The organism is Pseudomonas sp. CFBP 8758 (genome assembly GCF_014841725.1).
Lineage (GTDB): Bacteria > Pseudomonadota > Gammaproteobacteria > Pseudomonadales > Pseudomonadaceae > Aquipseudomonas > Aquipseudomonas baltica.
The window spans coordinates 224,752-337,506 of the sequence record NZ_JACYUK010000004.1 but is presented as its reverse complement, the minus strand read 5'-3'; the positions used below and the strand labels follow the sequence as shown (position 1 = coordinate 337,506).

The following is a 112,755-nucleotide window of genomic DNA, read 5'->3' as shown; positions in this document are numbered from 1 at the left end:
CGCGAAATCGAGCATCACTACCAGGCTCTGGATCGCGAGACCAAGGCGCCGCGCAACTATGGCTTCCGCGCCAGTCAATGGTCACGGCCCATCTCCACATTCCGCTGGTGACCCATAAGCGCAGCCTTGATACGTGCTGCGCCTACTTTTTTCGATAACCGCAAGGACGCCAATGTCTATCCCGTCTTCACTCACGCACTTTGCCGCGAGTGTCAGCATTCTGTTATCTACCGCTCCTGTTGCAATGGCTGATACTGTCCACCTGAAGAATGGCGACAGCCTCTCAGGCAGGTTGATCAGCTATGAGGGCGACGTCTGCGTTTTCAGCGCTTCCTACGGCACGGGGTTGAATATTCCGGGTCCGGACATTGCGTCATTGCAAACCGACCATGATTATGAAGTGCGATTCAAGAATGGCGAACTAGCCTCGGGGCGCTTGATGAGTAATGGCGCAACGTTGACCTTGCTCACATCCACGACCTTCGGTGAGGTCGAGGTCAGGATGACCGAAATACAAGCACTGACTCGCAGCTTCGTCGAAGAGCGGAATCCCGAAGCCGAGGATGTTCCCGCCGAATACGGCGAACGTACCGAACAACCGCCGCTGGATTTCCTGGTGGGCTCTACGGTATTGCTCGGGCCGGGTGAGTATGAGTTCGATATGGGGCTTGTTTACAAGCAAAGCCGCCGGCAACACAATCTGTTTGACGTTGGCTATTTCCAGAAATCCTCCTACAGTGCACGCGTCATCCAGTTCGAACCTACGCTTCGCGCAGGGCTTTTCGACCGGTTGGAAGGGCATCTTGCAGTGCCCTTCACTTATACGAGCGTCGAAGATGTCTCTTCCAATGAGTATGTAAGTACCACCGGCGCGTGGGACCTCGCGGACATAGGCTTTGGAGTCCAGTATCAGTGGCTGGACGAAACCTCCGCACATCCAGCTCTCTCGTTCACGTTCGACATCGGCGCCCCCACCGGCCGAAAACGCTACAACGACGCAGCCAACAGATGGAAGGACCCGTTGAACAACGGCTCGGGACACTGGAACGTAGCGCCAGGCATTGCGTGGGTGCGCAGCACAGACCCTGCCATTTTGTTTGGCGGTCTCAGCTATCAGCACTTCTTTAAGAGCACCATAGACGGCTATGCCGTGAAGCCGGGCTGGGCGTTGCGGAGTTACTTGGGTGCAGGTTTTGCACTGAATGAGAAGCTGTCCATAGGGGCGAGATTCTCATATAGCTACAGCGCCAACTTGAAGGCAGATAGACAAATCATCAAAGGTACTGATATCGATCCGGCGGACCTTGCCTTCAACCTGTCCTACCGGCTTCGTGACGATTGGGTGGTCTCTCCTCAAATCATGCTTGGGCTAAATGACGATGCAGGGCCGGCTTCCATGTCATTGAACCTCAAGCGCCAGTTCAATTGATGCGTCATCTAGCGGTTGGCCTGGCGTTCATGTTTGGGTTGACCATCATGGCGAACGCTTCGCCATTCCAGGCTCCCAGATCCTTTGTCGCATTGCGCATGGCTAACATCGATCGCCAAACGCTGGATTACTCCTGTGGTGCTGCGTCATTGACCATTCTGCTCAACTTGTATTTCGGCGAGACCCTGAGTGAGCAGGACGTACTCGCCGACATGGTTGCCAGGCTTACCAATGAGAAGGCTATGGAGCGAACCACTCAAGGATTTTCCTTGCTTGACCTCAAAACCACCGCCCAGCGTTTAGGCTATCTGGCCGAAGGTGTGATGTTGCCTCGTCAGGCATTGGCCTTGCTGAAAGGTCCGGTGATCATCCTGCTCAGGCAAAAAACGCTGAATCATTTTGTCGTGCTCAAAGGTATAAGCAATGGTAGTGCTTTGGTGGCAGATCCCGCACGGGGACATATCCGTATGCCCCTGTTTGAACTGTTCGAACAATGGCAGGGTGAAACGCTTGCACTGGGCCGAGACCATTTCGGACTGCCATCGGAGCATGGGTTAAGGCTGCCATCGCGTCGCTTGATTGCATCCGAGCGGGAAACTGTTCGGACAATGCAACGAACCCCAGTGCAATGATGCCGTACGACTACCTTGCGCCTAGGTATCAGATCCACCAAAGCCGTACAGATAGCCTTTCCAAACCCCATACCAGAGGAAAGTAAACCGGGTGCGACATCTGGTCGTGCGGCACTAAACCACACAGGCCAAGGCTGCAAACAAGGCTACTCTTTGAAGGTGTCTTCATCCATGTCAACGCCTCGTCTGGCGCGGCATGGCGGCCAAACGGCCACAATCCCTGCGACGTGGACTCCACTAGAACGAAGTCATCAGACCGCGCTCCCCTCGCAGGGGCCGCTGGCATGGGCCGCCCGCCTGCGCCGGTTCACCTGATAGAGGAAGCCCCATGTTCGGTTTAGAGGCAATCGATCTCGCCCGAATGCAGTTTGCGTTTACGGTCTCGTTCCACATTCTGTTTCCCGCCATCACCATCGGTCTGGCCAGCTACCTGGCTGTGCTCGAAGGCATGTGGCTGAAAACCCGTGACGACACCTACCGCGATCTGTATCACTTCTGGTCGAAGATATTCGCAGTCAACTTCGGCATGGGCGTCGTGTCCGGTCTGGTGATGGCCTACCAATTCGGCACCAACTGGAGCCGCTTCTCCGACTTCGCCGGTGCCGTCACCGGGCCGTTACTGACCTACGAAGTGCTCACTGCGTTCTTCTTGGAAGCGGGCTTCCTGGGTGTCATGCTGTTCGGCTGGAACCGCGTGGGCCGTGGCCTGCACTTCTTCTCGACGATAATGGTGGCAATCGGCACGCTGATTTCCACGTTCTGGATTCTTGCGTCCAACAGCTGGATGCAGACCCCCCAGGGCCATGCGATCATCGACGGCCGGGTGATCCCGGTCGACTGGTTCGCAGTCATCTTCAACCCCTCGTTCCCGTATCGCCTGGTGCACATGTCCATTGCCGCGTTCGTGGCCACGGCGTTCTTCGTCGGCGCCTCGGCGGCCTGGCACCTGCTGCGCGGTCGCAACACCCCGGCCATCCGCCGGATGTTCTCCATGGCCATGTGGATGGCGCTGATCGTGGCGCCGGTGCAGGCCTTCGTGGGTGACATGCACGGCTTGAACACGCTCGAGCACCAGCCGGCCAAGATCGCCGCGATCGAAGGCCACTGGGAAAACAAGGGTGACGAGGCAACGCCGCTGATCCTGTTCGGCTGGCCCGACATGGAAGCGGAGAAGACCCGTTTCGCCGTCGAGATTCCGTACCTGGGCAGCCTGATCCTGACCCACAGCCTGGACAAGCAGGTACCCGCGCTCAAGTCGTTTGCCAAGGAAGACCGTCCCAACTCGACCATCATCTTCTGGTCGTTCCGCGTCATGGCCGGACTGGGCATGCTGATGATCTTCGTCGGTCTGTGGAGCGTGTGGCTGCGCAAGAAAGATGCGCTGTTCACCTGCCGCCCGTTCCTCTACCTCACCCTGTGGATGGGGCCATCGGGCCTGATCGCGATACTGGCGGGCTGGTTCACCACCGAGATCGGCCGTCAGCCGTGGGTGGTCTACGGCCTGATGCGCACTGCCGACGCATCCTCCAACCACAGCATCGGCCAGATGACCTTCACCCTGGTGATGTTCGTCGTGGTGTATTTCGCGCTGTTCGGCGTGGGCCTGGGCTACATGATGCGCCTGGTGCGCAAGGGTCCGAAGGCGCACGAAGACAAGATCAACACCGGTGGCCCTGGTACCCAGCGCACGCCTGCACGTCCTCTTTCGGCTGCCCATGAAGGCACCGAAGAAGGCCACACCGACACCTTGAGCAAGGGGCACTAAGCATGGGTATCGACCTTCCGTTCATCTGGGCCGTGATCATCATCTTCGGCATCATGATGTACGTGATCATGGACGGCTTCGATCTGGGCATCGGCATCCTGTTCCCCTTCATGCAGGACGAAGGTGACCGCGATGTCATGATGAATACCGTGGCGCCGGTCTGGGACGGCAACGAAACCTGGCTGGTCCTGGGCGGTGCGGCGTTGTTCGGCGCCTTCCCGCTGGCCTACTCGGTGGTGTTGTCGGCGCTGTACCTGCCGCTGATCCTGATGCTGATGGGCCTGATCTTTCGTGGCGTGGCGTTCGAGTTCCGCTTCAAGGCCACTGCGGCCAAGCGCCATGTCTGGGACAAGGCGTTCATTGGCGGCTCGCTGGCGGCCACGTTCTTCCAGGGCGTGGCACTGGGTGCGTACATCGACGGCATTGCCGTGGTCGACCGCAACTATGCCGGTGGTGGCTTCGACTGGTTGACGCCGTTCAGCCTGTTCTGCGGGTTGGCACTGATCGTTGCCTACGCGTTGCTCGGTTGCACCTGGTTGATCATGAAAACCGAAGGCAGCCTGCAGCAGGCCATGCACAAACTGGCGCCGCCGCTGACCTACGGGCTGCTGATCGTGACCGGTATCGTCAGCATCTGGACGCCGCTGGCCCATGACGACATCGCCACGCGCTGGTTCAGCACGCCGAACCTGTTCTACTTCCTGCCCGTGCCCATTCTGGTGCTGGCCACGGTCGTCGGCCTGCTGCGCTCGGTGAAACGCAACGCGCACTACACGCCGTTCCTGCTGACCCTGCTGCTGGTGTTCCTGGGCTACAGCGGGCTGGGCATCAGCCTGTGGCCGAACATCATCCCGCCGTCGATCTCGATCTGGGACGCGTCGTCGCCGCCGCAGAGCCAGGGGTTCATCCTGGTGGGCACGCTGTTCATCATTCCGATCATCCTGGTGTACACCTTCTGGAGCTACTACGTGTTCCGCGGCAAGGTTACCCACGAAGACGGCTACCACTAGTCCAACCGCCGCTGCCCAGGCCAAGGCCTGGGTCGGGCAGGAGTAGAAGCATGAGCGAGAAACCGATCGTTACGCACAGCGAAGAGAAAAAGCCCTTGTGGAAACGCCTGGGCTGGCTGGTGGTGATCTATGCCGGCAGCGTCGTCGCGCTGGGCTTGTTTGCCATGTTGATCCGCCTGTTCATGACGGCGGCGGGGATGAAATCCCATTGAATCCCATCAGTGCTGCCCTGGCAGTGCTCATTTTACAGCCCTCCTTGCGGAGGGCTTTTTTTTGCCTGAGGGCAGCTGAGCGCCTGTGCAGTGCGCTTACTTGCGTGCGCGCAGCACCACGAACTTGGGCGTGGACGCCACCTGTTCTACGGCCCGGAACAGCCGCGCCAGTTTGCTGTGATAGCCCAGGTGGCGATTGCCGACGATGTACAGGTCGCCGCCGGCAACCAGGGCTTCGCGCGCTTGCTGGAACATCCGCCACGCTAGGAAATCGCCCACCACTTGCTGCTGGTGGAACGGCGGGTTGCACAACACCACGTCCAGCGACTGCGGTGCCTGGCCCGCAAGTCCGTCACCGGCACGGACCTCGACCTCACGGGCACCCAGGGCTGCTTGCCAATTCTCCCGCGCCGATTGCACGGCCATGAACGATTCATCGACCAGCGTGTAGTGCGCCTCCGGGTTGGCCAGGGCGCTGGCGATGGCCAGCACGCCGTTGCCGCAGCCCAGGTCGGCCACCCGCGCCGAGCCCAGGTTGCGCGGCAGGTGGGGGAGGAATGCGCGAGTGCCGATGTCCAGGCCCTCGCGGCAGAACACGTTGGCGTGGTTGAGCAACGTCAGCGCAGGTTCGTCCAGCGCATAGCGGGTAGGGTAGGGCGATGCTTGTGCGGGTTTGTCTTCATGGGTGGCGATCAACAGCCTGGCCTTCTTGACGGCCAATGACGGTCGCATCGTGCCGATGTATTTTTCCAGCAGCTCGCCGGCGGCGTGAGGCAGGTGCTTGACCATGCCGGCGGCCACCACCTCGGCGTCAGGCTTCAGGTGGCCGTGCAGGCGGATGAGTTGTTCTTCGAGCAGCGCAAGGGTTTTGGGCACGCGCACCAGCACACGGTCGAACGGACCTTGCACATCGGTGCTGGCCGGGATGAGCTCGACGCTGTCGAATGGCAGGCCGTTGCGCGTGAGGTTCTTTTCCAGCCCTAGCGCGCCCAGAAACGAATCGCCGCTGCTGACCACCTGCACGACGCTCTGCAGACTGATGGCCAGAGCACCGAAGCTGTCGTTGAGAATCAGCACGCGGGCCTGGGCTGGCAGCGCGTGCTCGACCATGTAGGCCAGCAAGTACTCGTCCGCCGCATCGAACGCCTGCAACGGTTCGTTGGGTTGATCGGGCTGGCGGATCAGATCGAGTTCAGCGAAGGGCGAGGTCAGTACAGGCATGGCGAAGGACACGAAAGCGGCAATAAAGCCGCGATTCTACCCGATCGCACGCGGAGCCTGTAGAAGCGGTCATCGGCCACGAAAGCCGCGCCGCAGCCACACCCTGCGCAAACGGGTCCTACCCGCGATGGGTTCACTGCAGCCTTACCCTGTGGGAGCGGGTTCCACCCTGCAGCTGTACCCTGTGGGAGCGGGTTCTACCCGCGAAGGGCTCACCGCGCAACATCAGACTCACTGCGGTACGACCTTTGCGAGCAGATGGCTCACCGGTCGCCACACAAACCAGCGGTGTTTATCTTCAGCGGTTTGCGGGAAAATGCCGGCACTTGAACAACGGAGCGCCTCATGACCGCCAGCGCAGAAAAATTCACTCGCCAGACCCTCATCGAGGTCCAGCCGCTGACCCCCAGCCTGTTCACCCTGCGCACGACCCGCGATGCCGGTTTCCGCTTCGTCGCCGGTCAGTTCGCTCGTCTGGGTGTGACCAAGGCCGACGGCACCGTGGTGTGGCGCGCCTATTCGATGGTGTCGTCGCCCCACGACGAGTTTCTCGAGTTCTTCTCCATCGTCGTACCGGGTGGCGAGTTCACCAGCGAATTGAGCCGGCTCCGCGCAGGGGACGAACTGCTGGTGGAAAAGATGGCAACCGGGTTCCTTACCCTGGACCGCTTCGTCGACGGTCGGGACTTGTGGATGCTGGCAACCGGCACCGGCGTGGCGCCCTTCGTTTCGATCCTGCAGGATTTTCCCGTGTGGGAGAAATTCGAGCGGATCAAGCTGGTGTACAGCGCCAGACAGGGCCAGGAGCTGGCCTATCGTGAGCTGATCGCCGGGCTTGAACAGCGCGACTATTTGGCCGAGTTCGCCGGCAAGCTGCAATTTATCCCGATCGTGACCCGGGAAAGGGTGCCTGGCACCTTGCACGGGCGCATTACCGACCTGATTCAAAGCGACGAACTGGAAAGGGCCGCAGGGCTGGAACTGACCCCCGAGCATTCACGGGTGATGATCTGCGGCAACCCGCAGATGATCGACGACACCCGGCAACTGCTCAAAGGCCGCGCCATGAACCTCAGCCTCAGCCGCCGTCCCGGCCAGGTCGCGGTCGAAAACTACTGGTAGCAATCGCCCCACCACCTGACCCACCGCATCAACCACTCGCGAACCAATGACCGCTCCTGCAGCAGCTTCCATCCGTAGGAGCGGTCATCGGCCGCGAATGGCGCACCGCGTTGTACCTGGCCACCGCATCAACCTTTCGCGGCCACAGACCGCTCCTACAGTGGATCAGTGCCCACCCCGGCCCACCCGTAGGAGCGGTCATCGGCCGCGAAGGGCGCACCGCGTTGTACCTGGCCACCGCATCAACCTTTCGCGGCCACAGACCGCTCCTACAGTGGATCAGTGCCCACCCCGGCCCACCCGTAGGAGCGGTCATCGGCCGCGAAGGCAGCACTGCGGTATCAGATCTGCGGCCCGGGCGTCGGCGCAGTGGTGACCACGGTGCCCTTGCCGTTCTGCTCCTTGAGCAGGTCACGGATTTCGCCCAGCAACAGCTCTTCCTTGGTTGGCGCAGCCGGCGCTGCTGGCTTCTTTTCTTCCTGGTGGCGCAGGCGGTTGATCGCCTTCACGCCCATGAAGATGGCGAACGCCACGATGATGAAGTCGATGACCGTCTGGATGAACTTGCCATAGGCCAGCACCACCGCCGGCGCATCGCCAACCGCGGCGCGCAGGGTAATGGCCAGGTCGCTGAAATCCACGCCCCCGATCAGCAACCCGAGCGGCGGCATGATCACATCGCCCACGAAGGATGAAACGATCTTGCCGAACGCTGCACCGATGATGATACCAACGGCCATGTCGACTACATTGCCTTTGACCGCAAAGGCCTTGAATTCACTTAGCACGCTCATGAGGTTATTCCTTATTACAGATGAGGTTGGTCAACGCATTCCAAATCAGCGAGATGCTTCATTTTCCATGCCTGCTGCAAGGGACCCAACTGCGCCCTAGAAGTTTTGTCAAAGTACAGACTAGACGCTTTTCAGCGCTGCAAGGGCTTGATTTGCCCACTATTCCAGCGCGCTCGATTATCATGAACGCACTTTTCGAACAGGAATTTTCATGGCCAAGGCAAAGCGCATGTACGGCTGCACCGAGTGCGGTGCCACGTTTCCTAAATGGGCAGGCCAGTGCGGCGAGTGCGGTGCCTGGAACACCCTGGTGGAGACCGTCATCGAAAGCGGCGCTGCCGCACCACCCAGTGGCCGCACCGGCTGGACAGGGCAGCAGGCCCAACTCAAGACCCTGGCCGAAGTCAGCATCGAAGAGATCCCGCGCTTCTCGACTGCATCGGCCGAGCTGGACCGCGTGCTCGGCGGCGGCCTGGTCGACGGCTCGGTGGTGCTGATCGGCGGCGACCCCGGCATCGGCAAATCCACCATCCTGCTGCAGACCCTGTGCAACATCGCCATGCGCATGCCCGCGCTGTACGTCACCGGCGAAGAATCGCAGCAACAGGTGGCCATGCGCGCGCGACGCTTGGGCCTGCCCCAGGACAAGCTCAAGGTCATGACCGAGACCTGCATCGAAACCATCATCGCCACCGCCAAGGTCGAGCAGCCCAAGGTCATGGTGATCGACTCGATCCAGACCATCTTCACCGAAAACCTGCAGTCCGCGCCCGGCGGCGTGTCGCAGGTGCGCGAAAGCGCCGCGCTGCTGGTGCGTTATGCCAAACAGAGTGGCACGGCCATCTTTCTGGTTGGCCACGTGACCAAGGAAGGCGCCCTGGCCGGCCCCCGCGTGCTCGAGCACATGGTCGATACCGTGCTGTACTTCGAAGGCGAATCCGATGGCCGCCTGCGCTTGTTGCGGGCCGTGAAGAACCGCTTCGGCGCGATCAACGAGCTGGGCGTGTTCGGCATGACCGACAAGGGCTTGAAAGAAGTCTCCAACCCGTCGGCGATCTTTCTCACCCGCGCCCAGGAAGAAGTCCCCGGCAGTGTCGTCATGGCCACCTGGGAAGGCACCCGGCCCATGCTGGTGGAAGTGCAGGCGCTGGTCGACGACAGCCACCTGTCCAACCCGCGCCGGGTCACCCTGGGCCTGGACCAGAACCGCCTGGCCATGCTGCTGGCAGTACTGCATCGGCATGGCGGCATCCCCACCCATGACCAAGACGTGTTCCTCAACGTGGTCGGCGGCGTGAAAGTGCTGGAAACCGCTTCCGACCTGGCGTTGCTCGCGGCAATCATGTCCAGCCTGCGCAACCGTCCGCTGCCGCACGACTTGCTGGTGTTCGGCGAAGTCGGCCTGTCCGGCGAGGTGCGCCCGGTTCCCAGTGGTCAGGAACGGCTCAAGGAAGCGGCCAAGCATGGCTTCAAGCGCGCCATCGTGCCCAAGGCCAACGCGCCCAAGGAAGCGCCGCCAGGCCTGCAGGTCATCGCCGTGACGCGTCTGGAACAAGCGCTGGATGCCTTGTTCGAGTAGCGCGTACGACGCAGTAGGCTAAGGTTGTTGGGTGTCAGGACTTGCCCTATCGGCGTAGACGCTCCCGCTGTTCCATTGTGGGAGCGGGTCTCTGCCCGCGAAGAGGCCAGTCCTGCCTACAAAAACCACAACCGCCCGAGGCTCCCGACCTATGCCCGTTCGACCTTCACGCGTCACCGCAATCGCTGCAGCCTGCCTGTTCTCGCTGTCGACGCAGGCCGCCGAACTGCCTGCCGCCGATCTCTACAAACAGGCCCAGGCCGAACAATCCAGCTACCTGGAAACGGTCAAGGAGCTGGTCTCGGTAGACACCGGCACCGGCCAGGAAAAAGGCCTGGCCACGGTCAGCGCGCTGCTGGTCAAGCGCCTCAAGGAGCTGGGTGCCACGGTCCAGACCACCCCGGCCACGCCGTCGGTGGGCGACAACATCGTCGGCACCTTCAAGGGCAGCGGCAGCAAGAACTTCCTGCTCATGGTCCACTACGACACGGTCTTCCTGCCCGGCACTGCGGCCAAGCGTCCGTTCCGCACCGACGAAGCACGCGCCTATGGCCCTGGCGTGGCCGATGCCAAAGGCGGCGTGGCGATGATCCTGCACGCGCTGAAACTGCTCAAGGCCCAAGGCTTCGACGGATACGGCACGCTCACTGTGCTGTTCAACCCGGACGAGGAAATGGGCTCGGCCGGCTCGAAGAAAATCATCGCCGAACTGGCTGCCCAGAACGACTACGTCTTTTCCTACGAGCCACCGAACAAGGACGCAGTGACCACTGCCACCAACGGTATCAACGGCTTGGTCCTGGAAGTCAAAGGGCGCTCGTCCCACGCCGGCTCCGCGCCCGAAGAGGGCCGCAACGCGCTCACCGAACTGGCCCACCAGTTGGTCCAGCTCAAGGACCTGGGCGATCCCGACAAGGGCACCACCGTGAACTGGACCATGGCCAAGGCAGGCGAGAAGCGCAACATCATCCCGGCCCTTGCAACAGCTGAAGCCGACATGCGCTACTCGGACATCGAGGAAACCGACCGCGTGCTTGCGCAAGGCCAGCGTCTGATCCGCAAGCAATTGATCGACGACACTCAAGTCAGCCTGCGCCTGGAGAAGGGCCGCCCACCGCTGGCCAAGAACAGTGGTTCTGAACAACTGGCCGGCGTGGCGCAGAAAGCCTATGCCGCCATCGACAAATCCATCGAGCCGATCGCCATGCGCTTCGGTACCGATGCCGGCTATGCCTACGTGCCCGGCAGCGACAAGCCAGCAGTGCTGGAAACCATGGGCGTGGTTGGGGCGGGGTTGCATGCCGACGACGAATACATCGAACTGGACAGCATCGCGCCGCGGCTGTATCTGACCTTGTCGATGATTCGCACGCTGTCGGTACCGTGATCCACTGCAGTGCGGGCGCCTGGCACAGGCGCCCGCACTGCCATGCAAACTTGCTCAACCCCCGGCGCGCCCCGTACTCTGAGGTCCTCTCACCGACCATGGAGCGCGCCCTATGAATACTGCAGTGCCGGGCATGGGCCCCGTCAAGGCTGTCATCTTCGACATGGATGGCTTGCTGCTGAACACCGAAGGCATCTACACCGAAGTCACGCAGATGATTGCCGAGCGTTACGGCAAGGTCTTCGACTGGAGTATCAAGCAGAACACCATCGGCCTGGGTGCCACTGATCTGTCGACCTATATCGTCGAGACATTGGGCCTGCCGCTGACGCCCGCTGAATTCATCGAAGCGCGTGCGCCGCTGATGGCCGAGCGCTTTCCCCACGCGCAGGCCATGGCCGGTGCCGAGGCGCTGGTGCGGCATTTGAAGGCGCACAATATTCCGATCGCAGTAGGTACCAGTTCGTCTCGCGGGCACTTTGCGATGAAAACCACCCTGCATCAGGAGTGGTTTGCGCTGTTCGACACGGTTGTCACTGCCGATGACCCTGAGGTGGGCGCGGCCAAGCCTGCGCCGGATATTTTCCTGGTCGCGGCCAGGCGTCTGGGGGTGGAGCCCAAGGATTGTCTGGTGTTCGAGGATTCGCCCTTCGGCGTCACCGCCGCCAAGGCTGCCGGCATGTTCGCCGTGGCCGTGCCGGATGCCGCCATGGCGCCAGAACGCTATCACCACGCCGACGATCGCCTGCAAAGCCTGCTGGGCTTCGACCCCGCCCAGTGGGGGCTGCCGGCTCACTTGGTGTAGTAATACTCGCCGTAGGCGCGGTCATCGGCCGCGAAGGTCTCGCCGCCGTCCTCAAACCTCCAACAAAGCCCCCAGCTCCCGCTCCAGCTCCTCGGGGTCGCCCAGGTTGAGTTCGATCAAGCGACGCAGATGGCTGATCGACTCCAGACCAATATGGGTGCACACGAAGCCCAGCTGCCCATGATCGTCATGGGCCAGCTTGACCTCCATCACCACATCTTCCTGCGGCCCCAGCTTCACATCCACATTGAAGGGTTGGCTGGCATCACCCAGCCAGGGCGACGGCTTTTCGATCAACAGCCCCTTCAATGACAGATCGAGCAGCTTCACCGGCCAGCGCTCGGTGCCTTGGCGCAGTTCGGTCTTGGCATCGAAAGCGATGCGCTTGAAGCGCCGGCGTTCGGTATGGGTTTGCGTCATGATCGGGTTCTCCAGTTTTGCTGGACTATAGCGCAGTGACTCAAAGCCAGCGGCGAACCCGTCGACAATACTGGCGATAAGTCTCGCCAAACAGCCCTTCCAGCTGGATTTCGTCAGGCCTGATCACCAGCCAGTTCATCAGGTACAACAACACCGGCAGCAACAGCCATGGCCACAGGCTGCCCATCAGCAACGACAGCGCGACATAGGCAAGGGTGTCACCCAGATTGATCGGGTTGCGCGACAGCGCGAACGGGCCGTCGCGCAGTAACTCGTGGGGGGCGTCGAAATTGCTGGTTGCCGTGTGTTGGCGCTTGAAACGCAGCATGGCCCAGAAGGAGAGGCTCTGGCCGAGGATGATCAAGGCCGCCGCCGTGGCTGCGGTCCAGCTGTTGACCGGCAACGCAATGGGCAGCGCATAGCTCAGGGCCATGGCCACCGCGATGAACGCCAGATACAGCAACGGTGGCGGCAGAACGGCTTGGGCAGGTGGCTTGGGCATGGGTCAACTCGCTTTGGACACCTTAAGTGCGACCCACACCGGCTGCAGGTGTTCCGATTCGTCCCTGCCTCACGCGCCGCACCGCTCTAGACCAACGTGGGGATGGCCATCGAGCAAAAAATCGCTAGACTCGATAAGGCTGACACTCATCCACTGAGCTGGAAACAATAATATGAAGAATAATAGCAGTGCGTTCCGCCACGTTCCGTGGCTGATCGTGGCGATCATTGGTGCTTGTGCCCTGGGCGTCGTTGCACTTCGCCGCGGTGAAGCAATCAATGCGTTATGGATCGTCGTCGCGGCGGTGGCCATCTACCTGGTCGCCTACCGCTACTACAGCCTGTTCATCGCCAACCACGTCATGCAGCTGGACTCGCGCCGGGCCACGCCCGCGGTGCTCAACAACGACGGTCTGGACTACGTGCCGACCAACAAGCACATTCTTTTCGGTCACCACTTCGCAGCCATTGCCGGTGCTGGCCCTCTGGTCGGGCCGGTGCTGGCCGCGCAGATGGGCTATCTGCCCGGCACGCTGTGGCTGATTGCAGGCGTGGTCCTGGCCGGCGCCGTGCAGGACTTCATGGTGCTGTTCCTGTCCACCCGCCGCAACGGCCGCTCGCTGGGCGACATGGTGCGCGAGGAAATGGGCCGCATCCCCGGCACCATCGCCCTCTTCGGTTGCTTCCTGATCATGATCATCATCCTCGCGGTGCTGGCGCTGATCGTGGTCAAGGCACTTGCCGAAAGCCCGTGGGGCATCTTCACGGTCATGGCCACTATCCCGATCGCCATGTTCATGGGCGTGTACATGCGCTACATCCGCCCGGGCCGCATCGGTGAAATCTCCATCATCGGCGTGTTTCTGCTGTTGCTCTCGATCTGGCTGGGGGGCCAGGTGGCGGCCGACCCGGTCTGGGCCAAGGCCTTCACCTTCTCCGGCATTCAGATCACCTGGATGCTGGTGGGCTATGGCTTCGTCGCAGCCGTGCTGCCCGTGTGGCTGATCCTGGCACCGCGCGACTACCTGTCCACCTTCCTCAAGATCGGTACCATCATCGCCCTGGCCATCGGTATTCTGGTGACCATGCCGGAACTGAAGATGCCTGCGCTGACCCAGTTCACCGACGGCACCGGCCCGGTATGGAAGGGCGGTCTGTTCCCGTTCCTGTTCATCACCATCGCCTGCGGCGCAGTGTCCGGTTTCCATGCGCTGATTTCCTCGGGCACCACGCCCAAGCTGCTGGACAACGAAACCAACGCCCGCTACATCGGCTACGGTGCCATGTTGATGGAATCGTTCGTGGCGATCATGGCCATGGTCGCCGCATCGGTCATCGAACCGGGCGTGTACTTCGCCATGAACAGCCCGGCCGCAGTGGTCGGTACCGATGTGGTCGCAGTGGCAACCGCAGTCAGCAGCTGGGGCTTTGCCATTACCCCGGAAGCGCTGCAGGCGGTGGCCCACGACATCGGCGAAACCACCATCCTGGCGCGTGCCGGCGGTGCACCGACCCTGGCCGTGGGTATCGCGCAGATCCTGCACTCGGTGCTGCCGGGTGAAAACACCATGGCTTTCTGGTACCACTTCGCAATCCTGTTCGAGGCGTTGTTCATCCTGACCGCCGTGGACGCCGGTACCCGTGCCGGACGCTTCATGCTGCAAGACCTGCTCGGCTCGTTCGTCCCGGCGCTCAAACGCACCGAGTCGTGGACCGCCAACGTCATCGCCACCGCCGGTTGCGTGACCCTGTGGGGCTGGTTGCTGTATCAGGGCGTGATCGATCCGCTGGGTGGCATCAACACCCTGTGGCCGCTGTTCGGCATCTCCAACCAGATGCTGGCCGGTATTGCCCTCATGCTTGCGACCGTCGTGCTGATCAAGATGAAGCGTCAGCGTTACATCTGGGTCACCATGCTGCCGGCCGTGTGGCTGCTGATCTGCACCACCACTGCAGGCTTCATCAAGCTGTTCGACGCCAACCCCGCAGTTGGCTTCCTGGCGCTGGCCAAGAAGTACAGCGACGCGTTGGCCCAGGGCCAGGTCATTGCACCGGCCAAGAGCGTCGAGCAGATGCAACACGTGATCTTCAATGCCTACACCAACGCAACCTTGACCGTACTGTTCCTGCTGGTGGTCTTCAGCATCCTGTTCTTCGCCTTGAAGGTCGGCGTCGCCGCCTGGGGCAAGAAGGAACGTACCGACAAGGAAGCACCGTTCCAGCCGTTCCCCAATGCGTGATGATCGAGGGCTGCCGCCATGTTCAATGACTTGAGCAAGTTGGGAAAATACCTGGGCCAGGCGGCACGTCTGATGGTGGGCATGCCGGACTACGACAACTATGTCGAACACATGCAGACCAAGCACCCGGACAAGCCGATGATGGATTACCAGGCGTTCTTCCGCGAACGCCAGGAGGCCAGGTACGGCGGCAAGGGTGGGCCCAAGTGTTGTTGAGGCATGCCATCTCGTAGAGATGTGTCGTGAGTGACGGCCCTTTCGCGGCCACTGGCCGCTCCTACAAGTGATCGATTATCCCTGTAGGAGCGGCCAGTGGCCGCGAAGAGGCCATTTGCATTTAAATGATTCCGGAGCCAACAAACTTGTCCGAAGCCGCACCCCCGATTCCTGTCACCATCCTCAGCGGCTTTCTCGGCGCCGGCAAGACCACCTTGCTGCGCCACATGCTCAAGGCCGAACATGGCTTGAAGATCGCCGTGATCGAGAACGAATTCAGCGACGCCGGCATCGACACCCAGCTGCTGGGCGACGAGCCGGTGCAAATCATGACGCTGGCCAACGGCTGCGTCTGCTGCACCATCCACACCGACCTGACCAAGGCGCTGTACCTGTTGCTCGAACGCCTGGACAGTGGCGAGATCGCCTTCGATCGACTGGTCATCGAGTGCACTGGCCTGGCCGACCCAGCGCCCGTCGCGCAGACCTTTTTCATCGATGAAGAGCTGCGCGAGCGCTACATCCTGGATGGCATCCTGACCTTGGTCGACGCTGCCCATGCCGGCATTCATCTGGCCCAGACCATCGCCCAGGCGCAGGTCGGGTTCGCCGATCGCCTGTTGATCAGCAAGACCGATCTGGTGCCACCGACGGTGCTGGAAGAACTGAGCGAGCGCCTGACCCGCATCAACCGTCGGGCCCCGATCCGAGTGGTCGAACATGGGCGTATCGACCTGGCAGAACTGCTCGATGTGCGGGGCTTCAATCTCAATGCCGGCCTGGCGTTGCGCCCGGTCAACCAGGGTCCCAGCGTCGACCGCATCGCCAGCCTGGTGCTGCGCACCGACAAGCCGCTGGACATCGATCGGCTCAGTACCTTCATGAATGAACTGCTGGAAGAGCACGGCAAGCAACTGCTGCGCTACAAGGGCGTTTTGAATATCGCTGGGGAAGATCGACGCCTGGTGTTCCAGGGCGTGCTGAAACTCTACGGCTTCGATTGGGACACCGAATGGGCCGAGGGGGAGGTACGCGAAAGCGTGATGGTGTTCATCGCCGATGATCTACCCGAAGCCAAGATCCGCGCCGGATTCGAAACCCTATAAAGCCTGTGCCGGCCTTATCGCGGGCTCTGCCCGCGATAAGGCCGGCCCTGATACATAAAAAAGCCCGACTCAATGAGCCGGGCTTTTTCATATCAAGGCACAGCTATCAGTCGGCATACACCGGCAGCTTCGCGCAGATGGCCTTGACCTTCTCGCGCACGGCTTCGATCACCGCGTCGTTGTTCAGGTCGGCCAGAATGTCGCAGATCCAGCCGGCCAGCTCCTGGCACTCGGCTTCCTTGAAACCGCGAGTGGTCACTGCAGGCGTACCGAAGCGCAGGCCCGAGGTGACGAACGGCGAGCGTGGGTCATTCGGCACCGAGTTCTTGTTGACAGTGATGAATGCCTTGCCCAGCGCGGCATCGGCGTCTTTGCCGGAAATGTCCTGCTTGATCAGCGACAGCAGGAACAGATGGTTCTCGGTACCACCGGACACTACGTCGAAACCACGGTCGATGAACACCTTGGCCATGGCCTTGGCGTTCTTCACGACCTGTTGCTGGTAGGTCTTGAATTCAGGCTGCAGCGCTTCCTTGAAACACACGGCCTTGGCAGCGATGACGTGCTCCAGCGGGCCGCCCTGGGCGCCCGGGAAGACTGCCGAGTTGAGCTTCTTCTCGATCTCGGCGTTGCCACGCGCCAGGATCAAACCGCCACGCGGACCGCGCAGGGTCTTGTGGGTGGTGGTGGTGACCACGTCGGCGAACGGCACCGGGTTCGGGTACACGCCAGCGGCGACCAGGCCTGCCACGTGGGCCATATCGACGAACAGATAGGCACCGACCTTGTCGGCGATCTCACGGAAGCGTGGGAAGTCGAGGATCTGCGAGTAGGCGGAGAAACCGGCCACGATCATCTTCGGCTTGTGCTCGACGGCCAGGCGCTCGACTTCGTCGTAGTCGATCAGGCCTTGGGCATCGATACCGTACTGGACGGCGTTGTACAGCTTGCCCGACGAAGAAACGCTGGCGCCGTGGGTCAGGTGACCGCCGTGGGCCAGGCTCATGCCCAGGATGGTATCGCCCGCCTGCAGCAGGGCCAGGTACACCGCGCTGTTGGCCTGGGAGCCGGCATGCGGCTGGACGTTGGCGTAGTCGGCGCCGAACAGTTCCTTGGCGCGATCGATGGCCAGCTGCTCGACCACGTCGACGTACTCGCAGCCACCGTAGTAACGCTTGCCCGGATAGCCTTCGGCGTACTTGTTGGTCAGCACCGAGCCCTGGGCTTCCATGACAGCGGGGCTGGTGTAGTTTTCCGAGGCGATCAGCTCGATGTGCTCTTCCTGACGCAGGGCTTCTTGCTCCATGGCGGCAAAGAGATCGGCATCGTACTTGGCGAGTGTCTGGCTACGGCTGAACATGGCGGTCCTCAAGGATCGGGATGTTGGGAAAGGCGAGCATTCTACCCCATCGGCTTTTATCTGGCATATGAAAGGCAGTCACTGCGTGAACAAGCGGGCCTCATGTCCACCGGCACCTCGGCACACCGTAGGAGCAGTCATTGGCCGCGAAAGCCACGCCGCGGTTTTTCCACTGATCTACCGCAGGGCGCCCTTCGCGGCCACCGACCGCTCCCACAAGCGGGGGTCACTGAAACAGGAACAGCGCGTCGTTACTGAACTGCGACTCGAAGCGATGAGCCTGCATCGGCCGGCCGAACAGGTAGCCCTGAACCTCGTCGCAGCCATGCTCGCGCAGAAACTCCAGCTGCTCGTGGGTTTCCACGCCTTCGGCGATCACCGACAGATTGAGGCTGTGCGCCATGGCAATGATGGCCCGGGCGATCTGCGCATCCTGCTCGCCGGAGGGCAGACCATCGACGAAGGTGCGGTCGATCTTCAGCACGTCGATGGGGAATTGCTTGAGGTAGTTGAGCGACGAGTAGCCAGTACCGAAATCGTCGATGGCGATGCTCAGGCCGAGGTTCTTCAAGATATCGAGGATCACCATGGCCTCGTTGACCTCGCGCATCAGGATGCTCTCGGTCAGCTCGAGCTCCAGGCACGCCGGTGGCAGGCCGATACGTTCCAGCATTCGGGCAATCCGATTGCCCAGCTGGCCGTCGGCGAACTGCCGCGCGGAGATGTTCACCGACACCTTGGGCACCCGCACCTTGGCCAGATGCCAGGCCTTGAGCTGACGACACGCTTCGGCCAGCACCCAATCGCCCACGTCCACCACCAGGCCGAGCTCCTCGAGCACCGGAATGAACTCGCCAGGCGGCACCAGGCCGCGCCGTGGATGGTTCCAGCGCAACAGCGCCTCGGCACCGGTCAGACGCTTGCCGTCGCCGCTGAACTGCGGCTGGTAGTACAGCACGAATTCTTCTTGCTCCAGGGCATGGCGCAAGTCGCTTTCCAGCTCCAGACGCTCCAGCGCCGTAGCGTTCATGTCGGCCTGATAGAACTGGAAATTGTTCTTGCCGCGCTCCTTGGCGTGGTACATCGCGGTGTCGGCGTTCTTCATCAATTGGCTGAGTTCGCCGCCATCCTGAGGGCTCAAGGCAATGCCCACGCTCGCCGTGACGAAGAACTCGCGGCCTTCGAGCACGAACGGTTTGACCAGGCTGCCGAGAATCTGCTCCGCCACATGGATGGCCTGGTTCAAGGCCAGCTCACGGGTCGCGCGGGGTTGCAGCAGCAGGGTGAATTCGTCGCCGCCCATGCGCGCCACGGTGTCATCGTCGTCGACGCAACCCAGCAGGCGCGTGGCCATGTCCTTGAGCATGCGGTCGCCGGCGGCGTGGCCGAGCGAATCGTTGATCGGCTTGAAGCGGTCAAGGTCGAGGAACATCAGCACCACCCACGACTGCTGGCGTTCGGCCTGCTGCAGGGCGTTGTACAGGCGGTCCTGAAACAGCGTGCGGTTGGGCAGGTGGGTCAGGGCATCGTAGTAGGCCAGGCGATGAATACGCTGTTCGCTGGCCTTGCGCTCGCTGATGTCGCTGAAGAAGCACACGTAGCTGGCCAGATCGCCTTCGTCATCGAGTACCGCGGTGATGCCGACCCAGGCCGGGTAGTGCTCGCCATTGCGCCGCTTGAGCCAGACCTCGCCTTCCCAGGTGCCGCGCAGTTGCAGTTGCTTGAGCACATAGCGCAGGTGGGCTTCCTGCTGGTCATCCACGGTCAGCATGTTGGGCAGTTGGTCCAGCACCTGGGTTACCGCATAACCGCTGACGCGGCTGAAGGCTTCGTTGGCCTGGACGATATAGCCCGCCGGGTCGGTGATGAGAATCGCCGACGTCGAATGTTCGAACACCGTGGCAGCCATGCGCAGGTCCTTCTCCGCGCGGCGCTGCTGGCTGATGTCGCGACCCACGCCCAGCATGCCTTCCAGAGCCCCTTGCGCATCCCAGATCAACACCAGACGCAGCTCGATGGGAATCTTGCGGCCATCGTTGCGCATGCAGTCGAACATGAAGACCTGGGTCTTGAGATCGCTGCGCAGGGCAGCCAGCTCGGCCGGCACATGCAACGCCCGACGGACCTGCGTCAGCAGCGCATTGATCCCCGTCATCTGTGCGGGATTGGCCAGCATGCCCTGCCAACCGTGCTCCAACACCCAGTCTGCCTCGTAGCCCAGCACGCTCTGCACCGAAGGGCTGACGTAGTTCAGTTCCAAACGGTTGTTGGTCGAGAAGATCACGTCGCTGATGCTCTCGGCGAGCATGCGGTGGCGCTTTTCGCTCTGGCGCAGCGATTCGCTCGCCGTCCTGTGGCTGGTGATGTCGGTGATGCTGAGAATCACCGCGCGGTAGTCCTCGGCATGCTCGGGAAAGCGCACGGTCAGCCACAGGTACTGATCCTGGCCTTGCTGGTTGACCAGGCGGATTTCCAGTTCCAATTGCTGTTGGCGCTCCAGCAGCGCAGCGATCAGACGGTGGCCGATGCCGGTGGCCGAGCCGCCTTCGATGAGCTTGCGCCACGCCTGTTCGCCGGTGTCCACCTGCAGCACCCGCAAGGCAACCTGGTTCACTTCGGTGATGCGCAGTGCCTGCAGCAGGTCGAGGCGCTTGGTTGGGTTGTCCTGCAGCCACTGTGCAGAGTCGGTGTGCCCGTTGCGCCCGACCCGCTCGAAGAACGCCAGGACGCCCGACAGGTCGAGCACGCACAGCGCCACTCCGGCGCCTTCGAAGATGTCCTGATAGCGGCGACGCTCTTCGTTGAGCTCGCGCTGGCGGCGGCGCATGCCCAGCAGCGCGAGCAATGGCACCAGCGACACCAGAAGGCCCAGCAGGCATTTGCCCACCAGCGGCGGCAAGAGCGCCAGGCGCGCCTGTCTGGCGTCGAACAGGCTGCGTAATTGCCAGTCGCTATGGCTCAGCGGGGTCACCAGCACACTCTGCTCAAGCTCGGTGGCGCTCAGTTCCGAGGCAGTGAGTGGGGCTCGGCCGGCGCGGCCGATGATGTGCTTGTTCGCGTGATTTTCCAGGACCCAGCTGGGGTTCTCCTCGCGCTCGACCTGGTGGATGAGGCGGCTGATGACGATCGGGCTCATGCGCAGCAGCCAATAGCCATTGGTGTTTTCGCCGGGCTGGCGGATCAGCAGATAGACCAGGTCTGCGGCTGTGTTGTTGGTGTAGTAGTGGCTGTCGCCATCCAGGCGACCTGTCAGCAGGGCAATGAACGGCGCGTCAGTGGCGTCCGGCAGGGTGTCGGCGATGACTCGGGCATCGCCGCTGAGCCAGGCCAGGCTTTGCAGTTCCGGCACCGAGCGGCGGACGCGAGTGAGCGTTTCGGCCCGTTCCCGCGCGCTGGGGAAGGGTTGAGTCGTGAGCAACTGGTTCAGCGCGATCTGCGCATTGAGCGCCATGTTCAGGTTGACGTGATCGGCCAGGTCCGCGCTGTAGTCGATGCTGTGCTGGCGCTGGTCGGCCTGGGTGCGCTGGAACTGGTCGAGCAGCTGCCAGAACAACAGCATCAGCAACATCAAAACCACGAATGCCAGCGCGCCTTTCAACGAACCGTGCAGCGGCGTACCTGACCCTTGGACAGGCGGGCGCAAGGAGGACGGCTGATTGAAATTGGTCAAACTGAAATCCTGCGATATGACAGTCGGGGGCAGGCATAGGCGCGGGCCCCACCAGAGGGCACGTGAATCATGCGTGTTACACCTCGCACTATAAGCGCTAGCGCCCAAGGCCGGCTAGCGCAGCGTAAAACCACCGTGCTGCGCCTGACACGCCGCACCCACCGCCGACGCGGCTCGCGCCGCTGCTACAGCGCTCGTGTCGCTTCCGGACGTTCGTTCACACCGCGATCCGCCTGGCGCACCGCGTTTACCGCCGACGCGGCTCGCGCCGCTGCTACAGCGCTCGTGNGCGGTGCAAGCCGCGTCGGGCCCACCGCGATCCGCCTGGCACACCGCGTCACCGGACGCGCCCTGGTTTGCCCTGACTCCCGCATTCCGGTAGCTTTGAACACCTTGCGGGGGCCCAAGCTTCCATCCTCTATCTCGCACCTTCTTTATCCAGGTTCATTCCATGGCTCAATACGTCTACACCATGCATCGGCTGAGCAAAGTCGTTCCGCCGAAGCGGGAAATCCTCAAGAACATTTCGCTGTCCTTTTTCCCCGGCGCCAAGATCGGCGTGCTCGGCCTGAACGGCTCGGGCAAATCCACCTTGCTGAAGATCATGGCTGGTGTCGACAAGGAATTCGACGGCGAAGCCCGCCCGATGCCCGAGCTCAACGTTGGCTACCTGCCCCAGGAACCACAGCTCGACCCGACCAAGACCGTGCGCGAAGTGGTCGAGGAAGCGGTCAGCGTGATCAAGGACGCCCAGGCCCGCCTGGACGAGGTCTACGCCGCCTATGCCGAACCGGACGCCGACTTCGACAAGCTGGCCGCCGAACAGGCCAAGCTCGAGTCCATCCTCCAGGCCAGCGACGGCCACAATCTGGAACGGCAACTGGAGGTCGCTGCCGACGCTCTGCGCCTGCCGGCCTGGGATGCCAAGATCGAGCACCTGTCCGGTGGTGAGAAACGCCGCGTGGCCCTGTGCCGCCTGCTGCTTTCGGCCCCCGACATGCTGCTGCTCGACGAACCGACCAACCACCTGGATGCCGACTCCGTGGCCTGGCTGGAGCACTTCCTGCACGACTTCCCCGGCACCGTGGTTGCGATCACCCACGACCGTTACTTCCTCGACAACGTCGCCGGCTGGATCCTGGAGCTCGACCGTGGCGCCGGCATTCCGTACGAGGGCAACTACTCGGGTTGGCTCGAAGCCAAGTCCGATCGCCTGGCGGCCGAATCCAAGCAGCAGTCGGCCCACGAAAAGGCCATGAAAGAAGAACTGGAGTGGGTGCGCAAAGGCGCCAAGGCCCGCCAGTCGAAATCCAAGGCCCGCCTGCAGCGCTTCGAGGAAATGCAGTCGCAGGAATTCCAGAAGCGTTCGGAAACCAACGAAATTTACATTCCGGCCGGTCCGCGCCTGGGTGACAAGGTCATCGAATTCAAGAACGTCACCAAGGGCTACGGCGACCGTGTGCTGATCGACAACCTGTCGTTCGCCATGCCCAAAGGCGCCATCGTCGGCGTGATTGGCGGCAACGGTGCTGGTAAATCCACCCTGTTCCGCATGCTCATGGGCAAGGAACAGCCGGATTCGGGCAGCATCGAAGTGGGCGAAACCGTCCAGCTGGCGTGCGTGGATCAAAGCCGCGACGACCTGGACGGCAGCAAGACCGTGTTCCAGCAGGTCTCCGACGGTTCGGACAATATCCGCATCGGCAACTACGAAATTCCGTCACGCACCTACGTAGGCCGCTTCAACTTCAAGGGCGGCGACCAGCAGAAGTTCGTCAAGGACCTCTCTGGTGGTGAACGCGGTCGCCTGCACCTGGCGCTGACGCTGAAGGAGGGCGGTAACGTCCTGCTGCTCGACGAACCGTCCAACGACCTCGACGTGGAAACCCTGCGTTCGCTCGAAGAAGCCCTGCTGGACTTCCCCGGCGCGGCCATCGTGATCTCTCACGATCGCTGGTTCCTCGACCGCGTGGCCACGCACATCTTGGCCTACGAGGACGACTCCCAGGCCGTGTTCTTCGAAGGCAACTACACCGAGTACGAAGCCGATCGCAAGAAACGCCTGGGTGAAGCGGCTGCCCAGCCGCACCGGGTTCGCCACAAGAAGCTGGCGTGAATGAAAAATGGGGCCCTCTTTGCAGGGCCCCATTTTTTTGCTTGGTGAATGGATATCGGCTGGTCAACAGAGCCGGCGTATCACTCACGGGCCTGTCTGGATGCCCGTGACTTCCACGGTCAGGTCACCCGCAGGCCGACGCCATACGCGTTCTTCACCAACTTCCGCGCCCAGCAGTGCGCGACCCAGCGGCGACGCCCAGTTGATCAAGCCAACACCGGCGTCTGCCTGGTCTTCGCCGACCAGACACACGCGCTGCTCGGCGCCCTGGTCATCGGCAAAAGTCACCCAGCTGCCGATCTGCACCTTGGCGGTGGACGTGACCGGTGCCACCACTTGGGCATGTTGCAGGCGGTGCTGGTAGTAGCGCATGTCCCGGCTCAGGTCGGCGACACGCTGACGGTCGGCACGCTCACCCATTGCCATCTGCTCGGCCTGCAGTATCTGCACTTCAGCGACCCGCGCCTGCAACTGGGCCAGGCCACTGGCGGTCACGTAGTTGGGCTGCGTACTGATCAGTCGCTCCACGGGTTGGCTCGCCTGTTCGGCGGCCTGGTCTTCATTCACGAATGCGCGGCTCATGGTCTTCCTCCCTTGAGGGGCGGTACAACTCGCCCAGCTTGCTGTAGGGGAGCCGAGATGTGCCAACCGAGAGGCTGTACGAGGATCGCGGTCAAGCCCTACTCCTACAAGAACGGATGCTTGTAGAAGATTGGGCCGCAAAACCGCATCAGAGTTGCATAAGCCGTCTCCAACCGGCTCAGCTGAATCGAGCGGGGCTGTACGGCGCAGGATTGGTAAAGGTCGCCGCGCCGGCCATCATCTGCGCCAACAGCCGGCCACAGACAGGGCCCAGCGTCAAACCGTGGTGGGCATGGCCAAAGTTGAGCCACAACCCGGGGTGTCGACCTGCCGGACCTATCACCGGGCGCATGTCCGGCAGGCACGGGCGGCGGCCCAGCCAGGGCTTGACGTCGAGGCGTTCGCCCAGTGGGTAGAAGCGCCTGGCCAGCGCTTCGCAGCGCAGCAGCTGGATATCATTGGCGGGGGCATCTTCGGCAGCGAACTCGATCCCGGTCGTCAGACGCAAGCCCTGGTTCATCGGCGCCAGCACGAACCCTCCCAGCGGGTCGCAGACGGGGTGGTTGAGGGTTGCGCCCGCAGCGGTCTGGTAATGCATGTGGTAGCCGCGCTTGCTTTGCAGGGGAATGCGATAGCCCAAGGGTGACAGCAACCGATTGCTCTCTGGTCCCAGGGCCACCACGACTTCGCGCGCGTGCAGCATGCCCGCCGCCGTCTCGAGCTGCCAGTGATTGCCCTGCTGGCGCAGCGTCAATGCATCGGCATCCATGAAGCGCCCGCCGCGCTGCATGAACAGCGCGGTGTAGCCCAGGGCCAGGGCGCCCGGGTCCTGCACGGTCATGGGGTCATGCCAGTGCACGGCACCTGCAGCGCCCTGGCCGAGACTGGGCTCGACGGCCTGTAATTGCCCAGCGTCGAGCAAGCTGTAGCGCAAATGATGAACGTGCAGCTGTGCGGCATCCGCCTGGGCTCTGGCGAAGGCCTTGTGGCTGCGGTAGATCTCGATCCAGCCAGTATCGCGAAGCAATCCTTGCTGGCCGGATGCTGCAGCCAGTGCGCAGTGTTCCTGCACGCAGCGTTGCACCAGTGGCAACATCGCTTCGGCTGCACGCTGCAGGTTGCGTTTGGAAGATGCCTGCCAGTACTTCCACAACCAGGGCGCAACCTGCGGCAGGTAGCGCCAGTCGTAGCGCACGTCGGGCTGCTGATTGAGGGCGTAGAGCATCAATCGCCGCAGGTCACGCGGAAACGCATAGGGCACGATGCTGGAGCGTTCGATCAAGCCAGCATTGCCGTAGCTGGTGCCGCTGCCAGGTGCTGCACGGTCGACCAGTACCACCTCACGTCCCAGAGCCTGCAAGTGCAGTGCACTGCAAACACCAACGATGCCGGCACCCAGTACCAGCGTTTCACATTGCATGGCTTCGCTCCTCAGTGGTCGTGCAGATGGCGACTGAGCCGAGCGTCGAGGCGCCGCAGTACGCGGCGCAGCGTTTCGACAATCAGCAGGTAAAGCACCGCGGCCCAGAGGTAGATCTGGAAATCGAAACTGCGCGAGAAACCCAATTTGGTCACCCCCATCAAGTCATACAGGGTGACCAACGAGGCAATGGCACTGGCCTTGATCATCAGGATCAGTTCATTGCCCAATGGCCCGATGGCGACCATCAGCGACTGCGGCATGATGATCTTCACGAACGTTACCCACGGCCTGAGCCCCAGCGCCCGAGCAGCTTCGCGCTGGCCCTGGCCGATGGCTATGAAGCTGCCGCGCAGGATTTCCGCCTGGTAGGCGGCCGTATTGAGGGTGAAGGCCAGCAAGGTGCAATACCAGGCATCGCGAAACAGCCACCACAAGCCGACGTCCTGCCAGAACTCGCGAAACGAACCCAGGCCGTAATACAGCAGGAACAACTGCGCCAGCAACGGCGAGCCGCGCAGGCAATAGATGTAGAAACCACTGGCATGGCGTAGCAGCGGGTTGCTCGACAGTCTGCCAAGGGCCAGCACCGTGGCGAGCAGCATCCCCAGGGTAAAGGCAATGGCGACCAGCTTGGCGGTCACCCACAGCCCCGCCAGCATGCGCCAGCCATAGCGCTGAAGCAGGTCGGGGTCGACGAAGAAGTAGGCAATGTCCTGGAGAATCATCAGCGCACACTCCGCAGATGGCGGCTGTAGTAGCGCTCCAGAAACGCCAGCGCTCTGCCGCTCAGCGCACTGAACAGGAGGTAGACCAGGCAGGCTACGCCATAGAAGAACAGCGGCTCCTTGGTAGCACTGACCGCCAGGTTGGTCTGGCGCATCAGGTCGACCAGGGAAATGGTGGATACCAGCGAAGTGTCCTTGAGCAGCGACAGCCAATTGTTGGACAGCCCAGGCAGGGCGACCCGGGTCAGCTGCGGCAAGAGTACCCGCATGAACGTTATCCGACGGCTCAGCCCCAGCGCGGCTGCGCCTTCATACTGGCCTTTGCCGATGGTCTTGAATGCCGCCAGCCAGACCTGGGCCGAGAATGCGGCGAACACCAGGCCGAACGCGACCATGGCTGCCGCAAAGGCGTTGATCGAGACGGCTTGGGGGTGGCCAGCCGCGCTCAGCAGCTTCTGCATGGCGATCTGGCAACCGTAGTAGATGATCAGCAGCGTCAGCAGTTCTGGAAGGCCGCGGAACACCGTGCCGAACAGCGTTGCAAAGCTGCGCAGGAGCCGGTATCGCGAGCGCTCGGCGAGTGCCAGGGCCAGCCCCAGCGGCACGCCGATCGGTAGACAGGCAAGCGCCAAGGCCAGGGTCATCAGGGCGCCTGCCAGCAAAGCAAGGCCCCAGCCGCCCTCGGCCAGGGACAACAAAGCAAGGTGTTCGAGCATGCTTTTATCTCCGGTGACGCCCGATCAGAGGCGCCGCCACGCCCGGTCGATCAGTTGTAGATATCGAAGTCGAAATACCGGCTGGCGATCTTCTGGTAGGTACCGTCGGCAACGATCTCATCCAGCGCCTTGTTCAGGCGCAGGCGTAACGAGTCGTCGTCCTGGCGTACGGCTATCGCCGCATTGGCCGTGGTGCCATCGACGTCACCGAGCATGCGGCAGCACGCCGCGCCCGATTTCTTGAGCCATTCCTGCAGGGGAAACTTGTCGCCGATCACCACATCCAGACGCCCGGCCGCGAGGTCGGCATTGGCCGCATCGGCGGTAGGGTAGAGTTTTACCTCGGCGCCAGCCTTGCCGTAGACGTCTTCGGCATGAATCGACTGGGTGGAGGAGGACTGCGCGCCCACCACCAGGCCCTTGAACGTGGACTGCGCGTCATCGAGCTTCGACTGCTTGCCCACGGCTACCGACAAGGGGGTCTTGTAGTAGTGATTGGTGAAGCTGATTTTCTTGCGTCGCTCTTCGGTATCGATCATCGACGCCACGACGGCATCGTACTTGCGCGCCAGCAGCGCAGGAATGATGCCGTCCCAGTCCTGGGCCACGATCGTGCAGCGCGCCTGCATCTTGTCGCACAGCGCCATCGCGATATCGACGTCGAAGCCCTGGGGCTTGTTGTTGGAATTCACATAGTTGAAGGGTGGATAGGCGCCTTCCGTGGCGATTTTCAGGTCTTGGGCAGTGGCGTTGTTCACGCCTGCCAGCAGAACTGCCAGTACCCCTGCAAAACGAATGCTCCGTTTCATGTTGCACCTCGGTGGTGGTGTTGGGTCAGCTAGTGTTGTCCGCCCGTGGTCAGTGACGTGTAGCCCACGAACTCGTGGTGAAGTGCGGCGGTGGCTTCCAGGCGCTTTTCGACGTCCGGTCCGAGCCGCTTGCACACTTCGTTGACCAGAAGATTCACCAGCGACAGCATGGCCGAGGTGGACTCCCAGAACAGGTTGAACTCGGTAGGCACGCGAAACACCTCATCGGCGTTCTGCTCGGCCCAGTCGCAGAAGGTGTCGGTTACCAGCGTGACCGGAATACCGGCCTCACGTGCCTTGCGACACAGCATCAGCGCGTGGCGCGAGTAGCGTCGTGCTTCGAACACCACCAGGGCGGTCTGCTGCGGTGGGCTCAGCAACACCTCGGCATAGTGCCCGCTGGCACCTTCGATCCCGTGCACGCCGTCGCGCAGGTACTGCATCAGGTGAACCATCGAACAGGCAATGCCACGTTCGGTCTGGAACCCGGCAACGAACACTCGAGGCCGACGGGCCAGACGCTCGGCGACCTGCTGCCAGGCTTCACCCTGACTGTATTCATGGACACGCATCAGTGCCGCCACCTCCAGATCGAGGCCGCGAGAAGGGCCGGACTGTTGGCGAAATTCGCGCAGGCGGTCGCCCATCAGCCACGGTCCCTGTCCCAGGTCTTCTTTGAGATCTGCCTTGAGCGCCTTGAGGTGCGGGTAACCAATGGCTCGGCAGAAGCGGCCGACACTGGATTCGCTGACACCCAGCGTGGCGGCCAGGGAAGCAGCGGTGAGGAACGGCAATTCCGTGGTATTGGCCAGCATGTAGCTGGCAATCATGCGCGCGGACGATGAGGCGGTTGGCAAGATGGCTTCGAGACGCTGCTTGAGGGACTGGCTCATGAGGATGCCTTGGGGTAGGTAGCGCGTGAAAATGAATCTGAGCTTTTTCTGTCATCGCGTCAATACTGGCAGATACCTGTCATTTGTTGCTAAAAGAAACGCAGCCGTTGCAGCTGCGTTCATTGACCGATCATTGGCCGATCAGTAGTGGTACCACTTCACCTCGAGCATGACTTCGTTGCGCGGCGAGTTCAAATGGCTGAACTCGCGCTGAGCGCTCAGGCGCAGGCCCAGGTTGCGAGAAATTTCCCACTGCTGATTCAGACTCAGGCTACGGCGCACTTCGCCATTGGTGAAGTAGTCACCCTTGCCCTCCAGGCTGAAATTGCCCAAGTCGTTCTTCCACAGCACGCCGCTGTTGAAACCCGCCGCCGGCGTGACGAACTGGGCAAAGTCGTTGTTGTGTTCCACCCGTGCCGTGCCAAGGGCAAAGCCCAGCAGGTGCTCGCCAAGCTGCCACGTACCGCCGGCACCGCCGTTCACATGGGACACCAGGTTTTCGTCGCCATGCTTGCCCAGCACCCGTTCCAGGCCGCCGGTGACCTGCCAGGAGAGGGGTTGCAACAGCTCGTTGCGCGGCGTCAGCGAACGGATCGTTGCCAGGTCAAGCTGCTGCAATTGCCAGTCATTGCCCTCGTACTGGCGCACTTTCAAGCCCAGGATCTCGATCTGCGCGCCCAGCGGAAAGCCCTCGGCGTTGTCGTTGAGGTCGTGATAGGCCATGCGCAGCCCGTACTCGGCGAACGCGGTATCACCGCGGGTACCCACGCCCGCGCTCCAGGTGCGTGACTGATGGCCATCCTCGGGCAAGCCCGGCCGGGCGATGTCCAGCGGGGGCGGGGGGTTGCGGTTGATCGCGCGCAGCAACTGGAAACTGCGCTGGGTCCTCGCCGGATCGCGCTCCTGGCCGGTGGCCCGATAGCGCTCGAGACGAAACGCGGCATCCTGGATCAGCGCCTGACGCTCCCTGCCCAGCGCCTGAAAACCTTCACTGTCGATCTGCGCCGTGTCGGCAGCGATCCGCTGTACCCATTGCTGCTCGCTGCTGTCCAGCGGCTTGGCGCGTTCGAGCAGCTCGCGCTCGCGAGATGCGCGATAGTCGATCTTCTCGACCAGCCCGGCAGCCTTCACCGCCTTCACCGTGTCGGTGGGAATGGCGGTCAGGGGGAATTGTGAGGTCAGGTCCAGGCCAGGCCTGGCCACCTGAAGCAGTTCGAGCAGACGATACGAGCAGTTTTCATCGAAGAAGAAATAGTCGAACTGCACCTGCTTGAGTTCCCACACATGCTCGACCATGCGCCCGGTTTCTTCCGGCGTGAGGTTGAGCCGGTACTCCCACAGGTCGCGGTTTTCCAGGCTGCGGTATTCGGAAAGCTTTTCCTGGTAGGGCACCAGGGCAAACAAGCCGGGATAGCCGCCGGCCAGGCCCTTCCAGGCGTAGAGAATGCTGTTGTCACCGCCTTCGACATAGGCGCCGAAGTTGATCGCATAGCTGAGCAGCGCGGTGTTGTTGCTTTGCACATCGGCCTGATCGATGCGCAGCAGGGTATGCCCGAACATCGACGAGGGGCTGTTCAGGTACGCCGCCGGGAATATCAGCACGGCGCTGTGGGGGGCCACGTCCGAGAACCACTTGCGGAACTCGGCGCAGTCCACGGTCGGCAGGTCGCTCAGCCCAAGCTGCTCGCGCAACCAGCGGGTACGCGCCGGGAACACGCACTGTGCATGGCGATCGCCCGTGCCTGCGGGTGCATAGATGGCCTTCAACGTGGCCTGCAGCTCGGCATCCGGATGGTGCGCGCCATCATCGGCCAGGAAGAATTTGCGGTCATCGACATAGCTGCGCCAGCCGCCGAGCTTGCCACGCTCGTAATGGCCGACGGAAATCCAGTACGGATCGTTGGCCAACTGTTGCAGACGCTGAGCGTCGAGGTGCGGAGCGGCATGCAGCGGGGCGCACACACAGAGCGCCAGGAAGGCAAGGCGTTTGAGCATTGTCGGCAACTAGTTCGGCGAAATCGGAAAGGGGGGATGCCCGCTCCGAAAGGAGCGGGCGGGTCGAGCTTAAGCCTGGGTGGCGTATTTGGCCAGACGTGGATCGTTTTTCAGGACCGCGATGGTGTTGCTGTGTACGTCTTCAGCGGTGCTGTCGGCGCTGCTGAAGATCTGCTGGAAGTGCTCGTGGGTAACCGACTGGAAGTAGGCACGGTCTTCGGGAGCGACGCCCAGAACCACGGCATAGGTGGTCAGTGCTTCGCCTTGGCCCTTGGCCATGTCTTCGGACAGCTCGTCCATCATGCCATTCATGGCAATCCAGGATTTACCGCCATAGGTCAGTGCAGCGTTGGTGGAGCAGCCGTTGGTGCCCGAGGTCATGCCGAAGGTGGCGTTGCCCGAAGTGCCGTTGGTGGTGGAAGCCAGGAAGTGCGCCGGAGTGCCGCGCTGGCCTTCGAACAACATGTTGCCCCAACCGCAATCCGGACCGCCGGGCGCTTGCGCCATGGCATTGATCGAGACGGCGGCGAACAGAGTACCCAGCAGAATCCGTTTCATAGCGTTGTTCTCTTTTTTGATGTGCTTACCGAGGGTCTAAGTGCCTGGGGATCCAGGACGGGCCGGTTATTTGGCCAGCCGCGTAACTTGGAGTTTAGGCAAGCGTTGCAGTTCCGCACGAAATGAGTAACTTGCAGCCTTGAGCGTCCAGCCCCGCTGCAGCTTGCACCGCCGCCACAGAAGCGCCCAGAATGACCGCATCTGCCCCGCCGAAGTAAGGATGCCCGATGCCCGATTCCGTAGCTGCCAGCCTGCGTCTTGCACCCGAGGCACTGACCCGCCCGTTTTCCGCTGAACAGTTCAACTTCACCACCACCAACGACCTGGAACCCTTCCGTGGCGTCCTGGGCCAGGAGCGCGCCGTCGAGGCCTTGCAGTTCGGCGTCGCCATGCCACGCCCCGGCTACAACGTATTCGTCATGGGCGAGCCCGGCACCGGCCGCTTCTCGTTCGTCAAACGCTACCTGAAAGCCGAGGGCAAGCGCCTGCAGACCCCGGCCGACTGGGTCTATGTGAACAACTTCGATGAGCCGCGCGAACCCCGCGCCCTCGAGCTGCCGCCAGGCAGTGCAGGTGCCTTCATCGGCGACATCGGGGGGCTCATCGACAATCTGCTGGCGACGTTTCCGGCGGTGTTCGAGCATCCGTCCTACCAGCAGCGCAAGAGCGCCATCGACCGAGCTTTCAACCAGCGCTACGACCGCGCACTGGATGTGATCGAAAAACTCTCGCTGGAAAAAGACATCGCGTTGTACCGCGACAGCAGCAACATCGCCTTCACCCCGATGCTCGACGGCAAGGCCCTGGATGAAGCCGAGTTCGCCCAGTTGCCCGAAGTCGACCGCGAGCGCTTCCATACCGATATCTCCAATCTGGAAGAGCGCCTCAACGAGGAGCTGGCCAGCCTGCCGCAGTGGAAACGCGAGTCGAGCAACCAGTTGCGTCACCTGAACGAAGAAACCATCACCCTGGCCCTGCAGCCATTGCTCGCGCCGCTGTCGGAAAAATACGCCGAGAACGCCGCGGTGTGCGGTTACCTGCAGGCCATTCAGGTCAATCTGCTCAAGACCGTGGTCGAGCAGCTGGTCGATGACAGCAAGGCCGATGCCCAGGCCCGCAAGCTGCTGGAAGAGCAGTACAGCCCCAGCCTGGTGGTCGGCCATCACCAGAGCGGTGGCGCGCCGGTGGTGTTCGAACCACACCCGACCTACGACAACCTGTTCGGCCGGATCGAGTACAGCACCGATCAGGGCGCGCTCTACACCACCTACAAACAGTTGCGCCCCGGCGCCCTGCACCGGGCCAACGGTGGCTTCCTGATTCTGGAAGCCGAGAAGATGCTGGGCGAGCCCTTCGTCTGGGACGCGCTCAAGCGCGCCTTGCAATCGCGCAAGCTGAAGATGGAATCGCCACTGGGCGAGTTCGGTCGGTTGGCCACTGTCACGCTCACGCCACAGATGATTCCGCTCCAGGTCAAGGTCATCATCATCGGCGCTCGCCAGCTGTACTACGCGTTGCAGGATCACGATCCCGACTTCCAGGAGATGTTCCGCGTCCTGGTGGACTTCGACGAAGACATCCCCATGGTCGACGAGAGCCTGGAGCAGTTCGCCCAACTGCTGAAGACGCGCACCTCGGAGGAGGGCATGGCGCCGCTGACCGGTGACGCCGTCGCGCGCCTGGCCACTTACAGTGCGCGTCTGGCGGAAAACCAGGGGCGGCTGTCGGCCCGTATCGGCGACTTGTTCCAGCTGGTCAGCGAGGCGGACTTCATCCGCCACCTGGCCAACGAAGAACGTACCGACGCCGGCCACATCGAGCGTGCGCTCAAGGCCAAGGCCACGCGCACCGGCCGGGTTTCGGCGCGCATCCTCGACGACATGCTGGCGGGCATCATCCTGATCGACACCAGCGGCGCCGCGGTGGGCAAGTGCAACGGCCTGACGGTGCTGGAAGTGGGCGACTCGGCGTTCGGTGTGCCGGCGCGCATCTCGGCCACGGTGTATCCGGGCGGCAGCGGCATCGTCGACATCGAGCGCGAGGTCAACCTGGGTCAGCCGATCCACTCCAAGGGGGTGATGATTCTCACCGGCTACCTGGGCAGTCGCTATGCACAGGAATTTCCCCTGGCCATTTCCGCCAGCATCGCCTTGGAGCAATCCTACGGATACGTGGATGGCGACAGCGCGTCGCTGGGCGAGGCCTGCACCTTGATCTCGGCGCTCTCGAAAATGCCGCTCAAACAGTGCTTCGCGATCACCGGTTCCATCAACCAGTTCGGCGAAGTCCAGGCGGTGGGCGGGGTCAACGAGAAGATCGAGGGTTTCTTCCGCCTGTGCGAGGCCCGCGGCCTGACGGGCGAGCAGGGTGCGATCATTCCGCAGGCCAACGTCGCCACCTTGATGCTCGACGAAAAGGTCCTGCAGGCGGTCCGCGACGGCAAGTTCCATGTCTATGCCGTGCGCCAGGCGGACGAGGCATTGAGCCTGCTGGCCGGTGAGCCAGCCGGTGAACCCGACGAGAACGGCGCGTTTCCCGAGGGCAGCATCAATGCCCGCGTGGTTGAGCGGCTGCGGGTCATCGCGGAAATGATCAGCGAGGAAGACCTCAAGGAAGCCGAGAAAGAACACGCGCTGGAAGAATTGGTCGAGGTCCGGCCAACGGTGTAGGTCTCCGAGGGGCCACCCAGCACGGGTCGGCCCCTCTGCGCCATCGTGCAGGCGTCACCCGGCCAGGGTGCGCCGTCAATTTGTGGAAAACTGACATCTGCAGGCGGCAGGCGGCTGCGACACACCGTCGCACGTCGTGCTTTGCCATGGCCGTGGCTATAATCGTCGCCAATTTCCACCACCCTGTGAGCCTCAATGGAACGCTTCATCGAAAAAACCATGTACGCCTCGCGCTGGTTGCTGGCGCCGATCTACGTTGGACTGTCCTTGGGTCTGCTGGCGCTGGCGCTGAAATTCTTCCAGGAAATCTTTCACGTCCTGCCCAACATCTTCGCCATGGCCGAATCGGAAGTGATTCTGGTGCTGCTTTCGCTCATCGACATGGCGCTGGTTGGCGGCCTTCTGGTGATGGTGATGATTTCCGGCTATGAAAACTTCGTGTCGCAACTGGACATCGAAGAGGGCGTCGAGAAGCTCAGTTGGCTGGGCAAGATGGACTCGTCTTCGCTGAAGATGAAAGTCGCCGCGTCGATCGTGGCCATTTCGTCCATCCATTTGCTGCGCGTGTTCATGGATGCCAAGAACATCGAGCCGCAGTACCTGATGTGGTACGTGATCATCCATATGACCTTCGTCATTTCGGCGTTTGCCATGGGCTACCTGGACAAGCTGACCAAGCACTGATTGCACCTGTAGCACGGGCGCATACGGCCCGGCCTGCTGAAGTGCGGGCCTGCAGTGTGCTAGTCTGCTGGCCCTTTTATCCGGGCGCGCCCTTCATCCCCGCATGAAGATTGCGGCGCGGCCCCGCAGCGGAGCAGTGTTATGTCCGAAGTACAATTGTCGACCGACGAAACCCGCGTCAGCTATGGCATTGGCCGTCAACTGGGCGGCCAACTGCGCGACAACCCACCACCTGGCGTCAGCCTGGAAGCCATCCTGGTCGGCCTGACCGATGCGTTCCGTGGCCATGAAAGCCGTGTGAGCGAAGAAGAGCTGAACGCCAGCTTCAAGGTGATCCGCGACATCATGCAGGCCGAGCAGCAGGCGAAGGCCGAAGCTGCGGCTGGCGAAGGCAAGGCGTACCTGGCCGAAAATGCCAAGCGTGCCGAAATCACCACCACCGCCAGCGGCTTGCAGTACGAAGTGTTGAGCACAGGCGAAGGCAGCAAGCCGGCCGGTGACAGCACCGTGCGCGTTCACTACCACGGCACCCTGACCGACGGCACCGTGTTCGACAGCTCCTACAACCGTGGCGAGCCGGCCGAATTCCCGGTCAACGGCGTGATCGCTGGCTGGACCGAAGCTCTGCAACTGATGCCTGCCGGCAGCAAGTGGCGTGTCCACGTACCGAGCGAACTGGCCTACGGCGCCCAGGGCGTCGGCAGCATCCCGCCGCACAGCGTGCTGGTGTTCGACGTCGAGCTGCTCGAAGTCCTGTAACCCGCCAGTGGAAACGCACTCCCTGTAGCAGCGGCGCAAGCCGCGTCCGGCCTCACCGCGTGTGTCCAGAAACACCGCACCCACCGCCGACGCGGCTCGCGCCGCTGCTACAGGTGCCTGGCCTCCACCGACGACGCGGCTTGCGCCGCTGCTGCAGGGGGCCTGCATGCACTGCTGACGCGGCTCGCGCTGCTGCTGCGGGGAGTGCGGTATCTGTAGCAGCGGCGCAAGCCGCGTCCGGCTTCGGCGCGGTGTATCAGTGCAACTCCCCCATTGGCCGCAGTGCCCGTGCGTAGCAGAACAAAAACAGGTTGCGCACCACTTCCTTGAGCACTCCAGGTTCGCTCGAACTCAGGCCATGCAGGTCGAGGTCGCCCTGGTCGCGTAGCTCATCCAGAGCATCCTCGCCAAGCACCGCACAGACTTCACCCGTCTCGCGATGCAGGATGCGCAGGTAGGGGTGTGGGCGGTCGAGCCAGGCGTCGATCAGATAGGTCATGGCAATTCTCCTTGAGGGCATTCAATGAGAATAATTCTTATTCATATAATAGCAAGCGACTATTTGCCTTCCGCAGGCATTGCACCCTTGGAAGTCATGCCGGGCGCCTCGCGACGGCCCGGACCGCTGGTCGGGCGACGCCTCAGACCTTGCGCACGAACTCGGACTTGAGCTTCATCGCGCCAATGCCGTCGATCTTGCAGTCGATGTCATGGTCGCCATCGCACAGGCGGATGTTCTTGACCTTGGTGCCGACCTTGACCACCAGCGAAGAGCCTTTGACCTTGAGGTCCTTGATCACGGTAACGGTGTCGCCGTCGGCCAGGGCATTGCCCACCGAGTCCTTGATCGTCAAAGCATCGCCGTCGGCACTCTCGTCGCTCGTGGCCGACCACTCATGGCTGCATTCGGGACAGATCAGCTGAGTGCCGTCTTCGTAGGTGTATTCGCTGTTGCATTTGGGGCAGGGCGGCAGCGTGCTCACGAGATTCCTCGGGGGTAGGGAATAAAGGCGCGCAGTATATAGGGTTTTTGCCGCAAGAGCCCATCAGCGCCAGCTGCCATGCAAGCTGCGCCTTTATGTGGAGTATGGCTCTTGTCTGGGAGCAGGGCTTTGGTGGAACAGGCTCTGCCAGCAAGAGCCCACCGCTCACTCACCGTAGAATCGGACACTTGTGGGAGCGGGCTCTGCCCGCGAATGGCCCACCACCGAATCAGTGCGTGCGCGCCACCGCAAATTCACTCAGCTCGACCAGGGCATCCCGGTATTGGCTGGCAGGCAGCGCCTCCAGCTGAGCAATGGCCTTGGCCACATAATCGCGTGCCAGCTGCGCGGTGTAATCCAGCGCGCCACAATCCTCGACCGCAGCGCGGATGCGTTCCAGATCCTCGATCCCGCCCTTCTGGATCGCCTGGCGGACCAGCGCTGCCTGCTCGGCGGTGCCTTCACGCATGGTGTAGATCAGTGGCAAGGTCGGCTTGCCCTCGGCCAGATCGTCGCCCACGTTCTTGCCCAGCGTCTCGGCGTCGCCGCGATAATCGAGCAGATCGTCGACCAGCTGGAAAGCGACGCCCAGGTGATCACCGAACGTGCGCAGCGCTTCACACTGTTCGGGGCTGGCACCGGTGAGCGCCGCGGCGCTGTGTGCCGAAGCCTCGAAGAGCATCGCGGTCTTGCCGCGGATCACTTCCATGTAGATTTCTTCGGTGGTGCTGGCGTCCCGCACCTTGGACAGCTGCAGCACTTCGCCCTCGGCAATGATGCGCGTGGCATGCGACAGAATCTTCATCACCGGCATCGAGCCCAGTTCGACCATCATTTCGAACGAGCGCGAATAGAGGAAGTCGCCCACCAGCACGCTTGGCGCATTGCCCCACTTGGCATTGGCGGTGGAACGACCACGGCGCATGCCGGACATGTCGACCACGTCGTCATGCAGCAGGGTCGAGGTGTGCAACAGCTCGATGGTGGCTGCCAGCAGACGCAGGTCGTCGCTTTGATGGCCCAATGCTTTGCCGGCGAGGAGCACCAGCAGCGGCCGCAGGCGCTTGCCCCCAGAGGAGGTGATGTAGTCGCTGATCGTCGATACCAACGGCACGCGCGAGGTCAGCTGCTGCTTGATGATCCCGTCGACGGCGCTGAAATCGTCCGCCACCGCGCGGTAGAAAGCTTGGGGTTGCATCAGCGAGAGTCGCTCCAGAAGGGTTGCGCGGCATGCTAGGACGCGGGTCGGGGTGTGTCAAGGCGCGTCCATGGCCCTGGGCGCCCGCGTGCAGGCCCGGCACGGCCCGGTATGGCCCGTGAAAGGCGTTCTGCCAGGTCCGCCAAGCCGATGAGGCGACTGGCGGCCTCTTGTCAGAGGTTCGCCGCTTGCGTACAATCGCGCACCCTGAACTTCCTGGGCAGCACCTGCCTTACGCAATTGCATTTGGGGCGTTCCAACCCATGCAGCCATGCCAGCCGACACTCTACTTATAAAGAGCTGGGTGAGCAGGATTATCGGAGAAATACCATGTCGTACGCAGTAATCGTTACCGGTGGCAAGCAATACAAGGTCGCCCCAGGTGAATACCTGAAGATCGAGAAACTGGAAATCGCCACCGGCGAATCCGTTACCTTTGATCGCGTTCTGTTGGTCGCCAATGGCGACGACGTGAACATCGGCGCTCCAGTGGTTGCCGGCGCTACCGTTGTGGCTGAAGTGATTTCCCAAGGTCGTCACGATAAGGTCCGCATCATCAAGTTCCGTCGTCGTAAGCACCACATGAAGCGCATGGGCCACCGCCAGTGGTACACCGAGATCAAAATCACCGGTATTCAGGCTTAATTTCAGCCTAATTCCTCACTAGGAGAATTGACTCATGGCACACAAAAAAGCTGGTGGTAGTACCCGTAACGGTCGCGACTCAGAAGCCAAACGCCTTGGCGTGAAGATGTATGGCGGCCAGGCTATCATCCCAGGCAACATCATCGTGCGTCAGCGCGGCACCCAGTTCCACGCTGGCTACGGCGTTGGCATGGGCAAGGATCACACCCTGTTCGCGAAAGTCGCAGGCGTGATCAAGTTCGAAGTAAAGGGCGCCTTCGGTCGTCGTTACGTGAGCGTTGTCGCAGCTTAATCGCGACGTCGCTGGAGAAGCCCTGTCTTGCGACGGGGCTTTTTCGTTTTTGGAGTGAGTCTCTTGCAAAGGTTTGCATGGGCTGTCGGTACGAGAGTCATTGACGGGTTTGCCGCGCTCATTTTCGCAAGAGCCTTACGTTTCAGTTTCATTAGCTCGTCCCTGCGGCGAGAGGCGTATTTTTCATGAAGTTTGTAGATGAAGTATCCATCCGCGTGAAAGCGGGTGACGGTGGCAACGGCTGCATGAGCTTTCGCCGTGAAAAATTCATTGAGAATGGCGGCCCCAACGGCGGCGACGGTGGCGATGGCGGCTCGATCTACATGATCGCCGACGAAAACCTCAACACTTTGGTCGACTATCGCTATACCCGCCACTTCGATGCCGAGCGCGGCGCCAACGGTGGCAGCACCGATTGCACCGGCAAGAAAGGTGAAGACATGGAGCTGCGCGTACCGGTAGGTACCACGGTGATCGATGCTTCCACCCAGGAAGTGATCGGTGACCTGGTCAAGGCCGGTCAGCGCCTGCTCGTCGCACACGGCGGCTGGCACGGTCTGGGCAACACCCGCTTCAAGTCCAGTACCAACCGCGCGCCGCGCCAGACCAGTCCGGGCAAGCCGGGTGAGCAGCGTGACCTCAAGCTGGAAATGAAAGTGCTGGCCGATGTTGGCTTGCTGGGCCTGCCCAATGCTGGCAAGAGCACCTTCATCCGCTCGGTCTCCGCGGCCAAGCCCAAGGTGGCGGACTACCCGTTCACCACATTGGTGCCGAACCTGGGTGTGGTCAGTGTCGATCGCTGGAAGAGCTTCGTGGTAGCCGACATTCCCGGTCTGATCGAGGGCGCTTCGCACGGTGCCGGCCTGGGTATCCGCTTCCTCAAGCACCTGGCGCGTACGCGCGTGCTGTTGCACCTGGTCGACATGGCGCCGCTGGATGAAACCAGTGCTGCCGATGCCGCCGAAGTGATCGTCAACGAACTGGTCAAGTTCAGTCCGTCGCTGGCCGAGCGCGAGCGCTGGCTGGTGCTCAACAAGTGCGACCAGATTCTGGAAGAAGAGCACGAAGAGCGGGTCAAGGAAATCGTCGACCGCCTGGAGTGGGAAGGTCCGGTCTACGTGATCTCGGCCATCGCCAAGGAAGGTACCGAGCGCCTGAGCCGCGACATCATGCGCTACCTTGAAGACCGTGCCGATCGCCTGGCCCGTGACCCGGCCTATGCCGATGAGCTGGCCGAGCTCGACCAGCGCATCGAAGACGAGGCTCGCGCGCAGCTGCAGGCCCTGGATGATCAGCGCGCACTGCGCCGTAGCGGCGTGAAGAGCGTCCACGACATCGGCGATGACGACGATTGGGAAGAAGAAGACGCCGAAGACGGCCCGGAAATCATCTACGTCCGCGACTAGTGCGTATGGGTGCAGGTCCCGCTCCTGTAGGAGCGGCCCGCGGCCGCGAAGGGCGCACCGCGGTGTGCCTGGCACTCCACGGTGTCTTCTTCGCAGCCGATGACCGCTCCCACAGTGATCTCCAGTGTTAAACTAAGCGCCGCTCACCATGAGCGGCGTTTTTGTTTTTCTACCGGGCAAAGGTTGGCAGATGATGCGGAGCAAGGTGACGGGTGCGCAGCGTTGGGTCGTGAAGATCGGCAGTGCGCTGCTGACCGCGGACGGCAAGGGTCTGGATCGCGCGGCGATGAGTGTCTGGGTCGAGCAGATGGTTGCTTTGCACAATGCCGGGGTCGAGCTGGTGCTGGTCTCTTCGGGGGCTGTAGCGGCCGGCATGAGTCGTCTTGGATGGGTCAAGCGCCCCAGTGGCATGCACGAGCTGCAGGCTGCCGCCGCCATCGGCCAGATGGGGCTGGTGCAGGCCTGGGAGTCTAGCTTTGCCGAGCATGGCCGGCACACCGCGCAGATCCTGCTGACCCACGACGACCTCTCCGATCGCAAGCGCTACCTCAATGCGCGCAGTACCCTGCGGACCCTGGTCGAGCTGGGCGTGGTGCCGGTCATCAATGAAAACGATACCGTGGTCACCGACGAAATCCGCTTCGGCGACAACGACACCCTGGCGGCCCTGGTGGCCAACCTGGTGGAGGCGGACCTGCTGGTGATCCTCACCGATCGCGATGGCATGTTCGATGCCGATCCGCGCACCAACCCCGATGCACAATTGATCTTCGAAGCGCGTGCCGACGACCCATCGCTGGATGCGGTTGCCGGCGGTACCGGCGGCGCGCTGGGGCGTGGCGGCATGCAGACCAAGCTGCGCGCCGCACGCCTGGCGGCTCGCTCCGGGGCGCATACGGTGATCGTCGGTGGCCGTATCGAGCGCGTGCTCGATCGGCTCAAGGCCGGCGAGCGCCTGGGTACGCTGCTGTCGCCCGAGCGTGAAATGCTCGCCGCGCGCAAGCAATGGCTGGCCGGACACTTGCAGACCCGCGGCACCCTGGTGCTCGACGAAGGGGCCGTGCAAGCCTTGACCGGTGGCCACAAGAGCCTGCTGCCGGTAGGTGTGAAAGTGGTCCAGGGAAGTTTTCGGCGGGGTGAAATGGTGGTGTGCGTGGCGCCCGATGGTCGCGAGATCGCACGTGGCCTGGCCAACTACAGTGCGCTGGAAGCCCAGAAAATCATTGGTCAGTCGTCGGACGTTATCGAGCGCTTGCTGGGCTATATGGCCGAGCCCGAGCTGGTGCACCGCGACAACCTGATCCTCGTTTGATCCCTACAGGAACGTTTCCATGAAAGTGCTCAAAGCCCTCGCGGCTGCCATGTTGTGCCTGCCGATGCTGGCGAGTGCCGAGGAAATCGGCCAGGTGTCCACGGTGTTCAAGGTTGTTGGTCCCAACGATCGCATCGTCGTCGAGGCGTTCGATGATCCCAAGGTGCCAGGGGTGACCTGTTATCTGTCGCGCGCCAAGACGGGCGGAGTGAAGGGTGGCCTGGGCCTGGCGGAAGACCGTGCGGAAGCGTCCATCGCCTGCCGCCAGGTCGGGCCGATCCAGCTGCCGGGCAACTTGAAGGAGGGCGAGGAAGTGTTCAAGGAGCGCACCTCGCTGGTGTTCAAGACCATGCAGGTGGTCCGTTTTCACGACAAGAAGCGCAACGCCCTGGTGTATCTGGTCTACAGCGACCGCATGATCGAAGGCAGCCCGCAAAACGCCGTGACCGCCATCCCCATCCGCCCCTGGACCGAATAACCGCGTTGCACCCTTCGCGGCCGATGACCGCTCCTACGGAAGACATGCATGGCCCACCGTAGGAGCGGTCATCGGCCGCGAAAAGGGCACTGCGGTGTGTCAGGTAAGCCGCGTCGCACCCTTCGCGGCCACGGACCGCTCCTACGGAAGACATGCATAGCTCACCGTAGGAGCGGTCATCGGCCGCGAAGAGGGCGCCTCGATACCGGCACATTCACACAGGCACAAAAAAGCCGACCCTGGGGTCGGCTTTTTCTACATCGTACAGCTGATCAGGCAGCAGCAGCCTGGTTCAGTGCTTTGATGTGGCCGTTCAGACGGCCCTTGTGGCGAGCAGCCTTGTTCTTGTGGATGATGCCTTTATCGGCCATACGGTCGATAACTGGCACGGCCAGAACGTAAGCAGCTTGTGCTTTTTCTGCGTCTTTTGCGTCGATGGCTTTGACTACATTCTTGATGTAGGTGCGAACCATGGAACGCAGGCTGGCGTTGTGGCTGCGACGCTTCTCAGCCTGTTTTGCACGTTTTTTGGCGGAAGGTGAGTTGGCCACCGTCGAGCTCCTCGAAAGACTTTTTGAAATAGCAAACAAATAAGGCCGCGAATCATGCCCATCAACGAGTTGGTTGTCAAGGGTACGTGAGACGATCCGCTAAGTGGTTGGTCGGGTGTCGAAGTGATTCACTTCTGGCCCGCGACCTGTACACTCGCGAAGTTCTGGCTCTGCCTGCTGATGCGGCGCGGAGTATCGCACACCTGGGCCGGATATGGGCCTGCTCTTCGTCAACGGGCATGAAAAACTTTCGATGAACCTACTTAAATCCCTGGCCGCGGTCAGCTCCATCACCATGGTTTCGCGGGTGTTGGGCTTCGTCCGCGACACCATCATTGCGCGCATTTTCGGCGCCGGCATGGCCACCGATGCCTTCTTCATCGCTTTCAAGCTGCCCAACCTGCTGCGCCGGATCTTCGCCGAAGGCGCCTTTTCCCAGGCGTTCGTGCCCATTCTCGCCGAGTACAAGAGCCAGCAGGGCGAGGAGGCCACGCGTACCTTCATTGCCTACGTCGCCGGCCTGCTGACCCTCGCACTGGCGCTGGTGACGGTGGCCGGGATACTCGCTGCGCCGTGGGTGATCTGGGCAACCGCTCCGGGTTTTGCCGATACCCCGGAGAAATTCGCGCTCACCAGCGATCTGTTGCGGGTGACCTTTCCTTATATATTGCTGATATCGCTGTCGTCCTTCGTCGGTGCCATCCTCAACACCTACAACCGCTTCTCGGTACCGGCTTTCACGCCCACGCTGCTGAACGTGTCGATGATCCTGTTTGCCCTGTTCCTCACGCCCTATTTCGATCCGCCGGTCATGGCGCTCGGCTGGGCCGTGCTGGCGGGTGGGTTGGCGCAATTGCTCTATCAACTGCCGCATCTGAAAAAGCTCGGCCTGCTGGTGCTGCCACGCCTGAGCCTGCGCGATACCGGTGCCCTGCGGGTGATGAAGCAGATGCTGCCGGCAATCCTCGGTGTATCGGTGAGCCAGATTTCGCTGATCATCAATACCGTGTTCGCCTCGTTCCTGGTGGCCGGCTCGGTGTCCTGGATGTACTACGCCGACCGCCTGATGGAGCTGCCGTCGGGGGTATTGGGCGTAGCCTTGGGCACGATCCTCCTGCCGACCCTGGCCAAGACCTACGCCAACAGGGATCGTCATGAATACTCGCGCATCCTCGACTGGGGGCTGCGCCTGTGTTTCGTGCTGGTCCTGCCGTGCGCGGTGGCCCTGGCGTTGCTCGCCGAGCCCTTGACCGTGGCGTTGTTCCAGTACGGCAAGTTCACCGCGCTGGATGCGGCCATGACCCAGCGCGCGCTGATCGCCTATTCCATCGGCCTGCTGGGGATCATTCTGATCAAGGTGCTGGCGCCCGGGTTCTACGCCCAGCAGAACATTCGCACGCCGGTGAAGATCGCCATCTTCACCTTGGTGGCGACACAGGTTTTCAACCTGATGTTCATCAGCCATCTGCAGCACGCAGGCCTGGCGCTGGCCATCAGCCTGGGCGCCTGCCTGAACGCCGGGTTGCTGTACTGGAAGCTGCGTCAGCAGGACCTGTTCCAGCCGCAGCCGGGCTGGACCGCCTTTCTGTGCAAATTGGGCGTGGCCGTGCTGGCCATGGCCGCTGCCTTGCTGGTGCTGCTGCAGTACATGCCGGCCTGGGCCGACGGGCAGATGCTCGAGCGCTTCCTGCGCCTGGGGCTGTTGGTGTTGACAGGCGTGCTAGTGTATTTCGGAATGTTGTTGGCCATGGGCTTCCGCCTCAAGGACTTCGCTCGCCGCGGGCTGGCGTGATCCTCGAGCGCACTGGCTGCCCTTGGCCGCGAGCGGTTTTATGCGTTAGCGAACATCCATGCACGCTGTTGCCTGTCGTCGACGCGTGGGTATGGTTATAATCGACCACTTTATGAGCAAGAAGCGCGTTATGCAGCTGGTTCGAGGCCTTCACAATCTGCGGCCCCAGCATCGGGGCTGCGCCGCCACCATTGGCAATTTCGACGGTGTCCATCGTGGCCACCAGGCTATTCTGGCCCGGCTGCGCGAGCGTGCCCGCGAGTTGGGCGTGCCCAGTTGTGTGGTCATCTTCGAGCCCCAGCCGCGCGAATACTTCAGCCCGCAGACCGCGCCGGCACGTCTGGCCCGGCTGCGCGACAAAGTGCAGCTGCTGGCTGCGGAACAGGTCGATCTGGTGCTGTGCCTGGCCTTCAACAAGCGCCTGAGCCAGCTCAGTGCGTCGGAGTTCGTCGACACCATCCTGATCGACGGCCTGGGCGTGAAACATCTGGAGGTTGGTGACGACTTCCGCTTCGGCTGCGACCGGGCAGGGGACTTCGATTTCCTGACCCAGGCCGGCAGCCTCCAGGGCTTTACCGTCGAGTCGGCGCAGACCGTCGAAATGGACGGCGTCCGCGTCAGCAGCACCCAGGTCCGCAAGGCTCTGGCTGCGGCCGACTTCGAACGTGCCGGGCAGTTGCTCGGCCGGCCCTTCTGCATCGAAGGAAGGGTCCTGCATGGGCAGAAGCTGGCCCGCCAACTGGGCTGGCCCACTGCCAATGTGCAACTCAAGCGCCGTCGCGCGCCGCTCACCGGGGTATACCTGGTCAGTGTCGACATCGACGGCAAGACCTGGCCAGGAGTCGCCAACATAGGCGTGCGGCCAACCGTTGCAGGTGATGGCAGTGCCCACCTGGAAGTGCATTTGCTGGACTTTGCCGGTGACCTCTATGGCCGGCATTTAACGGTGGCGTTCCACCACAAGCTGCGTGATGAGCAGCGTTTCGCCTCGCTTGAGGCGCTGAAGTCGGCGATCGATGCGGATGTCGCCGCCGCGCGTGCCCACTGGGCCAAGCCAACCGCTTAAATTGAAGAGCCTGAAATGACCGACTACAAAGCCACGCTAAACCTTCCGGACACCGCCTTCCCAATGAAGGCCGGCCTGCCCCAGCGCGAGCCGCAAACTCTGCAGCGCTGGGACAGCATTGGCCTGTACCAGAAGCTTCGCGAGATTGGCAAGGACCGTCCCAAGTTCGTCCTGCACGACGGCCCGCCCTATGCCAACGGCAATATCCACATCGGTCACGCGGTCAACAAGATCCTCAAGGACATGATCACCCGTTCCAAGACCCTGGCCGGCTTCGATGCGCCGTACGTGCCGGGCTGGGACTGTCATGGCCTGCCGATCGAGCACAAGGTCGAAGTCACCCACGGCAAGAACCTGGGCGGCGACAAGACCCGCGAACTGTGCCGCGCCTATGCCAGCGAGCAGATCGAAGGGCAGAAGGCCGAGTTCATCCGTTTGGGCGTGCTGGGCGACTGGGCCAACCCGTACAAGACCATGAGCTTCCCCAACGAGGCCGGCGAGATCCGTGCCCTGGCCGAAATGGTCCGCAACGGCTTCGTGTTCAAGGGCCTCAAGCCGGTGAACTGGTGCTTCGATTGCGGCTCGGCCCTGGCCGAGGCCGAGGTCGAGTACGCCGACAAGAAGTCGCCGACCATCGACGTCGCTTTCCCGATCGCCGACCAGCAGGCCCTGGCCGACGCCTTCGGCCTGCCCGGCCTGGAGAAGCCGGCCAGCATCGTGATCTGGACCACCACCCCGTGGACCATCCCGGCCAACCAGGCGCTCAACGTCCATCCAGCATTCACCTACGCCCTGGTCGACGTCGGTGATCGCCTGCTGGTGCTCGCCGAAGAACTGGTCGAGAGCTGCCTGGCGCGCTACAGCCTGCAAGGTACGGTGCTCGCCACTACCGTGGGTGCCAAGCTCGAGCTGATCAACTTCCGACATCCGTTCTATGACCGCCTGTCGCCGGTGTACCTGGCCGACTACGTCGAACTGGGCGCAGGCACCGGTGTGGTTCACTGCTCGCCTGCCTATGGCGTGGACGACTTCAACATCTGCAAGCAGTACGGCCTGACCAACGACGACATCATCGGCCCGGTGCAGAGCAATGGCGTGTATGTCGAATCGCTGCAGTTCTTCGGTGGGCAGTTCATCTTCAAGGCCAACCCGAACATCGTCGACAAGCTGACCGAAGTCGGTGCGTTGATGCACACCGAAGTGGTCAGTCACAGCTACATGCACTGCTGGCGTCACAAGACCCCGCTGATCTACCGCGCTACCGCGCAGTGGTTCGTCGGCATGGACAAGCCACCTGTCGAAGGCGACACCCTGCGCGAGCGCGCGGTGAAAGCCATCGAGGAAACCAAATTCGTTCCGGCCTGGGGCCAGGCACGCCTGCACTCGATGATCGCCAACCGTCCCGACTGGTGCATCTCGCGCCAGCGCAACTGGGGCGTGCCGATTCCGTTCTTCCTCGACAAGGCCACCGGTGAGCTGCACCCACGCACCGTCGAGCTGATGGAAGAGGTGGCCAAGCGCGTCGAAGTCGAAGGCATCGAAGCCTGGTTCAAGATGGACGCCGCCGAGCTGCTGGGCGATGACGCCGCCAACTACGACAAGATCAGCGACACGCTGGACGTCTGGTTCGACTCGGGCACCACCCACTGGCACGTGCTGCGCGGCTCGCACCCGATGGGCCACGAAAGCGGCCCGCGTGCCGACCTGTACCTGGAAGGTTCGGACCAGCACCGCGGCTGGTTCCACTCTTCGCTGCTGACCGGCTGCGCCATCGACAACCATGCGCCGTATCGCGAGCTGCTGACCCACGGTTTCACCGTGGACGAGAACGGCCGCAAGATGTCCAAGTCGCTGGGCAACGTCATCGCCCCGCAGAAGGTCAACGACACCCTGGGTGCCGACATCATGCGGCTGTGGGTTTCGGCCACCGACTATTCGGGCGAAATGGCCGTGTCGGACACCATCCTGCAACGCAGTGCCGACGCCTACCGTCGCATCCGCAACACGGCGCGCTTCCTGCTCTCCAACCTCAGCGGCTTCAACCCGGCCACCGACCTGCTGCCGGCCGATCAGATGATCGCCCTGGACCGCTGGGCCGTCGACCGTGCGCTGCTGCTGCAACGCGAGCTGGAAGAGCACTACGGCGAATACCGCTTCTGGAACGTCTACTCCAAGGTGCACAACTTCTGCGTGCAGGAGCTGGGCGGCTTCTATCTGGACATCATCAAGGATCGCCAGTACACCACCGGCGCCAACAGCGTTGCCCGGCGTTCCTGCCAGACCGCGCTGTACCACATCAGCGAGGCGCTGGTGCGTTGGATCGCGCCGATCCTGGCGTTCACCGCCGACGAGCTGTGGCAGTACCTGCCGGGCGAGCGCAACGAGTCGGTGATGCTCAACACCTGGTACCAGGGCCTGAGCGAGTTGCCCGAGGGCTTCGAGCTGGATCGCGCCTACTGGGAACGCGTGATGGCGGTGAAGACCGCAGTCAACAAGGAAATGGAAAACCTGCGCGCCGCCAAGGCCATCGGCGGCAACCTGCAGGCCGAAGTGACCCTGTACAGCGAAGACGCCCTGAACACCGACCTGGCCAAGCTGGGCAACGAGCTGCGCTTCGTGCTGATCACCTCGGGTGCCACCTTGGCACCATTCGCCCAGGCTCCGGCCGATGCGGTGGTCACCGAGGTCGCCGGACTGAAGCTCAAGGTGGTCAAGTCGAGTGGCGTGAAGTGCGCGCGTTGCTGGCACTTCCGTGACGACGTGGGCATGGACCCCGAGCATCCGGAAATCTGCGGGCGCTGCGTCGACAACATCAGCGGTGACGGCGAGGTGCGCCACTATGCCTGATTCGTCGGCGTCCTTCGGTCGCTACGGCCACTTGAAGTGGCTGTGGCTCAGCGTGTTGGTGATGGTGCTGGACCAGGCCACCAAGTTCTATTTCGACGGCACCCTGCAGATGTACGAGCAGATCGTGGTCATTCCCGACCTGCTCAGCTGGACCCTGGCCTACAACACCGGCGCCGCCTTCAGCTTCCTGGCCGACAGTGGCGGCTGGCAGCGCTGGCTGTTCACCCTGATCGCCGTGGTGGTCAGCGTGGTGCTGGTGGTCTGGCTCAAGCGCCTGGGGCGCAGCGACACCTGGCTGGCGATAGCGCTGGCCCTGGTGCTGGGCGGCGCGGTCGGCAACCTGTTCGACCGTGTCGTGCTCGGCCATGTGGTCGACTTCATTCTGGTGCATTGGCAGGATCGCTGGCGGTTCCCGGCGTTCAACCTGGCCGACAGCGCCATCACCGTCGGTGCGATCATGCTGGCGTTGGATATGTTCAAGAGCAAGAAAACCGGAGAAGCGGTGAATGACTGAGCAGCGCATCAGGGAAAACACTGAAGTGACCTTGCACTTCGCCCTGCACCTGGAAAACGGCGACACCGTCGACAGTACGTTCGACAAGTCGCCAGCGACCTTCAAGGTCGGCGATGGCAACCTGTTGCCGGGTTTCGAAGCCGCCTTGTTCGGCTTCAAGGCCGGCGACCGACGGACCGTGAAGGTGCTGCCGGAAAACGCTTTCGGCCAGCCCAATCCGCAGAACGTGCAAGTCATGCCGGCCTCGCAGTTCGCGAACATGGAGCTGTCCGAAGGGTTGCTGGTGATCTTCAACGACGCGGCCAACACCGAGCTTCCGGGCGTGGTGAAAGCATTCGACGACAACGAAGTGACGGTAGACTTCAACCACCCGTTGGCAGGCAAGACCCTGACCTTCGAGGTGGAAATTCTTTCGGTCACCGCCCTTTAAGGGCACCGAGGCAAGCATGCAAATCAAACTCGCCAATCCCCGTGGCTTCTGCGCGGGTGTGGACCGAGCGATCGAGATCGTCAACCGCGCCCTGGAAGTCTTCGGCGCACCGATCTATGTCCGCCACGAAGTGGTGCACAACAAGTTCGTGGTCGAAGACCTGCGCAATCGCGGCGCTATCTTCGTCGACGAACTCGACCAGGTGCCTGACGACGTCATCGTCATCTTCAGTGCCCACGGCGTTTCCCAGGCCGTGCGCCAGGAAGCGGCCGGGCGCGGCCTGAAGGTGTTCGATGCAACGTGCCCGCTGGTCACCAAGGTGCACATCGAAGTGGCTCGCTACAGCCGCGACGGCCGCGAGTGCATTCTCATCGGCCACGCCGGGCATCCGGAAGTCGAAGGCACCATGGGGCAGTACGATGCCAGCAACGGTGGCGCCATCTACCTTGTCGAAGACGAGAAAGATGTTGCCAACCTGAATGTGATCAACCCTGAAAACCTTGCCTTCGTGACCCAGACGACCTTGTCGATGGATGACACCAGCCGGGTCATCGACGCGTTGCGCGCGCGCTTCCCGGCCATTGGCGGGCCGCGCAAGGACGACATCTGCTACGCCACGCAAAACCGCCAGGACGCCGTCAAGATCCTGGCCGACGAGTGCGACGTGGTACTGGTAGTGGGCAGCCCGAACAGCTCCAACTCCAACCGGCTGCGCGAGCTGGCCGAGCGCATGGCCACCCCGGCGTACCTGATCGACGGCGCGCAGGACATGCAGCAGGGCTGGTTCGACGGCGTGCAGCGTATCGGCATTACCGCTGGCGCCTCGGCGCCCGAGGTGCTGGTGCGCGGTGTCATCGAGCAACTGCACGCCTGGGGTGCGACCGGTGCCGACGAGCTGATCGGTCGGCCGGAGAACATCACGTTCTCGATGCCCAAGGAATTGCGGGTGAAGACGATCGGTTAGCGCGGTTTGCCGCACCAGTCGGCAGACTGCGGATCTGGAAGATCAGTGATTCGGACCCTGCCGACCCAGTCGATCACGACGCGCCAACGTAACCGTGCGCGCTTCGGATCGCAAAAAAACAGAGACCCGGCATTTGACTCCCCTTTGACGCCGGCAGGTGCGCCGAAACTATCGAAGCGCACCTCGTGGCGTACCCATTTATTGCCGATGACAGGCACCTTGCCATCGAGGATATGGGTATTGAGGTGCGTACCTCTGGCGGTGCTCAGACCTCGAATATCCAGCAGTGTGACCCAGCCCCAACCCCAGCCCCGGTGGAACCCCCTTACCACCACAGGCGTCTGCCGCAGGATCGCTTCCGACCGGGCCATGCGCAATGTGAAAGCAAGTTCCTGCGCCACCACTTTTCGCCGCTGCTCCTGCAGAAACTCATGCAGGGCTGGCATGGCAATCGCAGCCAGTATCGCGACCACCGCCAGCACCACCACCAGCTCCACTAACGTAACTCCTTTACTGTACATGCCAACCCTCCCTGGGTTTCCCTGCAATAGGCGCTGATCCCTCTAGAACAACCGTATATCCTGTGCGCGCACCGAACCGCGCGAGCGCTGGTTTATAGTCGATGCTCTTGGGGGAGGCGTCCAATGCGGCATGGTTACAAGGGGTTTACGCTGGTCGAGCTGATGGTGACCATCGCAGTGCTGGCCATACTGGTGACCATAGGAATCCCGTCGTTTGTCGGCCTGATCAACAACACCAAGGCTGACACCGAGTCGACAGATTTGTACCGCGCCCTCAACTATGCGCGCCTCGAGGCGATAAACCGGGGAGCGAGCATACGTGTCACGCCCTCGGTCGCGAACGACTGGACCAGCCGCCTCGATATTCAAGTCGTCAATGCTGGCGTCGTGACCAACCCGGTGTTACGCGTGATTGCAGACATGTCTGCGTCAGCTGTAGTGAAACCCAACAACATTGCCAACATCGAGTACAACAATTTGGGCGCACTGGCCAATCCCGTCACGGCAGTCGCGTTTTCCTACACGCAGGGTACCTACACCAAGGCCATCGGTGTGTGCCTCAACGGGCGCGTGATACTGGGGGGCACCTGTCCATGAGCATGCGCAGGGGGCAAGCAGGGGTCAGCCTGATCGAGGTCCTGGTTTCGCTGCTGATCATGGGGATCGGCCTGCTCGGGGCAGCAGCGTTGCAGCTCAACGCCCTGAAGTTCACCGACAGCTCGGCGCTCACCAGCCAGGCCAGTTTCATTGCCTATGACATGATGGACCGCATTCGTGCCAACCCCGACGCCAACTACGTGCTGGCCAACCTCGATGCGGCACCCGCGGGCAACGCAAGCGACGTCCGGGCCCAGGATCTTGCCGATTTCGCCGCCAATGCCAAGGCCATCGGCGGAGTCAGTGCGGGCAGCAGCATCGCCGTGAACAACCGCGTCGTTACTATCACTCTGCAGTGGAGTGACGCGCGTGCGACCAACGCCGCCAACGTTTCCAATGTGCAGAGCGTCGGCGATGGCCTGCAGAGTTTCACGCTGACCAGTCGCGTGGCCATCGACAAGGGGATCAAATGAGACGCTCATCCCGAGGCATTGGCCTGATCGAGCTGATGGTCGCCATGACCCTGGGCCTGGTCATCGTGTTGGGCGTCACCCAGATATTTCTCACGGCGAAGAATACTTACCAGAGCCAGAACGCTGCGGCGGGCATTCAGGAAGATGGACGCTTTCTGATGAGCAAGATGGCCCAGGAAATTCGCATGACAGGGTTTTTTGGCTGCCAAGCCAATCCGCTCGACAGCACGCTTACCAAAGACTTCACCGCCGCGTACGCCTCGCCGATCACTATTACCCGCGGCACTAACAACAGCGTGATTCTCACGTTGATCACTGCCGACGTGGGCAATAACGGCGCCAATGCCGACTGGAACATTCTTACTGACTGCCGCAGTTTTTCAACAGCCTACTTACCGGCAGCCATGCCTGCCGCACTGGCTGGTCAGCAGGTCATTCCGATACGTCGGGTCGTCTATACCTTTGCCAACAATCAAGTGTTGGCGGGTAGTTTAGCCAACAGCCAAAGCCCGTTGATCAGCAACGTGCTGGCTTTTGACGTGACTTTCGGCGTGGCCTCATCCGCGGCTAACATCAATGCCAGCAGCTACGTTGCCACGCCTACCAACTTCGACTTGATCCGCAGTGTGCGCATCAGTTTGCAGCTCGCCGACCAGGCGGCTGCACCCAATACCCGCGCGCAAACCCGGACTTTCAACACCGTGATTGCCTTACGCAATCGGCTGCTGTGATGAGGACTCAATGAGTATGCACACCCATTACAGCGCAACGAGCACGCAACGTGGGATGACGTTGGTAGTGTGCCTGGTCTTTCTGCTCTTGCTGACTTTGATCGGCGTGTCGTCGATGCAGAACGCGACATTGCAGGAAAAGATGGCAGGCAGCGTGACCCTGCGCAACGGCTCGTTCCAGATAGCCGAAGCCATGCTGCGCATTGGCGAAAATACAGTGAAGCCAGAAGCCTACACCCTGACTTTCTGCAATACCGCAGTTACCTGTGCCCCGCCGACCAACGCCAATACCATTGGCACCAGCAACTATATTGCCGCCAATGGTGTGGTTTGGGTGCAGTCCGGGTCTGGCTATTACGCCATTCAGAAAGTGGGTACCACCAACAACCCGTCGATTCTTGCAAGTGGTTCGCCAATCAACACCACCAAAAAATTCTATGAGCTGTATCGCATTACCGGGGTAGGCATCCAGGGTACTTCGCGAACGGTGCTGGAGAGTGTCTATGCCAAGCAGCAGTAGAATGCGCGGCGTGATCAAGTTCTGTTCCGGGATACTTGCTGGATTGTACGTCAGTGCTCCGCTGTATGCCTTCGCACCAGCGGACTCTCCGTTGCTCAGCTCGGGGTCGGTCACGCCCAATGTGATGTTGCTGGTGGATGACTCCGGTAGTATGAATAACCTGATCCGCACAGCCGACTTCAATCAGGCTACCAGTCGTCCAACGATCTATAACTGCTACTACGCCACGTTCTGCGACCGATTCAGTGTCACAAACATCGACATGGACAGTGAAAATCTGTTCTACAGCAGTTTCAACCGGGGTGGATGCTCATTCGGTTATTCGGGATTCACGCGAGGTACCAACACGGTGTATTGCCTGCGCCTCCCGGATCCGGTGGGCAACGGCAGCACCCGCTATTCATCACGGTACATCTCTTACCTGATTGACCGGCTGCCGAGCGGCAGCACCAGCCGTGACTACATTGCCGACACAACGGTGCCCGGAGACTATCGGATCAACGTTGCACGAGACGCGGCGACCGCGCTGGTCAACGCCAATCGCAACCTGCGTATCGGTCTGGCCACCTTTAACCCGCCGGCTCCCGGCAACCCAGGCCCGGGTGGCAATATTCCCCGCGCGATTGCCGACTTGAGCGCCAACAGTTCTACCACCACAGCCCAAGCTAACAGCAACTACAACGCATTGATCAATGCCATCGGCGACCTAGGCGCCATCGCCAACACACCGTTGGCGGAAGCCTACTACGAGGTGACGCGTTATTTCAGGGGGATGACGCCTTACTACAACAGCACGCCCAATACCTACACCAGCCCTATCCAGTACCGCTGCCAAAAGAACTACGGGGTAGTGATCACTGACGGCCTGCCTACTTATGACCGCACTTTCCCCACCAATGACCCACTCGGGGGATCAAGGCTGCCAAACTGGGACGGTGACAGCAGCAATGATGGCGATAATCTGACTGGTGACGGTGAGGGTGACACGTTGTACCTGGATGACATCGCCAAGTTTGCCAATGATATTGACATGCGGTCCGGCGGGACAGATACCGCCGGCAAGAGCTGGGATGCTGCGGATTTTCCCAAGCAGAACATGTCCACTTACACAGTAGGCTTCGCTGCCGACAATCAGATGCTGAAAGATGCGGCTGAAAAGACCGGTTATGGCCAGGGCAAATACTATCAAGCCACTGATGCTGCAGGCTTGAGCGCTGCCTTGACCGCTGCGCTTAACGATATTGCTTCCAAGGCTGGTTCAGGCGGGGGCGGTTCGGTCAACTCGGTCAATCTCACAGCGTCTTCGCAGTACTATCAAACATTCTACGACCCGACCGACTGGCGCGGTACGGTACGCGCCTATAACCTGGACAGTTCAGGCAATCCAGGCGCAACGGCGGTATGGAGCACGGATGACAAGGTTAAGTCGGCCGGGACTACGATTTTTCAGTCGTGGAACATACTCACCAGCCAGCCCATCGCACTATCATTGCTGAATTTCTCTCCTGCCCAGATCGCTACCCTGGCCGTCGGTGCATCGAGTCTCAACACTCTCCTCAATCCAGTTACCGCCAATGACCTGATCGAGTGGACGAAAGGCACCAACAAGACCGGGCTGAAGACGCGCTCGGTATTGCTGGGCGACATCATCAACTCACCCTTGGTGTATGCCTCGCCCACTGCCATTACCACTACCGACACGACAGGCGATTTCAGCTATACCACGTACCTTGGGACCAAGGCTGCGAGCATGAACCCCGCTCTGGTTGTCAACAGCAATGATGGGATGACCAACGTTTTGAATACCGATGGCACAAGGCGTTATGCCTATCTGCCATCTACTACGTTGGCCAATTTGAACGCAGTAGCCAACCCCAACTATATCAATGGCGTTGGCCATAAGTTCTTGAATGACGGTCAGTTGACTGTCGCAGACGCTCAAATTAACAACGGCTGGAAAACGCTGGCTTTGGGCGGCGTAGGGGCTGGCGGCAGGGCTTATTATGCGTTGCAGCTGTTTGAAGCCGGTGGTAGCAATACCACCCGTGCCCTTTGGGAAATCAACAGTAACACCACGGGCTACAGCAACATGGGCTATGCCTATGGCAAGCCGGAAGTGGCCCGATTGAAAGACGGTACCTGGGCAGCATTCATCTCGAACGGTTACGGCAGTACGACGGGGCGCGCGTCGCTGTTTGTGATCAATCTGGCTACCGGCGCGTTGATCAAAGAGATCCAGACCCCGATCGTTACAACAGGCGAAACCGACAACGGTCTGTCCTCGGTAGCGCTGGACATCAACAGCCAAGGCGTTATTCAGTACGCCTATGGTGGCGATCTGAAAGGGCGCATGTGGAAATTTGATTTCACCAGTACCACGAACGGCGTGGTCGGGTTCGCTAATACGCCACTGTTCACGGCTTCGGGTGGCGCGACCCAAGCTATCACCGCACAGCCAACCATAGGCAATTACACTCAGGGCCGGCAGATCATCTTCTTTGGTACAGGCAAGCTCAACGAGGTGGCGGACAAAACTACAACTACGACGCAGGCTTTCTACGCCATCGTCGACGCCAATGGCTCGACCGCGAACTACACCGAGTCGTTACTGCAACGCCAGACCATCACCAATATCACCGGCACCAAGGTCTACACCAGCCAGAATGAGGTGGACTACAACACCCGCAAGGGTTGGTACATGCCGCTGACCTACGGCACCACATCGACAGGGGAGCGGGTGCTTTATCCACCCTTGTTGATCGACGGTAACATTTTTTTCACTACCGCTATTCTTGACGTTTCGGACCCATGTTCGAGCGCTGGGTCAAGTAAGCTGATGGAAGTGAACGCCGAAAATGGCAAGATGATCACGAATTTCAACATCCTGAACGGTACTGAGGCAACTGCGGGAATGATCGTATCGGGAGGTTTGATCAATACCGCATCAATGATCTCTTATGTCGATTCCAATGGGAATGACATGATTGCTATCCAACTGCCTAGCACGGGTGACTCTACGACAGGCAGTGGCGGCGGGTCTCCTAAACAACAGGTGGTTTCCCCGAACCGCCGTATCATGTGGCAACAACGACAATGAGTGTCCGTATGCGCAGGCAAAAAGGCTTCACCCTTATCGAATTGATGATCGTGGTCGCCATCGTCGGCATCCTTGCTGCCATCGCCTACCCCAGCTACACCGAGTACGTGAAGCGCACGCACCGGGTGGAGATCGGCCAGGTGCTGGCCGAAGGTGCGCAGAATTTCGAGAGGGGGTTCACACGGACCGGCAGCTACGCCAACGTGCCCGACGTGGCGGGCAATGCCTGGTACAACATCGTGACGGCAAAGGACGCCACAACGTTCAGCCTGACGGCCGCGCCGAAGCCCGGCAGCATGATGGTCGGTGACAAGTGCGGCAGTTTCGTCATCAATCAAACCGGCGCGCGGACCAACACCGGCATGGCTGCCGGCAACACCTCAGCCACCTGCTGGGGCCGCTGAGCCTTCTTTGGAATCGTTTCATGTCTGACCATGTGTTGGTTGTCGGCGGCGGCGTAATGGGCCTGCTGACGGCCTACAATCTTGCTGCCCATGTGGGTCGCATTACCCTGATCGACCGCAGCGCGGTCGGCCAGGAGTCTTCCTGGGCCGGCGGTGGCATCGTTTCACCGCTGTATCCCTGGCGCTACAGGCCGGCGGTTACGGCGTTGGCGCATTGGTCGCAGGATTTCTATCCGCGCCTGGGGCAGCGCCTGGCCGTCGATACGGGCATCGATCCGCAGGTGTACACCACCGGTTTGTACTGGCTGGACCTGGACGATGAAGCCGAGGCGCTTGCCTGGGCACGGGCCAATGGTCGGCCGCTGGCGGCAGTGGATATTTCAGCTACCTACGAGGCCGTGCCGGTGCTGGGGCCCGGGTTCGGGCGCGCGATCCATATGGCCGATGTCGCCAATGTGCGCAATCCACGCTTGATCAAGGCTTTGAAAGCGGCCTTGTCGGCGCTGCCCAACGTGACGGTGCGCGAGCAGTGTGAAGTGCAGGGTTTTTTGCTCGATGGCCAGCGGGTGGTCGGCGTGCGTTCGGCGCAGGGGGAGGTGCTGGCCGACGAGGTGGTGCTGACCGCGGGTGCCTGGAGCGGTGAGTTGTTGCAGACCCTGGGCATCGACTTGCCGGTGGAGCCGGTGAAGGGGCAGATGATCCTGTTCAAATGCGCAGCCGATTTTTTGCCGAGCATGGTACTGGCCAAGGGGCGCTATGCCATTCCCCGCCGCGATGGGCATGTATTGATCGGCAGCACGCTGGAGCATGCGGGCTTCGACAAGACGCCAACGGTAGAGGCGCTGAACAGCTTGCAGGCCTCGGCGGTCGATCTGCTGCCGGCCCTGGCCGAGGCCACGCCGGTGCAACAGTGGGCTGGGTTGCGTCCGGGGTCGCCGGAGGGGGTACCGTTCATTGGTGCGCTGCCGCGGCATCCGGGTTTGTGGTTGAACTGCGGTCATTACCGCAACGGGCTGGTGCTGGCGCCGGCTTCGTGTCGTCTGCTGGCCGACCTGCTGCTGGGTCGCGAAGCCGTGATCGATCCAGCCCCCTACGCGCCGCAAAACCGAATCCCCTTGTAGCAACGGCGCGAGCCGCGTCCGGCCGCACCGCGTTCATTCAGGCACACTGAATACACCGCCGACGCGGCTTGCGCCGCTGCTACGGGGATCCCGTTGTCCTGTAGCAGCGGCGCAAGCCCCGTCCGGCCCCACCGCGTTCATTAGGCGCACCACACAAACCCTGTAGCAGCGGCGCAAGCCGCGTCCGGGTTTGACGCGGTGGCAGGGAATCAATCCAGGCCCAGTTTTTTCAGGCGGTAGCGCATCGAGCGGAACGACATGTTCAGCCGCTGCGCTGCTGCCGTGCGGTTCCAGCGGGTTTCTTCCAGCGCTTGCAGGATGAGCTTGCGCTCGACGCTTTCCAGGTAGTCTTCCAGGTTGTCGACCTGGGCCAGGCTGGGTTCGCCGGACTCCACGCTGACTGCCGTTTCGCTCAGGCGCAGGTCGCTCGCCTCGATGCGATCGTCTTCGCACAGGGTGTAGGCCCGTTCGAGCATGTTTTCCAGTTCGCGCACGTTGCCGGGAAAGCGGTAGCCCTTGAGGGTTTCCAGTGCCGCTGGGGTCAACTGCGCGGGCGGCAGGCCACTGCCCTGCGCCAGGCGTGCCAGCACGCTGGCAGCCAGCAGCGGAATGTCTTCACGGCGCTCGCGCAGGCAGGGCACGCGAAGCTCGATCACGTTGAGTCGGTAGTAGAGGTCCTGGCGAAAACGCTGCGCCGCCACCTCGGCTGCGAGGTCCTTGTGGGTCGCGCTGAGAATGCGCACATCGACCACGTTTTCGGTCTGCCCACCCACGGCGCGCACGGCCTTTTCCTGGATGGCGCGCAGCAGCTTCACCTGCATGGTCAACGGCAGGTCGGCCACTTCGTCGAGAAACAGCGTGCCGCCATTGGCCGCCTGAAACAGCCCCGGCTTGTCTTCGGTGGCACCGGTGAAACTGCCCTTGCGATGGCCGAAGAATTCGCTCTCCATCAGCTCGGCGGGGATGGCCCCACAGTTGACCGGAATGAACGGTCGATCCGCCCGCGGTCCCTGTTCGTGAATCAGCCGGGCGACCAGCTCCTTGCCGCTGCCCGACTCACCGCTGATGTAGACCGGCGCCTGACTGCGCGCCAGCCGGCCAATCTGCTTGCGCAGCCCTAGCATGGGTGGCGAATCGCCGAGCAGGCGTTGGTCGATGCTCGGTTCCTTGCCGACCGGGGCGGGCGCCGGCATGCGCAGCGCGGTGCCGACCAGCTCGCGCAGGCGCGGCAGGTCGACCGGCTTGGTGAGGAAATCGAAGGCACCGGCCTTGAGCGCATTGATGGCGGTGTCCAGGCTGCCGAACGCGGTGATCATCGCCACCGGCAGGTGCGGGTAGCGCTGCTGGATGAACTGCACCAGCTCAAGACCCGTGCCGTCGGGCAGGCGCATGTCGGTCAGGCACAGGTCGAACGATTCGCGCCCCAGCCATTCGCGGGCCTCGTTGACGTCGCGTACGCTGCGGGTTTCCAGTTTCATGCGGCCGAGGGTGATCTCCAACAGTTCGCGGATGTCCGGCTCGTCATCCACGATCAGAATTTTTTGCCTGGCGCTCATAGTCATCCCTGTTTGCGCGGGTGGGCGAAGGTGATGCGCATGCAGCTGCCCCCTTTTTCACGTGCTCTGTAGTCTAGGTGGGCCTGGTTGCTTTCGCACAGCTCGCGGGAAATATACAGGCCCAGCCCGGTGCCGTTGCTTTCGGTGGTGAAGAAAGGCTCGAACATGTGCTGCAACTGATCGGCGGCAAAGCCCGGACCATCGTCCAGCACCTCGAGGATCGGCAGGCCGTCGGTCGGCTCCACGAAAAGATTCAACCAGACCTGCGCGCGACCCTGTTGCTGGGCGCTGTAGCGCAGGCCGTTTTCCACCAGATTGTTCAATACCTGGGTCAGCTGGTTGGCATCCATGCGGGTTTCCAGGGTGCCGTCGCTGACGTACATGTGCAGTTGCTGGCCCGGGCGCGCGGTGGTGCGAAAGTCACTGACGAAGTTTTCCAGCCACGCCTTGAGGTCCAGCGGATGCGGTGCGCTGGGGCGCCGGCGCGACAGCTGCAGCACGTTCTCGATGATCAGGTTCATGCGCTTGCATTGATCCTGAATGATCTGCGTCAGACGCCGGTCGGCTACCGGCAGGGCTTCGGATTCCTGCAGCAATTGCCCGGCATGGCTGATGGCGCCCAGCGGGTTGCGGATCTCGTGGGCGATGCTGGCCGTAAGTCGGCCGAGCGCGGCCAGCTTGAGTTGCTGGGCCTGCTGCGCGATCTGCGACAGGTCTTCGAGAAACACCAGGGTCTGCTGCTGTTCACCGCCGCGACGCAGGGCAATGAAGCTGGCCTGGATCGACGGCCCGGTAGGGGAGAACTTGAGGCTTTTCACGCGCAGGGCAGGGTTGGTCTGCCACTGCAGCAACCGTTCGATCAGGTCGGGTGAGTGGACGGCGATCAGCTCACCATTGAGTGTCATGCGGCCAAAAAGCCCCAAGGCGCCCTGGTTGGCCAGCTGCACCCGCAGTTCGGTGTCCAGCACCAGGATGCCGGTGCGCATGCGCTGCAGAATCAGCGCGTTCAGGGCTTCCAGGCTGGTGACGTCACTGGCGCGCTGCTCGGCCAGGTTCTCACTGGTGCGCAACAGGCGACTGAGGCCTTGAACCACGAACCACACGGCGAAGCAGAGCACACCCAGGGTGCTGGCCTGCAGGTAGTCGTTGGCGGCAGTGGGGCGCGAGATGCTCAGGTAGAACGTCAGGTAGATGATGCCGATGGTGGCCAGCGCGGCGATCAACAGGCCCAGGCGGTTGCGCAGCAGCAGATTGCCCATGGCCACCGAGGCGATCATCAGGTTGCCGATACCGCTGGGTGTACCGCCGCCGGCGTAGAACAGGCCCGCGAGCATGATCACGTCGGCAGTGGCCAGGCTGAACACCGGCAAGACCCGACGCGGGTTGCCCATCAGCACCACGACCAAGATGTTGAGGATCAGGTACAGCCAGCTGCCGGCGCGAAACAGTTCGCCATCGGCCACTTCCAGCAGGCGGTTGTCCATGTTGCTGGAAATCAGCAGGACCAGCGACAGGCCGATAGTCAAGCGGTAGAGGTGGTACAGGCGCAGCATCCGCTGCGCCTGGGCGCCGCCGAGAAACTGCGCTTCAGCGGGCACCGTTGCCGGGCCCTTGCTCCAGGTGCGGCTTGCTGCAATACCAGTGGCTGTCGCGGCGCAGCGCGCTGTCTTCTGGCAGATGCACGCCGCACTGGGCGCATCGAACCATGCTCAGCGATGCCGGCTTGTCATCCTGGCGAGGCGCGCGCGCCGGGTTCTTGAATTTGCGCCACAGCCAAATGGCGGCGAACACGACGGCGATCCAGAAAATCAGGCGAATCATGGGATGGTCAGCTTTGCCAGGGGAGATGGCGCAGTGTAGGAGCGCACCCGATGCGGAGCAAGCGGCGAAAAAAAAGGGGCCATGAGGCCCCTTTTTTCAATGCAACCCAGCTTCAGTCGAACAGACCGAAGGTGGCGTAGCTGAACCACGAACGGCTCTTGCCTTCTTCGGCGTTTGGCTGCTGCTGGTCGGCGGTGCCGCCGTCTTCAGGTGGCAGCAGTTCTTTCGGAATGGCGTCGCGCGCTTCCTGATACTGACGCTGCACATCCTGGTTGGCGCGGGTTTCGCCCGGCGGCAGCGGGTCGGTGTTGTTGCCGATCCAGCCCAGGGTGGCCTTGGAGATCCACGAGCGGTTGTCCGCTTCGTCCTGCTGGGGCACGAACTTGCCGTCTTCCAGGCTCGGGTGATCCGGGTAGTTGGTTTTCAGGGTGTCGAGGCTGGTCGCGGCCAGGTCGTCCAGGTGCAGACGCATGTAGGCTTCGGTCATCACCGCCAGGCCGTCGCCGACGGACGGCGTTTCCTGGAAGTTTTCCACCACGTAGCGGCCACGGTTGGCAGCAGCGACGTAGGCCTGACGGGTCAGGTAGTAGTCAGCCACGTGGATCTCGTAGGACGCCAGCAGGTTGCGCAGGTAGATCATGCGCTGCTTGGCATCGGGCGCGTAGCGGCTGTTGGGGTAGCGGCTGGTGAGCTGGGCGAACTCGTTGTAGGAGTCGCGGGCAGCACCCGGGTCACGCTTGGTCATGTCCAGCGGCAGGAAGCGCGCCACCAGGCCACGGTCCTGGTCGAACGAGGTCAGGCCCTTGAGGTAATAGGCGTAGTCGACGTTCGGGTGCTGCGGGTGCAGGCGAATGAAACGCTCGGCAGCCGACTTCGCCGCTTCCGGCTCGGAGTTCTTGTAGTTGGCGTAGATCAGCTCGAGCTGCGCCTGGTCGGCATAGCGGCCGAACGGATAACGCGACTCCAGCGCCTTGAGCTTGGCCGTAGCACTGGTGTAGCTATTGTTGTCCAGGTCGGCCTGCGCCTGCTGGTACAGCTCGACTTCGCTGAGGTTTTCATCGACCACTTCCTTGGTCGAAGAACAGGCCGCGGTGAATCCGAGGATGGCGATCAGCAGCAGGTGTTTCACTTGCATGGCGGCTAGCGTCCCTATAAACGGCCGCTGTCTCGGGCGTGGCCGTCCTGTTATGATGAGCACCCCGTGGAACCACCGGGGCAAAAGACGCCGTATTTAACCACAAGCGTGCAGCCGAAACCAAAGGCTGTGCCGCCGCCTAGTCCGAGCATGTCCGAGATCATACAACTTCGCGCAGAGGTACCGTCCGATTTGGGCGGACAACGCCTCGACCAAGTCGCCGCCCAATTATTCGCTGAGCACTCGCGCTCGCGCCTTTCCGCCTGGATAAAAGAGGGCCGCCTGACCGTGGACGGGGGCGTGCTGCGCCCGCGCGATACCGTGCATGGCGGTGCCCTGCTCGAGCTCAATGCCGAACAGGAAGCCCAAGGTGAATGGGTGGCCCAGGACATCGATCTGGACATCGTCTACGAAGACGACCAGATCCTTGTCATCAACAAGCCGGCCGGCCTGGTGGTCCATCCGGCCGCCGGCCACGCCGACGGCACGCTGCTCAACGCACTGCTGCACCACGTGCCGGACATCATCAACGTGCCGCGTGCCGGCATCGTCCACCGCCTGGACAAGGACACCACCGGTCTGATGGTGGTGGCCAAGACCATTCAGGCGCAGACGCAGCTGGTGACCCAACTGCAGAGCCGCTCGGTCAGCCGCATCTATGAATGCATCGTGATCGGAGTGGTTACCGCAGGCGGCAAGATCAACGCGCCGATCGGTCGGCACGGCCAGCAGCGCCAGCGCATGGCGGTGATGGAGGGCGGCAAGCAAGCCGTCAGCCATTATCGCGTGCTCGAGCGTTTCCGCTCCCACACCCATGTGCGGGTCAAGCTGGAAACCGGTCGGACCCACCAGATCCGTGTGCATATGTCGCACATCAACTTTCCGTTGGTGGGCGATCCGGCCTACGGCGGCCGCTTCCGCATTCCGCCTGCGGCCAGCGCCACCATGGTCGACGCGCTGAAAACCTTCCCGCGCCAGGCCCTGCATGCGCGCTTCCTCGAGCTGGATCATCCGACGACCGGTGAGCGCATGGGCTGGGAATCGCCCTTGCCCGACGACTTCGTCTGGCTGCTGTCGCTGCTCAAGCAGGATCGTGAGGCCTTCATCGGGTGACCACGTTCGCGCAGGGCCTGCTGTTTCCCGACTGGCCGGCTCCGGCGTCGGTGAGGGCCTGCGTGACCACCCGTGAAGGCGGCGTCAGCCCGGCGCCGTATGCCAGTTTGAACCTGGGCGCGCATGTGGGCGACGATCCACAGTGCGTGGTGCAGAACCGCCTGCGTCTGACTGCCCACTTCGGCATCCTGCCGGCCTGGCTGAACCAGGTGCATGGGATCCGTGTGGTCGAGGCCGACCCGAGCCGCGTGCTCGAGGCGGATGCGAGCTGGACCACCACCCCCGGCATTGCCTGCACCGCCATGACTGCCGATTGCCTGCCTGCGTTGTTCTGCAATCGGGCAGGTACCCGCGTGGCAGCGGCCCACGCCGGGTGGCGCGGGTTGGCGGCCGGGGTGCTGGAAGCCACTGTCGATGGTTTCCAGGAACCGCCCGGGCAACTGATGGCCTGGCTGGGGCCAGCCATCGGTCCGCGTCGGTTCGAGGTCGGCGCCGAGGTGCGTGAGGCGTTCATGGTCACCCACCCGCAAGCGGGTGAGGCATTCGTGCCAGGTGCTGCGCCTGGCAAGTTCCTGGCTGATATCTATGCCTTGGCGCGGATTCGCCTCGCTGCGGTGGGGGTGACGGCGGTGTATGGCGGGGGGATGTGTACCGTGGAAGATGAGCGGTTCTTTTCCTATCGTCGCGCGTCGGTCACCGGGCGATTCGCTTCACTGGTGTGGCTGGAACCCTAGCTTCGCAGCCGATGGCCCCTTCGCGGGCAGAGCCCGGCTCCCACACTGGCCTCGCTGAGAGGCCATCAATCTGCATTTGTGGGAGCGGGGCTCTGCCCGCGAAGAGGCCGGCACTGACACAACCTATCTAGATCTGCAACCCCCAACCTTGAATCTTCACCAACACCCCCCATCTAACTGTCATCCCCGGCAGGTTTTCTTCATCAGGTGTATCCATCGCTCCGGCCTGCCCTTTTTCAGGAAGGTGACTCATGCGTATAGACCGTTTGACCAGCAAGCTTCAACTCGCGTTATCCGACGCACAATCCCTGGCCGTTGGCATGGACCATCCGGCCATCGAACCGGCGCATCTGATGCAGGCGCAGCTCGACCAGCAGGGCGGTTCGATCCGTCCGTTGCTCATGCAGGTGGGCTTCGACGTCAACAGCCTGCGCAAGGCACTGAGCAAAGAGCTCGACCAGCTGCCGAAAATCCAGAACCCGACCGGCGACGTCAACATGTCCCAGGACCTGGCGCGCCTGCTCAACCAGGCCGACCGGCTGGCGCAGCAGAAGGGTGATCAGTTCATCTCCAGCGAACTGGTACTGCTGGCGGCCATGGATGACAACAGCAAGCTGGGCAAGCTGCTGTTGGGCCAGGGCGTCAGCAAGAAAGCGCTGGAAAATGCCATCAGCAACCTGCGCGGTGGCGAGGCGGTCAACGACCCCAACGCCGAGGAGTCGCGCAAGGCCCTGGAAAAATACACCGTCGACCTGACCAAGCGCGCCGAGGAAGGCAAGCTCGACCCGGTGATCGGCCGTGACGACGAAATCCGTCGGACCATCCAGGTGCTGCAGCGCCGCACCAAGAACAACCCGGTACTGATCGGTGAGCCCGGTGTAGGCAAGACTGCCATCGCCGAAGGCCTGGCCCAGCGCATCATCAATGGCGAAGTCCCCGATGGCTTGCGCGGCAAACGCCTGCTCAGCCTGGACATGGGCGCGCTGATCGCCGGCGCCAAGTTTCGCGGCGAGTTCGAGGAGCGCCTGAAGTCGCTGCTCAATGAGCTGTCCAAGCAGGAAGGGCAGATCATTCTGTTCATCGACGAACTGCACACCATGGTCGGCGCCGGCAAAGGCGAAGGCTCGATGGATGCGGGCAATATGCTCAAGCCGGCACTGGCCCGTGGCGAGCTGCACTGCGTAGGTGCCACCACGCTCAACGAGTACCGCCAGTACATCGAGAAGGATGCCGCCCTGGAGCGGCGCTTCCAGAAGGTGCTGGTCGAGGAGCCGAGCGAGGAAGACACCATCGCCATCCTGCGTGGCCTCAAGGAGCGCTACGAGGTTCACCACAAGGTGGCCATCACTGACGGCGCGATCATCGCGGCAGCCAAGCTCAGCCATCGCTATATCACTGACCGCCAGTTGCCCGACAAGGCCATCGACCTGATCGACGAGGCGGCCAGCCGCATCCGCATGGAGATCGACTCCAAGCCCGAAGTGCTCGACCGCCTGGAGCGCCGTCTGATCCAGCTCAAGGTGGAGTCCCAGGCCCTGAAGAAAGAGGATGACGAAGCCGCGATCAAGCGTCTGGAAAAACTGACCGAGGAAATCAACCGACTGGAGCGCGAATACGCCGACCTGGAAGAGATCTGGACCTCGGAAAAAGCCGAAGTGCAGGGGTCGGCGCAGATTCAGCAGAAGATCGAACAATCGCGTCAAGAACTGGAAGCAGCGCGTCGGCGCGGGGATTTGAGCCGTATGGCCGAGTTGCAGTACGGGGTCATCCCCGATCTGGAACGCAGCCTGCAGATGGTCGACCAGCACGGCAAAAGCGAGAACCAGTTGCTGCGCAGCAAGGTGACCGAGGAAGAAATCGCCGAGGTGGTTTCCAAGTGGACGGGGATTCCCGTGTCGAAGATGCTCGAAGGCGAGCGCGACAAGCTGCTGAAGATGGAAAGCCTGCTGCACCAGCGCGTGATCGGCCAGGAAGAGGCCGTGGTGGCGGTGTCCAACGCAGTGCGGCGCTCGCGTGCCGGATTGTCCGATCCCAACCGGCCCAGCGGCTCGTTCATGTTCCTCGGCCCGACCGGTGTGGGCAAGACTGAGCTGTGCAAGGCGCTGGCCGAGTTTCTCTTCGATACCGAAGAAGCGATGGTGCGCATCGACATGTCCGAGTTCATGGAGAAGCATTCGGTCGCTCGCCTGATCGGTGCGCCACCCGGCTACGTTGGCTATGAAGAGGGCGGCTACCTGACCGAAGCGGTGCGTCGCAAACCGTACTCGGTGTTGCTGCTCGATGAAGTCGAAAAGGCTCACCCGGACGTGTTCAACGTGCTGTTGCAAGTGCTGGAAGATGGCCGTCTGACCGACAGCCACGGACGTACCGTGGACTTCCGCAACACCGTGATCGTCATGACTTCGAACCTGGGGTCGGCGCGCATCCAGGAGCTGGTCGGCGACCGCGAGGCGCAGCGCGCGGCGGTCATGGATGCGGTCACCAGCCATTTCCGGCCCGAGTTCGTCAATCGGATCGACGAGGTGGTGATCTTCGAGCCGCTGGCGCGCGACCAGATCGCCGGGATCACGCAGATCCAGCTGGCCCGCTTGCGCAGCCGTCTGGCCGAGCGCGATCTGAGCCTGGAGCTGAGCGACGAGGCGCTGGATAAGCTGATCGCGGTGGGCTACGACCCGGTGTATGGCGCGCGTCCGTTGAAGCGTGCGATTCAGCGCTGGATCGAGAACCCGCTGGCACAGCTGATTCTCTCGGGCAAATTCCTGCCAGGGACATCGGTGCAGGCGTCGGTGGTGGATGATGAGATTGTGTTTGCTTGAGTGATGAGTGGCAGTGAGGGCCTTTTCGCGGGCAGAGCCCGCTCCCACAGGTACTCAGGCTTTAGTGGGAGCGGGGCGGGCGGCAAGCCCTCTGCCCGCGAAGAGGCCCTCACTAACCCACCCCATTGATTTACCGTTGCATTTTCGTTTCAAGGCTTGTAAAGTGCGCCCCGCTGTACGTCATCCCGCAGAGCCACTGGCTTCACCGGTTCTGAAAAAAAGTTGCAAATCAGTGTCTTGAAAGCAATTTAAAGGGTTGACAGAGGTTTTGAAAATTGTAGAATAGCGCGCCTCAGAGACATGAACGCAGCGATGCGAACGGGTCGAAGAGTTCAAGGCGGTAGTGATACAGGCTTGAAGCTGCAGCGGTTGTAGATGTACTGAAATTGATAGTTCCGTGATAGCTCAGTCGGTAGAGCAAATGACTGTTAATCATTGGGTCCCAGGTTCGAGTCCTGGTCACGGAGCCAAATTTCATATCGGGGTATAGCGCAGTCCGGTAGCGCGCCTGCTTTGGGAGCAGGATGTCAGGAGTTCGAATCCCCTTACCCCGACCATATTTGGGTCGTTAGCTCAGTTGGTAGAGCAGTTGGCTTTTAACCAATTGGTCGTAGGTTCGAATCCCACACGACCCACCATTTTTGATTCCGGTTCGCTGGATCGAATCTTAAAAAGCCCCACCGATTAACACCGGTGGGCAGCAGAAAAGGCGCCTTCCGGGTGCCTTTTTTGTACCGGGGTATAGCGCAGTCCGGTAGCGCGCCTGCTTTGGGAGCAGGATGTCAGGAGTTCGAATCCCCTTACCCCGACCATATTCATGAAAAAAGGCGCCTGTCATGGGCGCCTTTTTTTTTGCCTTCCATTCCGCCCCTGTAGCAGCGGCGCAAGCCGCGTCCGGCAGCACCCGTTGTATCAGACACACCACGTAGCCGGTAACGCGGCCTGCGCGTACCCCTGTAGCAGCGGCGCGAGCCACGTCCGGCCTCACCGCGGTGTACCAGGCACACCGCATCGCCAATGACGCGGCTCGCGCCGCTGCTACGGGGATTGCAGGCAACGATGGGTCAATGCAGCTTCAATCGCGGCTCCGTGCCTCGTCCGATACGGCTGCCCAGCATCAGCATGCCGGTGCGGAACAGACCATACAGCGCCGCCTGGTGCATCCGGTACAGCGACACGTAGAACATCCGCGCCAACCAGCCTTCCAGCATGACGCTGCCGGTCAGGTTGCCCATCAGGTTGCCCACCGCCGAAAAGTGCGAGAGGGAAATCAGCGAGCCGTAATCCTTGTAGGTGTACTCCGGCAACGCCTTGCCTTCGATGCGCAGCTTCAGCGACTTGGCCAGCAACGAGGCCTGCTGATGAGCTGCCTGCGCGCGCGGTGGCACGTTGCGGTCGGTGCCCGGCTGCGGGCACGCCGCACAGTCACCGAAGGCAAAGATGTCATCGTCACGGGTGGACTGCAGGGTAGGGCGTACCACCAACTGATTGATGCGGTTGGTTTCCAGGCCATCAATCTCCTTGAGGAAGCCAGGCGCACGAATACCGGCTGCCCACACCTTCAAACTGGCCGGAATCACCTGGCCGCTGCTGGTCAGCAGGCTTTCGGCAGTCACCTCGCTCACCGCGGCATTGGTCAAGACCGTCACACCGAGCTTCTCCAAGGTCTGGTGCACCGGCTGGCCGATGCGCTCGGGCAGCGCCGGCAGCACCCGTGGGCCGGCTTCGATCAAGGTGATGCGCATGTTCTCCGGCGCGATGCGGCCCAAGCCGTAAGCCGCCAGTTCTTTTGCCGCGTTGTGCAACTCGGCTGCCAGCTCGACACCGGTAGCACCGGCGCCAACGATGGCGACGCTGATCTGCGCGCGACTCTCGTCGTGCCCGGCATGGGCGCGCAGGTAGTGATTGAGCAGTTGCTGGTGGAAACGCTCGGCCTGCTTGCGAGTGTCGAGGAACAGGCAGTGCTCCGCCGCCCCCTGGGTGCCGAAGTCGTTGGTGGTGCTGCCTACCGCAATCACCAGGGTGTCATAGCCGATGCTGCGCGCCGGGACCAGCTCCAGGCCGGTTTCCGGATCGAGGGTGGCGCTCAATTGGATCTGCTTGGCCGCGCGATCCAGACCGCTCATGCGGCCAAGCTGAAACTCGAAATGATTCCACTTGGCCTGAGCCACATAGTTGAGCTCGTCTTCAGACGAATTCAGGGAGCCGGCGGCCACTTCATGCAGCAGTGGTTTCCAGATATGGGTCAGGTTGGCGTCCACCAGCGTGACGCTGGCCGTACCGCGCTTGCCCAGGGTCTTGCCCAGGCTGGTGGCCAGTTCCAGGCCGCCGGCGCCGCCGCCGACAATAACGATGCGATGTGTCATGGAAAGCTCTCATAAGGTTAACGAATTCGGGTGTCTGCGAGGGGCGGGCGAGCGCAAGGCAGCTCAGAGCTCCACACCTTCGAACAGATGGATCGACAAGCCCTGCTACGGCTGTCCCCAGGGCAAGGAGCAGGTGCTCGACTTGCAACCGAGGCGCGCACGAGTGACCGCCGATCAATGGGCGAGTGTCACGTGGCAGGGCAGGCGACCCTGAACAGGTAGACGTTTCAGACGCTGGCAAGGCTACAGGGTTCCTGACAGGCGGTGCGGGCGAGAGCGCTTTGTATCATCCGCACGGCCCCTGCGCCATGACTGGTAAAAGGGTGGGTTCACAAACTGATGCCCACATCGAAAACGATGCTGCGGCCCAGGTTGTTGCGCAGGAAATCCGGCGCATCCGGATGAGCGAACAAGACCCGGGCAAAGGTGGGTCCGACCAGCGACAGCGAGCGCCAGCCTTGGCGAAGAAACTCGGTAGGCGGCGGAAAATGGCTGTTCAAGTCCAGGGTTTCGCGCTTGAGGCTGGCGAAGGCAATGATGTCCAGCTCACCGAGGTCCAGCCCGCGTTCGCGGTAGTTGTGGGCTTTCTTGCGCAAGGTCGGTGCCAGCCGCTGCAGCAGCTCGGGGGCGCGGATGCGTTTGGGGCGTGCCTCGCGCCGGACCAGTTGGCTGAGGGAGAAAGCGCTGCGGCGGCGCTGCAACTCCTCGCGCCATTCATCGTTGAGCCTGCGCCCTTCGTCGAGCACGAAGAACACTTCGAAACTGGCTTCACGGAACAGCACGTCCGGCGGCTCCTGGCCGGCGGGGGTGAATTCATCGTCACGGTAGGCGATGTTCAGGCCCTGCAACAGGCGCTCGCACACCCAACGCTCGCGCTCCCACTTGCGCGCATTGGAGAGGAAGGCATTGGCCTGTTCGGCCTGGCTGGTGAGCAAACGCAGGTAGTCGGAGTCATCCATGGCCCTAGCTTAGCCCGCCTGTGCGACGAAAAGAATAACGGCCGACGCTTCAAAATATCTCGGCGATGGGTAAGGATGGGATTTTCCCAGGAGCTGCACCATGCCCAGCATCAAGATCACCTCCGGCGGCTACGAATTCTTGGCCGAAACCCATCCCGATGCACCGCAGACGGTGGATGCGTTTCTCAAGCTGCTGCCGTATCGGCAGAAGATCATCCATGTGCGCTGGAGTGGCGAGGCGTGCTGGGTGCCGCTGGGTGAATTCCAGTTGCTGCGCGGTGACGAGCCGGTCGGGTTCGAGAACCACACCAGCCACCCGTCGGTGGGGGACGTGTTGTTCTATCCGGGCCCGTACAGCGAGACGGAAATTCTGCTGGCCTACGGATCCTGCTGCTTCGCCAGCAAGATGGGGCAGTTGGCCGGCAACCATTTCCTTACCGTGGTTCAGGGCAAGGAAAACCTCCGCGCCTTGGGCGTGAAGACCTTGTGGGAAGGTGCGCAAGAGGTATTGTTCGAATTGGCGTGACCGCCCTGTAGATACCCTGTAGGAGCGGTCCCTGGCCGCGAACCATGCACCGCGGTATCCCAGACAATCCGCAGAGCCCCCTTCGCGGCCGATGACCGCTCCCACAGGTACCCGATATCCACTGTAGGAGCGGTCCGCGGCCGCGAACCAGGCACAGGTGCAAGCACTATCGCCTGGTGCCCGACCGCCTCAATGCCCGCGCGGTGGCAGGTCCTCGCTGAACAGGTCGTCCTCGGCATCCGGGCTCACCGGAATCTTGTGCTCCTCGGACGCCCAGGCCCCCAGGTCAATCAATTTGCAGCGATCGGAACAGAACGGCCTGTTCGCATTCGCTGCCGTCCATTCCACCGGCGCCCCGCAAGTCGGGCAATCAACGGTCAAGGGTTGGCTCATTCTCGGCCTCCACGCAAAGTCAGATAAAAAGCATGCAGCCGCTCGACTTCCGAGTGCAGCCAAGCCAGATCGCGGTCGTTGACCAGCACATCGTCCGCCAGCGCCAGCCGCTGCTCGCGGCTCGCCTGGGCTTTCAGAATCGCCTGGACCTGCTCGGGCGTGGTGTGATCGCGCAGCAAGGTCCGCGCAACCCGCACCGCCTCCGGTGCATCCACCACCAGCAAGCGCTGCGTGGTCCGGTACTGCCCCGACTCGACCATCAGCGGCGACACGAACACCGCATAGGGCGACGTCGCCGAAGCCAGCGACCGGGCGATTTCCTCGGCGATCAACGGATGCAGCAAAGCCTCGACCCAGCGCCGCTCTTGCGCATCCTCGAAGATCACCTTGCGCAACGCCCCACGGTCGAGGCTGCCATCGGCCTGCAACAGCGCCGCACCATAGCGCTGCACCAGCGCCGCCAGCGCTGGCCGCCCTGGCTCCACCACCCAGCGCGAAGCCTGATCGGCGTCCACCACGTGCACGCCCAACTCGGCAAAGCGTTGCGCTGCCGCGCTCTTGCCGCTGGCGATGCCACCGGTGAGGCCCAGCACCCAAGGTTTATCCACAGCTGTTGTCATCGGAACCCGGCAAACTGCATGTATGAAGTGGTTATTTGATCACCCCACAGCAATGCAATCCACCCCGCGATGGCCAGATAAGGCCCGAACGGGATCGGCGTACTGGTTTGCGCGTTGCGCATCCGCAGCATCAACACCCCCAGCACCGCTCCCACCAGCGACGACAACAGAATGGTCAGCGGCAATATCTGCCAGCCACCCCAAGCCCCGAGCATGGCCAGCAACTTGAAATCGCCGTAGCCCATGCCTTCCTTGCCGGTGATCAACTTGAACACCCAATACACCAGCCACAGGCTCAGATAACCCGCCACCGCGCCCCACAGCGCGTCGTAGAGATTGGTAAACAACCCCTGGCCATTGACGATCAACCCCAGCCACAGCAACGGCAGCACCAGCACATCCGGCAGCAATTGGTGATCGGCATCGATCAGACTCATCGCCAGCAAGCCCCAGGTCAGCAGCAAAAACGCACCGGCCTGCCAGCTCAAGCCGAAGTGATACACCACAAAGGCACTCAAGATGCCCGTGGCCAGTTCCACCAGCGGATAACGCAGGCTGATCTTCGCCCGACAACTGGCACACTTGCCCCGCAGCATCAGGTAGCTCACCACCGGAATGTTCTCCCAGGCGCGGATCTTGTGGGCACAGTGCGGGCATTCGGAGTGGGGCAGCAGCAGGTTGTACGTCCCGCCCTTGGGCTCTGGGGGCAGGCCAAGCATTTCTCGAGACTGCGTGGTCCAGTCACGGTCGAGCATGATGGGCAGGCGATGGATGAGGACGTTGAGGAAGCTGCCGATGATGAGGCCCAGGAGGAGGGCGCAGAACATCAGGGCCAGCGGGCTGGCCAAGAATTCAAGTAGGAGCATGTTAGACGACGGAGCCGAGTTGGAAGATGGGGAGGTACATCGCAATAACCAGGCCACCGACCACCACGCCCAGTACCGCCATGATCATCGGCTCCATGAGGCTGGTGAGGCTGTCGACCATGTTGTCGACTTCGGCTTCGTAGATGGTTGCTACGCGGTCGAGCATGTCGTCCAGAGCGCCGGATTCTTCGCCGATGGCGGTCATTTGGATGGCAAGGGTAGGGAACACACCGGTTGAGCGCATGGAAAAGTTGAGCTGCATACCGGTGGAAACGTCGGCCTTGATCCGGTTTACGGCGTTTTTGAAGACGACGTTGCCGGTAGCGCCAGCTACGGAATCAAGCGCTTCGACCAACGGCACGCCAGCGGCGAAAGTGGTGGAGAGCGTGCGCGCATAACGGGCTATCGCCGATTTGTAGATCAACTTGCCTACCACCGGAATTTTCAACAGAAGGCGGTCGATTGCGTCTCGAAACTTTTGACTTCTCTTGTGCGCATTCTTGAATAAAAAAATCGCGGCAAAGATGCCTGCCAGGAAAATAAGCCACCAGTTTTGCAATGCCTCAGAAAGCCCGATAACCATTTGGGTGAACGCTGGCAGCTCGGCTCCAAAGCCCGCAAAAACAGATTGAAACTGAGGAACAACCTTTATCAAAAGAATGGACGATACAACAGCAGCCACTAACAGGACCGCAATGGGGTACGTCATTGCTTTTTTTATCTTTGCTTTCAATAGCTCCGTCTTTTCTTTGTATGTGGCAACCCTTTCAAGCAACGCTTCCAGTGCACCTGCCTGTTCACCGGCATCTACAAGATTGCAATACAACTCGTCAAAGTACTCAGGCTTTTTGCGTAGCGATATGGCGAAACTATTGCCTGCTGCTACGTCCTGTTTTATACCGTTGACCAGCTTTGTCATGCGGACGTTTTCTGAACCCTCGCTTATGATATCGAAGGATTGCAGAAGCGGAACTCCGGCTTTCATCATAGTAGACATTTGGCGTGTAAACAGTGCGATGTCAATGGGCTTGATTTTTTTGCCGCCTCCAAAAATAGAATCGGTTTTCTTTCTTATCTTGGTCGACGCTACTCCCTGCTTTCGAAGCAAGGCCTTTACCGTGGCGATATTATGCCCTTTGATTTCGCCTGCGACTTTGGTACCCTTTCGGTCAACACCCTCCCAAGAGAAGTTATGGATCTTGTCAGGTTTGATAGCCATTTTACTAGTCCTTGGTTATACGATTTATTTCTGCGAGACTTGTAACGCCTTGCATAACCTTGGACAGTCCAGAGGTGCGTAAATCGTTGAATCCCTCTTTCCTCATTTGCGTAGCGATCTCTATAGCGTTACCAGCTTCCATGATGATCTGTTGCAAGGCTTTGGTGTTTTTCACCACCTCGTAGATACCCTGTCTGCCTCTATAGCCACCGTTGCACTGATCACATCCGACAGGCTCGTAAACTTTGAAGCCACCGATGGTTTCAATGGGGAAACCTTCTGAGATCAATGCCTCGCGCGGAATGTCAGCCTCGCGTTTGCAGTGCGGGCAAAGCTTTCTAGCCAAACGCTGAGCGATGATAAGGCTCACCGAGGTGGCAATATTAAAGCTGGCAATTCCCATGTTTTGAAGCCTGGTAAGCGTCTCGGCCGCGCTGTTGGTGTGCAAGGTAGAGAGAACCAAATGTCCAGTCTGTGCAGCCTTGATCGCAATTTCTGCGGTCTCGAGATCACGGATCTCGCCGACCATGATCACGTCGGGATCTTGGCGCAAAAACGAACGCAACGCTTGCGCGAAGTCCATACCCTGCTTGGGGTTAACATTGACTTGATTGATCCCTTCCATGTTAATTTCCACAGGGTCCTCGGCGGTGGAAATGTTTATATCGATCGTGTTAAGGATGTTAATACCTGTGTATAACGAAACCGTCTTGCCCGAACCCGTAGGGCCGGTAACCAGAATCATGCCCTGAGGCTGACTCAGCGCTTCGAGATACAGCGCCTTTTGATCGGGTTCATACCCAAGGGCATCGATGCCCATCTGTGCGCTGGACGGGTCCAGTATACGCATCACTATCTTTTCCCCCCAGAGTGTGGGGAGCGTATTAACGCGAAAATCAATCGATTTAGACTTCGAGATGCGCATCTTGATACGACCATCTTGAGGTTTTCTGCGCTCTGAAATATCTAAGCTCGCCATCACTTTCAGGCGTGCAGCTATGCGGCCTGATAGATTGATAGGCGGTTTGGCAATTTCTCGCAGGATGCCATCGGTTCTGAATCTGACCCGATAGGTCTTCTCGTACGGCTCGAAATGCAAGTCGGATGATCCGCTTCGTATGGCGTCGAGTAGCATTTTGTTTACGAAGCGAACGACAGGTGCATCATCTGAATCTTGGGCAATAGGCTCGTCCTTGTCGTCATGGCCACTTTGGATGTCCAATCCTTCCAAGTCGACATCGCTGAGCTCTTCAAGTCCAGTTGAGCCATTGTCAAAAAACTTTTCGATGGCTTCAGTAAGTTTGTCATCTTCTACCAGTATGGCCTCTGTGGTTAAGCCCGTACTGAATTGGATGTCCGTCGTTGCGAGATGATTGGTGGGGTCGGACAGCCCGATAAAAAGCTTATTGCCTCTGCGCCATAAAGGCAGCGCATGGTGTTGCCTAATAAGTTTTTCGCTAACGAGATTTTTTGGAAATCCATCGCGGTCAACTGCGTGCAGGTCAAGCAGGGACACACCGAACTGATCAGCGGCAATTTCTGCAACCTCTCGACTCTTTGCCAAGCGATTCTGCACCAGGTAATTCACGAACGGTATTTTTTGACGCTGCGCTTGGGTAAGCGCCAGCAACGCTTCCTTGTCAGTAAGCAATTCGGCAACGACGAGCTGCTTGGCCAAGCCGGTTAGGGCGATATCGTTCATTTGAATGCGTGCTCCTTTAGTGCGTCTTTTATAGCGCAGTCAGAGCGGGGTGCCAATCAAGATAAATGCACCTGACAAAAAATGTCACTTTGTTGCTTTTTTTACTCCCGCTTTGATTAGGTATGGATGGATTTGCGCGGGTATGAGTGACCTAAAAAATGGCATGGGTTTTGCTTTGTAGACTTTAGGTCCTCCGACCTTCATTTTATTGGAGAGTAGGTATATGAAAGCGCAAAAGGGTTTTACGCTGATTGAGCTTATGATCGTTGTAGCGATCATCGGCATTCTTGCAGCGATCGCCATTCCACAGTATTCCAAGTATCAAGCGCGCGCCAAAGCGTCTGCTGGTCTTGCTGAGGCTTCAGGGCTCAAAATCAACTTTGAGGATTTGCTGAACTCCGGTACTACTGTAACCGCCGCTGCGCTCAATGCTACGACTACATCTAACTGTGCTTGGACAATCACCGACGGACAAACAGGTTCAATCCTGTGCACCCTGCAGAATGCGCCGACCGCTATCTCGGGTGGGACCATCACGCTGACTCGAGGCACTGGTGGTTGGGCTTGTTCTACCGCTAGCCTTGGCGATTACAAACCCAAAGGCTGTTCCTGAGATAATAGGCGATCCACGTAGGCACTACTACGTGGATCTTCTTAGCGTTAATGGTGGCGTGTTATGAAATCTTCAAGAGCTTTCACGCTTATTGAGTTGATGATAGTGGTCGCTATTTTAGGGATCATATCGGCCATCGCCATCCCCTTGTTCCTTAAGTACTCGGCAAGGGCCAAGCTCACGGCCGGGTTTTCTGAAATGAGCATGCTAAAGCGAGACGTCCAGATGGCTTTGGACCAAGGGGTTGATGTGAATTCGACAGCCGACATTTCGGCTCCGAGCACTACCGCAAATTGCAGCAGTATCACGGCTACAGGTTTTGCATCTTCTGGGCTGGCCACTATCACGTGCACCGTCGCTAATGGACCGGCATCAATCAACGGAAAAACTATGACATGGTCTCGAACCAATGCCGGCGGGTGGGCCTGCACCAGTTCGGTTAGCGCTATTGATTCTATTGTCGAATGCCCTGGAGTTTGACTCGTTTTAAGGTCAGTAGCCATATGTTTTTCCTCTATAACTAAGCCGGTGTAGCTCAGTCGGTAGAGCAGCGCACTCGTAACGCGAAGGTCGTAGGTTCGATTCCTATCTCCGGCACCATCCCCAACACAGTAACACTCTCTCAACATCGTCAAATTCGGTTCTGAAAATGATGATGCCGCAACCCAGAATACGGAAATCACCATGGTTCTCACAGGATTCAGCCGCCTCGCAGTGGCTTTTGTGTTTCTGGCGGCACTGCCCGCCTGCTCCACTCACAAAGATTTCTACGCCACCGGAGGCAGCCGTGCGGATGGCGTCATCGACGTTGCCTATGATTTCAATTATCTGGAAGCGCCGGTTGTCGATCTGAAGCAGGCGTACACCATCGCCCGGTCCAAATGCTCCCTGTGGGGCTACGTAGACGCAGAGCCTTTTGGCGGAGCCACCCAGGAATGCACTGCCAGACGCGGTTTTGGTGATTGTTCGGCGTGGCGGGTCTCAAAAAAATATCAGTGCTTGGGTAATCTGGGCAGCGTATCTGCGCCACTTAATTACCTAGGCTCAGCGCAGCCTCCAGTTCAGGTGCCTGCCCGACAGGCAGTTGCGTCTCCCCAACCAGCACCGACAGCAACGCCCGCCCCATTGTCGTCCGCTGAGTACAAAGATCGGCAGATCGATTTGCTGATGCAGCAGAACTTGCCTTACGACGAGTATCAAAAGAGATATCAGGCAATCATGGCGCAGTAGTGAATCGGGAGCAGGGCATAAAGCTTTCCAGTTCGGTTCCTTACATGGATAGCCCACACGACATGCCCAGGAGCCCCCCATGTTCAGCCACATCCAAATCGGCGCCCGCGATCTCCCAAAAATGGTCGCTTTCTACGATCACATCTTCCAAGCCTTGGGCCTCATCCGCCTTCCCGAAGAAAATGACGGCGGCCCTGCCGGCGCTGGTTGGCAACGGCCCGATAAGCCCTGGCCCCAGGTCTACGTCCAGCTCCCGTTCAACGGCCTCCCGGCCACTTGGGGCAACGGCATGCAGGTCAGCTTTGCGGCGCAGTCGCAGCAGCAGGTGCGGGACGCGTGGCAGGCAGCGTTGGACAACGGTGGCAGCGACGAGGGGGCGCCGGGTTTGCGGCCGCAGTATTCAGAGGACTACTACGGCGCCTATTGCCGGGACCCTGAAGGCAACAAGTTATGTTTCGTTCATGCATCGGATATGGCCAGTTCAGCTTAACCCCGACGCAAGTTGGCCAGGCGCGCAACCCCAGCCGTCAACAGTACCGCCAGCAACACGCCTGTCGCCACGGCGGGCAGTATGCCTAGTTGCACTACCATCTCCTGCAAGCTGAGGTAGAAGCCGATCACGCCGACGGCGCCAATCGCGTTGCCTCTGACAATCGCCGCGAGTTCCTGGCGTCCGCCTTGCACATGCGCAAAAACGGCGAGCGGCCAGGCGATGATCGGAATGGGCGCCAGGTAGCCGCTGACCACGGGGCCCAACCACTGCGCCCCTGCGGTGATCAGTAGCAGCAGGAGGGTAGCGGTCAACATCCGCATGGGAATGATCCAGTGGGGTAACGCAACCGGGCGCGCCAGGGGTTTGCCATCGTTCGACGTCACCCGAATCAGCACCACCACCAGGCACAGGGTAATGGCGATGGAGGCAATGGGTGACCCCAGCCGGTTCATCAGTAGCGCTGTGGCAACGTAGAACACCACGGCGGCCAGGCATCCGAGCACTACCGAAACACGGCGGGTCACCGCAAGATAGAACAGGTAGGTCGCCTGAATTGCCGCCACGCCGGCCAATGCGCCGGGCACTGCCATTGCCACGAACCCCGGGCCTTGTTCGAGGCTGAGAAACAGCATCACCACGGCGGAGGTCACTGGAAGCCCGGACAGCAGCCCGCCAACGTGCGTACCCCAGCGTTTGGCAGCGATGGAGATGAACAGCATGAGCAGCGGCGTGATGAGTAGCTTGAGGTAGAAAACAGTCATGTACGTGCGTCGTTGTTTTTAGTCCATACGTTGTACATGATTCGACGTTGGGCTTTTATTCAATCGGCGCCGGGAATGGCGATTGTTTGCCTCGACCTGTATCGTTTTCGTCCTGTGTGCCGACAGCCTATAAGCCCGCCCCTGACTCTGGGCAAGGATGCCAACCGTGAAATACTTCTTCATCATTATGGCCAGCTACGCTTCGGTCTATCTGTGTGTATCGCCGTTGTTGGATGCACGCGTGCAGGACGTCATCGAAGGCCTGGAGATGCGCCGCCGGGCGGCGGATATCGAGGCCTACATCGACCACGTGATCCAGGCGCTGAATCGTAGCAAGCTCGAGTACGCCTTGTTCGGCGGCACGCTGATTGCGGCATTGGTCAGCGCCGGAGTGTGGTTGCTGGGCGATTAGGCGGGGCCATTGAACGAGGGGTGCAGGTCGGCAACGTCCTGCACCCCTTGCTCGGTCACTCGGGCTGCTTGTCCTGTTCGCTGAATTCCACTGCCAGGGCAGCGGCTTCCACGTCACTGGTGCGTATGTGCAACTGTCCTTCGCTGTCCTGAACCTGAAACACCGGGTCCATGTCGTGTGTCCGGTACTGCTCGGGGATGTCATTGCCTTCGAGTTTCTTGACGGAGATGGCCATGGTTTTTCCTCCCAAAGAAGCTGTGACCGGCGCCCTCGGCCAAGGTGCAGTCCGAAGCGTTGCACAGGAACTTACCTTGCCTGCAATGCCTCGAATCTCTACCTATCATCAGAGGCTTCCTACCATGACCACACGCGATGAAATCCAGCCAAAAGCCCCGACCCTCGATGCCAGCGGCAAGCCGGTGAACGTGGTCGAGCGCGATATCGAAAATGAAACGCCTGCCACCGAAGGCGTCGACAAGGTCATCACGCCTACCTCCATCAAGGAGAAAGAGCAGGACGCCGAGACCTTGCAGCGCAAGACCGCCGAGATCGAACGCAAGATCGCCGACGGTCGTTGATGTCGTGAAAAAGGAGAAAAGTGCAGCTAACCGTCCGTTCACATCCGTTTCACGCGGCATTTACATTCTTGGGCGTAATGTTGACCTTGCTCCTTCTTCAAGCCCGCTTTCCTCCCCGTCGGCGGGCTTTTCTTTGTCTGCGATTTGGCGTTTCGCCCAGCCAGGCCTGCTAACCTCACCTATTCAAGCGTCGACCCGAACCGGGCGTCGGCGCGTTGCAGTGGCCATGACCACTGCCTTCCAAGGAGCTTGACCCCACCATGACCATTTCCCTGCGCACACGGTTGTTGACCGTGCTGATGTTCACCACGCTGCTCAGTGGCTGCGGCGTCAATAACATTCCGCAATATGACGAACAGGTGAAATCGGCCTGGGCTCAGGTGGAGAACCAGTACCAGCGCCGTGCCGACCTGATCCCCAATCTGGTGGAAACGGTGAAGGGCTATGCCAAGCAGGAGCAGGACACCTTGACTCGAGTGATCGAGGCACGCGCCAAGGCCACGTCGATCCAGGTCGATGCCAACACGCTGGACGATCCGGCCAAGCTGCAGCAGTTCGATCAGGCCCAGCAGCAACTCAGCGGCGCCTTGAGCCGTTTGATGGTGACCGTCGAGCGTTATCCCGACCTGAAGTCGAACCAGAACTTCCTGGCGTTGCAGTCGCAGCTCGAAGGCACCGAGAACCGTATTGCGGTAGCGCGTCGTGACTTCATTGCCTCGGTCGAGAAGTACAACACCGAGATCCGTACCTTCCCCGGCAAGCTGTGGCAGATGACCATGTACCGTGATCAGAAAGTTCGCGAGAACTTCAAGGCCACGGCACCCAATGCCGAGCAAGCGCCGAGCGTGAAGTTCCAATGAAGCCATGGCGGTGCCTGCCGCTGTTGATGCTGGTGTGGGCCGTCACTGCCGGAGCGCTGGAGTTTCCGGCGCTCAGCGGTCGAGTGGTGGACCAGGCGGGCCTGCTCGACGGGCAGACCCGCAGCCAGCTCAGCCAGATGCTCGAGGCCCATGAGCAGGCGACCTCCGAGCAGGTCGTGGTGGTCACCGTGCCGGACCTGCAAGGCACGGACATCGCCGATTACGGCTACCAGCTCGGGCGTGCCTGGGGCATTGGCCAGAAAGGCAAGGACAATGGCGCCTTGCTGATCGTCGCCAAGGCCGAGCGCAAGGTGCGCATCGAGGTCGGTTATGGCCTGGAAGGGCAACTGACCGATGCGCAGTCCTCCATCATCATCAATAACGTGATCGTGCCGTCGTTTCGCCAAGGCGATTTCGCTGGCGGCATTCGTGCGGGTGCAGCGGCCATGTTGCAGGTGCTGGGGGGCGACCCTCTGGCCGAGCCGCAGCGCAGCAATGCGCAGGACCAGGGCCAGGACCAGCAGCGTCTGCCATGGCCGGCGTTCCTGATTCTGATCATCATCGTGATAGTAATGATTCGCGGCGGTGGCGGAGGGGGTCGCGGTGGCCGAGGCGGCGGTGGTCGTTCGGTACTCACGGGTGCGGTGCTGGGCGGCCTGCTCGGCGGCGGAGGCCGTGGTGGCGGTGGTTTCGGCGGCGGCGGTGGCGGTTTTGGTGGCGGTGGCGGCGGCTTCGGCGGCGGGGGTGCATCGGGTGGCTGGTAAATCGAGCGGGTACGCAGCATGACATTACTGGACGAAAGCGCGCAGAAGCGCGTGGCCACGGCGATTGCCGAGGCAGAACTGCACACCGACGCCGAGCTGGTCACGGTGCTTGCACCGCACTCGGACGACTACACCTACATTCCGTTGTTGTGGGCGGGGTTGGTCGCGTTGCTGGTGCCGGGTCTGATCAACTATTACCCCGGTTGGCTGAACGCTCATCAGTTGCTGCTGGCGCAATGGGCAACCTTCATCGTGCTGGGGCTGCTGTTTCGCATTCCGGCCCTGACCACGGCGTTGGTACCGCGCCGAGTGCGGCATTGGCGAGCGGCGAACATGGCGCGTCGGCAGTTTCTGGAGCGCAAATTGCATCACACTCAGGGCGGAACGGGGATGTTGATCTTCGTTTCGGAGGCAGAACGGTACGTGGAAATTCTGGTGGACGAGGGGATTTCCAGTCGCGTCGGGGATGACACCTGGAACGCGATCGTCGAAGCGTTCACTGCGCGGGTCAAGCGCGGTGAAACGATGGAAGGTTTTGTCGGCTGTATCCAGGCGTGTGGCGAGGTGTTGCGTGAGCACGTGCCGGTCACTCATCCTCGTAACGAGCTACCGGATCGGTTGGTCGTACTGGGCTGACCGTTCGGCCAATCAGACGGATCTAGCGAGGCTATGAGCTGTCGAAGTGGCAATGCGCTATCATTCGTTCTTTGCCCACGGAGCCTCGCTATGAGCCCGATCATTTTTCCCCAGCCGTTCAAGGCAGTGGGTTGTTCCGACTGTCGAAACCTGGATGCACTGGGTTTCGACTTCACCATGGCGTTCCAGCCGATTCTCGACGTGCGCAGTGGCAAGCCCTGGGCGTACGAGGCGCTGGTGCGCGGCATCAACGGCGAGTCCGCGTTCAGCATCCTGAGTATGGTGAACGATGGCAATCGCTACCGCTTCGACCAAGCCTGCCGGGTCAAGGCCATCGAACTGGCAACCCGGTGGGGTTTGCTCGACTTGCCCGACTGCCTGCTGAGCATCAATTTCCTGCCCAAGGCCGTCTACCGCGCCGAAACGTGCATTCGCGCAACGCTCGAGGCTGCCCGTGAATTCGGTTTTCCGTTGAATCGGCTGATGTTCGAAGTCACCGAAGGTGAGCGTGTGGATGATCCGGCGCATCTGCAGTCGATTTTCGCTGAATACGAGAAGCAGGGCTTCACTACGGCAATCGACGATTTCGGTTCGGGGTATTCGGGTTTGAACATGCTTGCGACGTTCCAGCCCAACGTGCTGAAAATCGACATGGCGCTGACTCGCGCCTTGGATCAAGACGCTGTGCGGCAAGCCATCGTGGCGGGGATCGTGCTGGTGGCCGGCAAGCTGAACATCACAGTGGTGGCCGAGGGCGTCGAAACCGTGGGTGAAAGCACGGCCTTGCAATCATTGGGTATCGATCTGCAGCAAGGCTACCTGTTCGCCCGTCCCGCCATCGGCGAGTTGCCGCTCAAGCGTTGACGCTCAAGCCTTGGAGTGTCTGGCAGGCTGATCAATCGGCACGGTTTGTCGACTCGTAATGCAGATAACTGGCGAGTGCCTGTTTGGTCAGGTCATTGAGCGTAATGCTTTGCCGATTTGCCGCGATGCTGGCCGCCAGATGCAGTTCGTGGCCAATGCGCACATTGAAGGAGCCCTTGCAGGAAATCTCCGGCGTGACCTTCAAATCCGCGCAGGTCTCCAGATAGTCATCCACTGCGGCCCGAAAAGCGGCGATCAATTGCGCAACGGTTTGCCCTTCATAGCTGATCAGCGCCCGAATGAACTGTGCTTTGCCATACAGGCAGTCGTCTTCCGGGCTTGCTTCGATCGATCCGAAGTAGCCGCGGTGTTGAAGCAGTTGGTTCATGGCAGCAAGCCTCCATTTTTCAATTGCGCGATGATCTGGCGGCGGATGTAGGGCTTGATTTCACTACCCGGATGAGGGCGATGAAGGCTGATCAACGCTGCGGGATTACCATTGTGGAACTTCACGCGGCTGCCGCTTCCCTGGACTGGCTGAAAGCCGAACCCTTGCAGCAGGCTCACCAGTTCAGGCCATGTGAACTCACTTTCCTGCGAGATCAGTTTGGCGACCAGCTTTCCATGCCTGGACATTACCACTCCTTTTGTGCAACTGAATTTAGTTGCTGTCCGTTTTCAAGTCAATGTGTGGTGCCCAGCTATGTGTAGCGCAGGGCCGGGTTTTCGGACAAATGGAAGTGATACGAAGGATGTGCGGGGGTGCGGGAAGGCCCTGAGGCCGAGGGGTAATACGAGTTGTAACTATCCATGCAATGACCGAGCTCATTCGTGGAATGAGCTCGGTCATTGGTGCATCAATCTTCGAGAATGAACGCGAACTTGTCGTCGATCAGCATCTTCAGGTAGTCGTCGAAGCTGTCGGCGATGACCACGTATTCGTCCGGGTCGTGGACGAAGCGGATGACCTGGCCTTTGGTGCCTTTGCCGGTCGGGTTGAAGTCGATGAACAGCGTGGACGTGCCGCCGTTGTTCATGCAGTGCGAGAAGCACAGGCGCTCGCCCAGGCTGACGTCGGCGTCGATGCGTCGATCGACCATTTCCGGGTTTTCCAGAAAGAAGTCGTCGTAGATGTCGGCGATGCTTTTGTCGTTGGCGGCGCGGTCTTCGAGGATCTGCTCGACCGAGCGCAGGTAGTACGGGTATTCGGCGATGTCCGAGCCCAGGATGAGCACCGAGACTTCACCTTTTTCGTACTTCTGCCAGTGCGTGCCGTTCACCTTGGCAAGCAGTTGCAGCAGGCTGTCCGGGCAGTCCGGGTAGACCTCTTTGAGAGCGTCCAGTTGGGTGGGCGAGGCGCCGGTGGCGAACGCGAGTTCGTCAAGGCTGGCGGCGGGCAGGGCGGCTTTGAGGCCTGAGTGGAACTGTTCGACGATGCTCAAGGCTGCTTCCTTACACGGGTTTTGTTTGAGCACCTTTGGGCGATTCGTGGCGGTGAGTCAAGGGAATTTACTGTTTGGGGGTATGTGGGGGGACTTGGAGGGGGTTGTTGGGCTGCTGGCCTCTTCGCGGGCAGAGCCCGCTCTCACAGAGCTCTGCTATCACAGAGGCCCGCGGGGTATCAGCGCCAGCGAACGGTGTAGTGGGCGGGCACGTCGCTCATCTGCGGCTGGAAATGGGTGTTGGAGATCACGTGGGTCTGTACCTCTCCGGCGGCGTCATGCAATTCGATCCGGTCGCCTGCGCCGGCATTGAGCGTTACTTCGTAGATCAACGCCTTGTTGGGCTCCAGGGACGAGTCGAAGGGGCCGAAGCGGGTGCCGTCGATGCGGATGATGTAGACCTGGTAAGCGCCTTGGGTGGATGTGCTGGTCACTGCGAAAACTCCATACCTTTGCTGGTCGATATCTATGTGGGCTGTCACAGGCTCAGGCGCATGGACAGGTCTACCGCTTTTACATCCTTGGTCAGGCTGCCGATCGAGATGTAGTCCACCCCTGTTTCGGCAATGCTGACCAGGGTCGAATCGTTGATGCCGCCACTGGCTTCGAGTTTGGCCTGGCCAGCATTGATGCTCACGGCTTCGCGCATGTCGGCGAGGCTGAGCTCGTCGAGCATGACGATGTCGGCACCCGCTGCCAGGGCTTCGCGCAACTCATCCAGGCTTTCGACTTCGATTTCCACCGGCTTGCCCGGCGCGATGCGCTGCGCCGCCGCTACTGCCTGAGCCACGCCACCGCAGGCGGCGATGTGGTTTTCCTTGATCAGGAAGGCATCGTACAGGCCGATCCGGTGGTTGTGGCAGCCACCGCAGGTCACCGCGTACTTTTGCGCCAGGCGCAGGCCCGGCACGGTCTTGCGCGTGTCCAGCAGCTTGACCTGGGTATGGCCGACACGCTCGGCGAAATACCGCGCGCGGGTGGCCACGGCCGACAGCAGTTGCAGAAAATTCAGCGCGCTGCGCTCACCGGTCAGCAGCGAGCGTGCCGGGCCTTCGAGGTGAAACAAGGGCTGGTTGGGCTGGGCCTGCTGCCCATCCACTACCTGCCAATGCACCGCCACGCGCGGGTCGAGCTGGCGAAACACGGCATCGACCCAGGCGCTGCCGGCAACGATGCAGGCATCGCGGGTGATGATGCTGGCCTTGGCCAGGCGCTCGGCCGGGATCAGTTGCGCAGTGATATCGCCGCTGCCCACGTCTTCGAACAACGCACGGCGCACGTTGGCTTCGATTTCAGCGGTCAGATCGGCAAGACGAAGATTGGACATGACGCGCTCCATCGGCAAAGTGGCCGGATTATAGGATACTGCAGCGCTTGGAGCGAAGCCCTGTAGCCCGCGCCTTCACGCACGGTAAAAAGCTGTGCATTTGGTCGGCTGCTGTGAGCTTTCGTACATATTTACGGTCAATCTCCTACTTAGCCCCGTGTTCGCTGAACTGCTTGCCACCTTGGTAGTCAGAGATCACTGTCGGTGAGGTCAGGTAAATGACGTCACGTGGTTGACAGGGATGTCGACGCTCTATTTCTCTTGGTGGGGGTCTTGATGGCGAACGATGGGAAAGTGGTTTCACTGAACAAGGCTGCCGCCGATCACGCGAGCCAGCCTGCCAGTGTGCGCCTGCCTGTCGTCCTGTTGCAGGTGCGCGACAAAGCCGCGCTGCAGCTCAAGCAGGCCCTGCAGGTGTTGTTCGATAACGCCGACGATACCCTGTTCGAAATGGCCGACCGGGCGTTGAACAACGTCGATCAGAATACCTTCTTCGAAGCCATGCGCGACCTGCGCCTCAAGCGCAAGAGCATCGAGCGCGGTTTCCTCGAGAAATTCTACGAGAGCTTCGTGCGCGTCGGTCAGTACGACACGGTCGAGGCCAGCGCGCCGCCGCCGCTGAGCTACGACAAGCTGGCGCTGGTACCCAACGACGAGTTGGAACGCACGGTGGCACTGGATGCGATGGTGGCCAAGGTCCTCAGCCGTGACAGTTTTGCCCTGGGCCAACTGACGACCCGCTTGAATGTGCTACTGACTCGCCGCCTGGACGATTCCACCAATCCGCTCGGGCCGGTCATGCTGTGCGACTATTTCCTCCAGGCCGGGCGCAGCCTGGGTGTGGAGATCAAGGTCAAGCTGATCATCCTCAAGCTGTTCGAGAAATACGTTCTTACCGATACCGATCAGCTGTACGCCGAGGCCAATCAACTGCTCATCGCGGCCGGCATCCTGCCCGAGCTCAAGGCCGCGCCTGCGCGTCGCGCCGCCGACCGCTCCAGCGACCGCCCGCGCCCCGCTGCCACCGAGCCGGAAACACGCGCCGAGGCGCCGAGCAAGTCCGCTCAGCGTGACGAGAATGTGCAGGAAGCGTTTGGCGCCCTGCAGGACTTGCTGCACGACCTGCGCGGCAGCATGGCGCCGAAGATGGAGCCGCCGAGCGAGGCCATGCCGATCTCGACCAGCGATCTGCTGCGCCTGCTGTCCCACTTGCAGCAGTACGTGCCCCAGCAGCCGCCGCAGAACGACTACGACCTGCGCCAGCAGCTGGAACAACTGCTTACCCGCGTCAGCGTCAAGAGCGGCAAGTTTCGGGTAGTCGGGGTGATGGACGAAGACGTCATCAACCTGATTGCCATGCTGTTCGAATTCATCCTCGACGATCGCAACCTGCCCGACTCGCTGAAAGCCCTGATCGCACGCCTGCAGATTCCCATGCTCAAGGTCGCGGTACTGGACAAGAGTTTTTTCAGCCGGGGTGCGCACCCGGCGCGGCGGCTGCTCAACGAAATCGCCTCGGCGGCGATGGGCTGGGGCAGCCGCGACGACTATCAGCGCGATGCGCTGTACCTGCGCATCGACCAGATCGTCCAGCGCCTGCTCAACGATTTCGTCGACGACACCTCGTTGTTTTCCGAGCTGCTGGTCGACTTCCTTGCGTTCAGCAATGACGAGCGTCGTCGCAGCGAGTTGCTCGAACAGCGTACCCGCGATGCCGAAGAGGGCCGCGCCCGTGCGGATCTGGCGCGGCATCTGGTCGAGAAAGAACTCAACAGCCGTCTGCTGGGGCGCAAGCTGCCGCAGGTGGTGGTCAATGTGCTGCAGGACGCCTGGAGCCGCGTATTGCTGCTGGTGTGCCTGAAACACGGGGCCAATTCGTCCGAGTGGCAGGCGGCCTTGTCCACGGTCGACGATCTGATCTGGAGCGTCGAACCTCACGACGACCCGGAAATGCGCATGCGTTTGCTGGAACTGGTGCCGGGCTTGCTCAAGTCCCTTCGCGACGGTCTTACCAGCACTGCGTTCGATCCGTTCGCCACCAGTGAATTCTTCAGTCAGCTGGAGGTGCTGCATGTGCAGGCGTTCCAGCGTGATCTGGCGAATGTCGAGGGGGTGATGCCTGGTGAGGAATCGCTGGTGCAGGTGGTCGAAGAGATCGTGCTGGCGTCCCCGGGCGAAGCTGCCGACAGCGAGGCCCAAGTACGCCTGGCCGACGATGATCCAGGCCTGCTGCAAGTCGACAAGCTGCGTGTCGGCAGTTGGGTGGAATTGCAGGAGAACGATGAGTTCAAGCTGCGCTGCAAGCTGACCGCGATCATCGAGACCTCGGGCAAGTACGTGTTCGTCAACCGCACCGGCATGAAGGTGCTTGAGAAGACCCGCATGGGCCTGGCGATCGAGTTCCGCCGCGGCACCGTGCGGGTGCTCGACGACACCTTGTTGTTCGATCGAGCCCTGGATTCGGTGGTCACCAACCTGCGCAAGCTCAAGGCACACTGATGAACCCGGCCACGCGCAGGCTGCCTTCCTGCGCGTGAGGGTTCATACTGGAGCGCCTTGATTGTCGGCAGGACTCCAGATGCGGTTGACCTCATGCGCTTGAACGGCCCGACGGGATGGTGCGACGGCGTTCGCCATTGCCCCTCGCCCAATTTCAACGAGCGTCCCGACGGCGAAGTCTCGCTGTTGGTCATCCATAACATCAGCTTGCCGCCCGCGCAGTTTGCCACGGGCAAGGTGCATGAGTTTTTCCAGAACTGCCTGGATCACACCGAACATCCCTATTTCGAAGGGATCTCCCATCTGCGCGTGTCCGCGCACTTTCTGATCGAGCGTGACGGTGCGGTGACGCAATTCGTCTCCTGTCTGGATCGCGCCTGGCACGCCGGGGTGTCGTTGTTCGATGGCCGCGAAAACTGTAATGATTTTTCTGTAGGCATCGAACTGGAAGGCACTGATGATCAACCCTTCGCCGATGCCCAATATACAGCGCTCGTCACCTTGACCCGGCTGTTGCTCGAGCGTTTTGCGGCATTGAGCGTGGAGCGCATCTGCGGTCACAGCGACATTGCCCCGGGCCGCAAGACCGACCCCGGCCCCTGTTTCGACTGGGTACGTTACCGTGCCGCATTGCTGAATGAAGAGGATGCACGATGATTTTTCTGGTGCTGCTGCTGGTCCTGCTGGCCGAGAAGTTTTCCGGGCTGCGCCAGCGCGTGCAACGTGACGGTTTTTTCCTGGGTGAACTTCATCGGCTCGAAGCCCGGCCGGGGCTGGCGCGCGAGCCGTGGCTGGTGCTGGGCATCGGCGTGGCGCTGCCGGCGCTGCTGCTGGCGTTCGTGCTGTATGCGCTGCAGCCGGTGGCGTATGGCTTGCTGGCGCTGCCGGTGCATTTGCTGGTGCTGATCTACAGCCTGGGTCGCGGTGACATCACGGTTGGCCTGGGGCCGTTTCGCGATGCCTGGCGCCGTGAAGACACCCAGGCGGCGGTGCATGTGGCCGAACGCGACATGGGCGTCATCGCCGACAACGGCGGCAGCCTGCTGCAAAGGGTGCAGGGGCACCTGTTGTGGGAAGCCTATCAAAGCTTTTTCGCGGTGATTTTCTGGTACGCCGCCTTGGGTCCGGTGGCGGCGCTGGTCTATCGGCTGGTGGCCCTGGTGGCCGAGCAGTCTCGGCATCCGGCGATAGCCCTGCGGGCGCAGCGGCTGCGTCATGCTCTGGACTGGCTGCCGGTACGTTTGCTTGCGGCCAGCTTTGCGCTGGTGGGCAACTTCGTGGCGGTCAGCCGGGTGATGCTGCACGAGGTGCTCAGCTGGGAAATTACCGCAGCGGCGCTGATCGATCGCGTCGGGCGAGTGGCCGGTGATGTTCCGGCGCCAGTGGTAGGGCAGGTAGGAGTGGAGACGTTGGACAGCCTGTGGCAGATGGTCGTGCGCGCAGGGGTGTTGTGGTATGCGGTTTTGGCGGTGTGTTCGGTGTTGGCGTGATGTTGCAGGTTCATCGCGTTGACCCCGGACGCGGCTTACGCCGCTGCTACAGGGAGCACTGGTGCTTCTTCCCCTGTGTAGCAGCGGCGCGAGCCGCGTCCGGGGTCACTGCGCATCCGCCCAACCAAACACTGCATTGGCGTTCCGGGTGCTGGCCGCTGCCAGGGTCGTGGCATCGGTGCCCATGATGCGCGCCAATGCCTCGGCGATGTCCGGCAGATGCTCCGGGCTGTTGCGTACACCCGGATACATCGCAGGCGCCATGTCCGGCGAATCGGTTTCCAGAACGATGGCCTCCAGCGGCAAACGCGGCAGTACCTTGTGCATGCGCAGCGCCTGCGGCCAGGTCGGCGCGCCACCCAGGCCCAGCTTGAAGCCCAGCTTCAAATACTCCCGTGCCTCTTCCCAACTGCCGGCGAATGCATGAATGACCCCTGCGCGGGGCAGCTTGAAGCGCTTCAAGGTCGCGATCACTGCCGCATGGCTGTGCCGCACGTGCAGCAACACCGGTAGCTCGAACGCCACGGCCAGGTCCAACTGCGCTTCGAACAACGCCTGCTGCCGATCGCGATCCAGGTCCTTGAGGTAGTAATCCAGGCCGAACTCGCCGATTGCACACAGCTTCGGGTGTCCGTGCAAACGCTCAAGCCACGCGCGCAAGGCAGTCACATGCTCGGGCCGGTGCTCTTCGAGAAACACGGGGTGCAGGCCCAAGGCCGCATACACCCGCTCGTCCGCCACCGCCAGGTCCCACACCCGCTGCCAGTTGGCTTGATGCACACCCAGCACCACCACCCGCTCCACACCACGCGCTGCGGCGGTATCCAGCACACGCGCGCGATCGGCATCGAAGTCGGGAAAATCCAGGTGAGTATGGGTGTCGATCAAGCGCACCATCAGGCCTCGTGAATCCTCTGTTTGAAGGTCCGGGCCAAGGCATTCACGCCGGGCTCGTAGTGCTTTTGTTCCACAGCGGCCAGTGCCAGCTCCAGCGCCTTGCTGGCGATCATGTTGTGCTGTTGGGCCATGGCGTTGACCGGCAGCGGCAGGAAGTCCAGCAACTGGGTGTCGCCGAACGTGCCCAGGTGCATTGCCTGGGAATCCAGCGGCCGCTCCTGCAGCACATCGAACACGCCCTGCAGCAGCACGTAGGAGGTGGTCACCAGCGCGTCGGGAAGGTGGCCGAGCTTGTCGAGCAAGGCTTGCATGGAATGCTGGCCACCTTCGCGACTGAAGTACTCGCTGTGCTCGACCAGCACCGTGCCATCGAAATCGGCCAGCGCAGTATTGAAGCCCTCGGTTCGCGCCTGGCTGATGCTCAGTTCCGGCCGTGCGCCGATCAAGGCGATGTGTCGAGGCTTGGGCAGCAGCAGGCTCTGGGTCAATTGCAGGCTGGCGTTGCGGTCATCGCTGATCACCGAGCAGAACTGCGCCGGGTCCATCATCCGGTCGATGGCGATCACGGGTGTGCCCTTGGCCTGCAATTCACGGTAGCTGTCGTCGCTGGCCGGCAGGCAACTGGCAACGAACAGCGCGTCGCAACGTCGGGCACGAAACAGCTGCAGCAGTTGCAGCTCGCTGGCCGCATCGTCGTCGGAGCTGGCGATCAGCAGCTGGTAACCATGGGCGCGGGCACCTTGCTCGAGCAGCTTGGCGATGCGCGCGTAGCTGGGGTTTTCCAGGTCCGGCAGGATGAAGCCCAGGGTACGCGTGTGCCGACTGCGCAGCCCGGCTGCCTGGGGGTTGGGGGTGAAGCCCTGTTCCTGGACGATGGCCTCGACGCGCGCCACCGTCGCCTTGCTGATGCGCTGTTGAGCGGCCTTGCCATTGATGACGTAACTGGCAGTGGTGACCGAGACGCCAGCCAGGCGAGCAATATCGCTGAGTTTCAACCGTTGATTCCTTAGTGTCGTCGCGCCCATGCCGAGGCATTGAAGCGCGCTCATTCATCGTTTGTCGGGTGGCGCCAGGCTAAGTTCAGGCAACGTAACCGACAGGTTGGACTTCAATCATCGAAGATTATCGAGTAACGTGCGCTGCATTCTAGATTAAACGTTTCAGCCTGCGTGTTTCCTGCCGTAAAACATCTCTTGTCGAGGTCTCAACCTTACCCTCGGCAACGCAGGCCGGACCTACCGGAAGTACAGAGCGCGCACCTCGATGCTCTATGCTCACACTTCACAACAATACCTCAGCGCGCTGCCGCCGCTGTAAAGGAGAGAGGCAATGCTGGAGCTCACTATAGAGCAGATATCCATGGGCCAGAGCGCCGTGGATAAACCCGCCGCCCTGCAATTGCTCGCCGACAAGCTGGTTGCCGATGGCCTGGTGGCCGAAGGTTACCTGGCCGGCCTGCAAGCGCGTGAAGCTCAAGGCTCGACCTTTCTGGGCCAAGGCATCGCCATTCCCCACGGCACGCCCGATACCCGTGACCTGGTGTTCACCACCGGCGTGCGCCTGCTGCAATTTCCCGAAGGCGTGGATTGGGGTGACGGCCAGAAGGTCTACCTGGCCATCGGCATCGCCGCCAAGTCCGACGAACACCTGCGCCTGCTGCAACTGCTGACCCGCGCGCTGGGTGAAACCGACCTGGGTGAAGCGCTGCGCCAGGCCACCGATGCACCCGCGTTGCTGAAGCTGCTGCAAGGGGCGCCGCAGGAATTGGCGCTGGATGCGCAGATGATCGGCTTGAGCGTGATGGCCGAAGACTTCGAGGAACTGGTCTGGCGTGGTGCGCGTCTGCTGCGTCAGGCCGACTGCGTCAGCAATGGTTTTGCCGCGCTGCTTCAGCAGGTCGAAGCCCTGCCGCTGGGCGATGGCTTGTGGTGGCTGCACAGCGAGCAGACCGTGAAGCGTCCGGGCCTGGCCTTCGTGACCCCCGACAAACCCCTGCGCTACCTGGGCCAGCCGCTGACCGGGCTGTTCTGCCTGGCCAGCCTGGGCGAAGCTCACCAGGCCTTGCTCGAACGCCTGTGCGCGTTGCTCATCGAAGGCCGCGGCAACGAATTGGGTGCTGCCACCAGCACCCGCGCCGTGCTCGAAGCGCTGGGCGGTGAGCTACCTGCCGATTGGCCCAGCGCACGCATCGTGCTGGCCAACGCACATGGCCTGCACGCGCGGCCGGCGAAGATTCTGGCGCAGCTGGCCAAGAGCTTCGAAGGCGAGATTCGCTTGCGGGTGGTCGAATCCGGCGGTCTCGCGGTGTCTGCCAAGAGCCTGAGCAAGTTGCTCAGCCTGGGTGCGCAGCGCGGTCAGACCCTGGAACTGGTCGCCGAGCCGACCATTGCCGGCGACGCCTTGCCGGCGTTGCTGGCGGCCATCGAGGAGGGCCTGGGCGAGGAAGTGGAACCGCTGCCAAGCGTCACCGAGGCTGCGCCTGCGCAGCCCGCTGTGACCAAGGCGGTCAAGCTCAAGCCACAGGCGCCAGGCACGGGCGCGCAGGTCCAGGGTGTCGCCGCTGCCCCCGGGATCGCCATGGGCCCGGCGCACATCCAGGTGCTGCACGATTTCGACATTCCCCAGCGTGGCGAGTCCGTGGCGCTGGAGCGTGAACGCTTGCAGGCCGCCCTCGGCCAGGTCCGGCAGGACATCGACGGGTTGATCCAGCGCGCCCAGGCACAAGCCATCCGCGAGATTTTCGTCACTCACCAAGAGATGCTCGACGACCCGGCCCTGACCGATGAAGTCGCTGCCCGCCTGCAGCAGGGCGAAAGCGCTGCCGCGGCCTGGAACACGGTGATCGAAACGGCCGCGGTGCAGCAGGAATCGCTGCAGGATGCGCTGCTGGCCGAGCGCGCAGCCGATCTGCGCGACATCGGCCGTCGCGTGCTGGCGCAGCTGTGCGGCGTGCCTACTCTGGAAGAACCCAAGCAGGCCTATATTCTGGTGATGGACGAGGTGGGTCCGTCCGACGTTGCCCGTCTGGACCCGGCGCGCGTGGCGGGGATTCTCACCGCCCGCGGTGGCGCCACTGCGCACAGCGCCATCGTTGCGCGTGCCCTCGGCATTCCTGCCGTGGTGGGCGCAGGCGAGGCGGTGTTGCAGATTGCCGCCGGCACCGCATTGTTGATCGACGGCCAGCGCGGCCTGCTGACCGTGGCCCCGGCGCCCGAGGTGCTGGAACAGGCGCTGGCCGACCGTGACCGTCGCGAGCAGCGCCTGCAGGCGGCAGCCGAGCGACGCATGGAAAGCGCCGTGACCCTGGACGGGCACGCGGTGGAAGTGTTCGCCAACATCGGCGAAAGCGCCGGTGTCGCCAAGGCCGTGGAGCAGGGCGCCGAAGGCGTTGGCCTGCTGCGCACCGAGCTGATTTTCATGGCCCATTCGCAAGCCCCGGACGAGGCGGTGCAGGAAGCCGAGTACCGCCGCGTGCTCGATGGCCTGCAAGGTCGGCCGTTGGTGGTGCGCACGCTCGATGTGGGCGGCGACAAACCGCTGCCGTACTGGCCGATCGACAAGGAAGAGAACCCGTTCCTGGGGGTCCGCGGCATTCGCCTGACCCTGCAGCGTCCCGACGTGATGGAAGGCCAGTTGCGCGCACTGCTGCGCGCCGCCGACAACCGCCCGTTGCGGATCATGTTCCCCATGGTCGGCAGCCTCGAAGAGTGGCGCCAGGCCAAGGACATGACCGAGCGCGTGCGTCGCGAGATTCCGGTCAAGGACCTGCAGCTGGGCATCATGATCGAGGTGCCGTCGGCGGCATTGCTGGCCCCGGTGTTGGCCCGCGAGGTCGACTTCTTCAGCATTGGCACCAACGACCTGACCCAGTACACGCTGGCCATCGACCGTGGTCACCCGACCCTCTCGGCCCAGGCCGATGGCCTGCACCCCGCGGTGCTGCAACTGATCGACATCACCGTGCGCGCGGCACACGACTACGGCAAGTGGGTCGGCGTGTGCGGCGAACTGGCGGCTGATCCACTGGCGGTGCCGTTGCTGGTCGGCCTGGGCGTGGATGAATTGAGTGTCTCGGCGCGCAGCATCGCCGAGGTCAAGGCGGGGGTGCGCGAGCTGACGCTCAGCCACGCGCAACAATTGGCCCGGCATGCGCTCGGGCTGGGCACCGCTGCGCAGGTACGTGCCCTGGTGGAGAAATCTTGATGGCACGCATCCTGACCCTGACGCTCAATCCGGCGTTGGACCTGACCGTGGAAATCGACGGGCTGGAACTGGGCGAAGTCAATCGCAGCAATGCCTTGCACCGGCACGCCGCCGGCAAGGGCCTCAACGTTGCCCAGGTGTTGGCCGACCTCGGCCATCAGGTGACCGTGAGCGGCTTTCTGGGCGAGGCCAACCCGCAACCGTTCGAGGCTTTGTTCGCTCAACGCGGTTTCACCGATGCGTTCATTCGCGTACCGGGCGAAACGCGCAGCAACATCAAGCTGGCCGAACGCAGTGGCCGGGTCACCGACCTCAATGGTCCGGGCCCGGTGGTCGACGACCAGGCTCAGGCCGCCCTGCTGGCACGCCTGCACGACATTGCACCGGGTCACGATGCTGCCGTGGTGGCCGGCAGCCTGCCGCGTGGGGTGAGCCCTGAATGGTTTCAGGCACTGCTCGAACAGCTTGCGCACATGGGCTTGAAGGTGGCACTCGATACCAGCGGGGCTGCCTTGCGCGCGGGCTTGAAGACGCGTCCATGGCTGATCAAGCCCAACACCCACGAGCTGACCGAGGTGCTCGGCAGTTCCGTGGAAACGCCGGTCGAGCAAGCGGCTGCGGCGCAGCGCCTGTTGGCCGACGGCGTCGCCAATGTGGTGATCTCGCAGGGTGAACGCGGCGTCAATTGGTTCGCGGCCGACCTCGCCTTGCAGGCCTTGCCGCCCACCGTCGAGGTCGCCAGCACCGTGGGTGCCGGAGACTCGCTGCTGGCCGGGCTGGTGCACGGTCTGCTCAGCGAGCAGGCGCCGGAACACAGCCTGCGCACGGCCACGGCGATCGCCGCCATGGCGGTGACGCAGATCGGCTTCGGAATCAGTGATGCCGCGCACCTGGCGCGGCTTGAAAGCGGCGTCAGCGTACGTCCGCTGACAGAACAATAAGAGGGTTGAAGATGAAACTAGCTATTGTCACCGCGTGCCCCAGCGGGCGGGTGTCCAGCGTCTTGAGCGCACGTCTGCTCGACGCTGCGGCCCGTCGCCAGGGCTGGACCACCTTCGTTGAAGTGTTCGACCCGCAACACCCGGAACTGCGCCTGAGCGCAGCCGATATCGAGAACGCGGATTGGGTGCTGGTGGTCAACACCGGCGCCATGGACCTGAGCCGCTTCGTCGGCAAGCGTCTGTTCCAGAGCAGCCCGGCCCACGCCCTGCAGGACGTCGACGGCTTCCTGCGCCAAGCCGCCGATCAGGCCAAGCCCTATGCCGCGGCACCGGCAGCCGCCGCGGCCGCGTCGCGCGCGCCACGGCTGGTAGCGGTCACCGCTTGCCCGACCGGGGTGGCGCACACGTTCATGGCGGCCGAGGCCTTGCAGCAAGGCGCCAAGCAGTTGGGTTATGAACTGCAGGTGGAAACCCAGGGTTCGGTGGGTGCGCGCAATCCGTTGAGCGTGCAGGCCATCGACGAAGCCGACGTGGTGCTGCTGGCCGCCGACATCGAAGTGGCCACCGAGCGCTTTGCCGGCAAGAAGATCTATCGCTGCGGCACCGGTATCGCCTTGAAACAGGCCCAGGCCACGCTGAACAAGGCCTTGGCCGAAGGTGAAGTGGAGTCCACCGGCAGCGCTGCCGGTGCGCCCAAGAAGCAGGAAAAGACTGGCGTCTACAAGCACCTGTTGACCGGTGTGTCGTTCATGCTGCCGATGGTGGTGGCGGGCGGTTTGCTGATCGCGCTGTCGTTCGTGTTCGGTATCGAGGCGTTCAAGGAGCCGGGCACCTTGCCAGCGGCGTTGATGCAGATCGGTGGCGAGGCGGCATTCAAGCTGATGGTGCCGTTGCTCGCAGGTTACATCGCTTATTCCATCGCTGACCGTCCGGGACTTGCCCCGGGCATGATTGGTGGTTTACTGGCGAGCACCCTGGGTGCGGGCTTCATCGGCGGTATCGCGGCCGGTTTCATCGCCGGTTACGCGGCCAAGGCGATCAACCGCTATGCGCGCCTGCCAGCCAGTCTGGAGGCGCTCAAGCCGATCCTGATCATTCCGCTGCTGGCCAGTCTGTTCACCGGTTTGGTGATGATCTATGTGGTGGGCAAACCGGTGGCCGGCATGCTCGCTGGGCTGACCACCTTCCTCGACAGCATGGGCACCACCAATGCCTTGCTGCTGGGTGTGCTGCTGGGGGCGATGATGTGCGTCGACCTGGGCGGACCGATCAACAAGGCGGCGTACGCGTTTTCGGTAGGGCTGCTGGCCTCGCAGAGCTACGCACCGATGGCCGCGACCATGGCTGCCGGCATGGTGCCGCCGATTGGCTTGGGCCTGGCCACGTTCCTGGCCCGGCGCAAGTTTGCCCAGACCGAGCGTGAGGCCGGCAAAGCGGCATTGGTGCTGGGGCTGTGCTTCATTTCCGAAGGCGCCATACCGTTCGCTGCCAAGGATCCGCTGCGGGTGATCCCGGCGAGCCTGGTCGGTGGCGCGTTGACCGGCGCATTGTCGATGTACTTCGGCTGCAAGCTGATGGCGCCGCACGGTGGGCTGTTCGTGTTGTTGATTCCCAACGCGATCAACCATGCCTTGCTGTATCTGCTGGCCATCGTTGCCGGTGCCTTGCTGACGGCGGTGGTGTACGCAGTGATCAAGAAGCCGGAAGTCCAGGAAATTGCCGTAGAACCGGTCAAGGCCTGATCCCGTAGCAGCGGCGCAAGCCGCGTCCGGCCTCACCGTGGTGAGGCTGATACACCGCATGTACCGCCGACGCGGCTTGCGCCGCTGCTACAGAGGGGGCGATCAGCCTGGATGGGGCGGGCACACCGCATGCCGTGTGCGGTTTCATCAAGGTGAGGCTGACACACCGCAACCCCTGTAGCAGCGGCGCGAGCCGCGTCGGCGGTATGCGCGGTGGGTCAGTAGACGTCGCGTCGGTAGCGGCCGGTTTCGATCAGGTCGTCCAGGCGTTCCCGGCCCAGCAATTGGGCCAGCACTTCATCCACGCCGCTCGCCATGCCCTGCAGGCTGCCGCAGACATAGATCACCGCGCCATCCTCCACCCACTGCAGCAACACCTCACCGGCCTCGCGCAACCGATCCTGCACGTACACCTTGTGCGCCTGATCACGCGAGAACGCCAGATCCAGCCGCGCCAGATCACCACTGGCCAGCCACCCCAGCAACTCATCCGCGCACAGGAAATCATGGGTTCGGTTACGTTCGCCGAACAGTAACCAATTGCGCCGCTGACCTTGTTCGATGCGGCCCTTGAGCAAGCTGCGCAAGCCAGCCAGACCGGTGCCGTTGCCCAGCAGAATCACCGGCACCGGCTCCTGCGGTAGATGAAAGCCGGCGTTGCGCCGCAAGCGCAGGCTGACCGCGCCGTGCACCTGGGCGTGTTCGGTCAGCCATCCCGACCCCAGCCCCAGGCTGCCGTCGGCGTGGCGCTCCTGGCGCACGATCAGTTCCAGCCGGCCGTCGCTGGGCAGCGAAGCAATGGAATACTCACGTGCAGCGATGGGGATCAGCGCATCCACCAGCGCCTGTGCATGCAAACCTACCAGGTGCCCGCGACTGGCCGGCAGTTGCCGACTGGCCAGCGCCTGACCCAGCGGCTCCTGCAAGCCATCGACCTCAACCAGCGCAGACGCCTGCAGCCCCAGCCCGGACAACCACTGGTCGATGGCCGCGCAGCCGTTGCGTGGCAGCACGTCGACCAGATCGCCAGCCTGCCAGTGGGCCTCGCCATCATTGTGCAAGGCAATGCGATAGACCGCTGCGCCTTCACTCCCCGGATTCAGCAGCTGGCGTTCGAGCAAGGTCCACGGGCTGAACGCCGGTGCCTGCCACACGGCCTGGGCGACGCCCCCGGTCAGCCCGCTCAATTGCTGCTGCCAGTGCTGCAAGGCCGCCGGGTCGGCGTTGTCGACCTCGATCGAGGCAAACAGCGGCTGGGCGCCACGCTCATCGAGCCATTGGTCCAGACGATGAGCGAAGCCGCAGAACTGCTGGTATTGCCGGTCACCCAGCGCCAGCACTGCGTAGCGCAAGCCGGGCAGGGCACAGGCACTGCCCAGCACCTTGCGCTCGAAGCCGCGCGCGGTGTCGGGTGCCTCGCCGTCGCCGAACGTGCTGACCACGAACAACGCCTTGTCGGCGTGCCGCAGCTGCGCTTCATCCACCTCGCCCAAGGCGCGGACACGCACGTTCTGACCGGCCGACTGCAGTTGCCCGGCGGTTTGCCACGCCAGTTGCTCGGCGAAACCGCTCTGGCTGGCGAACCCGATCAACCAACCGGCCGATGTCTCGTCCTGCTGGTGCAAGGCGCCGCGGGCCAGGCGTACCTGGCGCTTCTTGCGACGCCGATCCAGATACAGCAGCCAGCCCGTGATGAGGAACAACGGCATCGTCAGGCTCGCCAGCATCATCAGGATACGACCGACCAGGCCGAAATAACTGCCCACATGCAGGGCGTAGATGCTGGTCAGCAGTTGCGCTTTCAGCGACTTGTCCTCATAGCGCTGGATGTCCTTGACCTGACCGGTGGCCGGGTCGAGGCTGAGCAGGCCGAAGGCCCGATCATGGGGCGAATCCGTACGCAGGTAGAACACCGTTGCCGGCAGGCCGACATTGCCCGGAATACGCATGTTGACCACGCTCAATTGTGGACCGACCGCGCCCTGGATGCTGGCCCACAGCGCGTCGTAATCCACCGTGGGCGCCACATCGGCAGAAGACGCGGTGCGCCGCTCGATGCGCTGGGCGGCAGGGTTGTCGGAGAGCATTCTGTTCACCGCGTTGCCGAACCACTGGTAAGACCAGGTCAGGCCGGTCAAGGCCGCCAGCAGATAGAACAGCAGGCACCAGGTGCCGAACACCGCATGCAGGTCCCAATTGAAGGCGCGACCCTTCTTGGCCCAGTCCAGGGTCAGCCAGGTGCGCCATTGCAGCGCCTTGCGCGGCCAGCGCAGATACAGGCCGGAAAGACAGAAGAACACCAGCATCAAGGTGCAGGCTGCGGTGATCTGCCGGCCCGTCGCGCCCATGGCCAGGAAGCGATGCAGATCCAGCATCAAGTCGAAGAAGCCTTCGCCGACCACCGCGCCCTGCAACTCCCCGGTGTACGGATCGAAATAGGCCGAAGGCCCTCGACGTTGCCCTGGCGGCGGGGTGAACGACACCCGTGCGGCGCTGCCTTCGACCAGGTCCACACGCAATGCGGCAACCTTGCTGCCCTGCCGCTGCTCGAGGATTTCCACCAGTTGCGCAGCAGGGAGGATGCCGCCATCGCGAATCTGCACGTTCAGGGTTTGCGGATTGAGCGCGCGCAGGATTTCATCCTCGAACGAGTAGCTGGCCCCGGTGATGCCCATCAGGGCCAGCACCAGGCCGCCGGTGATGCCGAAAAACCAGTGCAACTGGAAGAGGACGTTCTTGAACACGAATCACCTTGAGCGGGCCGATCGAAAGGAGGGCAGACGGCATTATGCAGCACTGGCTGAGAATCAGTCTCAGGCGCACCGATTCTGATCATTGCCGTTGCGACGTGAAACGCCCCGCGTCGTCGAAACGGGCGGGGCGCAGCAACCGACGCGCAGTGGCTAGAAGTGGAAGTTGGTGCTCAACAGCGCCGTGCGTCCCGCCGCCTGGTTGGCGAAGTGGGTGCTGAAAGCCTTGTCGTAGTAGGTCTTGTCGGCCAGGTTCTGCACGTTCAGCTGCACGTCGAAATGCTTGCTGATCTTGTAGCTGGCCATGGCATCCAGGCGCACGTAGCTGTCGACCATGGTGGTGTTGGCGACATTGCCGAACACGTCGTCGACATAGAAGGCGCCGCCGCCGATGGTCAGCTTGGGCGTCAGGTTATAGGTGGTCCACAGACTGGCGCTGTTGTTCGGCGTGTTGGGCATCTGGTTGCCGTCGTTGGCCGCGCCCAGCGGTCCGTTGTCGACCACGCGCGCCTGCAGGTAGCTGTAGCCGGCGAACACCTGCCATTGCTCGGTAAGCTTGCCGGACGCCGACAGCTCCAGGCCATCGACTCGGGTCTTGCCGGCGTTCTCGTAGGCAAAGGTGCTGGTCTGCACGCGGGTGTTTTCTTTCTCGGTGCGGAACAGTGCGGCGGTCAGCGACAGACGCTGGTCGAGCAGGTCCCACTTGGTGCCGACTTCGTAGTTGGTGGTTTCTTCGGGCTCCAGGTCACTGCTCAGCAGGTTGCCTGCGCGATCCGGTGCTCCGCCCAGCGGGTTGCCTTCCATGCCTTCGCCCACCAGCGAACCGGGTGGGGTGGCCGAGGTTGCGTAGGAAACATACACGCTGCCGTTCTCGGCAGGCTTCCACACCAGCCCCAATTGGCCGGTGACGAACTCGCTGGTGTCCTTGCCCTTGGCCGTGGTGGCACCGGCGGCGGTGAAGGTGCGGTAGTCGGTTTCGAAGTGGTCGTAGCGCAGGCCGGCGTTCACCTGCCACTGCGGGCTCAGCTCCAGCGTGTCGAACACGTAGATCGCCCGCGTCTTGCTGGACGTGTCGGTGCCGGCGTAGTTGCGCGCAATGGCGCCGCTCCACGGGTCGTCCGGATTGGGGTTGGCCAGCGACGTGCAGTTGTAGCCGCTGGAAACGATGCTGCCCGGTGTGCAGTTGGTGCTGGCGCCGGCGGTGCGCGGCGTGGTGTCGGTGTTGACGGTGTAGGAACTGCGGTCACTGTCTTCGCGGCTGAATTCGATGCCGGTGGAGAAGCTGTTCTTCAACCCGCCGACGTAGAAGTCACCGAACAGATCGGTCTGGTTGGTGGTGGTCGCGGTGTTGCCGACGCGACTGTTGGCGCGGCGCCAGACACTGCCGTTGTTGACGTTGCGCTGGCTGTCGTCGGGCTGGGTGAGGATGTAGTCCTGCATGGTGTTGCCATGGCGCAGGGTGTTCTTCACGGTCAACGCGTCGGTGAGGTCGTGCTCGATAGCGAAGGTGGCGATGTCGCTGCGGGTCTTGCGGAAGTCACGGTCGCTCAGGCCATAGAAGTTGCTGCGGCTGCCACCGTCCTCAGGCTTGTCCGGATTGGCCGAGGTGCGGCCGGCGTTGCCCGCCGCCGGAATGCTGTAGGGAATGCCCGAGTCGGGCAGGTCGTCGCTTTCCAGGTGGTAATAGTCGAGGAAGACCCGCGTCTCGGTGCCCAGGCCGAAGGCCAGCGACGGCGCAATGCCCCAACGGTCGTAGTCGACCTGGTCGCGCCCGGCCACGTTGCTTTGGTGGCTCATCAGGTTGAGTCGCCCGGCGGCGCTGTCGCTGAACTGGTAGTTGCCATCCAGGGTATAGCGCTGGGTCTGGTCCGAGCCCCAGGTGAAACCGCCATCCAGTGAGTCGCCCAGGTGCGCTTTCTTGCTCACCAGGTTGATGGTGCCGCCCGCAGCGCCTCGGCCGCCGATGGCCGAGTTGGGGCCCTTGCTGACCTCGATGGATTCCACGGCGAAGATTTCCCGGCTTTGCGCGCCGGCATCGCGTACGCCGTCCAGGTAAGTGTCGCCCTGTGCGTCGAAACCGCGGATGAAGGGTCGGTCGCCCTGCGGGTTACCGCCTTCGCCGGCACCGAAGGTGATGCCCGGTACCGTGCGCAACGCGTCCTGCAGGTTGAGTGCGCCGGTGTCCTTGATCACCTGTTGCGGCACCACCGTCACCGAGCGCGGGGTATCGACCAGCGGCGCGGTGTACTTGGCGGACGAGGCGCGCTCGACCTGGTAGGACGTCGGCTCCTGTGCGTCGCCGGTGATGCTGGTGGCACCGAGCGCTACCGAGGCGCCCTTGGCCTCGCTGGCCGGCGCGGCCTGTGCCGTTGGCGCGGCGCAGGTAGCGCCCAGGGCCATGCCGATGGCAGAGGCCAGCAGCCGTGGCGATGAGACTGGAATGAAGTGGTGTTGGCGCGTCATGGTGGAAACCTTCCCCAAGGTTATGAGGCCGCGGAGCATAATGTAACTGCATATATGTATCAATTGCGAAATATTGCTATTCGAGATCGTTTTACATTCTTTACAATTTCGTCGGCTGTTTGTCTGCATTCCTGGACATGCACGCTTGTGTTTCGGCAATGGGAATCAATACCATTGCTGCCCCTTGGCTTGCGGTGACTTTCCATGCTCCTACACATTCCCGGATTGTTCGCGCGCGACGAAGTGCTGCGTATTCGCCAGGCCCTGGAACAGGCCGATTGGGCGGATGGGCGAATGACGGCAGGCCATCAGTCGGCCAAGGCCAAGCACAACCTGCAACTGCCCGAAGGCCACCCGCTGGCGATGGAGATCGGTGCGGCGCTGCTCGAACGCCTGTGGGCCAACCCGTTGTTCATGTCGGCGGCATTGCCGAACAAGGTGTTTCCACCGCTGATCAACTGCTACACCGCAGGCGGAAGTTTCGATTTTCACATCGACAATGCCGTACGCCAGGCCAAAGGCAGCATCGAACGGGTACGCACCGACCTGTCCTCGACGTTGTTTTTCAGCGATCCGCAGGACTACGACGGCGGCGAACTGGTGATCCAGGACACCTTCGGCACTCGCGAAGTCAAGCTGCCGGCCGGCGACCTGCTGCTGTACCCGGCCACCAGCCTGCACAAGGTGCGTGCGGTCAGCCGCGGCGCGCGTTTCGCATCGTTCTTCTGGACGCAGAGCCTGGTTCGCGAAGACAGTCAGCGGGCGCTGCTGTTCGATATGGACGGGGCGATCCAGCAGTTGAGCCGCGACGTCCCCGAGCACCCCTCGCTGATTCAACTCACCGGCACCTACCACAACCTGCTGCGGCGCTGGGTGGATGTATGAGCGGCGACTTCAGCCTGCGCCGCAGGGAGGTGCTGGACAACGAGCAACTGAAGGCGATGCTCGCCGCCGAACCGCGCAAGGCCGCCCAGGCGCTGGTGATCGCGGCGGGGCAGGGCGTGGTCGATGCACAGGCATTGCTCGGGCAGATCCTGCTCGATGGCCGCGGTATCGAACGCGATGCGGCGCTTGCACTGAAATGGTTCGCCATCGCAGCCAGCCGGGGCCATGCCATGGCGCACAACATGCTCGGTCGCTGCCACGAACATGGTTGGGGCTGCGAGGCCAGTGCCGAACGTGCTGCCGGCCATTACCTGCACGCTGCACGGGCCGGGCTCGATTGGGGCCTGTACAACCTGGCCAATCTGTTGGGTACCGGGCGCGGCGTGGCACTCGACCACCCGCGAGCGTTCGCCTGCTATCTGCAGGCGGCCACCATGGGCCACGCCAAATCCATGAATCTGGTAGGGCGTTACCTGGAACAGGGGCTGGTCGCGGGCGCCGATCTACCCAGGCCACAGGTCTGGTACATGCGTTCAGCGCAGGCGGGAGACTTCCGCGGGCAATTCAGCCATGCTGCGATGCTGGCAGAGGAGGGCGACGTCGATACCGCACTGATCTGGCTGCAGCGGGCTCTCGAAGGGGGGAATGCAAACTTTCTGCGCAGCAGCTTGAAGGTGCTGGAGCAGGCCAGACAGCCGGCCATCAGGGCGATGGCCAGCCTCTACGCGCAGCGCTTGCAGGCGCTGGAGCAGTAGAGTCACGGGCAGCCTCAAAGCTGCCCGCAAGTCTCAGGTGCATTCAGACGTAGAACGATTTCAAAGGCGGGAAGCCGTTGAATTCCACCGCGCTGTAGCTGGTGGTGTAGGCACCGGTGGACAGCCAGTACAGGCGGTCGCCGATGGCCAGGTTCAACGGCAGGCCATATTTGTAGTGCTCGTACATGATGTCGGCGCTGTCGCAGGTCGGCCCGGCGATCACCACCTCTTCCATCTCGCCTTTCTTCTCGGTCCAGATCGGGAACTTGATGGACTCGTCCATGGTTTCGATCAGCCCGCTGAACTTGCCCACGTCGGTGTACACCCAGCGCTCTACTGCGGTACGCGACTTGCGCGCCACCAGCACCACTTCACTGACCAGAATGCCGGCGTTGGCGATCAGCGAGCGGCCCGGCTCGAGGATGATTTCCGGCAGCTCGTCACCGAAGTCTTCCTTGAGGAAACGGATGATTTCCTCGGCATAGGTTTCCAGGCTGTTGGTGCGGGTGATGTAGTTGGCCGGGAAGCCACCGCCCATGTTGATCAGCTTGAGAACGATGCCGTCTTCTTCCTTGAGGCGTTCGAAGATCACCTTGACCTTGGCGATCGCCGCGTCCCAGACGCTGATGTCACGCTGCTGCGAGCCGACGTGGAAGGAGATGCCGTACGGCACCAGGCCCAGGTCGCGAGCCAGGATCAACAGGTCCATGGCCATGTCGGTCTGGCAGCCGAACTTGCGCGACAGCGGCCAGTCGGCCGTGGTCGAGCCTTCGGTAAGGATCCGTACGTAGACCTTCGAGCCCGGCGCGGCCTTGGCGATGTTGCGCAGGTCGGCTTCGGAGTCGGTGGCGTACAGGCGCACGCCCTTGTCGTAGAAGTAGCGGATGTCCTTGGACTTCTTGATGGTGTTGCCGTAGCTGATGCGCTCCGGCCCCACGCCCTGGTTCATGACCTTGTCCAGCTCGTAGATCGAGGCAATGTCGAAGCTCGAGCCTTTGTCGCGCAGCAGGTCGATGATTTCCACGGCCGGGTTGGCCTTGACCGCGTAATACACCTTGGCAAATTCGAAACCGGCGCGCAGGTCATCGTAGGCCTTGCTGATCATGGCGGTATCGATGACTACGAATGGGGTTTCTTGCTTGTCGGCGAACGCCTTCATTTTGTTGAAGGTATCGGGTGCGAAGTAGTCTTCGACGTTGATCGACATGCTAGGGACTCCTGGTGGCAAACGTCGTGAATATAAATGGGCTCAAATGACCATCCTCCGTATCCCCACTTTGGTTCGCCTACTTCCCAAGGCATGTCGGGCGAAAGCAAAAAGGCCACGGAAAGCTGCTTTCCGGTGGCCTGTTGTCTCGTCGTCAGTACTTGAGCCGGATGGATCGTTTCCAGCATGGACGGTCGGCGCGAACTTTAGGGCGTGGAAGGCTTGAGAGCAACTAAAAATGTCGCGTTTTCGTACGTTGCTCGATTGCTGGCACTGCAACCGCTGCACACTCTTGCAGCGGTTCCCTTTTAACCGACCCACATGACCGCATGATGTTCCCGAGGGGCTGGCCCGTCGGTCACTCCTTCACGTTCATGAATTCCTTGGCCCAGCTCACGTAGCTCTCCGGATGGGTGTAGGTGTGGGTCAGTTCGGTGGCGCTCAGGTCGGTGCTCTTGCTGAACTGCTGGCGCTGTTCGCGCAGCGAGTCGTAGGTCGCCTTGATCGCTGCAAAATAGGCACCGTGGCCGTCCACCACCACGCGCACACCCAGCGCCGCCAGGCGTGCGTCGTCGTGCAGCGCAGGGTTGCCGTAGGTCACCAGCATCAGCGGCACACTGAGGTTTTCGGCAATCTGTTCCAGGTGCTCGAAGTCCTTCACGCCGACCATGCAGATGCCATCGGCACCAGCGGCCTGGTAGGCCTGGGTGCGGCTGATCACTTCCTGGGTCGAAAGCACCCCGGCGTGGGTCCGGGCGACGATGGTCAGCTCGGGATCGACCCGCGCTTCGAGCGCTGCGCGAATCTTGCCGACCCCTTCGGCCACCGAGATGAGGTCGGTGGAGCGGCGACCGAACTGCGCCGGCAGCAGGGTATCCTCGATGGTCAGGGCACCGATGCCGGCGCGTTCCAGTTCGACCACGGTACGCATCACGTTCAGCGCGTTGCCATAGCCGTGGTCGGCGTCGGCAATCACCGGCAACTGCGCCACACGACCGATGCGTGTGGCCTGCTCGGCGAACTCGGACAGGGTGATCAGGGCGAAGTCGGGGGCCGCCAGCACCTGCAGCGACGCCACCGAACCGCCGAGAATACCGACCTCGAAGCCCAGGTCGGCGGCAATGCGGGCAGACATCGGATCGAACACCGAAGCGGTGTGATAACACTGTTTTGAAGCAAGCAGCTCACGGAACTGGCGACGCAGGGCCGTGTGGGAAACTTTGGGCATGATCGCTCCTGATTCTGGCGAAACCCCAATGCCTCATGCGGAGGGTTTCTGGAACTTTATCGATTCTTCATGGGTTTTTAGTGACTGGCGCCAGTTTATCACCGCACGGGTGAAGTTGTATTCGTTGGCGCCATTCGCCGTGCCTGATTCGCCTGCTTCGGCAGCTGGCGACGGCGCCCGCAAAATGGCAGAGTGTCCGGCCATGCCTGCCTGCCAACGGAATCCCCATGGCCACTCCCACAACAATCGCCAACCCCGCGCCAGGCGCTGCACAGACCAGCCCGCTGGTGATGCGCATCCTGGGTGCCTGCGCCCTCGCGCACCTGGTCAACGACCTGATCCAGGCGGTGCTGCCGTCGATCTATCCCATGCTCAAGGCCAGCTACGGGCTGACCTTCACCCAGGTGGGCCTGATCACCCTGACCTTCCAGGTCACCGCATCATTGCTGCAACCCTGGATCGGCTTCTATACCGATCGCCATCCCAAGCCGCTGCTGTTGCCCGCCGGCATGGTCTGCACATTGATTGGCATCATGCTGCTGTCCATGGTCGGCAGCTTCCCGATGATCCTGCTGGCGTCGGCGCTGATCGGCATCGGCTCCTCGACCTTTCACCCGGAAACTTCGCGGGTGGCGCGACTGGCCTCCGGTGGACGCTTCGGCCTGGCGCAATCCACCTTCCAGGTGGGGGGCAATACCGGGTCGGCGTTCGGTCCACTGCTGGCGGCGGCCATCGTCATTCCGTTCGGGCAGGGGCATGTGGCCTGGTTCGGCCTGATCGCGGTGTTCGCCGTGGCGCTGCTGTACGGCATCAGCCGCTGGTACCGTGGCCATCTCAACCAGTTCAAGGCGCGCGCCGGCCAGAGCGCCAGCCACGGTCTGTCCAAGGGGCGAGTCAAAGCCGCGCTGGTGGTGCTGGCATTGTTGGTGTTCTCCAAGTATTTCTACATGGCCAGCTTCACCAGCTACTTCACCTTCTACCTGATCGAGAAGTTCGACCTGTCGGTGGCCAGTTCGCAGTTGCACCTGTTCCTGTTCCTCGGCGCGGTGGCGGCCGGGACCTTCTTCGGCGGGCCCATCGGCGACAAGATCGGCCGCAAGGCGGTGATCTGGTTCTCCATTCTGGGCTCGGCGCCGTTCACCCTGATGCTGCCCTACGTCGACCTGTTCTGGACGAGTGTGCTGAGCGTGGTCATCGGCTTCATTTTGGCGTCGGCATTCTCCGCCATCGTGGTGTATGCGCAGGAACTGGTGCCAGGCAACGTGGGCATGATCGCCGGGGTGTTTTTCGGCCTGATGTTCGGTTTCGGTGGCATTGGCGCAGCGCTGCTCGGCCATCTGGCGGACATTCACGGCATCGAGTACGTGTACTGGCTGTGCTCGTTCCTGCCCTTGTTCGGCATCCTGACGATCCTGCTGCCGAGCACCAAGAAGGCGGGGTGAGGCAGCGCTAGCGGGCGCGGTGCTCGGCTGGCTGCGGGCGACCGAACAGGTAGCCCTGGAAATGCGAGCAGCCTTCGGCCTTGAGCCGCATGAACTGCTCGTCGCTTTCCACGCCCTCGGCCGTGACCTGCATCTGCAGGCTGCGGCCCATGCCGGTGATCGCGCGGATGATGGCGATGGCTTCGTTGCTGTCGCCCATGTCGTGCACGAACGACTTGTCGATCTTGATCTTGTCGAAGGCAAATGCGCGCAGGTAGCTGAGGGACGAATAACCGGTGCCGAAATCGTCCAGGGCGATGCGCACACCCAGGGCTTTCAGGCGCTGCAGGATACTGATGTTGGCCTGGTTGTTGTCCAGCAGCACCGATTCGGTGATCTCCAGCTCCAGCCGTGCGGCGTCCAGGCCCGACTCGCTCAACGCTGCCTGCACCAGCTCTACCAGGCCATTGTTGCGAAACTGCACCGGCGACAGGTTGACCGCCACGGTCAGCTCACCGGGCCAGCGTTGAGCTTCGTGGCAGGCTTCGCGCAAAGCCAGCGCACCCAGCTCGTGGATCAGCCCGGTTTCTTCGGCGATGGCGATGAAATCCAGCGGCATGATCATGCCATGTTGCGGATGCTGCCAACGCATCAGTGCCTCATAGCCAATGATCCGCGTGTCGCGCTTGTCGATGATGGGTTGGTAATACAGATGCAGCTGTTTGTCGACGATGGCCTGACGCAGATCGCTTTCCACGGTGCGGCGCTTCTGCGCCAAGGCATCCATGCGTGGATGAAAGTATTCGTAGCGATGGCGGCCATTGCGCTTGGCCTCGTACAGGGCCATGTCGGCGCAGCGCAGCAATTCTTCGGGCGTGTTCTGATCCCTGGGCGCCAGCGCAATGCCCACGCTCAAGCCCACGCAGAGGCTGTGCCCCTCGATCAGGAAAGCCGGCTCGATGGTGTCGATCAGGCGTTGCGCGGTGAGCTGCGCGTCTTCGCCGTTCTTGAGTTCGGGCAGGATCACCGCGAACTCGTCGCCGCCCAGGCGCGCCAACGTGTCCTTGACCCGCAGCACGTCGCGCAGGCGCGTGGCGATGGCGCGCAGCAGACGGTCGCCGAACTCATGGCCCAGGGCATCGTTGACGTTCTTGAAGTTGTCCAGGTCCAAGCACAGGGTCGCTGTCACGCGGTCGCGGCTGGCGTCCTCACGCAAGGCCTCTTCGAGACGTTGGCGGAACAGCGCCCGATTGGGCAGCCCGGTCAGGCTGTCGTGGTGAGCCATGTGGCGAATGCGCGCCTGGGCAGCGTTTTCGTCGGTGATGTCTTCCACGATCAGCAGCACGTAACTGCTGCCCAGTTCCTTGCCGCGTATGGTCACCGTCTTGCTGCGCAAGGTCCGCAGGCCCAGCAGGGTGTGCTGCTGGCTCTGGGCATGGTGCAAGCCCTCGGTACGTACGCACTGGTCGGTCAACCGGCGCAGATAACCGCTCAACGCCGGCGCCAGGCACTCTTCCAACTGCCGACCGATCATCTGCTCACGGGCATTGCCGAACAGCCGCTCAGCCTGCAGATTCACCAGCAGGATCTGCCGCGATACGGCGTCCTGCACGATGACGCTGGACGGAATATTGGCGATGACCGAATCGAGAAACATCGACAACGAAGCCATTTCGGCGCTGTGACTTTCTGCCAGGCGCTTGGCTTCCAGCAGGCTCAAGTCCCGCGCACGCTTCTCGCTGATGTCGCGCGTGACCTTGGCGAAGCCGAGCAACTGGCCCCTGTCGTCATGGATGGGCTCGATCACTACATTGGTCCAGAACAGCGTGCCGTCCTTGCGCACCCGCTGGCCTTCGCATTCGAAACGCCCCGCCTCCAGCGCCGTCGCCAGGCTCTGCGCCGGCAAGCCACAGGCGCGGTCCGCAGGGGTGTAGAAGCACGAAAAATGCTGCCCGACGATCTCCTCCGCACGATACCCCTTGGCCCGCTGCGCCCCGGCATTCCAATTCGAAACGATCCCCTGCGGCGAGAGCATGTAGATCGCATAATCCACCACACCCTGTACGAGCAGTCTGTACATCACATCGGCATTTTCGTTCATGGGTGGCGTCTGCTGGGGGAAAACTACGGCGCGGTCGAGGGCAGCGGGTGGTCACCAGGGCGCGGTAACCCGTGCACGTGTCTGGTCTACAGGTTGTCGGCTGGCCATGCGCTATCTTTAGCGCCTGGCGACCCTTGGAGCCTGAATGCAAAAAGCCCCGTATCGCAGGGCGATGACGGGGCTTTCGAGGGGCGCGTGAGGCGGTGTAGCGGGTCGGCTCAGACGTTGAAGCGGAAGTGCATCACATCACCGTCCTTGACGATGTATTCCTTGCCTTCCAGGCGCCATTTGCCCGCTTCCTTGGTACCGGCTTCGCCGTTGTACTGGATGAAGTCGTTGTAGGCGATGACTTCGGCGCGAATGAAGCCTTTTTCGAAGTCGGTGTGGATCACACCGGCGGCCTGTGGCGCGGTGGCGCCGATCTTCACGGTCCAGGCGCGGACTTCCTCGACGCCGGCGGTGAAGTAGGTCTGCAGGTTGAGCAGTTCGTAGCCGGCGCGGATCACGCGGTTCAGGCCGGGCTCTTCCAGGCCCAGGGCCTCGAGGAACATGTCCTTCTCTTCGCCGTCGTCGAGCTCGGCGATCTCGGCTTCGATCTTGTTGCACACCGGCACCACGATCGCGCCTTCTTCTTCGGCAATCACCCGTACCACGTCCAGCAGCGGGTTGTTCTCGAAGCCATCTTCGGCAACGTTGGCGATGTACATGACCGGCTTGGTGGTCAACAGATGGAAGCCGCGCACGACCGCCTTCTCGTCGTTGCCCATGGTGCGCATCAGGCTGCGGGCCGGTTTGCCCAGGGTGAAGTGGGCAATCAACTGCTCCAGCAGGCCCTTTTGCACCACCGCGTCCTTGTCGCCGCCCTTGGCGTTGCGCGCAACCTTCTGCAGTTGCTTCTCGCAGCTGTCGAGGTCGGCGAAAATCAGCTCAAGGTCGATGATCTCGATGTCGCGCTTGGGGTCGACGCTGTTGGAAACGTGGATCACGTTCTCGTCTTCGAAGCAGCGCACCACGTGGGCGATGGCGTCGGTTTCGCGGATGTTGGCGAGGAACTTGTTGCCCAGCCCTTCACCTTTCGAAGCGCCGGCCACCAGGCCCGCGATGTCGACGAACTCCATGGTGGTGGGTAGCACGCGCTTGGGATTGACGATGGCAGCCAGTGCTTCCAGGCGCGCATCGGGCATCGGTACGATGCCGCTGTTGGGCTCGATGGTGCAGAACGGAAAGTTCTCGGCCGCAATCCCGGATTTGGTCAAGGCGTTGAACAGGGTGGACTTGCCGACGTTGGGCAGGCCGACGATGCCGCAGTTGAATCCCATGGTGAATCCCTCTTCGAAGAGTCAGGCCTTTTGGCTGTGCAGGTTTTTCATCGCGCGATTCCACTCGCCGGCGAAGATATCCGGCAGCACACCGAGGGCAAAATCGATACTGGCATCCAGCTTTTCCTGTTCGGCGCGCGGGGCGCGGCCAAGAACGAAATTGGACACCAACTTGCTGTCACCCGGGTGGCCGATGCCAAGCCGCAGACGGTGAAAGCCATTGTCATTGCCGAGCTGCGCGATGATGTCGCGCAGGCCGTTGTGCCCGCCGTGCCCGCCGCCCAGTTTGAGCTTGGCGACGCCGGGGGGCAGGTCGAGTTCGTCGTGGGCCACCAGGATCGCTTGCGGCGGTATGCGAAAGAAATTCGCCATCGCTGCGACGGATTGACCGCTGCGGTTCATGTAGGTGGTGGGGATCAACAGACGAACGTCATGGCCCTGATGGCTGAAACGCGCCGTCAGGCCGAAATACTTGCGATCGGCTACCAGGTTCACACGGTGTGCCTGGGCGATGCGCTCAACGAAAAGAGCCCCTGCGTTATGCCGGGTCTGTTCGTATTCGGGGCCGGGGTTACCCAGGCCAACGATCAGTTGTATGGCGGTCACGGCAGGGGCTCTTCCTTGTCGAGTCGTGGACGCCACCCGAGGGTGTCATCCACAGCTCGGCGTGCGAGTAAGATTACTCGGCAGCGCCTTCTTCGGTTTCTTCGTCGGCAACGATACGCGGAGCGTGGACGTTGGCAACTGCCAGGTCGGTACCATGAGCCAGTGCGACGAACTCGACGCCTTGCGGAGCCTTGAGGTCGGACAGGTGGATGATGGTGCCGATTTCAGCGTCAGCCATGTCGACTTCGATGAACTCGGGCAGGTCTTTCGGCAGGCAGGTGACTTCCAGCTCGGTCTCGGTGTGCGAGATCTCGCCGCCTTTCTTGACAGCCGGTTCCTGGTTCATGAAGTGCAGAGGCACGATGGCGGTCAGTTTCTGGCCGGCGATCACGCGTACGAAGTCAGCGTGCAGGACGTGACCCTTGGCTGGGTGACGCTGCAGTGCCTTGATCAGGACGTTCTGCTTGGTGCCACCAACGTTCAGTTCGATCACGTGGCTGAAGGCAGCCTCGTTTTCGAGCAGCTTGGCAACTTCCTTGGCCAGCATGCTGATCGACTCAGGGGCTTTTTCGCCACCGTAGACAACAGCTGGTACCAGGCTGGCGAGACGACGCAGGCGGCGGCTCGCACCTTTCCCCAGGTCGGAACGCGCTTCGGCATTCAAAGTGAAATCGTTCATGTGTTTCTCCAAAATAACCACGTTCGCCCAGCGTTTGCGACCAGCGCCAAGGCGATACGGGCAAAAAAGCCCCGGCCCGACAGAGTGTCGGGCCGGGGCGCTTTTCGTCAGAACGGTGCTCGCGAAGGGCAGGGCCCTCAGCGGAACATCGCGCTGATCGATTCTTCGTTGCTGATGCGACGCATCGCTTCGGCAACAACCGGGGCGATATCCAGTTGACGGATACGCCCGCAGGCTTGTGCGGCTGCGGAGAGCGGGATGGTGTTGGTCACCACCAGCTCGTCCAGCACGGATTTCTCGATGTTCTCGATCGCACGCCCCGACAGGACCGGGTGGGTGCAATAGGCGAACACCTTGGCCGCGCCATGTTCTTTCAAGGCCTTGGCCGCGTGGCACAGAGTGCCGGCGGTATCGACCATGTCG

Annotated in this window: 106 protein-coding genes, 5 tRNA genes and 1 pseudogene (2 of these 112 cut by a window edge); 62 read left to right on the top strand and 50 right to left on the bottom strand. The window is 61.8% G+C overall.

The window, feature by feature from the left end:
• The 6 genes from IFT75_RS10960 to IFT75_RS10935 form a co-directional block, all read left to right on the top strand.
• On the top strand, positions 1-111 hold the final stretch of the coding sequence (locus IFT75_RS10960) for a hypothetical protein (RefSeq protein ID WP_185795194.1). Its footprint begins 387 nt before the window's first position; the window shows 111 of its 498 coding nt (coding positions 388-498); its start codon lies off the left edge, out of view; the stop codon is at positions 109-111.
• Positions 112-172: 61 nt separating this feature from the next.
• Positions 173-1,429: a transporter gene (locus IFT75_RS10955; protein WP_185795195.1), complete on the top strand. Its 1,257-nt coding sequence runs from the start codon at positions 173-175 to the stop codon at positions 1,427-1,429.
• Positions 1,430-1,527: 98 nt separating this feature from the next.
• Positions 1,528-2,061, top strand: a complete 534-nt coding sequence (locus tag IFT75_RS10950; protein WP_244647087.1) for a C39 family peptidase — start codon at positions 1,528-1,530, stop codon at positions 2,059-2,061.
• 328 nt (positions 2,062-2,389) lie between these two features.
• Positions 2,390-3,826, top strand: coding sequence for a cytochrome ubiquinol oxidase subunit I (locus tag IFT75_RS10945; RefSeq protein WP_122475379.1), 1,437 nt, complete (start codon positions 2,390-2,392; stop codon positions 3,824-3,826).
• A gap of 2 nt (positions 3,827-3,828) precedes the next feature.
• Positions 3,829-4,836: a cytochrome d ubiquinol oxidase subunit II gene (cydB, locus tag IFT75_RS10940; RefSeq protein WP_122475377.1), complete on the top strand. Its 1,008-nt coding sequence runs from the start codon at positions 3,829-3,831 to the stop codon at positions 4,834-4,836.
• A gap of 50 nt (positions 4,837-4,886) precedes the next feature.
• Positions 4,887-5,048: a DUF2474 domain-containing protein gene (locus IFT75_RS10935; RefSeq protein ID WP_082223659.1), complete on the top strand. Its 162-nt coding sequence runs from the start codon at positions 4,887-4,889 to the stop codon at positions 5,046-5,048.
• A gap of 96 nt (positions 5,049-5,144) precedes the next feature.
• On the opposite strand, the gene IFT75_RS10930 is transcribed toward IFT75_RS10935, so the two are convergent.
• Positions 5,145-6,269: a methyltransferase gene (locus tag IFT75_RS10930; RefSeq protein WP_192054784.1), complete on the bottom strand. Its 1,125-nt coding sequence runs from the start codon at positions 6,267-6,269 to the stop codon at positions 5,145-5,147.
• A 345-nt stretch (positions 6,270-6,614) separates the two neighbouring features.
• Here IFT75_RS10930 and IFT75_RS10925 point away from each other — a divergent pair, with 345 nt between their 5' ends.
• The gene (locus IFT75_RS10925; RefSeq protein ID WP_192054783.1) at positions 6,615-7,391 is read left to right on the top strand and encodes a ferredoxin--NADP reductase; all 777 of its coding nucleotides are present in this window, start codon (positions 6,615-6,617) and stop codon (positions 7,389-7,391) included.
• Between the two features lie 341 nt (positions 7,392-7,732).
• Here IFT75_RS10925 and mscL read toward each other — a convergent pair whose 3' ends face one another.
• The gene (gene mscL / locus IFT75_RS10920; protein ID WP_122475373.1) at positions 7,733-8,185 is read right to left on the bottom strand and encodes a large-conductance mechanosensitive channel protein MscL; all 453 of its coding nucleotides are present in this window, start codon (positions 8,183-8,185) and stop codon (positions 7,733-7,735) included.
• Between the two features lie 211 nt (positions 8,186-8,396).
• Here mscL and radA point away from each other — a divergent pair, with 211 nt between their 5' ends.
• The 3 genes from radA (at position 8,397) to IFT75_RS10905 (ending at position 11,956) form a co-directional block, all read left to right on the top strand.
• Complete coding sequence (radA, locus tag IFT75_RS10915) at positions 8,397-9,764, top strand: DNA repair protein RadA (protein WP_122475371.1); 1,368 nt, start codon at positions 8,397-8,399, stop codon at positions 9,762-9,764.
• Positions 9,765-9,915: 151 nt separating this feature from the next.
• Positions 9,916-11,151, top strand: a complete 1,236-nt coding sequence (locus IFT75_RS10910; RefSeq protein ID WP_192054781.1) for a M20/M25/M40 family metallo-hydrolase — start codon at positions 9,916-9,918, stop codon at positions 11,149-11,151.
• Between the two features lie 112 nt (positions 11,152-11,263).
• Entirely contained in the window at positions 11,264-11,956 is a 693-nt protein-coding gene (locus IFT75_RS10905) for an HAD-IA family hydrolase (RefSeq protein ID WP_185795199.1), read from the top strand.
• A gap of 51 nt (positions 11,957-12,007) precedes the next feature.
• Here the strand turns inward: IFT75_RS10905 and IFT75_RS10900 are convergent, their stop codons facing one another.
• The gene (locus IFT75_RS10900) at positions 12,008-12,376 is read right to left on the bottom strand and encodes a PilZ domain-containing protein (protein ID WP_122475366.1); all 369 of its coding nucleotides are present in this window, start codon (positions 12,374-12,376) and stop codon (positions 12,008-12,010) included.
• Positions 12,377-12,416: 40 nt separating this feature from the next.
• Entirely contained in the window at positions 12,417-12,878 is a 462-nt protein-coding gene (locus IFT75_RS10895) for a methyltransferase family protein (protein ID WP_185795200.1), read from the bottom strand.
• A gap of 172 nt (positions 12,879-13,050) precedes the next feature.
• Here IFT75_RS10895 and IFT75_RS10890 point away from each other — a divergent pair, with 172 nt between their 5' ends.
• The 3 genes from IFT75_RS10890 to yjiA all read left to right on the top strand — a co-directional run bounded on the left by IFT75_RS10890 (position 13,051) and on the right by yjiA (position 16,439).
• Positions 13,051-15,117, top strand: a complete 2,067-nt coding sequence (locus IFT75_RS10890) for a carbon starvation CstA family protein (RefSeq protein ID WP_122475362.1) — start codon at positions 13,051-13,053, stop codon at positions 15,115-15,117.
• Positions 15,118-15,135: 18 nt separating this feature from the next.
• Positions 15,136-15,333: a YbdD/YjiX family protein gene (locus tag IFT75_RS10885; RefSeq protein WP_122475360.1), complete on the top strand. Its 198-nt coding sequence runs from the start codon at positions 15,136-15,138 to the stop codon at positions 15,331-15,333.
• A 146-nt stretch (positions 15,334-15,479) separates the two neighbouring features.
• The gene (yjiA, locus tag IFT75_RS10880) at positions 15,480-16,439 is read left to right on the top strand and encodes a GTPase (protein WP_244650931.1); all 960 of its coding nucleotides are present in this window, start codon (positions 15,480-15,482) and stop codon (positions 16,437-16,439) included.
• Between the two features lie 106 nt (positions 16,440-16,545).
• Here yjiA and glyA read toward each other — a convergent pair whose 3' ends face one another.
• On the bottom strand, positions 16,546-17,799 hold the full coding sequence (gene glyA, locus IFT75_RS10875) for a serine hydroxymethyltransferase (protein WP_192054778.1): 1,254 nt from the start codon (positions 17,797-17,799) through the stop codon (positions 16,546-16,548).
• A 226-nt stretch (positions 17,800-18,025) separates the two neighbouring features.
• Positions 18,026-20,641: pseudogene (locus tag IFT75_RS10870) on the bottom strand (sensor domain-containing protein); the annotation flags it as partial.
• Positions 20,642-21,920: 1,279 nt separating this feature from the next.
• On the opposite strand from IFT75_RS10870, the gene ettA reads away from it, so the two are divergent.
• Positions 21,921-23,585 (top strand): energy-dependent translational throttle protein EttA, encoded by a 1,665-nt coding sequence (ettA, locus tag IFT75_RS10865; RefSeq protein ID WP_122475355.1) that lies wholly within the window; start codon positions 21,921-21,923, stop codon positions 23,583-23,585.
• 84 nt (positions 23,586-23,669) lie between these two features.
• On the opposite strand, the gene IFT75_RS10860 is transcribed toward ettA, so the two are convergent.
• The 8 genes from IFT75_RS10860 to IFT75_RS10825 all read right to left on the bottom strand — a co-directional run bounded on the left by IFT75_RS10860 (position 23,670) and on the right by IFT75_RS10825 (position 31,286).
• On the bottom strand, positions 23,670-24,167 hold the full coding sequence (locus IFT75_RS10860) for a GreA/GreB family elongation factor (RefSeq protein ID WP_122475353.1): 498 nt from the start codon (positions 24,165-24,167) through the stop codon (positions 23,670-23,672).
• A 178-nt stretch (positions 24,168-24,345) separates the two neighbouring features.
• On the bottom strand, positions 24,346-25,587 hold the full coding sequence (locus IFT75_RS10855) for an NAD(P)/FAD-dependent oxidoreductase (RefSeq protein ID WP_192054776.1): 1,242 nt from the start codon (positions 25,585-25,587) through the stop codon (positions 24,346-24,348).
• A gap of 11 nt (positions 25,588-25,598) precedes the next feature.
• Positions 25,599-26,315, bottom strand: coding sequence for an ABC transporter permease (locus IFT75_RS10850; RefSeq protein ID WP_192054774.1), 717 nt, complete (start codon positions 26,313-26,315; stop codon positions 25,599-25,601).
• On the bottom strand, positions 26,315-27,031 hold the full coding sequence (locus IFT75_RS10845) for an ABC transporter permease (protein ID WP_192054773.1): 717 nt from the start codon (positions 27,029-27,031) through the stop codon (positions 26,315-26,317). Before IFT75_RS10845 ends, IFT75_RS10850 begins: the two co-directional genes overlap by 1 nt.
• 50 nt (positions 27,032-27,081) lie before the next feature.
• Positions 27,082-27,840, bottom strand: a complete 759-nt coding sequence (locus IFT75_RS10840) for a transporter substrate-binding domain-containing protein (protein WP_192054770.1) — start codon at positions 27,838-27,840, stop codon at positions 27,082-27,084.
• Between the two features lie 29 nt (positions 27,841-27,869).
• Entirely contained in the window at positions 27,870-28,733 is an 864-nt protein-coding gene (locus IFT75_RS10835; protein WP_192054769.1) for a MurR/RpiR family transcriptional regulator, read from the bottom strand.
• A gap of 141 nt (positions 28,734-28,874) precedes the next feature.
• Positions 28,875-30,728, bottom strand: a complete 1,854-nt coding sequence (locus IFT75_RS10830) for an Lnb N-terminal periplasmic domain-containing protein (protein WP_192054767.1) — start codon at positions 30,726-30,728, stop codon at positions 28,875-28,877.
• 69 nt (positions 30,729-30,797) lie between these two features.
• On the bottom strand, positions 30,798-31,286 hold the full coding sequence (locus tag IFT75_RS10825) for a DUF3015 domain-containing protein (protein WP_043192793.1): 489 nt from the start codon (positions 31,284-31,286) through the stop codon (positions 30,798-30,800).
• A 227-nt stretch (positions 31,287-31,513) separates the two neighbouring features.
• Between IFT75_RS10825 and IFT75_RS10820 the strand changes: the two genes are divergently transcribed.
• From IFT75_RS10820 to IFT75_RS10810, 3 genes are all read left to right on the top strand, one after another.
• Complete coding sequence (locus tag IFT75_RS10820) at positions 31,514-33,955, top strand: Lon protease family protein (protein ID WP_185795204.1); 2,442 nt, start codon at positions 31,514-31,516, stop codon at positions 33,953-33,955.
• 195 nt (positions 33,956-34,150) lie between these two features.
• On the top strand, positions 34,151-34,639 hold the full coding sequence (locus IFT75_RS10815; protein ID WP_043192796.1) for a TIGR00645 family protein: 489 nt from the start codon (positions 34,151-34,153) through the stop codon (positions 34,637-34,639).
• Between the two features lie 141 nt (positions 34,640-34,780).
• Positions 34,781-35,398, top strand: a complete 618-nt coding sequence (locus IFT75_RS10810; protein ID WP_122475340.1) for an FKBP-type peptidyl-prolyl cis-trans isomerase — start codon at positions 34,781-34,783, stop codon at positions 35,396-35,398.
• A 256-nt stretch (positions 35,399-35,654) separates the two neighbouring features.
• Here the strand turns inward: IFT75_RS10810 and IFT75_RS10805 are convergent, their stop codons facing one another.
• The 3 genes from IFT75_RS10805 to IFT75_RS10795 form a co-directional block, all read right to left on the bottom strand.
• Positions 35,655-35,897, bottom strand: coding sequence for a PA4570 family protein (locus IFT75_RS10805; RefSeq protein WP_122475338.1), 243 nt, complete (start codon positions 35,895-35,897; stop codon positions 35,655-35,657).
• 142 nt (positions 35,898-36,039) lie between these two features.
• A complete protein-coding gene (locus IFT75_RS10800; RefSeq protein ID WP_122475337.1) occupies positions 36,040-36,381 on the bottom strand; it encodes a zinc ribbon domain-containing protein YjdM in 342 nt (113 codons plus the stop codon).
• A 229-nt stretch (positions 36,382-36,610) separates the two neighbouring features.
• On the bottom strand, positions 36,611-37,579 hold the full coding sequence (locus tag IFT75_RS10795; RefSeq protein WP_192054765.1) for a polyprenyl synthetase family protein: 969 nt from the start codon (positions 37,577-37,579) through the stop codon (positions 36,611-36,613).
• A 330-nt stretch (positions 37,580-37,909) separates the two neighbouring features.
• On the opposite strand from IFT75_RS10795, the gene rplU reads away from it, so the two are divergent.
• From rplU to IFT75_RS10770, 5 genes are all read left to right on the top strand, one after another.
• Positions 37,910-38,224 carry a 50S ribosomal protein L21 gene (gene rplU / locus IFT75_RS10790; RefSeq protein WP_003176051.1) on the top strand — a complete coding sequence of 105 codons (315 nt, stop codon included), beginning with the start codon at positions 37,910-37,912 and terminating at the stop codon, positions 38,222-38,224.
• 34 nt (positions 38,225-38,258) lie between these two features.
• Entirely contained in the window at positions 38,259-38,516 is a 258-nt protein-coding gene (gene rpmA, locus IFT75_RS10785) for a 50S ribosomal protein L27 (protein WP_008371588.1), read from the top strand.
• 185 nt (positions 38,517-38,701) lie between these two features.
• Positions 38,702-39,922 carry an Obg family GTPase CgtA gene (gene cgtA, locus IFT75_RS10780; protein WP_043192803.1) on the top strand — a complete coding sequence of 407 codons (1,221 nt, stop codon included), beginning with the start codon at positions 38,702-38,704 and terminating at the stop codon, positions 39,920-39,922.
• 193 nt (positions 39,923-40,115) lie between these two features.
• Positions 40,116-41,234 carry a glutamate 5-kinase gene (proB, locus tag IFT75_RS10775; RefSeq protein ID WP_122475717.1) on the top strand — a complete coding sequence of 373 codons (1,119 nt, stop codon included), beginning with the start codon at positions 40,116-40,118 and terminating at the stop codon, positions 41,232-41,234.
• A 19-nt stretch (positions 41,235-41,253) separates the two neighbouring features.
• Positions 41,254-41,712, top strand: coding sequence for a CreA family protein (locus tag IFT75_RS10770; RefSeq protein WP_122475332.1), 459 nt, complete (start codon positions 41,254-41,256; stop codon positions 41,710-41,712).
• A gap of 272 nt (positions 41,713-41,984) precedes the next feature.
• On the opposite strand, the gene rpsT is transcribed toward IFT75_RS10770, so the two are convergent.
• The gene (gene rpsT, locus IFT75_RS10765) at positions 41,985-42,263 is read right to left on the bottom strand and encodes a 30S ribosomal protein S20 (RefSeq protein WP_043192805.1); all 279 of its coding nucleotides are present in this window, start codon (positions 42,261-42,263) and stop codon (positions 41,985-41,987) included.
• Between the two features lie 253 nt (positions 42,264-42,516).
• Here rpsT and murJ point away from each other — a divergent pair, with 253 nt between their 5' ends.
• From murJ to ispH, 6 genes are all read left to right on the top strand, one after another.
• The gene (murJ, locus tag IFT75_RS10760; protein WP_192054763.1) at positions 42,517-44,055 is read left to right on the top strand and encodes a murein biosynthesis integral membrane protein MurJ; all 1,539 of its coding nucleotides are present in this window, start codon (positions 42,517-42,519) and stop codon (positions 44,053-44,055) included.
• A 130-nt stretch (positions 44,056-44,185) separates the two neighbouring features.
• A complete protein-coding gene (gene ribF / locus IFT75_RS10755; protein ID WP_122475330.1) occupies positions 44,186-45,121 on the top strand; it encodes a bifunctional riboflavin kinase/FAD synthetase in 936 nt (311 codons plus the stop codon).
• A gap of 15 nt (positions 45,122-45,136) precedes the next feature.
• Positions 45,137-47,968 (top strand): isoleucine--tRNA ligase, encoded by a 2,832-nt coding sequence (gene ileS / locus IFT75_RS10750; protein WP_192054761.1) that lies wholly within the window; start codon positions 45,137-45,139, stop codon positions 47,966-47,968.
• Positions 47,961-48,482 carry a signal peptidase II gene (lspA, locus tag IFT75_RS10745; RefSeq protein ID WP_122475327.1) on the top strand — a complete coding sequence of 174 codons (522 nt, stop codon included), beginning with the start codon at positions 47,961-47,963 and terminating at the stop codon, positions 48,480-48,482. Before ileS ends, lspA begins: the two co-directional genes overlap by 8 nt.
• Entirely contained in the window at positions 48,475-48,912 is a 438-nt protein-coding gene (gene fkpB / locus IFT75_RS10740; protein ID WP_122475325.1) for an FKBP-type peptidyl-prolyl cis-trans isomerase, read from the top strand. Before lspA ends, fkpB begins: the two co-directional genes overlap by 8 nt.
• Positions 48,913-48,928: 16 nt before the next feature.
• A complete protein-coding gene (ispH, locus tag IFT75_RS10735) occupies positions 48,929-49,876 on the top strand; it encodes a 4-hydroxy-3-methylbut-2-enyl diphosphate reductase (protein WP_185795209.1) in 948 nt (315 codons plus the stop codon).
• On the opposite strand, the gene IFT75_RS10730 is transcribed toward ispH, so the two are convergent.
• Positions 49,873-50,397 (bottom strand): GspH/FimT family protein, encoded by a 525-nt coding sequence (locus IFT75_RS10730; RefSeq protein ID WP_185795210.1) that lies wholly within the window; start codon positions 50,395-50,397, stop codon positions 49,873-49,875. The two genes, ispH and IFT75_RS10730, sit on opposite strands and share 4 nt — an antisense overlap.
• A gap of 123 nt (positions 50,398-50,520) precedes the next feature.
• Between IFT75_RS10730 and IFT75_RS10725 the strand changes: the two genes are divergently transcribed.
• From IFT75_RS10725 to thiO, 7 genes are read left to right on the top strand one after another with little or no spacing between them, the layout of a single operon-like run.
• Positions 50,521-50,994 (top strand): GspH/FimT family pseudopilin, encoded by a 474-nt coding sequence (locus IFT75_RS10725; protein WP_185795211.1) that lies wholly within the window; start codon positions 50,521-50,523, stop codon positions 50,992-50,994.
• Positions 50,991-51,467, top strand: coding sequence for a type IV pilus modification protein PilV (gene pilV / locus IFT75_RS10720; RefSeq protein ID WP_192054759.1), 477 nt, complete (start codon positions 50,991-50,993; stop codon positions 51,465-51,467). Before IFT75_RS10725 ends, pilV begins: the two co-directional genes overlap by 4 nt.
• Positions 51,464-52,198 carry a PilW family protein gene (locus tag IFT75_RS10715; RefSeq protein ID WP_185795213.1) on the top strand — a complete coding sequence of 245 codons (735 nt, stop codon included), beginning with the start codon at positions 51,464-51,466 and terminating at the stop codon, positions 52,196-52,198. The genes pilV and IFT75_RS10715 overlap by 4 nt, the downstream gene beginning before the upstream one ends.
• 16 nt (positions 52,199-52,214) lie before the next feature.
• Positions 52,215-52,718, top strand: coding sequence for a pilus assembly PilX family protein (locus IFT75_RS10710; protein ID WP_446730995.1), 504 nt, complete (start codon positions 52,215-52,217; stop codon positions 52,716-52,718).
• Positions 52,702-55,815, top strand: a complete 3,114-nt coding sequence (locus IFT75_RS10705; protein WP_446731067.1) for a pilus assembly protein — start codon at positions 52,702-52,704, stop codon at positions 55,813-55,815. Before IFT75_RS10710 ends, IFT75_RS10705 begins: the two co-directional genes overlap by 17 nt.
• Positions 55,816-55,823: 8 nt before the next feature.
• Positions 55,824-56,219 carry a type IV pilin protein gene (locus tag IFT75_RS10700; RefSeq protein ID WP_192054754.1) on the top strand — a complete coding sequence of 132 codons (396 nt, stop codon included), beginning with the start codon at positions 55,824-55,826 and terminating at the stop codon, positions 56,217-56,219.
• A 20-nt stretch (positions 56,220-56,239) separates the two neighbouring features.
• Complete coding sequence (gene thiO, locus IFT75_RS10695; RefSeq protein ID WP_192054752.1) at positions 56,240-57,340, top strand: glycine oxidase ThiO; 1,101 nt, start codon at positions 56,240-56,242, stop codon at positions 57,338-57,340.
• Positions 57,341-57,549: 209 nt separating this feature from the next.
• On the opposite strand, the gene IFT75_RS10690 is transcribed toward thiO, so the two are convergent.
• From IFT75_RS10690 to IFT75_RS10675, 4 genes are all read right to left on the bottom strand, one after another.
• Positions 57,550-58,896, bottom strand: a complete 1,347-nt coding sequence (locus tag IFT75_RS10690; protein ID WP_192054750.1) for a sigma-54-dependent transcriptional regulator — start codon at positions 58,894-58,896, stop codon at positions 57,550-57,552.
• A 2-nt stretch (positions 58,897-58,898) separates the two neighbouring features.
• Positions 58,899-60,494 (bottom strand): sensor histidine kinase, encoded by a 1,596-nt coding sequence (locus IFT75_RS10685; protein WP_446731066.1) that lies wholly within the window; start codon positions 60,492-60,494, stop codon positions 58,899-58,901.
• Positions 60,484-60,717 carry a PP0621 family protein gene (locus IFT75_RS10680; protein WP_122475309.1) on the bottom strand — a complete coding sequence of 78 codons (234 nt, stop codon included), beginning with the start codon at positions 60,715-60,717 and terminating at the stop codon, positions 60,484-60,486. Before IFT75_RS10680 ends, IFT75_RS10685 begins: the two co-directional genes overlap by 11 nt.
• Before the next feature lie 112 nt (positions 60,718-60,829).
• The gene (locus tag IFT75_RS10675; protein ID WP_185795218.1) at positions 60,830-61,852 is read right to left on the bottom strand and encodes an outer membrane protein assembly factor BamD; all 1,023 of its coding nucleotides are present in this window, start codon (positions 61,850-61,852) and stop codon (positions 60,830-60,832) included.
• A gap of 150 nt (positions 61,853-62,002) precedes the next feature.
• On the opposite strand from IFT75_RS10675, the gene rluD reads away from it, so the two are divergent.
• Both rluD and pgeF read left to right on the top strand, forming a co-directional pair.
• On the top strand, positions 62,003-62,965 hold the full coding sequence (gene rluD, locus IFT75_RS10670) for a 23S rRNA pseudouridine(1911/1915/1917) synthase RluD (RefSeq protein ID WP_122475306.1): 963 nt from the start codon (positions 62,003-62,005) through the stop codon (positions 62,963-62,965).
• Positions 62,962-63,699: a peptidoglycan editing factor PgeF gene (pgeF, locus tag IFT75_RS10665; protein WP_192054748.1), complete on the top strand. Its 738-nt coding sequence runs from the start codon at positions 62,962-62,964 to the stop codon at positions 63,697-63,699. The genes rluD and pgeF overlap by 4 nt, the downstream gene beginning before the upstream one ends.
• 127 nt (positions 63,700-63,826) lie before the next feature.
• Here pgeF and IFT75_RS21500 read toward each other — a convergent pair whose 3' ends face one another.
• Positions 63,827-63,952, bottom strand: coding sequence for a hypothetical protein (locus IFT75_RS21500; protein ID WP_274603814.1), 126 nt, complete (start codon positions 63,950-63,952; stop codon positions 63,827-63,829).
• Here IFT75_RS21500 and clpB point away from each other — a divergent pair.
• The 5 genes from clpB to IFT75_RS10640 all read left to right on the top strand — a co-directional run bounded on the left by clpB (position 63,951) and on the right by IFT75_RS10640 (position 67,327).
• On the top strand, positions 63,951-66,515 hold the full coding sequence (gene clpB, locus IFT75_RS10660) for an ATP-dependent chaperone ClpB (protein ID WP_122795378.1): 2,565 nt from the start codon (positions 63,951-63,953) through the stop codon (positions 66,513-66,515). The genes IFT75_RS21500 and clpB overlap by 2 nt on opposite strands.
• Positions 66,516-66,909: 394 nt before the next feature.
• Positions 66,910-66,985, top strand: a tRNA-Asn gene (locus IFT75_RS10655).
• Positions 66,986-66,995: 10 nt separating this feature from the next.
• Positions 66,996-67,072 (top strand) — tRNA-Pro (locus IFT75_RS10650).
• Positions 67,073-67,077: 5 nt separating this feature from the next.
• A tRNA-Lys gene (locus tag IFT75_RS10645) sits at positions 67,078-67,153 on the top strand.
• A gap of 97 nt (positions 67,154-67,250) precedes the next feature.
• Positions 67,251-67,327, top strand: a tRNA-Pro gene (locus IFT75_RS10640).
• Between the two features lie 252 nt (positions 67,328-67,579).
• Here the strand turns inward: IFT75_RS10640 and IFT75_RS10635 are convergent.
• Entirely contained in the window at positions 67,580-68,881 is a 1,302-nt protein-coding gene (locus IFT75_RS10635; RefSeq protein WP_122795377.1) for an NAD(P)/FAD-dependent oxidoreductase, read from the bottom strand.
• 329 nt (positions 68,882-69,210) lie between these two features.
• The gene (locus tag IFT75_RS10630; protein WP_122475299.1) at positions 69,211-69,840 is read right to left on the bottom strand and encodes a DUF1780 domain-containing protein; all 630 of its coding nucleotides are present in this window, start codon (positions 69,838-69,840) and stop codon (positions 69,211-69,213) included.
• A 100-nt stretch (positions 69,841-69,940) separates the two neighbouring features.
• Between IFT75_RS10630 and IFT75_RS10625 the strand changes: the two genes are divergently transcribed.
• Positions 69,941-70,366, top strand: coding sequence for a DUF3830 family protein (locus IFT75_RS10625; protein ID WP_122795376.1), 426 nt, complete (start codon positions 69,941-69,943; stop codon positions 70,364-70,366).
• 189 nt (positions 70,367-70,555) lie between these two features.
• Here the strand turns inward: IFT75_RS10625 and yacG are convergent, their stop codons facing one another.
• The 5 genes from yacG to pilB are packed head-to-tail and all read right to left on the bottom strand — an operon-like array spanning position 70,556 to position 75,166.
• A complete protein-coding gene (gene yacG / locus IFT75_RS10620) occupies positions 70,556-70,759 on the bottom strand; it encodes a DNA gyrase inhibitor YacG (RefSeq protein ID WP_122715126.1) in 204 nt (67 codons plus the stop codon).
• Entirely contained in the window at positions 70,756-71,379 is a 624-nt protein-coding gene (coaE, locus tag IFT75_RS10615; protein ID WP_122475295.1) for a dephospho-CoA kinase, read from the bottom strand. Before coaE ends, yacG begins: the two co-directional genes overlap by 4 nt.
• Entirely contained in the window at positions 71,376-72,245 is an 870-nt protein-coding gene (locus tag IFT75_RS10610; RefSeq protein WP_192054747.1) for a prepilin peptidase, read from the bottom strand. The genes coaE and IFT75_RS10610 overlap by 4 nt, the downstream gene beginning before the upstream one ends.
• A gap of 1 nt (position 72,246) precedes the next feature.
• Complete coding sequence (locus IFT75_RS10605) at positions 72,247-73,464, bottom strand: type II secretion system F family protein (RefSeq protein ID WP_192054745.1); 1,218 nt, start codon at positions 73,462-73,464, stop codon at positions 72,247-72,249.
• A 4-nt stretch (positions 73,465-73,468) separates the two neighbouring features.
• A complete protein-coding gene (pilB, locus tag IFT75_RS10600) occupies positions 73,469-75,166 on the bottom strand; it encodes a type IV-A pilus assembly ATPase PilB (RefSeq protein WP_192054743.1) in 1,698 nt (565 codons plus the stop codon).
• A gap of 223 nt (positions 75,167-75,389) precedes the next feature.
• On the opposite strand from pilB, the gene IFT75_RS10595 reads away from it, so the two are divergent.
• Entirely contained in the window at positions 75,390-75,779 is a 390-nt protein-coding gene (locus IFT75_RS10595) for a pilin (protein ID WP_192054742.1), read from the top strand.
• 47 nt (positions 75,780-75,826) lie between these two features.
• Here IFT75_RS10595 and IFT75_RS21650 read toward each other — a convergent pair whose 3' ends face one another.
• The gene (locus tag IFT75_RS21650; protein ID WP_446731022.1) at positions 75,827-76,282 is read right to left on the bottom strand and encodes a hypothetical protein; all 456 of its coding nucleotides are present in this window, start codon (positions 76,280-76,282) and stop codon (positions 75,827-75,829) included.
• Between the two features lie 21 nt (positions 76,283-76,303).
• Here IFT75_RS21650 and IFT75_RS10585 point away from each other — a divergent pair.
• From IFT75_RS10585 to IFT75_RS10575, 3 genes are all read left to right on the top strand, one after another.
• Positions 76,304-76,379 (top strand) — tRNA-Thr (locus IFT75_RS10585).
• A gap of 84 nt (positions 76,380-76,463) precedes the next feature.
• Positions 76,464-77,009 (top strand): YecR family lipoprotein, encoded by a 546-nt coding sequence (gene yecR, locus IFT75_RS10580; RefSeq protein ID WP_192054738.1) that lies wholly within the window; start codon positions 76,464-76,466, stop codon positions 77,007-77,009.
• Positions 77,010-77,088: 79 nt separating this feature from the next.
• Positions 77,089-77,499 (top strand): VOC family protein, encoded by a 411-nt coding sequence (locus IFT75_RS10575; protein WP_192054736.1) that lies wholly within the window; start codon positions 77,089-77,091, stop codon positions 77,497-77,499.
• Here the strand turns inward: IFT75_RS10575 and IFT75_RS10570 are convergent.
• The gene (locus tag IFT75_RS10570) at positions 77,496-78,263 is read right to left on the bottom strand and encodes a hypothetical protein (protein ID WP_192054734.1); all 768 of its coding nucleotides are present in this window, start codon (positions 78,261-78,263) and stop codon (positions 77,496-77,498) included. The two genes, IFT75_RS10575 and IFT75_RS10570, sit on opposite strands and share 4 nt — an antisense overlap.
• A 166-nt stretch (positions 78,264-78,429) precedes the next feature.
• Between IFT75_RS10570 and IFT75_RS10565 the strand changes: the two genes are divergently transcribed.
• The gene (locus tag IFT75_RS10565; protein ID WP_192054733.1) at positions 78,430-78,675 is read left to right on the top strand and encodes a hypothetical protein; all 246 of its coding nucleotides are present in this window, start codon (positions 78,430-78,432) and stop codon (positions 78,673-78,675) included.
• 55 nt (positions 78,676-78,730) lie between these two features.
• Here IFT75_RS10565 and IFT75_RS10560 read toward each other — a convergent pair whose 3' ends face one another.
• A complete protein-coding gene (locus IFT75_RS10560) occupies positions 78,731-78,910 on the bottom strand; it encodes a hypothetical protein (protein ID WP_122475279.1) in 180 nt (59 codons plus the stop codon).
• A 124-nt stretch (positions 78,911-79,034) separates the two neighbouring features.
• Between IFT75_RS10560 and IFT75_RS10555 the strand changes: the two genes are divergently transcribed.
• From IFT75_RS10555 to IFT75_RS10535, 5 genes are all read left to right on the top strand, one after another.
• A complete protein-coding gene (locus IFT75_RS10555) occupies positions 79,035-79,253 on the top strand; it encodes a hypothetical protein (RefSeq protein WP_043192846.1) in 219 nt (72 codons plus the stop codon).
• A gap of 260 nt (positions 79,254-79,513) precedes the next feature.
• Positions 79,514-80,113 (top strand): LemA family protein, encoded by a 600-nt coding sequence (locus tag IFT75_RS10550; protein WP_122475276.1) that lies wholly within the window; start codon positions 79,514-79,516, stop codon positions 80,111-80,113.
• Entirely contained in the window at positions 80,110-80,877 is a 768-nt protein-coding gene (locus tag IFT75_RS10545; protein WP_192054731.1) for a TPM domain-containing protein, read from the top strand. Before IFT75_RS10550 ends, IFT75_RS10545 begins: the two co-directional genes overlap by 4 nt.
• A gap of 18 nt (positions 80,878-80,895) precedes the next feature.
• The gene (locus IFT75_RS10540) at positions 80,896-81,513 is read left to right on the top strand and encodes a TPM domain-containing protein (protein WP_192054729.1); all 618 of its coding nucleotides are present in this window, start codon (positions 80,896-80,898) and stop codon (positions 81,511-81,513) included.
• A 90-nt stretch (positions 81,514-81,603) separates the two neighbouring features.
• Positions 81,604-82,377, top strand: coding sequence for an EAL domain-containing protein (locus IFT75_RS10535; protein ID WP_122475272.1), 774 nt, complete (start codon positions 81,604-81,606; stop codon positions 82,375-82,377).
• Between the two features lie 31 nt (positions 82,378-82,408).
• Here the strand turns inward: IFT75_RS10535 and IFT75_RS10530 are convergent, their stop codons facing one another.
• From IFT75_RS10530 to nadC, 5 genes are all read right to left on the bottom strand, one after another.
• Entirely contained in the window at positions 82,409-82,765 is a 357-nt protein-coding gene (locus IFT75_RS10530; protein ID WP_192054727.1) for a type II toxin-antitoxin system HicB family antitoxin, read from the bottom strand.
• On the bottom strand, positions 82,762-83,013 hold the full coding sequence (locus tag IFT75_RS10525) for a type II toxin-antitoxin system HicA family toxin (RefSeq protein ID WP_122795362.1): 252 nt from the start codon (positions 83,011-83,013) through the stop codon (positions 82,762-82,764). Before IFT75_RS10525 ends, IFT75_RS10530 begins: the two co-directional genes overlap by 4 nt.
• A 221-nt stretch (positions 83,014-83,234) precedes the next feature.
• On the bottom strand, positions 83,235-83,819 hold the full coding sequence (locus tag IFT75_RS10520) for an SMI1/KNR4 family protein (RefSeq protein ID WP_122475267.1): 585 nt from the start codon (positions 83,817-83,819) through the stop codon (positions 83,235-83,237).
• 179 nt (positions 83,820-83,998) lie between these two features.
• A complete protein-coding gene (locus IFT75_RS10515; RefSeq protein WP_122475266.1) occupies positions 83,999-84,253 on the bottom strand; it encodes a hypothetical protein in 255 nt (84 codons plus the stop codon).
• A 44-nt stretch (positions 84,254-84,297) separates the two neighbouring features.
• Complete coding sequence (gene nadC / locus IFT75_RS10510) at positions 84,298-85,146, bottom strand: carboxylating nicotinate-nucleotide diphosphorylase (protein ID WP_192054725.1); 849 nt, start codon at positions 85,144-85,146, stop codon at positions 84,298-84,300.
• A gap of 276 nt (positions 85,147-85,422) precedes the next feature.
• On the opposite strand from nadC, the gene IFT75_RS10505 reads away from it, so the two are divergent.
• From IFT75_RS10505 to ampE, 3 genes are all read left to right on the top strand, one after another.
• Positions 85,423-87,645 carry a DUF1631 domain-containing protein gene (locus IFT75_RS10505; RefSeq protein ID WP_122475262.1) on the top strand — a complete coding sequence of 741 codons (2,223 nt, stop codon included), beginning with the start codon at positions 85,423-85,425 and terminating at the stop codon, positions 87,643-87,645.
• A 93-nt stretch (positions 87,646-87,738) separates the two neighbouring features.
• Positions 87,739-88,302, top strand: coding sequence for a 1,6-anhydro-N-acetylmuramyl-L-alanine amidase AmpD (gene ampD, locus IFT75_RS10500; protein WP_192054724.1), 564 nt, complete (start codon positions 87,739-87,741; stop codon positions 88,300-88,302).
• Positions 88,299-89,135, top strand: coding sequence for a regulatory signaling modulator protein AmpE (gene ampE / locus IFT75_RS10495; RefSeq protein WP_122475259.1), 837 nt, complete (start codon positions 88,299-88,301; stop codon positions 89,133-89,135). The genes ampD and ampE overlap by 4 nt, the downstream gene beginning before the upstream one ends.
• Before the next feature lie 105 nt (positions 89,136-89,240).
• Here the strand turns inward: ampE and IFT75_RS10490 are convergent, their stop codons facing one another.
• Positions 89,241-90,029, bottom strand: a complete 789-nt coding sequence (locus tag IFT75_RS10490; protein ID WP_192054937.1) for a TatD family hydrolase — start codon at positions 90,027-90,029, stop codon at positions 89,241-89,243.
• Positions 90,030-90,031: 2 nt separating this feature from the next.
• Positions 90,032-91,027: a catabolite repressor/activator gene (gene cra, locus IFT75_RS10485; RefSeq protein WP_122475257.1), complete on the bottom strand. Its 996-nt coding sequence runs from the start codon at positions 91,025-91,027 to the stop codon at positions 90,032-90,034.
• A 334-nt stretch (positions 91,028-91,361) separates the two neighbouring features.
• Here cra and ptsP point away from each other — a divergent pair, with 334 nt between their 5' ends.
• The 3 genes from ptsP to IFT75_RS10470 are packed head-to-tail and all read left to right on the top strand — an operon-like array spanning position 91,362 to position 96,918.
• Positions 91,362-94,235, top strand: coding sequence for a phosphoenolpyruvate--protein phosphotransferase (ptsP, locus tag IFT75_RS10480; protein WP_192054722.1), 2,874 nt, complete (start codon positions 91,362-91,364; stop codon positions 94,233-94,235).
• On the top strand, positions 94,235-95,176 hold the full coding sequence (pfkB, locus tag IFT75_RS10475) for a 1-phosphofructokinase (protein WP_192054720.1): 942 nt from the start codon (positions 94,235-94,237) through the stop codon (positions 95,174-95,176). The genes ptsP and pfkB overlap by 1 nt, the downstream gene beginning before the upstream one ends.
• 11 nt (positions 95,177-95,187) lie before the next feature.
• Positions 95,188-96,918, top strand: a complete 1,731-nt coding sequence (locus IFT75_RS10470) for a PTS fructose-like transporter subunit IIB (RefSeq protein ID WP_122715150.1) — start codon at positions 95,188-95,190, stop codon at positions 96,916-96,918.
• 218 nt (positions 96,919-97,136) lie between these two features.
• On the opposite strand, the gene IFT75_RS10465 is transcribed toward IFT75_RS10470, so the two are convergent.
• Both IFT75_RS10465 and IFT75_RS10460 read right to left on the bottom strand, forming a co-directional pair.
• Positions 97,137-99,662: a PepSY domain-containing protein gene (locus tag IFT75_RS10465; RefSeq protein ID WP_192054718.1), complete on the bottom strand. Its 2,526-nt coding sequence runs from the start codon at positions 99,660-99,662 to the stop codon at positions 97,137-97,139.
• A 159-nt stretch (positions 99,663-99,821) separates the two neighbouring features.
• A complete protein-coding gene (locus IFT75_RS10460) occupies positions 99,822-102,131 on the bottom strand; it encodes a TonB-dependent receptor (protein ID WP_192054716.1) in 2,310 nt (769 codons plus the stop codon).
• A gap of 204 nt (positions 102,132-102,335) precedes the next feature.
• Here IFT75_RS10460 and IFT75_RS10455 point away from each other — a divergent pair, with 204 nt between their 5' ends.
• Entirely contained in the window at positions 102,336-103,016 is a 681-nt protein-coding gene (locus IFT75_RS10455; RefSeq protein WP_192054714.1) for a Fe2+-dependent dioxygenase, read from the top strand.
• Entirely contained in the window at positions 103,013-103,771 is a 759-nt protein-coding gene (locus IFT75_RS10450) for a tetratricopeptide repeat protein (protein ID WP_192054712.1), read from the top strand. The genes IFT75_RS10455 and IFT75_RS10450 overlap by 4 nt, the downstream gene beginning before the upstream one ends.
• A gap of 43 nt (positions 103,772-103,814) precedes the next feature.
• On the opposite strand, the gene IFT75_RS10445 is transcribed toward IFT75_RS10450, so the two are convergent.
• Complete coding sequence (locus tag IFT75_RS10445; protein ID WP_122715155.1) at positions 103,815-104,978, bottom strand: type III PLP-dependent enzyme; 1,164 nt, start codon at positions 104,976-104,978, stop codon at positions 103,815-103,817.
• A 358-nt stretch (positions 104,979-105,336) separates the two neighbouring features.
• Entirely contained in the window at positions 105,337-106,206 is an 870-nt protein-coding gene (locus IFT75_RS10440) for an isocitrate lyase/PEP mutase family protein (RefSeq protein ID WP_122475242.1), read from the bottom strand.
• A gap of 227 nt (positions 106,207-106,433) precedes the next feature.
• On the opposite strand from IFT75_RS10440, the gene IFT75_RS10435 reads away from it, so the two are divergent.
• Positions 106,434-107,648: an MFS transporter gene (locus IFT75_RS10435; protein ID WP_192054711.1), complete on the top strand. Its 1,215-nt coding sequence runs from the start codon at positions 106,434-106,436 to the stop codon at positions 107,646-107,648.
• 7 nt (positions 107,649-107,655) lie between these two features.
• On the opposite strand, the gene IFT75_RS10430 is transcribed toward IFT75_RS10435, so the two are convergent.
• The 5 genes from IFT75_RS10430 to IFT75_RS10410 all read right to left on the bottom strand — a co-directional run.
• Complete coding sequence (locus IFT75_RS10430) at positions 107,656-109,728, bottom strand: putative bifunctional diguanylate cyclase/phosphodiesterase (protein WP_192054709.1); 2,073 nt, start codon at positions 109,726-109,728, stop codon at positions 107,656-107,658.
• Positions 109,729-109,946: 218 nt separating this feature from the next.
• The gene (gene ychF / locus IFT75_RS10425) at positions 109,947-111,047 is read right to left on the bottom strand and encodes a redox-regulated ATPase YchF (RefSeq protein WP_122475237.1); all 1,101 of its coding nucleotides are present in this window, start codon (positions 111,045-111,047) and stop codon (positions 109,947-109,949) included.
• A 21-nt stretch (positions 111,048-111,068) separates the two neighbouring features.
• Positions 111,069-111,653 carry an aminoacyl-tRNA hydrolase gene (gene pth / locus IFT75_RS10420; protein WP_043192904.1) on the bottom strand — a complete coding sequence of 195 codons (585 nt, stop codon included), beginning with the start codon at positions 111,651-111,653 and terminating at the stop codon, positions 111,069-111,071.
• 73 nt (positions 111,654-111,726) lie between these two features.
• Entirely contained in the window at positions 111,727-112,332 is a 606-nt protein-coding gene (locus tag IFT75_RS10415; RefSeq protein WP_122475235.1) for a 50S ribosomal protein L25/general stress protein Ctc, read from the bottom strand.
• A 137-nt stretch (positions 112,333-112,469) separates the two neighbouring features.
• Positions 112,470-112,755 carry the 3' portion of a ribose-phosphate pyrophosphokinase gene (locus IFT75_RS10410; RefSeq protein ID WP_043192909.1) on the bottom strand. The gene runs 656 nt beyond the window's last position, so the window shows 286 of its 942 coding nt (coding positions 657-942); the start codon falls outside the window, past its right edge — the gene reads right to left on this strand; the stop codon is at positions 112,470-112,472.

What these genes read in the sequence shown, in the direction of transcription:
- IFT75_RS10955 (WP_185795195.1), top strand. Translation starts at nt 173, where the DNA reads ATGTCTATCCCGTCTTCACTCACGCACTTTGCCGCGAGTGTCAGCATT.
- IFT75_RS10950 (WP_244647087.1), top strand. Translation starts at nt 1,528, where the DNA reads ATGGCTAACATCGATCGCCAAACGCTGGATTACTCCTGTGGTGCTGCG.
- IFT75_RS10945 (WP_122475379.1), top strand. Translation starts at nt 2,390, where the DNA reads ATGTTCGGTTTAGAGGCAATCGATCTCGCCCGAATGCAGTTTGCGTTT.
- cydB (WP_122475377.1), top strand. Translation starts at nt 3,829, where the DNA reads ATGGGTATCGACCTTCCGTTCATCTGGGCCGTGATCATCATCTTCGGC.
- IFT75_RS10935 (WP_082223659.1), top strand. Translation starts at nt 4,887, where the DNA reads ATGAGCGAGAAACCGATCGTTACGCACAGCGAAGAGAAAAAGCCCTTG.
- IFT75_RS10930 (WP_192054784.1), bottom strand. Translation starts at nt 6,269, where the DNA reads ATGCCTGTACTGACCTCGCCCTTCGCTGAACTCGATCTGATCCGCCAG.
- IFT75_RS10925 (WP_192054783.1), top strand. Translation starts at nt 6,615, where the DNA reads ATGACCGCCAGCGCAGAAAAATTCACTCGCCAGACCCTCATCGAGGTC.
- mscL (WP_122475373.1), bottom strand. Translation starts at nt 8,185, where the DNA reads ATGAGCGTGCTAAGTGAATTCAAGGCCTTTGCGGTCAAAGGCAATGTA.
- radA (WP_122475371.1), top strand. Translation starts at nt 8,397, where the DNA reads ATGGCCAAGGCAAAGCGCATGTACGGCTGCACCGAGTGCGGTGCCACG.
- IFT75_RS10910 (WP_192054781.1), top strand. Translation starts at nt 9,916, where the DNA reads ATGCCCGTTCGACCTTCACGCGTCACCGCAATCGCTGCAGCCTGCCTG.
- IFT75_RS10905 (WP_185795199.1), top strand. Translation starts at nt 11,264, where the DNA reads ATGAATACTGCAGTGCCGGGCATGGGCCCCGTCAAGGCTGTCATCTTC.
- IFT75_RS10900 (WP_122475366.1), bottom strand. Translation starts at nt 12,376, where the DNA reads ATGACGCAAACCCATACCGAACGCCGGCGCTTCAAGCGCATCGCTTTC.
- IFT75_RS10895 (WP_185795200.1), bottom strand. Translation starts at nt 12,878, where the DNA reads ATGCCCAAGCCACCTGCCCAAGCCGTTCTGCCGCCACCGTTGCTGTAT.
- IFT75_RS10890 (WP_122475362.1), top strand. Translation starts at nt 13,051, where the DNA reads ATGAAGAATAATAGCAGTGCGTTCCGCCACGTTCCGTGGCTGATCGTG.
- IFT75_RS10885 (WP_122475360.1), top strand. Translation starts at nt 15,136, where the DNA reads ATGTTCAATGACTTGAGCAAGTTGGGAAAATACCTGGGCCAGGCGGCA.
- glyA (WP_192054778.1), bottom strand. Translation starts at nt 17,799, where the DNA reads ATGTTCAGCCGTAGCCAGACACTCGCCAAGTACGATGCCGATCTCTTT.
- ettA (WP_122475355.1), top strand. Translation starts at nt 21,921, where the DNA reads ATGGCTCAATACGTCTACACCATGCATCGGCTGAGCAAAGTCGTTCCG.
- IFT75_RS10860 (WP_122475353.1), bottom strand. Translation starts at nt 24,167, where the DNA reads ATGAGCCGCGCATTCGTGAATGAAGACCAGGCCGCCGAACAGGCGAGC.
- IFT75_RS10855 (WP_192054776.1), bottom strand. Translation starts at nt 25,587, where the DNA reads ATGCAATGTGAAACGCTGGTACTGGGTGCCGGCATCGTTGGTGTTTGC.
- IFT75_RS10850 (WP_192054774.1), bottom strand. Translation starts at nt 26,315, where the DNA reads ATGATTCTCCAGGACATTGCCTACTTCTTCGTCGACCCCGACCTGCTT.
- IFT75_RS10845 (WP_192054773.1), bottom strand. Translation starts at nt 27,031, where the DNA reads ATGCTCGAACACCTTGCTTTGTTGTCCCTGGCCGAGGGCGGCTGGGGC.
- IFT75_RS10840 (WP_192054770.1), bottom strand. Translation starts at nt 27,840, where the DNA reads ATGAAACGGAGCATTCGTTTTGCAGGGGTACTGGCAGTTCTGCTGGCA.
- IFT75_RS10835 (WP_192054769.1), bottom strand. Translation starts at nt 28,733, where the DNA reads ATGAGCCAGTCCCTCAAGCAGCGTCTCGAAGCCATCTTGCCAACCGCC.
- IFT75_RS10830 (WP_192054767.1), bottom strand. Translation starts at nt 30,728, where the DNA reads ATGCTCAAACGCCTTGCCTTCCTGGCGCTCTGTGTGTGCGCCCCGCTG.
- IFT75_RS10825 (WP_043192793.1), bottom strand. Translation starts at nt 31,286, where the DNA reads ATGAAACGGATTCTGCTGGGTACTCTGTTCGCCGCCGTCTCGATCAAT.
- IFT75_RS10820 (WP_185795204.1), top strand. Translation starts at nt 31,514, where the DNA reads ATGCCCGATTCCGTAGCTGCCAGCCTGCGTCTTGCACCCGAGGCACTG.
- IFT75_RS10815 (WP_043192796.1), top strand. Translation starts at nt 34,151, where the DNA reads ATGGAACGCTTCATCGAAAAAACCATGTACGCCTCGCGCTGGTTGCTG.
- IFT75_RS10810 (WP_122475340.1), top strand. Translation starts at nt 34,781, where the DNA reads ATGTCCGAAGTACAATTGTCGACCGACGAAACCCGCGTCAGCTATGGC.
- IFT75_RS10805 (WP_122475338.1), bottom strand. Translation starts at nt 35,897, where the DNA reads ATGACCTATCTGATCGACGCCTGGCTCGACCGCCCACACCCCTACCTG.
- IFT75_RS10795 (WP_192054765.1), bottom strand. Translation starts at nt 37,579, where the DNA reads ATGCAACCCCAAGCTTTCTACCGCGCGGTGGCGGACGATTTCAGCGCC.
- rplU (WP_003176051.1), top strand. Translation starts at nt 37,910, where the DNA reads ATGTCGTACGCAGTAATCGTTACCGGTGGCAAGCAATACAAGGTCGCC.
- rpmA (WP_008371588.1), top strand. Translation starts at nt 38,259, where the DNA reads ATGGCACACAAAAAAGCTGGTGGTAGTACCCGTAACGGTCGCGACTCA.
- cgtA (WP_043192803.1), top strand. Translation starts at nt 38,702, where the DNA reads ATGAAGTTTGTAGATGAAGTATCCATCCGCGTGAAAGCGGGTGACGGT.
- proB (WP_122475717.1), top strand. Translation starts at nt 40,116, where the DNA reads ATGCGGAGCAAGGTGACGGGTGCGCAGCGTTGGGTCGTGAAGATCGGC.
- IFT75_RS10770 (WP_122475332.1), top strand. Translation starts at nt 41,254, where the DNA reads ATGAAAGTGCTCAAAGCCCTCGCGGCTGCCATGTTGTGCCTGCCGATG.
- murJ (WP_192054763.1), top strand. Translation starts at nt 42,517, where the DNA reads ATGAACCTACTTAAATCCCTGGCCGCGGTCAGCTCCATCACCATGGTT.
- ribF (WP_122475330.1), top strand. Translation starts at nt 44,186, where the DNA reads ATGCAGCTGGTTCGAGGCCTTCACAATCTGCGGCCCCAGCATCGGGGC.
- ileS (WP_192054761.1), top strand. Translation starts at nt 45,137, where the DNA reads ATGACCGACTACAAAGCCACGCTAAACCTTCCGGACACCGCCTTCCCA.
- lspA (WP_122475327.1), top strand. Translation starts at nt 47,961, where the DNA reads ATGCCTGATTCGTCGGCGTCCTTCGGTCGCTACGGCCACTTGAAGTGG.
- fkpB (WP_122475325.1), top strand. Translation starts at nt 48,475, where the DNA reads ATGACTGAGCAGCGCATCAGGGAAAACACTGAAGTGACCTTGCACTTC.
- ispH (WP_185795209.1), top strand. Translation starts at nt 48,929, where the DNA reads ATGCAAATCAAACTCGCCAATCCCCGTGGCTTCTGCGCGGGTGTGGAC.
- IFT75_RS10730 (WP_185795210.1), bottom strand. Translation starts at nt 50,397, where the DNA reads ATGTACAGTAAAGGAGTTACGTTAGTGGAGCTGGTGGTGGTGCTGGCG.
- IFT75_RS10725 (WP_185795211.1), top strand. Translation starts at nt 50,521, where the DNA reads ATGCGGCATGGTTACAAGGGGTTTACGCTGGTCGAGCTGATGGTGACC.
- pilV (WP_192054759.1), top strand. Translation starts at nt 50,991, where the DNA reads ATGAGCATGCGCAGGGGGCAAGCAGGGGTCAGCCTGATCGAGGTCCTG.
- IFT75_RS10715 (WP_185795213.1), top strand. Translation starts at nt 51,464, where the DNA reads ATGAGACGCTCATCCCGAGGCATTGGCCTGATCGAGCTGATGGTCGCC.
- IFT75_RS10710 (WP_446730995.1), top strand. Translation starts at nt 52,215, where the DNA reads ATGCACACCCATTACAGCGCAACGAGCACGCAACGTGGGATGACGTTG.
- IFT75_RS10705 (WP_446731067.1), top strand. Translation starts at nt 52,702, where the DNA reads ATGCCAAGCAGCAGTAGAATGCGCGGCGTGATCAAGTTCTGTTCCGGG.
- IFT75_RS10700 (WP_192054754.1), top strand. Translation starts at nt 55,824, where the DNA reads ATGCGCAGGCAAAAAGGCTTCACCCTTATCGAATTGATGATCGTGGTC.
- thiO (WP_192054752.1), top strand. Translation starts at nt 56,240, where the DNA reads ATGTCTGACCATGTGTTGGTTGTCGGCGGCGGCGTAATGGGCCTGCTG.
- IFT75_RS10690 (WP_192054750.1), bottom strand. Translation starts at nt 58,896, where the DNA reads ATGAGCGCCAGGCAAAAAATTCTGATCGTGGATGACGAGCCGGACATC.
- IFT75_RS10680 (WP_122475309.1), bottom strand. Translation starts at nt 60,717, where the DNA reads ATGATTCGCCTGATTTTCTGGATCGCCGTCGTGTTCGCCGCCATTTGG.
- IFT75_RS10675 (WP_185795218.1), bottom strand. Translation starts at nt 61,852, where the DNA reads ATGCAAGTGAAACACCTGCTGCTGATCGCCATCCTCGGATTCACCGCG.
- rluD (WP_122475306.1), top strand. Translation starts at nt 62,003, where the DNA reads ATGTCCGAGATCATACAACTTCGCGCAGAGGTACCGTCCGATTTGGGC.
- clpB (WP_122795378.1), top strand. Translation starts at nt 63,951, where the DNA reads ATGCGTATAGACCGTTTGACCAGCAAGCTTCAACTCGCGTTATCCGAC.
- IFT75_RS21500 (WP_274603814.1), bottom strand. Translation starts at nt 63,952, where the DNA reads ATGAGTCACCTTCCTGAAAAAGGGCAGGCCGGAGCGATGGATACACCT.
- IFT75_RS10635 (WP_122795377.1), bottom strand. Translation starts at nt 68,881, where the DNA reads ATGACACATCGCATCGTTATTGTCGGCGGCGGCGCCGGCGGCCTGGAA.
- IFT75_RS10630 (WP_122475299.1), bottom strand. Translation starts at nt 69,840, where the DNA reads ATGGATGACTCCGACTACCTGCGTTTGCTCACCAGCCAGGCCGAACAG.
- IFT75_RS10625 (WP_122795376.1), top strand. Translation starts at nt 69,941, where the DNA reads ATGCCCAGCATCAAGATCACCTCCGGCGGCTACGAATTCTTGGCCGAA.
- yacG (WP_122715126.1), bottom strand. Translation starts at nt 70,759, where the DNA reads ATGAGCCAACCCTTGACCGTTGATTGCCCGACTTGCGGGGCGCCGGTG.
- coaE (WP_122475295.1), bottom strand. Translation starts at nt 71,379, where the DNA reads ATGACAACAGCTGTGGATAAACCTTGGGTGCTGGGCCTCACCGGTGGC.
- IFT75_RS10610 (WP_192054747.1), bottom strand. Translation starts at nt 72,245, where the DNA reads ATGCTCCTACTTGAATTCTTGGCCAGCCCGCTGGCCCTGATGTTCTGC.
- IFT75_RS10605 (WP_192054745.1), bottom strand. Translation starts at nt 73,464, where the DNA reads ATGGCTATCAAACCTGACAAGATCCATAACTTCTCTTGGGAGGGTGTT.
- pilB (WP_192054743.1), bottom strand. Translation starts at nt 75,166, where the DNA reads ATGAACGATATCGCCCTAACCGGCTTGGCCAAGCAGCTCGTCGTTGCC.
- IFT75_RS10595 (WP_192054742.1), top strand. Translation starts at nt 75,390, where the DNA reads ATGAAAGCGCAAAAGGGTTTTACGCTGATTGAGCTTATGATCGTTGTA.
- IFT75_RS21650 (WP_446731022.1), bottom strand. Translation starts at nt 76,282, where the DNA reads ATGGCTACTGACCTTAAAACGAGTCAAACTCCAGGGCATTCGACAATA.
- yecR (WP_192054738.1), top strand. Translation starts at nt 76,464, where the DNA reads ATGGTTCTCACAGGATTCAGCCGCCTCGCAGTGGCTTTTGTGTTTCTG.
- IFT75_RS10575 (WP_192054736.1), top strand. Translation starts at nt 77,089, where the DNA reads ATGTTCAGCCACATCCAAATCGGCGCCCGCGATCTCCCAAAAATGGTC.
- IFT75_RS10570 (WP_192054734.1), bottom strand. Translation starts at nt 78,263, where the DNA reads ATGACTGTTTTCTACCTCAAGCTACTCATCACGCCGCTGCTCATGCTG.
- IFT75_RS10560 (WP_122475279.1), bottom strand. Translation starts at nt 78,910, where the DNA reads ATGGCCATCTCCGTCAAGAAACTCGAAGGCAATGACATCCCCGAGCAG.
- IFT75_RS10555 (WP_043192846.1), top strand. Translation starts at nt 79,035, where the DNA reads ATGACCACACGCGATGAAATCCAGCCAAAAGCCCCGACCCTCGATGCC.
- IFT75_RS10550 (WP_122475276.1), top strand. Translation starts at nt 79,514, where the DNA reads ATGACCATTTCCCTGCGCACACGGTTGTTGACCGTGCTGATGTTCACC.
- IFT75_RS10545 (WP_192054731.1), top strand. Translation starts at nt 80,110, where the DNA reads ATGAAGCCATGGCGGTGCCTGCCGCTGTTGATGCTGGTGTGGGCCGTC.
- IFT75_RS10540 (WP_192054729.1), top strand. Translation starts at nt 80,896, where the DNA reads ATGACATTACTGGACGAAAGCGCGCAGAAGCGCGTGGCCACGGCGATT.
- IFT75_RS10535 (WP_122475272.1), top strand. Translation starts at nt 81,604, where the DNA reads ATGAGCCCGATCATTTTTCCCCAGCCGTTCAAGGCAGTGGGTTGTTCC.
- IFT75_RS10530 (WP_192054727.1), bottom strand. Translation starts at nt 82,765, where the DNA reads ATGAACCAACTGCTTCAACACCGCGGCTACTTCGGATCGATCGAAGCA.
- IFT75_RS10525 (WP_122795362.1), bottom strand. Translation starts at nt 83,013, where the DNA reads ATGTCCAGGCATGGAAAGCTGGTCGCCAAACTGATCTCGCAGGAAAGT.
- nadC (WP_192054725.1), bottom strand. Translation starts at nt 85,146, where the DNA reads ATGTCCAATCTTCGTCTTGCCGATCTGACCGCTGAAATCGAAGCCAAC.
- IFT75_RS10505 (WP_122475262.1), top strand. Translation starts at nt 85,423, where the DNA reads ATGGCGAACGATGGGAAAGTGGTTTCACTGAACAAGGCTGCCGCCGAT.
- ampD (WP_192054724.1), top strand. Translation starts at nt 87,739, where the DNA reads ATGCGCTTGAACGGCCCGACGGGATGGTGCGACGGCGTTCGCCATTGC.
- ampE (WP_122475259.1), top strand. Translation starts at nt 88,299, where the DNA reads ATGATTTTTCTGGTGCTGCTGCTGGTCCTGCTGGCCGAGAAGTTTTCC.
- ptsP (WP_192054722.1), top strand. Translation starts at nt 91,362, where the DNA reads ATGCTGGAGCTCACTATAGAGCAGATATCCATGGGCCAGAGCGCCGTG.
- pfkB (WP_192054720.1), top strand. Translation starts at nt 94,235, where the DNA reads ATGGCACGCATCCTGACCCTGACGCTCAATCCGGCGTTGGACCTGACC.
- IFT75_RS10470 (WP_122715150.1), top strand. Translation starts at nt 95,188, where the DNA reads ATGAAACTAGCTATTGTCACCGCGTGCCCCAGCGGGCGGGTGTCCAGC.
- IFT75_RS10460 (WP_192054716.1), bottom strand. Translation starts at nt 102,131, where the DNA reads ATGACGCGCCAACACCACTTCATTCCAGTCTCATCGCCACGGCTGCTG.
- IFT75_RS10455 (WP_192054714.1), top strand. Translation starts at nt 102,336, where the DNA reads ATGCTCCTACACATTCCCGGATTGTTCGCGCGCGACGAAGTGCTGCGT.
- IFT75_RS10450 (WP_192054712.1), top strand. Translation starts at nt 103,013, where the DNA reads ATGAGCGGCGACTTCAGCCTGCGCCGCAGGGAGGTGCTGGACAACGAG.
- IFT75_RS10445 (WP_122715155.1), bottom strand. Translation starts at nt 104,978, where the DNA reads ATGTCGATCAACGTCGAAGACTACTTCGCACCCGATACCTTCAACAAA.
- IFT75_RS10440 (WP_122475242.1), bottom strand. Translation starts at nt 106,206, where the DNA reads ATGCCCAAAGTTTCCCACACGGCCCTGCGTCGCCAGTTCCGTGAGCTG.
- IFT75_RS10435 (WP_192054711.1), top strand. Translation starts at nt 106,434, where the DNA reads ATGGCCACTCCCACAACAATCGCCAACCCCGCGCCAGGCGCTGCACAG.
- IFT75_RS10430 (WP_192054709.1), bottom strand. Translation starts at nt 109,728, where the DNA reads ATGAACGAAAATGCCGATGTGATGTACAGACTGCTCGTACAGGGTGTG.
- ychF (WP_122475237.1), bottom strand. Translation starts at nt 111,047, where the DNA reads ATGGGATTCAACTGCGGCATCGTCGGCCTGCCCAACGTCGGCAAGTCC.
- IFT75_RS10415 (WP_122475235.1), bottom strand. Translation starts at nt 112,332, where the DNA reads ATGAACGATTTCACTTTGAATGCCGAAGCGCGTTCCGACCTGGGGAAA.